Origin of the sequence: Bacillus sp. YC2 (genome assembly GCF_019891195.1) — a bacterium.
Taxonomy (GTDB): Bacteria; Bacillota; Bacilli; order Bacillales; family Bacillaceae; genus Bacillus.
On sequence record NZ_JAHXDO010000011.1, the window covers coordinates 1 to 115,343 of the forward strand.

Genomic DNA, 115,343 nt, shown 5'->3' on the forward strand with positions numbered 1-115,343 from the left:
AAAACAAAAACATTTTGAGCACCAAGGGGAAGGATTAAACCAAAAGCTAATACAACTCCATTTAGTAATGCTGCTAGCAAAATACTTACGCTCCTATTCTCTCATTTATTTACTTTCTGTTTATTAAATAGTGACCACATATATCTTCAATTACGCTATAAAATCCTGGTAAAAAAGATTTGAAAAAGCCTGTGCAATGGTGTGCTTCTTTATATTCTGGATCTTCCATTAATATTACATGTGCTTTTTTTAAGTTATAGTGAGGAATTGCTGGAAACAAATGATGAACCAAATGGTAATTATCATGATGTGGGTGTAAAAAGAAAATTTGCACAGGGTTTCCAAATGTATTTCTGCTTGAATATAGTTCGTTTTCATTTTTTAATCCTGAATGTTCAGCCATCTCTGCCCAATATCTTATTATTTGAAACGTAGTAAGTAGTGGGACAAACCAAAAAAGAATTAATTCCTTCCAAAAGCCAAAAACAATACTGCATATAACCATTGATAACCAAAAAGCAATCTTTATAATTCTTTCAGAATAAGGCTCTTCTTTTGAAAAAATATTGACTCTAATTGTTCCATAAATATATTTAGGAACATGAGTTAGTGTAAGTGGTTTTAAAATATGTTTTAAGATAAATTTTTTAACACTACTTTGAGGTTTGTCGAGCCCAATTAAAGCATATCTTTTAGTATCTGGATCTTTATTGATATCCCATAAATGCCGATGATGTTGATAATGGGAATTACAGTAGGCTGTATAAGAAGTGAAAACTGGAAAAGCTGCAAAAAAGCATGCCATCCATTTATTTAAAAAACGATTTTTGAACAATAAAGCATGACTAGCTTCATGCATTAAATTATCAAAAGCTCTCATTCTACTACCAATAATGATGATACTCAAAAAATACATCCACCAAAAAGGGAATAGCTTTGTTAAGAAAATACTTGCTATAATTATAAACCAATCATATCCAAGAGAAAAAAAGTTGTACCAATTATTTCTTTTGTGCAGTTCCCTGAGCTTTGACTTTAACTCTGGAGAAAATTTGGCTTTTTTTTTGATCTTATGATTATGCGTATAAGAAGTCATATTCATTCCTCCCTTTGATGTTCTTTCATGGTTAATACTAGGGGTTTTCTCCTTTCTTCTGTGTGATTAATTGATATTTGTAAGGGTGTCTAATAGATAGTATATATAGTTAAAACAAATTGTCAATATATTGTTAATAATGGATTTATTTTAATTTTTTTGTCTATTATTGATATTTTGTGCACGATCCCTCATTTTGTAAAATTTTCGATAATTAAAAACTGTGTACACCGATCACTTTTTGACCACCAAAAATATTAAAAAAATTTAAGACATAAGTGAATTCATGTATTCTCCATAACCATCCACTGATGTATTTTCAAGCTTCTCCAATATATGAGAGTATACGCCCGATGTGATGGTTATATTCCAAGTCTTCTTGAACAAACTTCATACTTGCACCTGATTCTAGAAGAAGGACAGCACGAGTATGACTTTAACCATGAATTGGCATTTTGTCCAATCCAGCTTTCTTTAGAATATGATTAAGTCATTGAAGAGGGTGGATTTTGGTGAAGGTTTTCCATCCTGTCTGCAGAAAACAAGATCTAATTCATGTTCGTAAATCTCATTAAAAACTATTCTATTATCATTTAAATAGTTCATGTGTGTTGTTAACTCTTTTGCTAGTGAACTACTGATTTTAATTCTTCTTTCGGATTCATATGTTTTTGTTTCCCCGAATATTTCTTCTCCCTTACGCATTCCTGTTTCAAGTTTTAAAGAAGATATAGTACAAATAATTATCTTGTCTGGCAACTTTAAGGAAGAGGGAAATATCATCAGACTTAATGTATTGTAACTTTTCTTTTTTCTTAGATTTAACCCTCGGAATTGTTACCCCTTCACATGGATTTTCTTCAATTTTTTTAAGAGGCTTTACTGCTGTGGCCAAAGCGTTGAACATTGTCCCGTGAATGATTTTAATTGTTCTTTTGCTATATCCTTCGTCCGCTAAATAATTAATGAATTTTTGATAACGTAAGGGTTTAATATCTTTTAGCTTAATCTCCTTTTAAAATAGGGGAGAATTTTTGTTGAATATAAGTGTTTTTTCTAACATTTCCTTGTTTATATTGAGCGAGCCAATCTTTAAGATAATGCTTTAAAAGGGTTTCACCTCCGTTAATTTCTAAATCACTTCTCAATCTTTGCTCTTAGTTTTTGGGGGACAATCAAAAAATTCAGACAAGGGAGTCACAGCTTGTTTTGGAATAAATTTATCTTCTTTATAAAATTCATATTTTAACGAAACATTTAAGACCAACTTGCTTGTTGATCGAACTTAAATGTATCATAGGGGTTTAACAGCCACTATAGACCACAGAGTCCCTCACATGCTCTGTGGTTTTTTGTTTCTTTAACTTGGAAGGGAGACAGTATTGTGTGGAAATCTTTAAGACACCTACTCAAGAAACAGATAAATCAAAGTCCAATCGCCGAAGGTTATATACAGATTACGGAAAAGGATATAAACCTAGAATTAAAACAAAGGATATTTAAGTTGGAGAGCCTAGGGGAAGCAGTGTCCAAAAAGGTGCAAAAAAAGTATAAAGATGTTTTTGAAGCTGAGGGTAAACAAAAGCTTAGCATTAAAATTTGTAGAGACATAGATGGAGATGTGTTAAATGATTTATCAGCTGAGAGATGCTTGGAAAAAGAATACCGTTCCCAAATAACAATTAATTATTATCAACCTAAAAAAGAAGCCTATGATGAAGATCTAGACTGTTTCACAATAGATTTGTGGTATTACTACGGTGGATTTCAAGGTACCGGCTGTGGAACCTTATTTGACTTGAATAATAATGATTTAGAAAAAGAAATTGAAGAGGTGTTAATATTTGTACTCAATGATAAACAATCCGAGAATTAAAAAGAAGCCTCAGAGGGCTTCAAAATGATTATTTCTTTTCACATGCAAAGTTGTCATGATCTCGATCCATTCTAGATGCATAAGCAGGGTGGGTGCTTGGCACACCATGCGGGTATTTCTTTCTCAACTCTGTACAGTTAGCAAAGTATTCTGTTCCTCCAGTAGAAGGGGAGGCTTGTGTTATGTTAGAAGAGCTGCTTGATGCTGAACTACTTGAATGTGAACTGCTTGAGTTTGATTTATGTGTCTCTGATTGGTGTGTTGTAACTGACTTTTGAGCTGGCTCAGATACACTTACTGATTTTTTCGGTTTAGTTACGCAACCATTAAATCCTTTATCAGTCGCATAGCCATTCTTATTCCAAATCTTCAAGTCCTTATCTTTAGCAGCTTGCTCATCTTTCTTATACGTGTCTACATACTTCGTGTTTGGCTTATACACATAAGCTACACGTGCCAATCCTTCTTTCAGCAATGTTTCTTGTACTGATTTACCATCAACATAAACGTAAGCCAACATTCTTCCGTACTTATCTGTACGATCACCTTTATCAAACTCCAGTTGCAGCTTGCCATTGTTAACTAGCTGTTTGTTTCTTGCTGAAGCATCCTCACCATATGGTTGTACGCAAAAGTTTGGCTTTTTAGTTTCAGGAGTATCTACAAGCAAATAACGAACAGCTTTGACTGCGCCTTTATAGTTAACTTTAATCGTGTCCCCATCAACCGTTCTGTTTAGTGTTACATCGACCAGCTTTTTCTTATTGTCAGATGCCTTTTTATCTGACGCATTCTTCTTTGAAGCATTTTCGGCTTTTTCATTCTTGTCATTAACACTTTTGTCGTTTGATTGGTTGTCTTTCTTTATCTCTTTTGCATCCTTTTCTTCTTGCTGCGTTGTTTTAGCCTTATCTGAATCTGTTTTATCTGTAGAAGTAGAATCAGACCCACACGCAGCTAAAGAAAAGCTTAGAGATAATGCGCCAATACCTAATAACCATTTCTTCAATGTAATTCCCCCAAATTTGTTTGTTCTGTCTCTATATCGGACAAACCTTCCTAATTATAAAATAAAACCAAAGATTGTAAATCAGGCTTTGCTTAACATGTTAATATCAAGGAGAATCCTAATATGTTAAAATTTAACTTAACACATAGTTGAAAGGGGAATGTAATTTTGTTTGGGATTAAAGTTGAAAAATCTGATGGAACATTAATTATCAATTGGCAGCTATCTAAAATTGAAATTCCAATCAAAGAAATCAATGATGTATTTCTGGATCCAAACTATGGAGGACAGGAGAAAAGTGCAGTAAGGATAGGGTTTCCTTATGGCTCTACGGATAGGATAGTAATTAAAACAGCAAAAAACACTTATATTTTGTTTACTTCTAATGCTGCTTCAATTATGAATAATATTGTTACTGATTAACAAATTCGTTTCCTCAGTAATTATTTGAGAAATATGGGGGCGGTTTTATTGACTAACTTTGTCCATCAGACCATCAATGGTTTGAAAAGTCTTTTAGATGAAAAAGGGGCCATTAAATTGTTTTGTTCTGAGGGGTATATCGTGAAATGTCTTGTGACTTTTTCACCGAACAAAGCATCTCTTAATGAAATCCAAAACTTTCAGTCGAATCATAAATTTACACTTCCTGAGGATTATGTGAAGTTTATTTCTCAGCATAATGGTGCGAAAATTTTTGAAATTCTTGCAGAGGGTGAGAATATTGGTGGAGGACTACATTTATTTAGCCTTGAAGAAAGAGAAGAAGAACTAAAATATGAGGATTTGTTTGAGGGTATCAATGGAATACCCATTGGCTATCTGTTGGAAGAATGTCATTTAATGATCGACAAGGATAGAGTGAATCAAGGTGATCCTAACTATCTATTTATATTTGAAAGTGGTTCAGAATATAATCCATTAAATTTAAACTTTGAGATATTTTTAGACCGATATATTATGTCGAACGGGGATGCTTTTTAGGACTGGCAATACTATACAGCGGAGAATTATTACAGAACGAGATAATACCGCGCATGTACCACTCGGAACAGACTGTCTTTTTCTGTTAATCAGTTAATAAGGCTATGATGAAATTTAGATGAGAATAGGGGGAAAGGAGACAGATATGAAAATATTCGAAGCATCCTCGTTAATTTCAGCAGCGAAAAAGCGAGCAAAAGAATACGATCAGGTTAGGGAACAATTTATCAATCTCAGAAAAGCCTTCCAAGGCATGGCTGATTTAGATGACAGCGAGTTTTCAGGTAAAGGTGCCGACAACATCAAAGCCTTTTTCCAAGACCATGCAGGTGTTGCTGACAGTTGGCTTGATCTAATTGAAGATTGCTTTTCTTAACAGTATCTCAGGAAAAGTAGCTGATGCCGGATTAACCAATTCGTTTGTGGAAGAGTCATTTTTAGAACATGAGTTGATTCATGCGAAGAATAAATCAAAAGCAATCATGCAAGAGCAGCGGAATGAAATCAAGGACATCATTAATGAAATTAGCGATATCGTTCATCTTGATGTTTTCTCGACAGAAGATGTCGATCAAAAGTTAGAGTCAGCCGACAAAAAGAGGAACGAAACGATACATAAGCTCGGAAAGCTTGACCATGATCTAATCAGAGAATACGCAGAAACTGAGGCAAATGAACATTTCATTCAAGCAGATTTTCAACAGCTTCAAAACGCCACAGGTAAAGGAAAAAACGCAACACCACTTCACTACAATGCCAAGGCTTACCGGGAAAGCGACATACATAAGAAAAAAGGCGAGATTGATAGACACTCGGATGCTTATTTAACAATTAAGAAGGAAGAAGCGAAAGAGCGGGAAATCAAGGATCTGAAGAAAAAGCTCGCTGACGGAGTGACTGATCCTGATGAATACTTGGAGATTGCGAAAAAGATCGGCTATGAAAACCTTGAACCTGATCAGAAACAGTATGTCATTCAACTTGAACAAGCAAAGCAGCTTGAAGAAGCAGGGGAAACTACTTGGGATATTATAAAAGGAGCAGGCGTTGGTCTTTATGATGTCGGGAAAGACACGGTAACCGGTTTATGGCAACTGATCACCAAGCCTGATGAAGTTGTTGAAGGCATTGTAGGTGCAGTTGCTCACCCAGTCAATACGTATAATGCCATTTCAACAGCTATTGAGGAATCGTATCAAAAAGATATGGTAAATGGAGATGCTTACTCTAGATCAAGATGGGTGACATATGCGATAGGTACAGTTGTCACCTCAGTAGTAGGGACAAAGGGAGCTGGTACTCTTACAAAAGCTGACGTAGCAGGAAAAGTCACCTCTAAAGTCAGTAAAGCAAGCCAAAAGCTGAAAGATGTCTCAGTTGCTGATTTGTTGCCCTATAATCCACGTTACGATGTTGTTCCGGCTGGAGGAGTTCCTTATAATGTAGTTAACAGTGTGAATTTAAAGGATCGTCTTCTTAGATTAATTGAATCAGCAAATCCTAGAACGGTATTACCGAGGAATAAAGGTCGATGGAAAGGCACACCTGGTGACGGAAAGTGGTATTCCGACATACCTGAAGTAAAAGCAGCAACTAAGGGAGAACCGATTACTTTTAAAGATGGCCGTCCTGATTTTACTCCATGGACTGTTGCAAACATTAAGTTTAAGCCTGGTGAATTAAATGGAACTAAAAAAGATTTTAGGCTTGTGTATAAAAAAATTAAAGAGATCAAGGGTTTTAAGTCTCAAGCACAGGCGAAAAAATGGCTGTCACAGCAGGGACTTACCCCACACCATTTGGATAGCATCACAATACAACTAGTGCCTAGTGTGATTAATAACAAAATACCTCATATTGGAGGAGCTTCTGATTTAAGGGGAGGGTATTAACATGAGTTTCAATAAAATCAAACAAAAGTTAAAAGAGTTCACAATAGATGGTGAAACAAATCCCAGCATTAATACAAACGAACGACTCAAAGAAATTGAAAAAAATATAAGCAATCAGTTACCTACTGACTATAAGGACTTTTTGAAAGAATATGGAGGTTGTTATTTAGAAAGTAAAAAAACAACAGATGAAGTTGAGTATGACGTTTGCTACACACCTATAGAGAAAGATCCTTGGATGGGTAAGAACGATGACACTCAATTGTTAGAAAGCTTTTATGGTTTAGCAAACGACCACCACAGTCTTCAAGAAGCGATCAATACTTATTCTGATCGCTTTCCTAGAAATATTATTCCTATAGCAAGCTCAGCAGGTGGTAATGAAATATGTATGGACATCGACAATGAAAAGATTTTGTTTTGGGATCACGAATTAAGTCACCCCGACAAAGACTTTTTTCTAATTTCCAACTCGTTTGAAGATTTTATCCTAAGTTTAGTAGACGAACCAATTGAAACTGATGATAATGATGGAAGTGATGTGGAAATTGAAATTTTAGACAATGATTTTGGAAAATTGCTCTTTGGTAAGGACAATTAGTTTTTATTTTTTAAACGCTCCTTTAAGCAAAAGTATTGCAAAGGCAAGCTCTCTTTCGGAGAGCTTTTTTATTAGAGTAATTAAGAATCTACCCGATATAAAAGGAGTAATTTTATGTTGGTAAATTTATTAGAAGAAATTCGAAAAAGGGAAGAGAGGTATGGTGATGAAACAAATTCTCCTGCCACAGAAAAAGAAATAAGAAATTTTGAAGAAGCTGTTTTAGGTAAGTTTCCTTTAAATGAGTTACCCAAAGCATACAAGGAATTCCTTCAAAATGTAAACGGATTAGATTTCAATGGTTTAGTGATTTACGGAATCGACAACAATTTATTGGAAACAGAAAAGGATGAAGAGGTATATGGATTTCTTGAGACAAATGAAACTTGGCATGAAAATGAATACCAGAAAAAGTACATATTTTTCGGTGATTCTAATACAGCATGGTATTGCATGGATTTAATTGAGAATGAGTACTTAGAGCTTGATAAGCTTTCAGGAACGTTAATGAATAAATATGATGATTTTGATGTCATGCTGGCTGATGCCTTAAAAGTTAGTGTAGACAACTAATCGGCGCTTGTAAATTGCGCCGGTAAAGATTTTCTTTAAATGCCACTTGGTTTGGAGATTACGAAAAATTGTCTAGAGAAATAATTAAACTTTTGCGGTGAGGCTGGTTTGATGGAGACTGAACTAAACAATCTATACAAAGAGATTGCAGAAACAGTAAATGAAATGATCCCCGAGCAATGGGAAAAATTTTGGTTTTATGCGCAAGTTTCGAAAACAGGAGGGGGAACTTATTTTTATTACAATACTCCTGACGAACCACAAAATTACAAGTATAGCTTAGAAGTGCCTTTTATTTTTACAATTGATGAAGATGACTTTACTGAGAAAAAGAGAAAGTTGTTTGATCTGAGCGAGAAGCTGCGAGAAGTATTCAAGGAGAATGATCAAGAATTACGGTATTCGTTTACGTTAAGCCTTGAAAGAACAGGCAAATTAAATATTAGATTTGATTACACTGATTGGTTCAGCACTGATTACAGCTTTAGTGATCAACATATTATTTGGAAACATAAATATCTAGGTGAGGAACCGTCTGATGCTTCTCTAAAAGGGATAATTGAGAAATATAAAGCTGATTATCCTGAAAATCCGATCTAAGTGAGGGAATATAGTGAGCTTCCATGATATCATTGAAAAAATGAACAATTTTGATTTGAAGTATGACGTTTCAAACAATGAACAAGAAAGCAAAAGAAAAATCAAAGCATTTGAAAACGAATTAAACATAAACCTTGATGAGTTGTACAAAGAATTTGTAATAAGATATGGTGGAAGCACGATACAAGCAGATAATGTTTTATTTCCAAGCTTAGAAGAAAATCCATTGGCTAGTAATAATCATTTAAGATTAGGGCTATTTTATGGGTTTGGGGTAGATGATAATGACTTTGATGTTAAATCAATGACAGTTACTTATGAAGAACAAATGCCGGACTGGATTATTCCGATTGCTGATGGTGATGGAGGAGACCAAGTTTGTCTGGGTGTGAAAGGAGAAGCAACAGGGAAAGTTTATTTTTGGGATCATGAATTGACAAATGGAGTAAAAGACACATTTTTGGTCGCAAATTCTTTCTCTGGCTTCATTCAAAGCCTGTTTATTGAAGAGGCGTCAGATGAAGAAGATGATGGGATTCTTTACATTGAATTAGATGATGATTTTAGTATTGCAAAGTTAAGCTCTCAGAAAGAGAGCTTTTTTATTAGCGATAGTTAAGAAACTAATTTTAAAAAGGGAGAGAGGTTATGGATTCGTACCAAATAAAGAAATTAAAACCCGAAGACTACAATAAGTGTAGTACTATTTGGGACATGGAAAAGAAAAAGAAAATGGCTAAGATGTTTTATGACGAATTAGTAAGCGGAAACAGAATTACTTTTATTTATTCAGTGAATGACGAGTTTATAGGAGAAGGATCGTTAGTTTTTCAAAACAATGACCCAGATTATACTATTCCAGATAAACGCATTTATCTGTCTCGTATGATTGTTAAAGAAGGATATCGAAATCGTGGGATAGGTGGTATTATTGTTGATTATTTGATTGATTATACAAAACACCTTGGATATGAGGAAATAGCACTCGGTGTAGATACAGATAACTTAAACGCAAGACATTTATATGAAAAGAAGGGCTTTACAACCGTATTATTTCTTGGTGAAGATGAATACGGTGAATATGTAAAACTCCTAAAAAAATTAAAATAGAATTCCCGAGAATTATGGTGAATGTATGAGAGGTTGCTTTCACAAACGGTGATAGACGGTAAATTTATGCTAATTAGGTCGTTATTTAAGATGCGCATTAGCATTTATCCTCTAAAAACCAACCCGTAATGAAATAAGGTGGCAAGGAATCATTTTTCCATGTATTGTATTTTGTGGTATTCTTGAAATAAAAAGGGGGAGACAATGAAAAAGAAATTAATTGGAGTCTTGGTCATTGTTTGTTTTTCTGTGTTCATGTATGGCGCAGTTACACATTCTTTTGAAAATCAAAAATCCATTGAGGAAGTTTTGGAAAGTGCATGGGATGAATTTGGCCTGTTTAGCTTCGGTATTGGAGAAACAGACCCAGTCATATCAATTGGTATGGATAAAACAAAAAGCGAAGAAGAATTACGGCGCTATTTAAACGACAACTTATCTGAGGAAGTTAAAGAAGAATATAAAGTTGAGATCATTAAAAAGGATATTAATGTTTTAGAAAGACAGCATGAAAAGTATTTGGAAAGTAATAAAGCACATTGATACATTAAAGCTGCTTATCGGCTCCAAATAAAAAAATAATGATTTTATCCAAAATAAAAGTTTTGCAAATCATTTCAATGGTTTCATTTAATGTGTTATAATCAAACTGTAAAATACAGACTGGTTACAGTGTATTTGTTAATAAGAAATGCATAAAATAAAAAGACCAGGGTGCTACCAACACCCCGGCTCTGTACAAAAAGCTGCCCATCAAAGGGCTTGCTCGATGTGGTTTCTTGATAGACCTAACCCGTCAGGTTTCCAGGCTCAAGGGAGGTCTATTTTTTATTTATATACGTCAACAGGGCGATTATAAACGACCCGAAAGCCCCTTATTCTAAACAGGAAGGGGCTTTTGCTTTGGAACCTATTCTTTATGTTTAATCTAAAACCATAAAGTCTTGCACTTTTGTTTCTTCTTCAGGTAAATCAAATTCATTAAGTTTCTTTTTAGTATGGATATCAAAAATCCCCATATAGCCCCCAATACCTTTTTTGTTTTCCTCTTGAGAAATCACATAAAGTTTTTGATCTTTAAACTTTGCATTCATATATGGAAATTTTAAATCAAATTTTTCAAAAGAAAAATCTTTACCGTACTCAAGTAAGCAGGCGTTTCCGGATTTATTAATATATGTAACGTAAAATTTGTCGCTTTTTTTGTTGTAATATACTGTGTCCGCTTGTTCGAGATCATCAGGATATTTTATGAATTTTGATTTCCATGATCCTTTTTCGATTACAGTTAGTTCATGTTCTGAGCTAGCTACAACATATTTTTCAGAGTGATCAAATAAATCTCCATAGGAAGCTAATCCATGCGTTTTAATAATCTCTTCTGTTTTTCTATCAATGACGTACATAGACATTCCTTGAATGACATAAATATACTTATTATCGCTTTCTCCCATGGTTACGAGGGAAGGCAAAGTTAAGCTATATTTTTTATTAAACTTTTTATCATTTACTTTCAGCTCATTTCCATTAGTGTCGACATTATAGGCTTTTACGGAAACATTCTCTCCTTGATACCAAAAAGCAAATGGATTGGACAATTTATGTTCCTTAATTGTGTTGTTATTTAATGTGTAATAATATGGTTCATGTTCAGCTAACAAGACGATATCGTCTGAAGAAGGGGATTTTTTCTGGATATATGGTATATCCGGTACCTTAAAGTAGCGTTTATTGAATTTTTCTCCTTGTGACGTTGATATGAGTACGCTTTTCTTGATGAGTGGATTTGAATAGATAAAAAAGATTTTATCCTCGGTTGGATTAATTTTAGAAGTACTTACAGAGTGTTCACCTTTATTAATAAAGAATGTATTGATCAACAATATTACTACTACACCAATTAGAACTCCTGAAATCCCATATAAAACATAAGACTTTTTCATATAACGCTCCTTATCTTTTATATAAAATAAAAAGACACTTGCAGAATAAATCTGCAAGTAAAATTATTAGTAGCTAACAGTTTTTGATGAACGATCAATATCTGCAGGTGTGACAAGTGCGCCCCCATTACTATCTAGGTCTGTTCCTTTTGTGTTTTTGTATGATTGCCACACAAGTTTAGAGCAATAATATTTATTTGTACTTTTTTTGGTTGTAGCAACTGAATAAGGCTTACCTGTTTTACCACTAGCATATCTCTGAGCCTTTACCTTATCATAGATATCAGCGCCCTTAACATACTGTTTCTTTTTGCTTTTGAATCGCTTACTCCAATTGTTCTGGTAATTCCTCACACCTTTTCCAGCCCATGCTTCCATAATCCTTGAATTATCGCTTTGCACAATAGCATCGTGACCGTGCCTCCAGCTGGAAGTGCTATTATCATATGTTGTAAGTATATCTCCAACTTTACCCATTTTCCCAGAGGCATATGTCTTATTTCTTTCGCCTACAATTCGTTTGTATTCATCAGGGTTTTCTTTTTTCAAAAGTTCAAGTTCCTCTTCGATATTTGGATCAACTTCTGGACTATTCTTCGCTTTTTCTGTATCGATATCTGCTTGTGCAAGTTCTTGTTGAATTTCAGGCGAGGAGAGATCGAGGGTGTCTTCGCTTTCATCAGAAGCAGCATTAATAGAGTAAGTGGTACCGATTGTTAACAAAGTAGTCATTAGGAAAATAGTAATCTTCATTTTCATTTTTTAAATCATGTCCTTTCAAAAAATATGGTTATGTACCCAATGTGTTACATAAAACCTCCTCTCTATTACCTAGATTAGGCACAGTTAATTTATATCATATATTACATATATTAACAATAATTAAATAAATTGTTAAGGTTGATTTAAGGTTTTAAGTTTTTTACCAACAATCACATCGAACGATTGTTTTTATTTATATTGAATAAAGAACGTTTGTTCTGTTAATATTAGATCGATAAAGGAGTGATTGAAATGCTTAGGGATCGGGGAACGATCAAATGGACTTCCATGATGCTCCCAGAACATGTAAAGCAGCTTAAACAGGACTTGTTGGATGTTTCAAAAACAGGGAAGCCGTCTTTAGATGAACAGCAAATTGAGGAGCTCGACATCCTTGTTTCTGAAGCAATGGCGCTGAACAAGGAATTAAATTTAAGCTCTTTAAAGAGGAAGGCGTTGAAGATTTAATTGGTAAAGTTCATTATCTCAATTACGAAGAGCACAAGCTACATGTAAAGGATCAAGAAGACCAGACCGTATATATCACCATGAATGACATCATAGGAATTGTTTATAATGATTGATTACTCACAGTTTCCACGTAAAATATACTTTGTGTTGATATGAAATCCTTTTATGCTTCGGTTTCAGCAGTCACTATGGGGTTGAATCCAATGACTTGTTATCTGGCTGTAGTCGGAAACACGGATAGACAGGGAAGTGTAGTTTTAGCTGCATCTCCTGCGCTTAAAAAAGATTTTGGAATTAAAACTGGATCTAGATTATTCGAGATCCCAGATGATCCAAGAATACATGTAGTAAATCCACAAATGAAACTTTTCATCAGAGTTTCAACTGAAATCACTAAATTGTTTTACAGGTTCGTTCCTGAAACATGTGTACACACGTACTCAATTGATGAATCTTTTTTAGACGCAGGAAAACAAAATCCAGAAGAAATGGCAAAAGCAATTCAAGATTGCATGAAGAGAGAATTTGGCTTAGTTTGCACTGTTGGCATTGGAGACAACATGCTGCTAAGTAAATTGGCTCTTGATCTAGAGAGCAAGAAAACGAAAAATGGCATTGCACGTTGGAGATATGAAGATGTGCCAAATAAACTTTGGAAGGTTCATCCGTTATCTGAAATGTGGGGAATAGGAGGGAGGATGGAAAGAAATCTGAACCGGATGGGGATTTCAACTGTTGGCCAATTAGCCAAATATCCATTAGAGCTGCTTGAAAAACGTTTCGGCATAATGGGGAATCAGCTTTATTATCATGCACATGGAGTTGACCTAAGGCGGTTCTTTTGGAGATATGTGAAGAGGTTGCACGAAGAGCGCGGACACATAATAAAGTAGGGCGTACCATCAGCTTAGGAATCGGTTACAGTAAAGATGAGTTCGGCGGTGGCTTTCACAGAGCTAAAACGATTGATTTACCTACAAATATCACGATGGATATTTATCGATATTGCCTGATGCTGTTTGATAAATTCTATACAGGCAAAACAGTAAGAAGTATTTCAGTTACTTTATCCAATATCGAAAATGATGTGAATCAACAATTAAGCCTGTTTGAAAAAGACAGTGAAAAGAGAAGAAAACTTGGATTTGTAATGGATGGGATAAGAAATAAATACGGATCAAAAGCGATCTTGCGAGCGGTTTCTTATACACCCGGAGGCACAGCTTTGTATAGAGCAGGTTTGACAGGTGGGCACAAATCATAAAAAATACCCCCTATATGGGGGTGAAAAAACATTTATGCGGTTTGCCCTCTACGTTTCACTGAGAAGTCATGGTGATCAAGAGCGATTTGGATACTGGCTGTGTGGCCTCTTCGAGCTTCTTTTAAAACTTTGTGGTCGTTAAGAAGATAATGTCCGACAAGCCCAAGTAAGATAACTAAAAAAATAAAAGAAGATGCAAGTTTAAATTTCATAAAGACAATCCCCTCTCTGAATTTGTTTTCGGGCATAAAGCACTTTCTCATAAAAGGCAGTAGCAACTTTATGGTCTTCATTTACATTATAATACATTGCTGCATCAGTCGCTAGGTCTTCCACGTCTGAAAGCATAGCTTTTGACTCCAAGTAACTAAGAATTTTAAAGAGTTGGTCTTTGTCATTCTCAACGAATAAAATCATAAGAAAATCAAACATTTTTCCTAATACTTCATCATTTAATTCCTTCGACAGCATTATACCTTGTTCACAAACCTGCTTTCCTTCAACAGTGTTGGATAATTTAAAGTGTGTTTTTGCCAACATCAGAAGTATGTCTAGTAGTCGGTTAGAATATTGAAGAGCCTTACTTTGATAAATTGAGGCGCCTTCTTTGAAATACTCCAAAGCCTTCTCCATATTTCCTGTTGCAAAAGAGCATAAACCGAGATTATACAAAGAAGATCCTATTAACCGAGGCAAATTAATTTCTTGTGCTTGTTTTAAAGCATTCATAAAATGTGGTACTGCTTTTTCTGGATATTCCATGTCTAAATAATTCAGACCGATGACAAATGAACATTGAATGACTTTTACTGAATACGTCTCGTGGGCTTTATAGGTTTCTATTGCTTGAACTATGTGGTGCATAGACATGTGAGTCTGTTTCATATGGTAATATACTTCAGCGACTTTGTAATGAAATTCTGCACGTTCTATTTCATCTGGAACAATAGATATCATCTTTTCTGCTCGGTTGTAAAAACTTATTGCTTTAAGATATTCGTACTGTTCAAATTCATACATTCCATGAAAAAAGTTAAAATAATATTCAAGAATTCCTTTTAGATCAGTTTGATTACTTTCGATCTTTTCTAATAAGTCTGAAATTTTAGGTCGTTCCTCATTCATTGATTTTGGCTCAAGGTAATCAAGCATTAATTGATGTCTAAAACACATGAGCGAATAGTATAACAATAAATCTTGATCTTCTTCCATGTACTCTATTTCTTGTTCCACTTCGGTTTTTAAAATTTCTGCATCTGCAACACTGAACAACCTTATGTATTTATACCATTCATTGATTTTTAAACCAACTTTTGAAGAAGAGATCACTTGCTGCAAAATAATCACCCTCCCGATATTTCATCTAATATGTAATATTTTATCATAACTTAAGATGTGAGGAAGATTATCTTTTCCTTAATTTTTCAATTCAGGAAGTGGATTGCGAAAAAAATACCCTCCTCGAAATTGATTGAGAAGGGTAAGGTTTGTTAACTTGTTGCTTTTAAAGAAGCTAGCCATTCATCTAATGTTCCTGTAAAACCTTGTTGCACAGCTAATTCATATGCAGATAAACCATCTTTCCCTGCAGCATCTGTAGCTCCGGTACTACCTTTATCGCCTTTTTCACCTTTTAACGAAGCCAACCATTCCTCTACAGTTCCTAAAAAACCATTATCCACTGCAATATCATAAGCAGACTTCCCAGTGACAATTGAGGAAGTTCCGAAACGGAAGGGGCTACTATTCTTTCACCAAGGGACAAAAACTAATTAAATTTGGTTATCTGAGAAATATGGGGGCGATTTTATTGAATGTTATGGCCACATTCTTCGCAAGTATATTTTCCTTTCATCTTTTCTTAAAATTGCTTATATTTCAATGTGCCTTCATATACTCTGAACTTTTTTCTGCAACTTATACAAATTACTTCATAATAAAAAATCACAAATCCCTCCTTTTCTTAAAATTAATATATATAACAAAGGACTTAAATAAGAATTTTTATTTGAACTTTTGCGAACTACTAAGCCCCATCAAAAAAGAAACTCTTAAGGGCTTTGTATCGTTAGTTTTTTTAACATTTCAATATATGCTTTTAATTCTGTATCTGTTAAACGTGAAATACGTTCGTAAAAAATCGATTCTTTTTCTTTTAGTGCTTTTATGGTTTTTTCACGGCCTAGTTCAGTTAAGGATAACAGTACGCCTCGACGGTCTTTAGGATCTTTTTCGCTCTTTACATATCCTTTATTTTTCAATTGCCTAATAAGTCTGCTGATAGAGCTGCGGTCCATAGCAGTTGAGTCAGCTAAATTTGTGGCATTAGCAGGACCATGAGAATATAGCCAGCGAACCACCACAAAGGCTGCTGCATGCATAGTTTCATCAAATGCAGATGCAGTTCTGACGTTAAGTGCATGTGCTTCGCTAATTAACGTATTGAGCTGTTTACCAAGAGCTAACTCTAGATTTTCTCTTAAGTCAAAATTATTAATATCCATTGTGTCTCCTTCTTAACGCGAAAATATTTGACATATATCAAACAAACAACTTAATATAATTGATATATGTCAACTATATTAAGTTGTTTATACTATGTCAAGTTAATAAAAGGAGAATAGATCATGTCTGAGTATCCATTAATTGTAATGACTGGGGCTACCAGTGGTATCGGTCAGATTGCCGCCATTGAAATGGGAAAACGCGGAGCACATTTAGTGTTGACTGCTCGTAACAAAGAACGAGCTAAAGAAACTGAAAAACTAATTAAAGAAGCTTCGCCGGAGACGGACGTTGACTTCTATTTTGGTGATTTATCGATAATGAAAGATGTACGCCGAATGGGTCTAGAGATAAAAAGGAATTATTCAAAAATTGATATACTCATCCACAATGCTGGACTCCATAGGTTCGAGCAGTGCATTACCTCTGAGGGGTTTTCTGAGATGATTGCGGTAAACTATCTAGCACCTTGGCTACTTACAAATACGTTAAAAGATTCTCTAATAAAAGCAGAGCATGCCAAAATTATTAATGTTGCTTCAGAAGCCTCCCGAAATCATGGAGATTTGAAGTTACCGTATGATTTGAAGGACATATCTCCATTTACAGTAAGGGGATCATCTAAAATTTATGGGAAAACAAAACTTCTAAATATTATGTTTACTGGTGAACTAGCACGGCAGTTTTCTGGTACCAAGGTCATTACCAATGCTATTAATCCTGGTTTTAATAATACTGGACTTGGCAGAGATCTTCGTCTATCAACTGTAATAGGGAATTTTTTAAAATTGATTAATGTCGGTAATCCAAAAAGAGGGGCTGATATCATTATTCGTTTAGCATTTGATCCTGAATACGAAAAAGTCACAGGAGGATACTTTAATGTTGGAACAGGAGCAAAGATTGATCCGATATATCCAGGAAATGATGTTTCTTTGCAGCAGCGTTTATGGAATAATACAAAAGAATTGTTGGTAGAGTATTTAACGTAATGCTTCTCCGATCTGCAAATATAAATGTAAAAAGACATTAAGTTGCACTTACAACAATAACTACTATATCTGTTCCATACTTCATTTTAAAACAAAATGAGTGCAATTTTTTATTCTATACAGGGGCTTAGGCAGGACAACATTTACGGACCTAAAACAAAAGCGAAACTGGAAAGCACAATTGAAATGAAAAAAGGGGCCATCTTTTTATGAGGGCCCTAAGCCTTTTTATCTCCATCTCCAATTTATTTCGTTATCTTCTTCGTATATACCGGGCAGGGAAATGTCTACTCTTTTTTGCTCGTCATCAACAATAAACCAATTATCATCGTCTAATAGATCATCGTCATACTTCTCAATTGCAGAGGGCTCATCTTCATCTACTACAGCTCTAAAAAAGTCCTTAAAGCTTTCCATCTTGTCATTAGGGATAATCTTTCCATAAGCCCAAGGCCCTTCTATTGCAGCCCCTTCAATTTTACCTAAACACTCATTTTGATAGTAAAGAAACATAAGCGTCACTCCTTAGGAGTCTTTTGGTATCTCACTTTTAACTATCTATTTGTCCATTTGAGGGCTTTATTTTCCAATTGTCTGTTTGTCTTGTATCGTTTTTTATAAGTCTCTCAATTTGTTTAGGGTTAAGGATGGCGACTCCTTTCAGTTCACCGGAGCGTATTGCTTTTCGAAGAGAGGATATGTCCAGTTCAATAGTATGATCCCTGTAACCTTTTGCAATCTTTTTGTTGACTGTAAAGCTGGTATATGGACTATTTGATTTTCCACCTCTTCTATATCCTCCTAAAATATGTTCCGTTACAGTTACCTGACCCCTTTTGTTAGCAGGTATTAGGTTTCCAGTTTCAGGGCCATCGGTTGAAAAGAGATCGAGCGGCAGTATATCAGCAATTCATTAAGTATTCCTTTCATTCATTGCGCTGCTCCTGCATAATCGCTTTTGATTTATCAAGTGCGTTCGTTAATCCGTGTTCTAGGAACGTTTCCTCTACATAGGAATTTGAAAGTCCGGCTTCTTCAATCATAGCTTCTGAAACGTGATATTCATATCAATCAGTTCCAGCCATTCATCTGTACGCCTGCATGATCTTGAAATAAAGCCTTGATGTTGTCGGCCCCTTTGCCAGAGAAATCATTGTTGCTGAGGTCGGCCATACCAAGGAACAATTCAGGTAAAGGTGCTTCGTTTGCATCCGCTGTTTCGTCAAAAAATATATAAATAAAAAGCGTTGGATGTTATACTCAAATAAGGGATAAATTTACTTATATTAATGCGAGTAGTGACATTGGTATAGCATTAAATTTAAAGTCTATTGGAGTTGATTTTTATGATAGCATTCTTAGAGAATCTGTCAGAGTTGAGCCATTTAGTTCTTTTATTTTTTATAGGAAACTAAAGAAAACAAGGAGAGAAAGGAAATTAACAATTTTTGAAATAATACTTATGTTCTTTATAGCGTTTGGTGCATTTTCTTGGGCTGTATCATTTGTTATTTTGAAAACATACTAGGGTGGTAACGCTCTTTTTTTGCGAAACGTCTAATCTATCTGTCAGTTTGTTTTTGGGGCATTGATCGTAGCAGTACCAGCTATAAGCATTTTGTTTATAGCTTGGTTTGGACGATTGGGAAGAGTGTCACCAGCACTCTTCTAATCTGATGGGTTAGTATACTCCCATTTGTATTTAAATATAACAGAATAATCAAGGGGACGAATTGAAATGAGAAAACATACAACACTTATGAAATAAAGTTATACATGAAATGAAAAACTTTGAAGCTTTAAGCATGCAATCACTCTTAACGGGAATTATGTTAACCGTAACACGATTTAAACTTTTTTTGGGTGACAAAGGGATCAAGATAAAAGAAGCATTTTTATGGCTGGTGGTTACAATGGCATCCCCGGGGAGGTAAAGTTTCGAAAAATGCGAAAGTAAATAAAAATATCAAAGACAGAATGAAGACTGAAAATGTTCCATTTTCACCTATAAACTTAATGATTGAATAGTGGAGGTTTTTGTATGAATGAAATTACCAATACAGGCAAGATGCAAGATATTGGCGGTATTAAGCTCTATTACGAATTTTTTGAAAGACAAAATGAAAACATTACAGTCATATTTGAATCAGGGTACGGATGCCCTTCTGCTTACTGGGATCCTATTAAAAGTGAAATTTCAAAGTTTGCACAATTCTTCATATACGACAGACCAGGTTTAGGAAAAAGTGAAAAAGACGATAGACCAAAAGACAGCAAGCAGTCTGTTGAAAATCTTCGTACCCTTTTACAAAATGCGAATATTAAACCACCATATATGCTTGTAGGGCATTCATTTGGAGGAGCAAATGTAAGATTATATACTTGTACATATCCAGAAGAAGTAGCAGCAGTTATTCTCTTAGATTCCTGCCATGAAGATCAAAATAAAATTATGCCGCCCCTATTCAGTGAAGAAACAAGATCTATTTACTTTAATCAATTTTCGGTAGAAGGTTCTTTAAGTGAAATTCAAGATAGTTTAGAACAAATAGGAAAATGCACATCATTAGGAGATGTCCCACTTATAGTCGTCAGCGCTGGTTTACAGTCTTATCATACAACTGAATCCTTCGCTGCGTGGAATCTATTTCAAAGAGATCTTATTCGTTTATCAACAAATAGTAAACATATTATTGTGAAAAATGCATCACACGGCCTTCATGTTGATCAACTCCAGATTATTGTTAACATTATAAAAGATACATTAAAAGAGATAAAGTAATCATTATTCAGAGTGAGGTATAAGCTGTTGCTTAAAGAAATAGGGCAAATAGGACAGGAATTTGGTGCAGAAGAAATTGCTGACTATTTAAGGCCAAAGGGGTTTAATCCCAAAATTAATGTTAACCACTATAAAGATCATTTTGCTGGATCCATAACCTTTTGGTACAGGCTAAGGTGATACTATATTGCTCTCGTGCAGTCTGATAATCCAGGGGATGGAGATCCATTAAGCAGCAAAAGTGGTTATATACAATTAGGAATGGATTCTAAAGGACAAGCTGAAAAAATAATGATTCATTTGGTTGCTCACTAACGGCTGGTATAGAATTAATGAAGCACCAAACCCTAGAGAAGAGAATTGGGTTAATTTGTATATTTAGCGCAATGATTAGAACTAAATATTTTAAGAGGGGATTAAATGACTGAAGACTTTTATTGTGATGAAGTGTTAAACGGAAAAACAAAAGTAAATAAAGTTTTAGAAACCGAGAATGTATTGGCGTATTATCACACAAAACCTTTTTGGCCAGTTCATATTGTTGCTATTCCTAAAAAACATATCTCTTCTTTAATAACGTTGGAAGAAGGCGATAACGAACTTTTACTCGAGTTGTTGGATGTGATTAAAGAGGTTGCAGCTATGGTGACAAAAGAAAATGGTTCTTGTAGAGTACTTACAAACTTAGGAGATTATCAGGATTCAAAGCATCTGCATTGGCATATAGTTTGGGGAGATCCATTAAGATAAAAAGAATTAGGGGAGACAGATTGAAATTATTTTAAAGGTGTGGATTTAGCTAAAAAGACAATTAATTCGGAGTTAATTTGTTTGCAAAACTTTCGGATGGCTGCAGTTGGGTGGACTATCTCAATCGTATTTTAAAGATTATGAACGAATAGGCAGATTAGTTGAGAATCTAACTTTTCCTGATTACAGACATACAACTATCTAGTCCTGAGATTAACAATATTGAGAGATTTGACGAATAATAATTCAAAATATGGCTGGAACTTGACTGATGAAACTTCTATTGTGTTTTATTTCTTAGACAAGCTAATAGGTTTAAATCAAAGAAATGGATCATTTGTTTGGGAACACTTAGAGGCAATAATTATGAAAATTTAAACAGAATAAAAAAATGTATCATCTCAACAATTTGAAAAAAAGTCAAGGAATTAATGATATTATGCTTTGAAGGTTACGAGATGGGTTTATACTTATCCATTATACCTACATTAATAATGTTAATGGAAAGAGAAATAAGTCTTACCGTCAATAGTAATAAAATTAACTGGCAAAGACTTATTTCACCGGTCCCAGCCAGCCGCATTTTGATTGCTTTTATTTTTACATCTGTTTAAAGCCTACTCTTGTGCCCATAGAAAAACAGTCCTGCGACCTTTCTTGATTCTCACACGTTTTATGTTTTTCAGAAAGGGAAGAGGCGATTGATAACCTTTTTTTAGATTCATACGTTTTGGTTTCTCCGAAGAGTCCTTCATCTGTTTTAGCAGAGAAGTCTAAGGTGTTTTTGATGATCGGCAGCCTTTACAATCGGCACAACGTTGCCAGCGTGGTTTAAGAACTAAGAACAACTATGTGACAGTAAAAGGAGTACAAACAAAAAGCGGTTATAAAACAGCTTAGCCTACTAATAAGGGCTGCCATTTGGCATTGAGAATTTGTGGAGAATGAAGTTATATATTATTTAAATAGCACTTGGTCACGCAAATACTGTTTTGGTATGGCGGAGCCGTTTGAAACTAAAGCAAAAAAGCCTTGTTTAATAAGCTCGGTAAAGACGTTTAGATAGCGCTTTGAAGTAAGAAAAATCCTAATAAACAGGCTCAAATGAATGTATCATGGTGTTTTTCTAGACTTCTGATCGTCAAATACGGCTTCCATTAAAGCAAGTAAAGCAGCGGCGATCAGAAGGACATTTTGAGGGATGAAAACACTGCTCATTATCTTGTCGACAATGTTTAAGGTGATGAGGTTCATAAGGAAATCGACAACAAACTTTACAAATTGGGATACCATTTTGTTCTTAATTGTTATTGATGTCATGGTTACTAAGATTTTCCCGATGAAGTCAAAAATGCTTCCAATTAAGAATGCTAATAAGATAAAGAGAAGGATGGAAGTGTTTGATTCATATGTAACACCGAATAACTTGAAAAAGCCGGTCACACCAAAGAAAATTGGGAAAGCAAAAATTATAAATGCTGCGAGTAAGATTAAGCTGATCCCGATAATTACGACTAATTTGGTTTTAAGATTTAATTTTTTGAACGGCAAATCTTCCTTACTCATTAGTTGAAAACACTCCTATGAATGTATTTTTGTAATTTTAACAAAAAATACGGGGAATTTGTGTAAGATGGGAAGGGTTTAGATAAAAAATATCTAAATTAAATCCATTTAAAAATATATGAATAACCAATCCGGAAAGAAGGGAATTTAACTATAAAAAATTGCGAGTGAGGAATATTATCATGAAACGAGCTCTTTTAGTTCTATCCTTATTGGCTGCTGTGGTTACCTACCCCATTCAAACAAATGCGAGTACAATGCCTTGCAGTGTAATACTGGAACCGGTGAATCAAAACCTAAAAAATGCTAGAGGTGTCGCATTAATCTATAAGGTGCAATTATACCCGCCGAGTGCTGCCAGAACGAATATAAGCATTCTTGCTGTCCACCTTCCCCAGCCATCTTCTTATGGAAACTACGACAGTTACGAAGGGGTTGCCTCTAAACCAGATGAGATTAGTTGGCGGTTTAAACTTTATCCTACTCCCGAAGAAGAGAGCTCTAGTTGGGCGGGAAGGCTTGACTCCATTTCAGCCGAAATAAAGAATGTTAAAGTTCAAGTACGTCTTTCTAATTCTAGAACTCAAAAGTTGGGGCCGAGTGTTTTAACGAATAATATTCAATCTTGTCATTAGTTGCTTAAGGGCACAATAACCAGAGAAAGTTTTCTGGATACATTTCTGATGGCAGCAGTTTGCTGGATAATGCCAATTTTGCGAAACTAAAAGATCCACGAAGTGATTGAGGCGTTATTATAAAAAGATCAGGTTCTGAATGTCTCTTCAGTCTTTTTTTTGAGTTTAATGCCGCTGCGTTTCGTCTTTGTCCCATACAAAAGAAGATATTCAGCCAAGCCTGTTTGAAAAGGGTAATGAATAGAAAGCTTTGATTTATTTGGATGAGTGGTTAAAGGCGATATTACATCATACACACCTGCGGAAACAGCATTGTAAAGATCAGGTTTGACAGGGGCATAAAGCTAAACAAAAAAGCCCATCTCATTGGAGAAGGGCGGATAAATAAAAACATGTTCAGCCTCCGACTGGCCTTTCAGCTATCTGGATGTTAGATGGTGAATTTGAACTTTGTTGCAATAACGCTGCTCCACTCACAAGGATTGTTAAGATAGACACGCAAAGAACAAATTTTTTCATAAAATTCCCTCCACCTGCTTCATTTTGTGTTCAGCCCAAATTTTTTGATTGAAGAACGCAGCAGCTTCCTCAAAAGCACCCAATGACTCAAACCGTTTTGCAGCCACATAAGATAACTCATCAACACTCTCTAAATCATTTTCTTGTTTAAGATAACATAGCTCGTTCATACACTTTTTAAAGTTATCTCTTGCATTGCCGCAATAAAGATTAATAAGGATGCTTATTTTTGCTTCATATATTTTATTCTCCATATAAGCCAGTCTTTCCTTCGCCTGATTGTGAAAATTTAGTGCACTTTCATTTTCGCCAATTTTGAACAGTTCTTTTATAATCATGAACATTGAATGAATGAAATACGAAGAATTTCTCCAATCCTCATTTTTGAGTGCTTTTTCAAGTGAGTCGATACACTTTTTAGATTTTCCCCAGTCTGAATAGAGGATGCTTAAATTGTGCTGCAATTGGGCTGCGAAGAAGTCATCGTTCAGTTCTTTTGCAAGATCCATTGCTTCAAAATAATAATCTTCAGCCTCTTCAAATTTGCCCATGTCAGCATAGTTAGTTGCTGCAATCATTGTAGATACAGCAAGCTTGCTTTTGTAATCAGGTCTCAGTTTATAGATAGATATTGCATTTTTTATGTAATGCTGAGAAATAATGCTCTGCTTTATAAGAGTGTAGAGGTAAGATATTTTTGAGTAAAACTCAGCAGCCTCAATTTCGTCAGGGATATCTGCAAGTTTTTTCTCTGCCAGTCCATACAGGTTGATTGCTCGGTCGTAGTTCTTATTATAAGCTTCATACATAGCTTCAAATAAATAAAAATTGTACTCAAGCTTATCATTTGTCTTCTTTATGAATTCTTGGTTGTCTTCTGTAAAATAGGTATGGCGATGCAGCGGTTCCCCTCTTGATGAGTGCAATAACATTTTGTGTCTTTCTTCGAGTAAGCTATAATACGCAAGGACTTCTTGATCTTCTTCCATATCATCAAACAAATTCTTAATTTTTGAGTAATACTCTTTTGACTCTTCAACCCTTTGCTTTTTTATTGCTATATACCAATCATTTAAAGCAGTAGCTACGATCTCAGAAGCGATCTTGCTCATCTCATTAATAACCCCTCTTTCTGGGAAATTTGAAATATTCGGCTGTCACTGTAGCACAATGATAACAATTTATGTAAGGCAATTAAAGATTTTTCGATATAATACGGCAATGTTTGCGGTATTTGCGGTCACTTCTAGACACCAAAAAACGACCTCATTTAATCCCTCTGTTCTTTGTACTTAGGATTATTTGGTCCTTTAACTGAACCAGAAATGCTGATTGTGCCGCCAAGCTTCACTGTGTTTAGGTTCTTTGTTTAGTTACTGTAAGGTTTGTTCATTAATTGCACTGGAGAAGCGATGTTGGAAGCTGCGGCAAGTTTAGTTAGAGGGTGATTACTGGCACCCGGTATTTTCAATTACGGAACAATAGCCTCTTTACATCACAATTTCCACATGATACCATAATGTGTACCAATTAGATTTCAATGAAAGTAATTATAAATTAATGAGAGGTGCTTTTTATGAGTGCGGTAGGTACTAAATAGGAAAATTTAATGAAATAAATACGATAACAATAGAGGCTTGCTTTACATGTATGCCTGTATTTTGTTATGGATTTATTTTGTGACCTATGAAGATACCTACAGTACTTTATAAAGCGTGTAATAATCGTAAGGAGATGGCTATATTTTTGTAGTTTATTTCTTTATGCATATTTGCACATGCCTTGTAAAAAAAAGCTGCGGTATCCCCGCAGCTTTTTTGCGTTTATTTAAAATGATACTGTTTTACGGTTAAAGTATGGTTGAAATCTAATGGGCAGGTATCTTCAGTTATGAGATGAATAAATCATAGTGAGGAGAAGAGAACGTGAATAATATAACTTATGAAAAGTTAGAATATAACGAGTTGAAACAAATCGTTAAATCTTATTGTGTAAGCGGATTAGGTAAACAATTACTGGATAAATTGAAGCCAAGTACGAATATAAAAGAAGTTAAAAACCGTTTAAATGAAACAACAGAGGCACGAGCAATCTTAGATACAGAAAGCCATGTACCGTTTTTAGGAGTCTCCAATATCGGCAATACAATACAAAATCTTGAAAAAGGTATTATTCTGGGGCCAAGTGAGCTTGTAAGTGTAGCGGATTTTTTAAGAGGCTGTAGAAAAATTAAAAAATTTATGTTGGGTAAGGAGTTTTTTGCACCGGTATTAGCATCTTATGCAAACTCAATGACGGAATTTGAAAGTACGGAAGAAGAAATTCATTTTTCGATTAAGGGAAACAGGGTAGATTCCGCTGCAAGCAAAGAATTAAAACGGATACGAAGCAGCATAGAAGCGGTTGAAGAAAAAATGAATGATCGCTTAAATAAATTTTTAAAGAGCAGTACAAATCAAAAATATATACAAGAATTCTTTGTCAGTAAGAAAGATGACCGATATACCATTCCGATTAAGGCTTCTTACAAAAATCAAGTTTCAGGTACAATAATTGAAGTTTCTTCTAAAGGCTCGACAGTGTTTATAGAGCCAAGTACAGTTGCAAAATTAAACGGGGAACTTGCAAGTCTAAAATCTGAAGAAGCAGTGGAAGAATATCAAATATTAGCGACTTTGTCAGGAATGATCTTAGAGAGTATTAATGAAATTAAGATAAACATCGATCTTATCAGTCAATATGATATGGTGTTTGCAAAGGCAAAATTCAGCAAACATATTGGCGGGATAGAACCAAAGTTAAATGATTATGGATATATCAATTTGGTTAATTGTAAACATCCGCTTTTAACTGGGGAGCCGGTACCGCTTCATTTTGAAATCGGAAAAGATTACCGCAGCTTGATCATTACTGGCCCAAATGCTGGGGGAAAAACGGTTGTTCTAAAAACAATTGGCTTATTAACATTAGCAGCACTTTCAGGTTTTCACATTATCGCAGACAAGGAAACGGAAATTGCGGTATTTGAAAATATTTTTGTAGACATTGGAGATAATCAAAGTATTGAAAATGCGCTAAGTACATTTTCATCACATATGAAAAACCTTTCAGATATTATGAGAGCATCAAATAATAATACCCTTTTACTATTCGATGAAATAGGAAGCGGTACAGAGCCGAATGAAGGAGCAGCTCTTGCCATTTCAATTTTAGAAGAATTTTACCGAATGGGATGTATTACAATAGCAACTACTCATTATGGAGAGATTAAACGTTTTTCAGAAATGCACACTGACTTTATGAATGCAGCAATGCGATTTAATAGTGAAACATTGGAACCGATGTATACATTAATGATCGGTAAATCAGGAGAAAGCAATGCCCTTTGGATCTCCAGAAAAATGAATGTGCCTGAAAATGTTCTGCAAAGAGCGAAGGATTACATGGAAAACAAAGAATATCATTTAGACCGTGTAAACGAGAATAAAATAAGGAAGCCTAAGGTGAGGAAAGAGAAAAATCAAGACAGGTATGAATATGAAAAAGGAGACCGTGTGAAATTATTAGACCATGATGACTTCGGTCTTGTATATAAGGAAATGGATCATGACTACAATATTGTTTTGTTTTATAGAGGAGAATTTATTGAAGTAAATGTTAAGCGTATTGCTCTGGAAACATCAGCAAAAGAATTATATCCAGAAGGATACGACCTGGAAACATTGTTTACAGATTATAGTACCCGAAAAATGCACCATGATATAGAACGAGGTTCGAAAAAAGCGTTAAAGAATATACAGAAGGAAATACGAAAGAAGAAAGGTTAAATGGAGGATAGAATCACCATTTGAAGAGACGGACGAAGCATTTATGGTGATAGAATTAAGTGAGAAATTCCTTTTTAAAAGGTAAACGCCCTATCCAAGGATAGGGCTTATTGTGGTGATTCAGACAAAAGGAACCGGTCAGTAGAAACAGAAACTTTCCATGTGTCCGGTTTTCGAAATATCTCGCGGGATTAGTAATTTCCGGAAGTAATGGAGGAAACTTGTCCGCTCCATGAACTGCCGTTTTCCATATAATGGTTAGATAAATTGATTGTCAAAGGATTACTTGAGTAATTGCTAAGTATAAGAGAGTACCCTCTATAATAATCATATTGATAAAGTGTAACATAGGATGAAGGAGCTATCTGGAGAGAAGCGATTTTAAAATTTCCCCAATATGTGCTGATACTAGGTACCGAAGTCCCGGAAGCCATACCCGTATAGTGTCCTCCTTGTCCGTTAAAACCATCAGGGTGATCAAAGAAAAAAATGAAAGTGAAATAATTTAAGGGAAGTTTATTTTTATGGGGGCATGCGTTTTGGAGATACGGAAAGCCAACATCCGGGAATTGCGGGTGAAGTTGAAACCAGGGAGACTGTGTTTGAAATAGAATAAAGAAAAAACCCGGCGATTAACCGGGTCAAAGCGTTGAGTTATGAAAGGGAGCTTATTTACAATTGTTACGGTTACAGTTCCTCTTATATTCAACAATATAATCGTACTTATCATCATGCTTGTTACGGGCCGCGACCATCTGATGATCATCATAATCATTCATATCATGCTCATAATACTTTTTGTTATCATCATATTGCTTCTTATAATACGTTATTTTACCAGAGAAGTATATTTCTTTATACTTTTTGTACTTGCCCATACATATCCCTCCTTTTCTTCCTAATCGATATTATTATATGAATAAAGGAGTAATTAGCATGGAGCAATGTAATGGAAAGACAAAAAAGGGCTGTCTAGTAAGCAGAATATCCTGCGTTGGCAGACATCTTCTATTGCTTTAATAGCGTTTAGCATTACTTCAGGATGCGGGGGGCGATTTATACTCTCGAAAAAGAGGAGGAAAAGTTATTAAAGACAATGATCACTTTACAGAACGAGGGATGAGAATATATTTCATACTGAAAATGACGCAAAAAAACAGGCTGCATCAGCCCAGATGAATGGGTGGATGAGCCTGAAATTTAACCATTATCTGATAACCGCAAGAGCAATTCCGTATCCTTTTTCAGGGGTGAATAAGGCAGTTATTTTCATCACTTTCCAGTCTCCTTCAGATGCTTTTGTTCCGATCCCATTATGGGCCGTAATATAATCTCCTTGACTGACTGTCTGGTCGATCCGCACATAATGCCGGCCGATAAGCCCGACAATGTGCCACTCGTCTCTTAGCGCGCGTGAATGATAATCAGCCTCAAGCGCCGGATCGTAGTCAGGGTTTTCTTTCGGCATGCGTATCGTTTCCCCGGTCTCCTCATCAATCACATTCTCATATATGAAGCCGCCAAACTCATTTGTTAAATAGCGTCCCTGCCAGACAAAGCTGGATGCGCCTGACACGAAAGCCGCCGTTTCTGAAATCACCCCAAGCATATAGTCTCCGACGTGAGCCGATTCAATTTTTTCGCCCCTTACCGTGACGATGGTTCCCGCGGGGATGACCTGCCCGGTTGAACTCTCAAAATACTCTCCGTAGCCTGTTAAGGAGGAGGTGATCGCTCCGGCAAATGTTCCGTTCCCTCCGGCAGAGTCAAGTTTCCATTTGATGGACTGATGGCCTCCGGCTACTGTATACGGTTCTTCCAGAGTTATGCTTTCAGAAGAAAGAATCGTTCTGGATACTTTACTGCCTGTAATGTGGGCGTTGTTTGAAGAGGCGATTAAGGCTCTGGAGCCCTCTGTACTGGAGCCTCCTGAAGTGCTGATAATCGCATTTCTTTCTCCTTTCGCCATAATGTCGCCGGTACCTGCGATCACGGCGCTTGTTGGGTCAAACGCAAATCCGGAGCTTGTTGCAAGCTGGGCGCCTCCCTTTAAGTTGACCGGAACTTGCTGGTAGGTTTGGCCTTTAACAGATGCCGCGGCGCTGTATCCTTCTGCGTGCACTCCGAGAATGACGGCCTGACTGTTAGGCGACTGGATTCCGACCGAACCTTCGTCTGCAATCATCGTTCCGTTTATAATATTAACGTTATAGAGACCGCCGCCGATTAAGATTCCTTTAGGAGCGGATTGATAAATATCAAAGTTTGAAATTTTAACGTAATCGCTCTTGTTCGATCCGCCTGATAAATTAATATCGACGCCGGCCTGTTTAAATCCGCGAATTTTAATACCGTTGATCGAAATATTTTGGCTGCGGTACTGCAGCGCTACGACAGGATTTCCTCCATAGTCATATAAGGGATCGCCGATCGCTGTGAATCCGCTTACATTAACATTTTTATATGCTGAAATCACCAATGCTCTTGGTGTCACGCCATCGTATAGAGAGTTGAAGACGGGTTCAATCGCCGAGCAATCGGTAAGTGTCACATCGTAAGCTGTGGTGCTTTCAGGGTCTGAGGCTTGGTGATGGCCGATATGCCGAATATCGTATGCGCGTACATCACGGTAGGAAACATGACCGATGATATGAACGTTTTGAGAGGCCGGCCATAGACTGTGAGCTTTGACTTCTACTCCGCGGATGTTTCCGCTCGTATAGTTATTCAAAAGCCATACATGCTTAGACCCGTCATCAATTTCAATCCCGTTAGAATTTGCGCTGCCTTCAGCGTGCTCTGTGCCGCGCGGGTTTCCGGAATGGCAGTTAGAAATAAAGATGTACTCACTGTAATGGGTGGTAATGCCATCGTCGCCGGCGCCGTATGCCACACAGTTATCAATCCATACATAGCGGCAGCCGTCTTTTGTCCAGTCGGTATCAGGCAAATGGTCGTATGTCGGCGAAGTAATGTCAATGCCGTGAAGGCCTGCATTAATGACTTCGACATCTTTAATCCAGCCATATTCAACTTTGGCAAACGTTAAACAGCTGGAAAATTGTCCTCCGGGGTTTTTTACACCGCATTGTCTATCCGGGTTCCAATCTAATGACATCCCTTGAACAAAAATATTGCGGTTCCCATTTTGATAATCATCATTTGTGATTACCCATTCATATGCGGGGGTATCTTCATGAAGTTTAATAATAGTAATCCCTTTGCCTTGTCCGGAAATTGTTGTCCAGGATGGCAGTTTAATACCCTGAACCAAAAATTCTCCGGCAGGAACGTTCACTTTGACGCGTCCATTTCCGATGGCTCTCTGAAAGGCTTCCGTATTGTCCCTGCCGTCAGGAACAGCCCCGAAATCTTCGACATTAACTTCACGGGTGATTTTACTCATCAGCTTATCGTATTCTTTATCAAGCCGTTCTTTTAAAAGTGAGGTGACCACTCCTTCCGCCGTCACCCGTGCATCCGCGATCTCAAGATTTTGATCAGTAACAGAATGCTTAATAAAATTCTGCATCCTTGCCTTGAGATGCTCAAATTCAGAAGGATGCTCTGGGTGAGACTGCATTTTGGCGTTTAAAGACGGATCAGGATAGTTTTTAAATTGAACCATTCTAAAGACACCTCTTTCTTTTGATATAGGCGCTGGGCGGACAGGGCTGGAAAGAACTTTGCCGCCGTTTGCGCTTACTCTTCAAATTCTTTATCTGCAACTCAAATTCCTTTTAAATCCAGATCGTTTTTTGAGAAATGTCATCCCGAAAATTCATTTTTTTCCTCTTTTAACATGAATGGTTTTAAAAACTGATAAAATAGTCTAGAAAAACTTGGAGGATATTCTATAATTTAAGCACTTTATAGAGAAATTGTATTATAATTAGACCTGTCGTAACGAAAGTTGTGATAAAAAGAATAAGGAGGATGTTATGGTAAGCAAGAAAAGCAGGATTGTTGCTGCATTACTAGCATTTTTTCTAGGTGGATTCGGCATTCATAAGTTTTATTTAGGAAGAGTCGGACAAGGGATACTTTATCTGTTGTTTTGCTGGACTTCGATTCCCTCGATTATTGCATTTATTGAATTTATTATTTATCTGTGCGGAAGCGAAGAAGCATTTGATCAAAAGTATAATTTTTATTACTTTCAGCAGCAATCGAAAGCCTGACAACAAAAGAAGGGGAGCAATTCCCCTTTCTCGAGGCTCGTCTTTCAACACCCCGTTTTCATTTCTGCTTACAAATCTTTCTCCGGTCACACCCACACAAAAGGCCGAATTCCTGTATAATTTAAATGGTATGATTGTTCAGGGAAATGATCATCATACGACTGAAATAACCGAAATAGGGAATCAAAAGGAGTAACGAATATGACATTACAGATTAAAATTAAATACGCAGACGATACACAAACCAGAATCAGCAAAATTGAACAGGGCGATTGGATTGATCTGCGGGCCGCAGAAGATGTAACAATAAAAAAAGATGAATTCAAACTCATCCCGTTAGGAGTTGCAATGGAACTGCCCGAAGGCTATGAAGCCCATGTTGTGCCGCGCTCAAGTACATATAAACATTTCGGCGTCATTCAAACAAATTCAATGGGCGTCATTGATGAGTCTTATAAAGGAGATAATGATTTCTGGTTTTTCCCTGCTTATGCATTACGTGACACGGAAATTACTAAGGGAGACCGTATTTGCCAATTCCGAGTGATGAAAAAGATGCCGCATGTGGAGCTGATTGAGGTAGAACAGCTGGGAAATGATGACCGCGGCGGATTAGGTTCTACGGGGACTAAGTAAACAATTAGGGCGAAAAAAGACTGCTTAAGAGCAGTCTTTTTTACATATAAACGCTCCGCTTGCAATTTGGATAAAAGAGGGATGCGGATAAAAAAATGCCAAAAGAAAAAGCTGGTATCAAAAGGACCATACTTTTATAACGATACCGGGCTTTGATCCAAACAGGGCTGAATCCAAAAATGGATACAGTTCAAGAAAGGAAATTGGCAATTAGACAAATGCGAAATAAATCGATTTCTGACTTGCAGTTGTTTTAAGAATCGTCTGAGGAGACAGCCGCAAAGTTAAACCACACTGCGTTTGACTTTATAAAAGCGTAAAATGTCACGCCTCTCGTTCAAAAATAATTTCAAAATAAGCCGCAGCCCCGTACCCGTCAATACTGGGAGCAAATATTTGAACAAGGCGCCAGCCTTGCTTTGCATATTGGTGAATGATTTCCTGATAATTTTCTTTCGGTCTTCTTCTCATCGTGCTTAGTTCAACTTTTACGAATTCATATTCTTTCATATTCAAATCCTCCTTTTGTTTTCATACGAAACAAATGGGGAGAGGTTTCATTTTTTGATCGAACTGCAGCCTTTTCTTAATCGGAAAGGCTTTTTTGCGCTCTCTTCTTGTTGAGGGAACAAGTCACTTTTGACTGTGCCGGCGATGAGATGGTTTTTTATTCTTCAAGATGAACGGAACTCTTGTCCAACGTATATAATATTGTGACAAAAGTGTAAACAAAAGAAAGGGTGTTGTTGTGGAAAAAAGGGTCCGAGGAACAATAAATGAAGGGTCTGACAAAGAGGCAGAGCAGAAGAAACCGACCAAAGTAACCCTGTTCTGCCGTTCGCTTCAAAGGCTGAAGCATTTGTATTGTAACATAAACATACAAATGCCATCAATAACCAAAAAAGGAATTTTAGTTTTGATTTTATCGTTTTTCCTGTTACCGTTTTTAAGAGCTGATGCCAAAGCAGATGCTTACGGCAGCTTCTCGGAATTAAAGCAAAATGAGGAGCCATCCGCTTTTTCAATTTCTGCAAAAGAACATGACCGCTCCATTTTAATATTGGTTATTCACGGCGGGGGAATAGAACCCGGGACCAGTGAGTTAGCAAGAGAAATCGCAAAAAACCGCAGCATGTATTTGTTTGAAGGGTTAAAGTCTGCCGGAAATGCAATCCTCCATTTAACCAGCTCCCATTTTGACGAACCTGAGGCCATTCAGATGGTGAAAGAGCATACAAGCGTCATTTCATTACATGGTTATGGGAGCGATGATAAAAAAATAGAAATTGGCGGTACAGACAGAAAACGGGCCGAACAACTGGTTGATGTTCTTAAGCTGCACGGATTTCCGGCGGTTTTGCTGAGCCCGACTGATAAATACGCCGGTGTCAGTCCGAACAATCTGGCGAATCAATCCGTATCGGGACTTAGTATTCAAATGGAAATGAGTACGGGCTTCAGAAAATCTTTATTCGGGACATTTACATTAAAAAGCAGGATGTTCACCCAAAACGAAACATTTTATCAATTTACAGAAACAATATCTGATTTCATTAATAACAATTACAAATAAGCTCTTCACAATTTGCTGATGGGGCTTTTTCTTTTGAAAATCATGAAACTTTAAGTTCTTAAGATCGTATACATAAGAGAGAACATGATAACGGAAAAGAGGTGTGCGAATGAAGGTCATTATCGGTTCTATTATTCTTCTTGTCATTATCGGATTCGGCTTATGGCTGATGCTGAGTCCTATCTTTAAGCAGGTTGGAAGCGGAGCAAAAAAATTCAAAAAGTCGTGGGAGGAAGATCAGCATGAGCGAAAATAAGCGGAAAAGCACAAAAAAAATAATCGGCGGTGTAATTATAGGCGCAGCGCTTTTGATTGCAGGCGTCACAGCGTCATTATTCATTGAAAAAATACCAAACGGCTATGTCGGAGTCGTCTACTCACCGAATGGCGGAGTAAAATCAGATACTTTAGACCAAGGCTGGCATCTGGTCGGATTATTTAATAAAGTAACGGAATATCCGGTGCGTATGCAAACGGTAAATAATGAAAATATAAAAGTAGCAACCTCTGACGGAAAAAATATTGAAATGGACATTGCTTATAACTATGTCGTGCAGCCTGACAAAGTTGTTGATTTGTTTAATAAATTCGGCGCAGTTGACGTTGAAACGATTGAAAATACATATTTAAAAACAAGACTGTGGGATGCGGCAAGAAAATCAATCAGCAAATACTCCGTCATTGATACATACGGACAAAAATCCGCAGAAGCTGCTGCGGACGTTCAAAAAACCTTTGCAGATGATATGAAGAGCCTCGGGTTTTTAATTGATGACTTAACACTCGGTGTACCTAAGCCGGATAAAGCGACGCAGGAGGCAATTGATGCCAGGGTGAAATCGTCTCAGGAGCTTGAACGCACCCAAACTGAGATTAAAATAGCGGAAGCAGAGGCGAAAAAGAAAAAAATTGAGGCGGAAGGAATCGCTGATTATAACGAAATCATAAAGAAATCAATGTCTGATGAAATGATCAAATATAAATGGATTGAAAAATGGGACGGAAAAACTCCAAAAGCGACAGGCACAGATTCATTACTGCAGCTGCCGTTAGATGACCAAGAGAAAAAATAAAAGGAAAAAAGGAGGCGAAGACCTCCTTTTTTATGTTTTTTCTTTATGATCATTTTCCGGCATTATTTCTTCAGAAGCCTCCGTTTGATAGCGTAACAAAGGGCTTTCTGTCTCTTTTGTGTCTTGGTAATCTTCCGGAAGCACATAATGGCTTAAATACCGATGAAAAAAAGCTTCAAAGACAGAGATGCAAAGCGCAGAAATAACTGATGCCGCGGCCGGAGACACGCCGTAGCTGCTTACGTTCATGAGAAAAATCCACAATATAATAAATGAAATGCCGAAATCGGCGATAACTGAGGTGAAATTGTTTGTTCTCGGAAGAACCATGCAATCACCGGCAAAATAAGTGATTAAACTTAAGAGCAATGTAATAAACAGTACGTTTAAAAAGGATACTTGGTACATACGGTCCAAAATTACATACAGCAATGCTAGAGTGAATGTCGTTTTAGAGGCGAAAGCAATCAAGTGTTTCATTTAAACCACCTTCGTTATGAGGTTTCGGCTGAAATGCCGATTCGTTTACATTTGCGGCAAGTCTTTTGCGGTTTCCGCCGCCTGCATATCAAGGCCGATTTGCCGTGTTATATCGTATGACTGATAAAAACCTTTTTCAGTCATATAATTGTAAATCTGCTCATGCGTATCAATGGCATCATGTAAATACTGCTGGAGCGTTTCCCGCACTTCAGGAGTAGCAGATTCGGTTATGGCAGCTGCAATGTTTCTGACGGCAGCCTTTGCCGTGATTAAAAAATCGGTCGCAATCACTTGTTCAGTCATGCTGCCCATACCGACAAGTTTCTGAAAAAACTCATTCAAGCGTCTCACCTCTTCCGGCCAATAAATGCTTCAGCTGATCAATCTGTGTTCTTGTGTTCGCAGCATCCTGTTCTAATATCGCTTTTAAAGCATCATCCTGAACAAGCCCGGTCATCGTGGACGATTTTGTCAGGCAAAGATTTTTAAAAACAAGCAGTTCGTGAAGCTCTAATGTCTCATGAAGCCCATTCAAAATCTTCATCCCTTTCGTTTAGCACTATTAAAACGTATTGTAAGCAAAACTGAATGGTTTAAACTGGTATTTTGTGGGCGGATGGTGTATTTTTTGTAAAATGTGAATAGACCTGATAAAAACCGAAAGTTAAAATACGTAAAAAAGGGGGGGCATTGAAAAAAATATGGATAGTAATTGCTGTTTTTTTGTCTTTTTTGCGGAATACAGTCTGTTAGTGCCGCTACAACTGACTTTGAATTGAAAACGAGTTTTACATTGGATGGAGATGCTAAGGAGTTTTACATTGGATGGAGATGCTAAGGAGTTTTATATTGATGACCCCGGGACTGTTACAGCTGACGATTATTTTTTAGGATACAAGTTCACAATTTTGAATAGCTCTTCATGCGGGTTAAATACGAAGCGAACGAAATTTTTATACATTAAGTGCTAAAATCTTCAGCGGCAGCTGGTTAAACCTCAGTGCTGAGGATAAAAAATGATTGATCCATACCATAAATACAGAATATTAATCGAAAGCGCTTCAAACCTTTGTGAACCAGCACATATAAAAGGATTTTACGGCGCGGGATATTATCATTTTGATTAAAAAAACGAACTCCGCTGTTTGTAAACAATGCTTCGGTGATTAGATACTTATTGTACTATGTACTAAATTTTCATATTTAAAAATATTCGCCGCTCAATAAAAACTGCATAAAACATTGATGATTCCCCCGATCAAATCAATAAAGACTGCACCTCGGTAAAAAAGTTTCCTTCAAGAAACATTATTAGTTGATTTCAAAACCAAAATGTTGGATAATAAGGATGTAAGCATGATGTAAGTTTTTCCTCCTTAGCAGGTTCGTTTCCAAGCCAGGACGAACCTGTTTTTTATACAATGAAAAACCCCTTTTCAAAAAAGGGGTTTTTAAAATAATGTAAGTTTAATAGAATCAATGAACGGTTCTGAATACGCCGATGACTTTTCCGAGAATACTTACATTTTGCAGGATAATCGGTTCCATCGTCGGATTTTCCGGCTGCAGACGCACGTAATTCTCTTCTTTATAGAAGCGCTTGACCGTCGCTTCATCATCTTCAGTCATAGCCACGACGATTTCTCCGTTATTCGCCGTATTTTGCTGTTTGACAATGACGTAGTCTTTGTCAAAAATGCCGGCGTCAATCATACTTTCACCCATAATTTCTAACATAAACACATGTTCACCCGGGGGAACCATGCGATCCGGAAGAGGGAAATATTCGTCGATATTTTCAACGGCCGTAATCGGCATTCCAGCTGTTACTTTTCCGATAACGGGAACGTTTACGACCTGGCTTTTCGGTATTTGAACTTCTTCTTCATCCAATACCTCTATCGCCCTCGGTTTAGTAGGATCCCGTCTGATCAGACCTTTTGTCTCCAACCGCGCCAAATGCCCATGGACGGTTGAACTGGAGGCCAGTCCTACAGCTTCTCCAATCTCTCTTACAGAAGGCGGATACCCTTTAGTTTTGACTTCTTCTTTAATAAATCGCAGGATATCAAGTTGCCTTTTTGATAGCTTCGTCATTTTTCGCACCTCAAAACGTCGATTTTAAGTAGATTATAGCATGATTTTCCTGACAGTACAAACATAGGTTCGAAAAAAACGATTGACAGAAACGTTTGTTCGTATATACTGAGTGATATGAAAAGCGAACAAACATTCTTATTGGAGGTTGTTTTGATGGCTAAAGAATCTATCATATTTGTCGGTCTGTTCACTGCGATTTTAGGCGCTGCTATTTTACTTGTCTCTTGTGCGGGCAGCGATCAAGGGCTTGGCCAGTATGTTAAAATAAAAGTTCAGGACGGCGATACACTGTGGTCACTTGCAGATCATGTGGCTGAGAAGAAAAAGATCGATAAAGAGGATTTCATTGAATGGGTGACGGAGAATAACCATCTCCAAACCGCTGATATAAAACCGGGAGACGAGCTGATTCTTCCTTTGAAGAAGGAGCATCCGGCCGCGTATCAGCTGGCAATCGTCAAATAGAGAGGACAGAGAGAAATGAAGGCGCTCATTTATGCCCGTGTAAGCACAAACAAAGAACAGCAGCAAACGTCTTTAAAAAGACAAGAAGAGGAGCTTAGTGAGATCGCAGCAGCAAACGGCATGGAAGTCGTAAAAGTCATTTCTGAAAAAGCCAGCGGTTATGAAATGGACCGTGACGGGGTATTTGAAATGCTTGATGAAATTAAAAAATCAGACATTGATGCGATATTGGTGCAGGACGAAACAAGGCTCGGCAGGGGAAATGCCAAAATCGCGCTTTTGCACTGTATCTATAGGGAAAGCGTAAAAATTTATACGACAGCCCATAAAGGAGAACTTGAACTTTCAGAAGCCGATTCGATGGTGCTTGAAATAGTCAGTATTGTTGAGGAATATCAAAGAAAGATTCATAATATGAAAATCAGGCGCGGTATGAAAAGAGCGGTCAAAAACGGCTATAAACCTGAGCGGAACTTAAAAAACAGACATGAAAACAGCGGGAAAGATAAGATAGAGGTCCCTATTTCAGAAATTGTCCGGCTCAGAGCCAATAAGCTCACCTTTGCAGAGATCGCAGCCACCTTAAGAGGTTTCGGCTATGATGTGTCAAAAGCCACGGTTCACCGGCGCTTTCAGGAATATACACAGGACAAAGAGGACAGCTGACGTGCATCAGTTGTAAAACACACCATGATTTAGTAGTATATAATCAACACGCACCAAAGGAGCTTATTATGATTTCTAAAGAAAAAATTGCGAGAATTAACGAACTGGCTCAAAAAGCAAAGGCAAACACGATAACAGATGAGGAAAAAGCGGAACAGCAAAAGCTGCGCCAAGAGTATCTGAAAGGCTTCCGCTCTTCAATGAAAAATACATTAAAAAGCGTAAAAATCATTGATCCGGAAGGCAATGACGTCACTCCAGAAAAATTAAAAAGAGAACAACAAAATAATAAACTTCATTAAAAAAGAAAGAATACGGCAATATCGTATTCTTTTTTCGTATATACTAATACCAAACCTTGCTTTACGACAAAATTCAACAAGTTTATCTCAAATTTAAGCTGAAAGAGTTGAGAAAAAGTCGGCATCGCTTTATGATGAAAGGGTACAACAATAAGGAAGGGGATTATGATGGATACAATTGAAAAGAAATCAGTTGCCACCATACGTACACTATCTATAGACGCTATTGAAAAAGCAAATTCCGGACATCCGGGCATGCCGATGGGGGCTGCGCCGATGGCTTACACATTATGGACGAATTTTATGAATGTGAATCCGCAGAATCCGAGCTGGTTTAACCGCGACCGCTTTGTATTATCTGCTGGACACGGCTCAATGCTTTTATACAGCATGCTGCACTTGAGCGGATATGATCTCAGCATTGACGATCTCAAACAATTCCGCCAATGGGGAAGCAAAACACCGGGACATCCGGAGTTCGGACATACGGCAGGTGTAGACGCAACGACTGGGCCTCTTGGTCAGGGTATCGCTATGGCAGTCGGCATGGCGCTGGCTGAACGCCATTTGGCTGAAACATATAACCGTGATTCATTCAACGTGGTTGATCATTATACATACGGCATTTGCGGTGACGGCGATCTGATGGAAGGTATCTCTTCTGAAGCTGCTTCGCTTGCAGGCCATCTTCAATTAGGCCGGCTTATCGTACTGTACGATTCTAATGACATTTCTTTAGACGGCGATTTAGACCGCTCTTTCTCTGAAAATGTCAAACAGCGTTTTGAAGCTATGAATTGGGAAGTCCTTTATGTAGAGGACGGAAACAATATTAATGAATTGACGGCGGCGATTGAAAAAGCGCGCCAAAATGATACAAAACCGACATTAATCGAAGTGAAAACAACAATCGGATTCGGTTCTCCAAACCGTGCGGGCACATCAGGCGTTCACGGTGCTCCGCTAGGAAAAGAGGAGAGCAAGCTGACGAAAGAAGCATATGCTTGGACATTTGAAGAGGATTTCCATGTTCCAGAAGAAGTGTATGAGCATTTCCATAAAGCTGTTAAAGAAGCCGGAGAGAAAAAAGAACAGGAATGGAATGAGCTGTTCTCCGCTTATCAAGAAAAATATCCTGAGCTTGCGGAAGAGCTGTCACTCGGCATCAAAGGTGAACTTCCGAAAGACTGGGATCAAGAGGTTCCGGTTTATGAAAAAGGAAGCAGCCTTGCTTCACGAGCGTCTTCTGGTGAGGTTCTGAACGGCATCGCTAAAAAAGTTCCTTTCTTTGTCGGAGGATCTGCGGATTTAGCAGGCTCAAACAAAACGACAATAAAAAATGCGGGAGACTGTACGGCAAAAGACTACTCCGGCAAAAATTTCTGGTTCGGTGTTCGTGAATTTGCCATGGGAGCAGCCTTAAACGGAATGGCTCTTCACGGCGGCCTTCGCGTCTTCGGCGGTACATTCTTTGTATTCTCCGATTATTTAAGACCGGCGATTCGTCTTGCTTCATTAATGGGGCTCCCTGTGACATATGTTTTCACACATGACAGCATTGCAGTAGGTGAGGACGGTCCTACTCACGAACCGATTGAGCAGCTTGCTTCTTTACGAGCGCTTCCGAATCTTTCCGTTATCAGACCTGCTGACGGAAATGAGACTGCGGCTGCCTGGAAGCTCGCAGTTCAAAGCAAAGATCATCCGACGGCGCTTGTGCTGACACGTCAAAATCTGCCTACCATCGATCAGTCGGCTGATGAAGCGGCAACAGGAGTAGAAAAAGGAGCGTATGTCGTATCTAAAGCTCAAACGGATTCACCGGATGCTCTTCTTTTAGCTACAGGATCTGAAGTCGGGCTTGCGATTGAAGCACAGGCCAAGCTTGCTGAAGAAAACATTCAAGTATCAGTAGTCAGCATGCCGAGCTGGGATCGTTTTGAAAAACAATCTGCAGAGTACAAAAACAGCGTGCTTCCGCCGAATGTGACAAAACGTCTTGCGATTGAAATGGGCTCTTCATTCGGATGGGGCAAATTCACCGGCCTTGACGGAGAGGTTCTCGGAATTGACCGCTTTGGCGCTTCCGCTCCGGGAGAAACAATTATGAAGGAATACGGTTTTACAGCAGAAAACGTGGCTGACCGCGTGAAGAAACTAGTAAACAAATAATGCTGACAAAAGAGGATGAGTCAAATCATCCTCTTTTTCATGTATATACGACAAAAATAGAAGGGGCGCCGTAACAGTAATAGACAATTCTTTCTTTTCTTCTTTTGTATAATAGAGAGCAATAAATGAAGTGCTGTAAAAGGGGATGAGGAAATGGAACGTCATTACTATACGTACCTGATCAAGGATGAGTTTGCGAACCACTATTTCGGGCGGGAAACCGCTATGTTTGAGCTGTTTCAAGACTATCATTGGACGAATCTAACACCCCAGCAATATCAAATGATTGAAAAGCAAATTCAATATATAACAGAACCGATTCCGGTATTACATATGCATCAGCGTCTGCAGCTGCATTTAAATCGTGTGAGTTACAGCCGTTTGGATTCGATTTACCGACTGACTCTGCCGAAAGCAAAGGGCCATGCCTCTTTTATGATGAAAGAAAACTTGATTGAGATTGCGGCATCCGGAGATTATGAGGCAGAAACGATTTTCTTTGAGATTCTCCGTAAAATCAGTCCGTGCTTTCTTGCTATGGATTTTAGAACGCGGCGGTATGGGTGGTTAAATCCGGTCAAGGAAAGAAATTTTGTCTAAAACCGAAGAAAAAGAGATGTAAATGTTGTATAATAGCATTTGGTTTAGTACACTTTAAACTAGACAACATGAAGGAGGAAATAAAATGACTTTATGGGTTGGCATCCTAGTGGGCGTTGTGGCATTGCTCATAGGTGTTGCACTCGGGTTTTTTATTGCTCGTAAATATATGATGAGCTATTTGAAAAAGAATCCGCCTATTAATGAACAAATGTTACGCATGATGATGATGCAAATGGGAATGAAACCTTCTCAAAAGAAAATTAACCAAATGATGAAAGCCATGAATAATCAAACGAAATAATACGTAAAGATTATGATATAGAGAAACATGGTTATAAAATAAAAAACCCGGTGAGGGTTTTTTATTTTGGCATCATTTTTCACCCCATACTGCTGGCGTGCAGTTCCTTTTGATATTGTATGAGAAGGTGGTCTAGCTCCTGGCTGAGTTCTATCGTAATGTGAGATGTCATTCCGTTCGTCGTGACGATTTGAAGCAGCTCTGCCCGTTTCTTTTCAATTTCATTTAATAGATGCTCTCTAATCACAGGGATATATCCTTTCATACATAAATCTTTCATTGATTGTTATTATTATATCCACATTTATACTGTTTTTCAAATAAGAAGGAGTATAATGTCTCGATGTCAAATTAAATTATATAAGCTTTTTCTATAAAAAGTAATCCTTCGAGGAAAAGTGTTAAAAAAATGAAATGATTTTGTCATAACTTGAAAGGAGTGTGTCACGGTGAGTTTTAATTACTTTCTGACATTTGGGGCTGGTTTTCTGTCTTTCATTTCTCCATGCTGCCTGCCGTTGTATCCAGCTTTTTTGTCATATATAACGGGCGTCAGTATGGATGAGGTCAAAACAGAAAAAGTACTTTTACAAAAGCGCGGTTTGTTCCATACGCTTTGTTTTTTGCTTGGTTTCTCAGTGATTTTTATCGCGCTGGGCTACGGAACCTCGTTTATCGGCAGTTTGTTTACGCATTATCATGAAGTAATCAGGCAGCTCGGCGCCATTTTGCTGATATTGTTCGGCCTGATTACAGCCGGTGTGTTCCAGCCAAAGATGATGATGAAAGAGCGGCGGATTCATTTTAAGCACCGGCCGGGAGGATTTGTCGGTTCCATTCTGATAGGGCTCGCTTTTGCTGCCGGCTGGTCGCCTTGCAGCGGGCCAATTTTAGGAGCTGTTTTTTCTTTGGCGGGTACGAATCCTTCTTCTGCAGTGCCGTACATGATTTTATATGTACTCGGGTTTGCCATTCCATTTCTTATTCTCTCTTTTTTTATTACAAGGATGAATTGGATTCGCAAACACCAGCTTCTTATGATGAGAGCAGGCGGTATTCTCATGATAGTGATCGGGGTTATGCTGTTTTTTAATTGGATGAGCTTTATCCTGATCATTCTGTCAAATCTTTTTGGAGGATTCACAGGACTGTAAGGAATAAATAACTTTTGAACTATTATATACCCTTTTGTTTTTGGTACAATAAGACTAGTGAATGTTGAATATCTGGAGGGAAATATGACACGAGTTTTAGTTGTAGATGACGCCAAGTTCATGAGGGTGAAAATCAGAGAAATCCTGGAATCGGCGAATTACATAGTAGCCGGAGAAGCAGCGGACGGCGAGGAAGCGTCGGCTCTGTATCAAAAACTCCGGCCCGACCTGGTGACAATGGACATTACCATGCCGGTGAAAAACGGCATCAAGGCGCTTAAAGATATTTTATCTTTTGATCCGAAAGCGAATGTCATCATGTGCACCGCGATGCGCCAGCAGCGGATCGTCCTGGAGGCGATTGAATTAGGCGCGAAAGACTTTATCGTCAAGCCGTTTGAGGAATCGAAAGTCCTGGAGGCCGTGGCCCGTGTAATGGGGGCCTAAACGTGTTTTCTTTTCAAATTGGTTTTTTTTATGTTTTTGGAGTATAGTATATAGTATCAAACTCCGTGCAAGCAAAGGAATGATAAATATGATGATTATAATTTCATCCGTTATTGCAGCGGTCATGGCAATTGCCGTGATGATTGTCAGGATTAAATCCTCCGACAAGCCAGCTTCACCGAAAAAAATTATTCTCCCGCCGATCTTTATGAGCACGGGAGCGCTTATGTTTTTTATTCCGTTCTTCAGAGTGACTGGTGAAGAGTTTTTGGAAGCCATTACATTAGGCGTCATTTTCTCTATTTTTCTAATAAAAACTTCTAAATTTGAAATTAAAAATAATGAAATCTACTTAAAGCGGTCAAAGGCGTTTGTCTTTATCCTGATCGGTTTATTGGTCATCAGAATTGCAATGAAATCCATTTTAAGCACGACGATTGATTACGGAGCTTTAAGCGGGATGTTTTGGATTTTAGCCTTCGGAATGATCGTGCCTTGGCGGATCGCCATGTTCGTTTCTTACCGCAAGCTTTCGAATGAGCTGAAGACTGCTGATATTCAGATGAATTAAAACCTTTCCGTCTGCCGGAAAGGTTTTTTATTTGAGCAGAGTGCGGTAAGGCGTGAGGTCAATCTGTTTTTCACGAAGATGCTTTTTCAGAAATTGATGATCACGTTTAGGGGTTGCCAGTATATAACCTCTGATAATTAAGTCCTGGTTCATTTGTTCCGCTTCTTCTTGTAAAGAAAGTTCACCGATCTTTCCGGCGATTTTAGCTTTCGCGACGTCTCTGAACAGCTCCGGCACGGGAGCGACCAACTCATCCAAAAATGCTTTGTCGTGCGGACTCCATAAGTGTCTGCTTTTTTCAATGTAATAGTCCTGCCAATCCAGTTCTGACCGGCCGTCTTCTTTTGGTAAGCGTTTTAAAAATTTCCGAAACATAAAAAACCCGCCGATTGACAATAAACCGATCATCACGATGACCCAAAATAAAATAAACCACATAAACCAGCCTGCCAGCATAATTCTACCGCCTCCTTACTTTAACCATATTGTATACGAAGTAAGAATAGAAGAACATGAAAAAAAGAATAGAAAAAATGATAGACGTCTAGTCAAATGAATTGATAGATCATATTCTATTGTATAGTGATTCTGCTATTTGGCCATGGGAGACTCACTTTTGAGGGTATATGACAAAAACGAGCGGACAAAAAAGTCACTTTCATTGAGGGATGAAAGTGACTTTTTATGTCTTATAGCGGGAATTGAAAGGAGAAAGAGGCGGGGGTCTCATTTGTTTCCTTATTCATGGAAACGGTCAAAATATGATTTGTGAAGTCTGTGTAAATATGTTTGTCATTCAAGTAAAAGGGGAGCATCATTTGTTTTTTCAGCGTCCGTTCAGCAGATTTGACAGCCAAAATGAATTCACGGCCTGAAAGCGTGACGGTCAACATCTGGACGGGCTGCAAAGCTGTCAGATCGGCTTCAATTATATATTGCTGACTTGTTTCATATAAATCAATCGGCAGTGTTTCGTCATACCAAGCATATGGATCCTCGTAAAATTGCCGCAGCCATTCTTCCATATCATCGAATTCTTCATCATTTTTTGAGTGGTTCATGGAAGCATACCTCCATATTAAAAACCTTGCTATAACGTATGCAAAAGGGGCAAATGGGTGAATGTAACAAAAAAACAGACACTAAGGTCTGTTTTACATATCGTGGCTTGAATTATGTTTTTGTCTAGTATGGTTGCGGTTTTTCACTTTTTTGCTTCCGCTTAACGGTTCCGGCTGGCCGGGATTCTGACCTTTCGGCGCATTTTTATGCATATCTTTGCTTGAGTTTTTATTCGTCATCAAAAAAGCCTCCTTTTAAGGTGTGACGGCTATTGGTTTGTTTTTCTCTTTTTGTTGTTCTGCCGCTGTTCTTCCGTCAGGACAAGCTGGTCATTTTCTATATAACCGGCGCCTTTTCCCTGGCTTTTCGCATCATTCATGCCGTTAATCACATGATTGGCTTTCCGTTTTACCATGTTCATCACCTCATCATTAATATGGCTTGTTCCGGCGGTTAGTATGAGGGAAGAAACCGGACAAAATTTACCGAAAATACGCTGATAAGACGATCTTATTGTATTTAATAAAAACATTGATATTTACTTATGTATGATTTTATACTAAGATGAAATTGTGAGAAAATTGTGATGGAATGTAACATTCATCTAAAGAAAGATCTTGATCTTTGAAGGGGGATTTTGGAGAATGACAAATCAGCAAAAAGTCGCAACACAAGACGTTTTCCAAGCGAAAAAAACATTTTCTTCTAACGGGAAAACATATCACTATTATTCATTAAAAGCATTGGAAGACGCAGGGGTCGGCAATGTTTCAAAACTTCCTTATTCTATTAAGGTTCTGCTGGAATCCGTTTTGCGTCAGGTAGACGGACGCGTGATTACAAAAGAACATGTCGAAAATTTAGCAAAATGGGGTACTGCTGAATTAAAAGACATTGACGTGCCTTTTAAACCGTCACGGGTTATTTTGCAAGACTTTACAGGAGTTCCTGCTGTGGTTGACCTGGCATCTTTGAGAAAAGCGATGGCATCTGTCGGCGGAGATCCGGACAAAATCAATCCTGAAATCCCGGTTGACCTGGTCATTGACCACTCTGTGCAAGTAGACAAAGCGGGTACGGAAGATGCGTTAGCCATTAATATGGACTTAGAATTCGAAAGAAATGCAGAACGTTACAAATTTTTAAGCTGGGCAAAGAAAGCGTTTAATAATTATCAGGCTGTTCCGCCTGCAACAGGTATCGTGCATCAGGTAAACCTTGAGTTTTTAGCAAGTGTCGTTCATACGAAAGATGAAGACGGAGAACTTGTAACATATCCTGACACACTCGTCGGTACAGACTCCCATACGACAATGATCAACGGTATCGGCGTTCTCGGCTGGGGTGTCGGCGGGATTGAGGCAGAAGCAGGAATGCTCGGCCAGCCTTCATATTTCCCAGTTCCTGAGGTAATCGGCGCGAAACTTGTCGGAAAACTGCCGAACGGAACAACAGCAACTGACTTGGCGCTGAAAGTTACTCAGGTGCTTCGTGAAAAAGGCGTTGTAAATAAATTCGTTGAATTCTTCGGACCGGGTGTCGCTGAACTTCCGCTTGCTGATCGGGCTACAATCGCCAATATGGCGCCGGAATACGGGGCGACATGCGGATTCTTCCCGGTTGATGGGGAAGCTCTTGCTTACTTGCGCCTGACAGGCCGTGACGAAGAGCAAATCGACGTTGTAGAAGCATATTGCCGCAATAACGGGTTATTCTTTACGCCTGATGCAGAAGAGCCTAGCTTCACAGACATCGTGGAAATCGATTTGTCAAAAATTGAAGCGAACTTATCAGGTCCAAAACGTCCGCAAGATTTAATTCCGCTTTCTGTGATGCAGGAAACATTTAAAAAGCATCTCGTAAGCCCTGCCGGCAACCAAGGATTCGGACTGGAAGCTGCAGAAGCTAATAAAGAAATCTCTTTCAAGTTGCTTAACGGCGAAGAAACAGTGATGAAAACAGGGGCAATTGCGATCGCAGCCATTACAAGCTGTACGAATACGTCAAACCCTTACGTGTTAATCGGTGCCGGACTCGTTGCGAAAAAAGCGGTTGAATTAGGACTGAAAGTGCCAAATTACGTTAAAACATCGCTTGCTCCGGGATCAAAGGTTGTTACGGGTTACTTAGTAAACTCAGGGCTTCTTCCTTACATGAAAGAACTCGGTTTTAACCTTGTCGGATATGGCTGTACGACATGTATCGGAAACTCAGGCCCGCTTTCTCCTGAAATTGAAGAAGCAGTTGCTGAAAATGATCTTTTGATCACTTCTGTTCTTTCAGGAAACCGTAACTTTGAAGGCCGGATTCATCCGCTTGTCAAAGGAAACTATCTTGCTTCTCCGCCGCTTGTTGTAGCATACGCATTAGCGGGAACAGTTAACATTAACTTGAAAAGTGATCCGATCGGTGTCGGAAAAGACGGACAAAACGTTTACTTCGATGACATCTGGCCGTCAATGGATGAAATCAATTTACTTGTTAAACAAACGGTTACTCCTGAATTGTTCCGTAAAGAATATGAAACCGTATTTGACGACAACCAGCGCTGGAATGAAATCGAAACAACGGACGAAGCATTGTATAAATGGGATAATGATTCCACTTACATTCAAAACCCGCCGTTCTTTGAAGAAATGTCTGTAGAGCCTGGAAAAGTCGAGCCGTTAAGAGCCCTTCGCGTAGTCGGTAAATTCGGCGACTCTGTTACGACAGACCACATTTCTCCGGCCGGAGCGATCGGCAAAGATACACCAGCTGGTAAATACCTGCAGGAAAAAGGCGTTTCGCCTCGTGACTTTAACTCCTACGGTTCACGCCGCGGAAACCATGAAGTCATGATGAGAGGAACATTTGCAAATATCCGTATTAAAAACCAAATCGCACCGGGCACAGAAGGCGGCTACACGACATATTGGCCTACTGGTGAAGTTACATCCATTTATGACGCTTGTATGCGATATAAAGAAGACAAAACAGGCCTTGTCGTCCTTGCGGGTAAAGACTATGGTATGGGTTCTTCGCGTGACTGGGCGGCAAAAGGAACAAACCTGCTCGGAATTAGAACCGTTATTGCCGAAAGCTTTGAAAGAATTCACAGAAGCAACCTCGTCTTTATGGGTGTGCTGCCGCTTCAATTTAAACAAGGTGAAAGCGCGGATACACTCGGCTTAACCGGAAAAGAAGTCATTGAGGTGGATGTAGATGAATCAGTTCGTCCTCGAGACTTGCTGACAGTCAGAGCGACTAGTGAAGATGGCACAGTCAAAACATTCGAAGTTATCGTCCGCTTTGACAGTGAAGTGGAAATTGATTACTATCGCCATGGCGGCATTTTACAAATGGTGCTTCGCGATAAAATGAAACAGTAGTATAAACAGAAGAGAGAAAGCAATACTGCTTTCTCTTCTTTTTATGCGGGGGTATGTGCGATGCTCATGAAATGGCTTGCCGGAATTTTTCTTATCGGATTAGTAGCGTACGCGGGCTGGAATATATATGCCGTACAAAAAAGCCCAAAAGAAGGCATTGAAGAAGGGATGAAGGCGCCTGACTTTACGCTTGAAACACTGTCAGGGGAAAACAGCTCATTGTCTGACTATAAAGGAAAAAAAGTGCTCCTGAATTTTTGGGCGACGTGGTGTAAGCCATGCCGTCAAGAAATGCCGGATATGCAAGAACTGCAAAAGGAATATCCTGATGTTGCGGTAGTGGCCGTGAATTTTACGTCCTCCGAAAAAAACAGTCAAACCGTGAAGTCGTTTGCCGGCACATACCATTTAACCTTTCCGATCCTGATTGACAAAATCGGAGTGAACGCGGATTTTAACGTACTGTCTTACCCAACAACGTACATACTTGATGAAAACGGCACCATTCAGCATATCCGTGTCGGAACAATGACAAAAAAAGAAATGAAACAAAAACTGGATCTCAAGTAGAGATTCAGTTTTTTTATGCTGAAAGGCTTATCATTTAAAAAATTGGAAAAAATGAAAGAAAACACGGAGGTGAGAAGATTGAAAAAAATGAGAAAACGCTCTTTTCATGAATTGGTTATGGAAAATAAGCGTGAGTTGATGACCAACACGGAATACTTGAATCAGCTTGAGGAAAAGCTGGAACAGCGGTTCAAACAAAAATAACCTTTAATTTGCAGTCATGTTTGCTCCTCCTTTTGCGAAATATACTCTTAAGGAGGGATGAACATGGGTATAAACAAGAAAGACGGCCAGCCGCAATACGCTCCCAGCCATTTAGGGACAAAGCCTGTTAAATATAAACGCAACAAAGGGGAAAAATTTCATGACAAATCAAATGGACATCCGATTGTCATGCAAACAAAGGGCGAATAACACGATAAAAGGAGAACAGACAATATGACGAATCAATACCGAAAACCAAATCCTGATGACCGTTCTGACAACGTTGAAAAACTGCAGGATATGGTGCAAAATACAATTGAAAATATAGAAGAAGCAAAAGAATCAATGGAATTCGCGACCGAAGAAGAAAAACAGCGGATTCAGGAAAAAAACGCCAGACGAAATGAAAGCATTGAATCTTTTCGCAATGAGATTCAAGATGAATCCGCTGCGAGAGAAAATGGATATAAGTCATAAAAACCAGGGAAACCTGGTTTTTTCTCTTTCCTTCATGTTGTGATAAAATAGGGCTAATCTGAATGATAAGGGAGCAGAGAACGTTGCATGTGTCAAAAAAAGAAATAGAAGTGCGTTACGCGGAAACAGATCAAATGGGAATTGTGTATCATGCCAACTACTTAATCTGGATGGAAGTCGGCAGAACGGCATTAATTAAAGACCTCGGTTTTTTATACAGTGACATGGAGGAAAGAGGGGTTCTTTCACCGGTCGTCGACATTAACATTTCTTATAAAAAACCGCTCCGTTACGGTGAAACGGCTGCCGTACATACGTGGATTGAGGAATATAACGGTTTTAAAACCGTGTACGGCTATCACATTTATAACCCGCAAAATGAACTTGCGATCGAAGCGTCATCTTCTCATATCTGTGTCGATAAACAAAGCTTCAAGCCGATTCAGTTCCGTAAGGCTTTTCCTGATTGGCATGCCGCTTACGAAAAGGCAAAAAAATAAGGAGCGGCTGAACATGGCATTTGGGATTACACGCAGTGAACTGAAACGATGGAAAGAAGCTGTTTCCAGAGGAGAGATCGCTTTTTTAACGCATTATTGGCTGGATGACCGCTTTCCGAACGCAAAAACCGTGACGAAGGTCGGTTCAAGCGACATTGATAAACTGATCAGCTGGGGAGCGGAATACGGGCTGAAACCGGAATGGATTCACCGAAAAGATGAATATCCGCATTTTGATCTGCTTGGAGAGACGCAAAAAAGCATTTTAGAGGAAGAACATCTGACAGAGCATCTGACTCGATTCCGGCTATAAAAAAGAACGCATGCGATATGCGTTCTTTTTTCTTTATTGGTAATCAAATACCGGCTCTTCTGACTGATCAGAGTATGTGACGGATAAATCGTGGTTATCAAAGTACCATAAGTCACTCTCTTCAATGAAGAAGGTGATGCCTCCGATTTCCGTACTGATCCCGATGCTCTGCGGTTCATCTTTTGAAACACCGAGGGAAAAGCCTTTTTGTACACTGCTGCAGCCGCCGTAGCGTACAAAGAAACGCACCTGATCGCCGCTTTCTAAATCAAGCTCTTCTTTGTACCAATTCAGCGCGTCTTCGTTAATTTTCATGTTCATGCCGAACACTCCTTTTTTTGTAACTCACAAAGAAATTATCTCTATTATAAACGCATATGGCTTTTCGCTGTCAAAAATGAAGTTTTATCAGAACCATTTGATTTTCGGTTCTGTTTTGTTAATAATTCTTTTAATGTTTGCTCTGTGCCTGTAGATGACAAACGCGGTTAAAAGCGTCACCACGATTAACAAATAAGGATCTTTTACAAACAGACAATAAATAATCGTATAAATCCCTGTTAACATTGAAGACAGAGAAACAAATTTTGTAAGGTATAAAAATATGAAAAACACAGCAACCATCGTGACGAATAACAGGGGTGCATAAAACAGCAGAACGCCCGCTGAAGTGGCTACGGCTTTTCCTCCTTTAAATTTTGCAAACACGGGAAACACATGGCCGATAACTGCTGCGACACCGGCAAGAAGCGGGTGGATGGGAATGTGCAGTAAATAAGGCAGTGCTGCGGCGAGTGTGCCCTTTAAAATATCGGCTGCAATAACAATTGATCCCGCTTTTACGCCAAGCGTGCGAAAAGCGTTAGTCGCACCCAAATTGCCGCTTCCATGTTCTCTAATATCAATCCCTTTAGCAAGTTTGCCGACGACTAAACCTGACGGGATGCTGCCTATCAAATAAGCCAAAATAATTAATAAAGCAATCAACATCTACATTTCTCCTTTTCAATGTCCCTTCACTTTATTTTAACACGAGTTGTCTCCGTCTGATGACAAGTTTTTTGAGAATTAAGCTGGCAAACCTCATTTTTTGATTCCGGCTCCTCCGTCATGTAAAATAAATGAAAAGGAGATGGTATAGATGCAAAACCCTTCAAAATCGGAGATCAAAAACATTCTCGACCGAAGTAAACGGATTGCAGTCGTCGGACTTTCAGATCGGCCCGACAGAACTTCTTACATGGTTTCTAAAGCGATGCAGGAGGATGGATACGAGATTATTCCTGTCAATCCGACGATTGATGAAGCCCTTGGCGTCAAAGCCGTCGCTTCATTGAAAGATATAGAAGGGCCGATTGATATTGTAAACGTGTTCAGACGTTCCGAACAGCTGCCGGGCGTGGCTGAAGAATTTTTGCAAACAGACGCTCCTGTTTTTTGGGCGCAGCAAGGACTGGCAAATGAAGAAGCTTATGGCATGATTACAGACAAAGGACGGACGGCAATTATGGATTTATGCATAAAAGTCGCCCGCGCTGTTACAAAATAGAGACAAAAAAGGCAAAAATCCTTGGCTGTTCAGGGGTTTTTGCTTTTTTATTTTAAGAATACTATTTGCGTATTATGGTGAAACAGATACAATAAAGCTTGAACAGCTTTTTTAGCAGCCCTTTCCATACAGGGGTTTTACAGTCTGTTTGCGATGGCGGGCATAAATCGATATAATAGAAACCGAACTCATGTTCTGTGTTGCCGAAAAGGGCACCAGAAAGATGAAAAGACATTCGAATGTATGTCTTGCGGCCTAAAAAATAAGCCATTCGCTCAAAAATGTTGCGAAATCAAGCATATTGGTTATAATTGTGAGTCCGAGGAGAATTGGACCGAAGCTTGCGCATACTTAAAACAAAGACATGAAACATGAAAAAGAGAATGATTAAGCAGGTTTTTTGAAAGGGGTTTGTACGTTTGGCTAGAAAACAGCAATTTGATTACAACGAAGATGCCATACAGGTGCTTGAAGGCCTGGAAGCCGTCAGAAAAAGACCGGGTATGTACATCGGTTCCACTGACGCACGCGGCTTGCACCATCTGGTGTATGAAATCGTCGATAATTCCGTCGACGAAGTTCTCGCTGGATACGGAGATCATATTATCGTTACTATACATAAGGACAACAGCATCTCCGTACAAGACAGAGGACGCGGAATGCCGACCGGTATGCATAAACTCGGGAAACCGACTCCGGAAGTCATTTTCACCGTGCTCCACGCCGGAGGGAAATTCGGCCAGGGCGGCTATAAAACGAGCGGAGGCCTGCACGGAGTCGGCGCATCCGTCGTAAACGCTTTATCGGAGTGGCTGACCGTTACAATTGAGCGGGACGGCTTTGTCTATAAACAGCGGTTTGAAAACGGCGGTAAGCCTGCGACTTCACTAGAAAAAGTCGGTACGACCAAAAAAACGGGTACGCTCACGCATTTTAAACCCGATCCGTCGATGTTCAGCGCAACGGTTTATAATTTTGACACGCTTTCAGAACGTCTGCGTGAATCTGCCTTCTTATTAAAAGGCTTGAAAATAGAGCTCATTGATGAACGGAATCAAATGAAGGAAGTATTTTATTACGAGAACGGAATTGAAGCGTTTGTCGCTTACTTAAACGAGGAAAAAGATGCTTTATGCGAAGTGGTTTCCTTTGAAGGTGAGCACCATGACATTGAAGTGGACTTTGCGTTCCAATTTAATGACGGATACTCCGAAAATATCCTGTCATTCGTCAATAACGTCAGAACAAAAGACGGCGGGACTCACGAGTCGGGAGCTAAAACGGCGATGACGAGGGCATTTAATGAGTATGCGAGAAAAGTGGCGCTTTTAAAAGAAAAAGACAAAAACCTTGAAGGCACGGATATCAGAGAAGGATTATCTGCGATTATTTCCGTCCGTATCCCTGAAGAACTCCTGCAATTTGAAGGCCAGACAAAAGGAAAACTGGGCACAAGTGAGGCAAGATCTGCCGTAGATGCCGTCATTTCAGAAAAGCTTGCTTATTTCTTAGAGGAAAACCGTGATACGGCGACTCTGCTTGTCAAAAAAGCGATCAAAGCAAGCCAGGCGCGTGAAGCAGCCCGTAAAGCAAGAGAAGAAGCAAGAAGCGGCAAAAAGCGCAAAAAATCAGAAGCGACATTAAGCGGAAAGCTCACTCCCGCAGGCTCCAGAAATCCGGCCAAAAATGAATTGTATCTCGTAGAGGGGGATTCTGCCGGAGGATCTGCAAAGCAGGGAAGAGACCGGAGATTCCAAGCCGTTCTGCCGCTTCGCGGAAAGGTCATTAACACAGAGAAAGCAAAGCTTGCTGATATCTTCAAAAATGAAGAAATCAACACGATCATTCATGCGATCGGCGGAGGGGTCGGAGCGGATTTTGAGGTAGAGGACATTAACTACGACAAAATCGTCATTATGACAGATGCCGATACTGACGGCGCTCACATCCAAGTGCTGCTGTTAACGTTCTTCTATCGTTATATGAAACCTTTGATTGAACACGGAAAGGTATTCATCGCCTTGCCGCCTCTTTACAAAGTCAGCAAAGGAAGCGGCAAAAAAGAGATCATTGAATATGCCTGGTCCGATGAAGAAATGGACAGCGTGTTAAAAAAGGTCGGCAAAGGCTATACGATCCAGCGCTATAAAGGCCTTGGAGAAATGAATGCAGATCAGCTCTGGGAGACGACAATGAACCCTGAGTCACGAACGCTTGTAAGAGTCAAAATTGATGATGCAGCCCGCGTAGAGCGCCGGGTAACGACATTAATGGGAGACAAAGTAGAACCGAGAAGAAAATGGATTGAAAAGAATGTTGCCTTTGGATTAGACGAGGAAAGCAATATTTTGGAAAATGAAAACTTATCGGTCGCTGAGGAGGTTTAATAGTGGCACAGCCAGAATTATTTCATGATTTACCGTTAGAAGAGGTAATCGGCGACCGTTTCGGACGCTACAGTAAATATATTATTCAAGATCGGGCGCTGCCTGATGCAAGAGACGGTTTAAAGCCGGTGCAGCGCAGAATTTTATACGCCATGCACGCAGACGGAAATACGTTTGATAAAAATTTCCGGAAAGCGGCCAAAACGGTCGGGAATGTTATCGGTAACTATCATCCGCATGGGGACAGCTCCGTATATGAAGCAATGGTGCGGATGAGCCAAGATTGGAAAGTCAGAAATGTGCTGATAGAAATGCACGGAAACAACGGGAGCATTGACGGTGACCCGCCCGCTGCCATGCGTTATACAGAAGCAAGATTATCAGCCATCGCGTCCGAGCTCTTGCGGGACATTGATAAAAATACGGTGGAATTCGTTCCAAACTTTGATGATACAAGTAAGGAGCCGGTCGTCCTGCCGGCTATGTTCCCTAATTTATTGGTCAACGGATCGACCGGAATTTCGGCGGGCTATGCCACTGATATTCCGCCCCATCATTTAGGCGAAGTCATTGATGCCGTCATTAAACGGATTGAATCGCCCGATTGCACTGTTGATGACTTAATGGGCGTCATCAAAGGACCTGATTTTCCGACAGGAGGCATCATCCAAGGGGTAGACGGTATTCGGAAAGCCTATGAAACGGGTAAAGGGAAAATCATGATTCGCGGCAAAGCGGAAGTGGAAACCATCAGAGGCGGCCGTGAGCAGATCGTTATCACTGAAATTCCGTTTGAAGTAAACAAAGCCAACCTTGTGAAGAAAATGGACGAATACCGGATTGATAAAAAAGTCGAGGGCATATCAGAGGTGCGTGATGAAACAGACCGCACGGGCCTTCGGGTAGTCGTTGAATTAAAGAAAGAAGCAGATGCGAAAGGCATTCTGAATTTCTTATACAAAAATACTGATTTGCAAACGGCGTATAACTTTAATATGGTTGCCATTCATAACCGCCGGCCGATGCTGATGAGCCTCCCAGCCATTTTGGACGCGTATATCGCCCACCAGAAGGAAGTGGTGACAAACCGCTCCATTTTTGAACTGCAAAAGGCGAAAGAAAGACATCATATCGTTGAAGGCTTGATGAAGGCCCTGTCAGTTTTGGATGAAGTCATTGCCGTCATCCGCGCCAGCAATGATAAGCGGGACGCGAAACACAATTTAATCTCAAAATTCGCTTTCACCGAGCCTCAGGCAGAAGCCATTGTTTCTTTGCAGCTGTACCGTTTGACAAACACTGATATTACAGCATTAAAAGAAGAAGCGGAAGAGCTCAGCCGGAAAATCGATGAGCTTGAAGCCATTTTAAACAATGATAAAAAGCTTTTAAAAGTCATTACGGGCAGTTTGAAGAAACTGAAAAAAACCTATGCCGACAGCAGGCGGTCAGTGATTGAGGAAAAAATTGAGGAAATTAAAATAAATCTTGAGGTCATGGTCGCATCAGAAGACGTGTATGTCACGGTCACTAAAGACGGTTATGTGAAGCGAACAAGCCAGCGTTCGTTTGCCGCTTCTAACGGCCAGGATTTCGGAATGAAGGACACAGACAGGCTTATTCATCAATTTGAGATGAATACAACAGATGTCCTGCTGCTGTTTACCAATAAGGGAAGTTATGTGTATTGTCCCGTTCACCAGCTTCCTGATATCAGATGGAAAGACATGGGGCAGCATGTGACAAATCTCATCACAATTGACCGGGACGAAACGATCGTGAAAGCCATTCCGGTGAAAGAGTTTGATCCATCCTCATACTTATTGTTTTTCACAAAAAACGGGATGGTGAAAAAGACCGAGCTGACACATTACAAAGCGCAGCGGTATTCGAAAGCGCTTGTAGCCCTGAACCTTAAAGGGGAAGACGAGCTGATCGACGTCCATGTTACAAATGGAGAGTGTCAGCTGTTTATCGCGACCCGCCTCGGCTACGGCCTATGGTTTGGCGAAGATGAAGTAAATGTGGTCGGAGCGCGGGCGGCCGGCGTAAAGGGAATTAATTTAAAGGACGGCGATGCTGTCGTATCAGGCCAGATTCTTCACGAGACTGATTCGCTTGTGCTTGTCACACAGCGCGGAGCCGTTAAACGAATGAATCTTTCTGAATTTGATAAAACATCCAGAGCAAAACGCGGGGTCATCATGCTCCGCGAGCTCAAAAAGAATCCGCATCGTGTAACGGGATTATTCGCATGTCCCCAGTCTGACAGAATCATACTGGAAACAGAAAAAGGCGAGAGAAGCGAAGTCGCCGTTCAGTCATTAAGGGCAAACGACAGATACAGCAACGGTTCCTTCTTTATTGATGAAGATGAGTCAGGGCCGGTAACAGATGTATGGCGTGCAGAGTCATCTGAAGTTTAAGAATAAAAATAAAATACCCCCGCTCAATTTTACTTGAGCGGGGGTTTTACAATTTAACTTTCGTGGCTGCCGAATAAATCGGTAATGGCGTGAACAACTTCAATACCCTGCCATACAAATAAATTCAACGCAGTGAATGAGAATAAGCCTAAGATCACCATTCGTAAGATAAACAACATGTTTAACAACCTCCTCATTTTATGTTACATAGATAGGCGATGTTGAACATGAAGCTCATCGAAATACGAGGACTGATAAAATTTAGCGATCAAAAAGCTTTTTTTGCGCTGTCTTCTCCTGGAAGACGGACTTTTTCTGTCTGCTATCACGATAAGTGAGGCAGAAGCGGCGAAAAGCGCCGTCAGTATAAATGAGCCCGTCAAAGACTTTTTCTCATCATCGACATTTTGGCCGGCCTTCATTTCGTGCATTTCCTGCTGGTCGGCTACTGCTTTAAAATGATGAGCGGTGTCAAACGCATGGGGAATGGAGAGCAAATGAAAGCTTGCAATCGCTAAAAATAGGATAGATGCCTTTAAAAACAGGATCTTTTTCAAATGTTCTCCCCCCTTCATAAGTCTGAATATTTTTATTATAATACCCTAATTCAAACTGAAAGTAAACCTCATTTAATAAATTTAAAAATATTATCCTGGTTAAGTATATAACATCTGAGACGTTATTTCACTCATTTTTTATCAGCAAGCCGAAGAAAGCGGGAAGAGACTATATTTATTATCTTATGCAAATAAAGGCTGAGATGTGACGGGTTTTTTCAGGCTGCAGATAAAAAAAGAGCGAGGCATAACGATACGTAAAAACCAAATAATTTTGTTAAAAAACTTCTCAACCAATGATGTTGTGATATAATAATACTCGTTATGTTAAAAAATCTAACATGAGAAGCAAAAATCAAAGTAAAAGATGTATAGGGAGGTTACACATGGAGGCTTTTATTAAAGATATTATTAATGTTCCAAATGATTTTATTTGGAAGTATCTTGTTTATATTTTAGTGGGTATCGGATTGTTTTTCACTTTCCGTTTTCGTTTCATTCAATTTCACTATTTTATTGAGATGTTCAGAATTGTGGGAGAGAAGCCTTCTAAAGGGGTTTCCTCTATGCAGGCATTCTTTATCTCGGCAGCCTCGCGTGTCGGAACCGGAAACCTGACCGGCGTCGCTTTAGCGATTGCAACGGGCGGACCGGGAGCGGTATTTTGGATGTGGATTGTGGCCGCTGTCGGAATGGCTTCCAGTTTTGTAGAAAGTACATTGGCGCAGCTTTATAAAGTGCGTTCAGGTGAAGATTTCCGCGGCGGGCCTGCTTACTACATGCAAAAAGGCCTCGGGGCGCGGTGGCTTGGTGTTTTATTTGCCGTATTGATTACCGTCTCATTCGGGTTGATTTTTAATGCCGTACAGTCAAACACCATTTCAGTTGCTTTTGACGAAGCATTTCATGTAAATAAAACGGTTATTGCGATTATTTTAGCTGTATTAACGGCATTTATTATTTTTGGCGGTTTAAAACGGGTCGTTTCTGTTTCACAATTAATCGTTCCCGTCATGGCCGGAGCATACATTATTATCGCGCTGTATGTTGTTGTTGTGAATATCACGGCGGTTCCGGATCTGCTGATGACGATCGTGAAAAATGCGTTCGGCCTTCAGCAAATTGCTGGAGGAAGTTTAGGAAGCATCATTATTATCGGAGCGCAGCGCGGGCTGTTCTCAAATGAAGCCGGTATGGGGAGTGCGCCGAATGCCGCAGCAACTGCACACGTGTCACATCCGGCAAAGCAGGGATTAATTCAGACTCTCGGCGTATTTTTTGATACGTTTATCGTTTGTACTTCGACTGCATTTATTATTTTATTGTACAGCGTAACGCCTAAAGGCGATGGCATCCAAGTGACACAGGCCGCTTTACAGCACCATCTCGGAAGCTGGGCGCCGACTTTTATTGCGATTGCAATGTTTTTATTCGCATTCAGTTCGGTTGTTGGCAACTATTACTATGGGGAAACAAATATTGAATTTATCAAAACAAGCAAAACATGGCTCAATATTTACCGTGTTTTTGTTATCGCAATGGTTGTATACGGATGTGTAGCCAATTTCCAAATTGTATGGGATATGGCAAACTTGTTTATGGGCTTATTGGCGCTGATTAACTTGATTGCGATACTGCTGCTGTCTAATGTGGCATATAAGGTCTATAAAGATTATGCCGTTCAGCGCAAAAAAGGTCTTGATCCTGTATTTAAAGCGAAGAATATTCCCGAGCTGAAACATATTGAAACATGGGAAGAAGAAGAGCAGACAGGCTCTGAGCATAAAGCTGCAAATTGAACAGCATGAAACTGCACCCGAAAAACCCCTTTACAGGGGTTTTTCTTATGTCAAAGCTATCTTCCGGGCTTTTAATGCTGAAGAAAAATCCCCGCACAACAAGCGGGGATTTTTCTCGTAATCGTAATCTTAGAAGGGATGCTGTTTTTGCCGATGATACACTGACAGTAAGGAAACATGAAGGATTACATAACCGCAGACAGATTTTTCTGAATTTAAAGTATTTTTTCTTGTATTTGTAATATTTTTCATATAAAGTGTTACTAAACCGGTTTACCAAACCGATTTAGTTCCTATCAGATATTGAAATGAAAGGAGTATAGATGTGTCAACCAAATATGGAATTTTAACGATAGGTGATGCGATGATCACCTTAAATCCCGCGAGTACAGGACCTTTGCGTTTTGTTACTCATTTTGAAAGAAAAGCAGGCGGAGCAGAATTGAATGTTGCCATTGCCTGTGCAAGGCTGGGTCTTTATTCAAAGTGGATCAGCCGGCTAGGAAAGGATGAGTTTGGCAGAGTGATCTATAGCTTTGCTAAAGGAGAAGGAGTCGATATGACTGACGTCGCCTATGTTGAAGGCTATCCCACTTCTTTAAATGTGAAGGAGATCAGGGAAGACGGAGCAGGCAAGACCTTTTATTATCGTTACAACTCTCCTGTCCTAACGCTTGAACCGGAAGATATTACTGAAGAGATGTTTAGAGGCATTGATATTGTTCATCTTACCGGGATATTTATGGCGATTGACCGCAAAAACTTGGATATTGTTCAAAAAGTGCTCTTCATCGCGAAAGAAAAAGGAATCCTTATATCCTTTGATCCGAATGTCCGGCTGAAACTGTGGACGATTGAAGATGCACGGGCAGCTTACCAAACGGTCTTCCCATATATTGATATTCTGTTGACTGGCCGTGATGAAATGAAAAACATCATAGGAACTGAGGAAAACGAAGAATTAGCTGTTTTTGCAAAGAAATATTCTATCAGTCAGCTTGTCATTAAAGACGGAGCAAAAGGATCAGCTCTGTATAGTGAAAATCAGTGGATCGAAAAGGAAGCATTTTCGGTAGCAGCTGTTGATACGGTTGGAGCGGGTGATGGCTTTGATGCCGGCTACTTATACAGTTATCTGCATAAATTTGAACCTGAGAAACGCCTGGAGTTTGCCAATGCGGTCGGTGCGCTTGTTACAACAGTTTCCGGTGATAATGAGGGGCTGCCCCTTTTGGAAGAAGTTTTAACATTTGTTAATAAAGAGACGGTGGTTGAGCGTTAAGGTTAAAAATCAAAATAAGAACCGATCGGCAGTGCGGAGATAAATTCTTAAAAAGCAGGTGAGAAAATGAAAGCGGTTCAAGTACGGAAAGCGTATGACTTGGTGATAACGGAGGCAAAAAAGCCAGCCGTCATTCAAGCCGATGACGTTCTCATCAAAGTAAAACGGGTGGGAATTTGCGGTTCAGATCTGCATATTTATCATGGCACAAATCCATTGGCTTCACTGCCGAGAGTCATTGGGCATGAAGTAACAGGTGAAGTAAAAGAGATTGGCCCGAGTGTCCGACATCTCAGGATAGGTGACCATGTAGTTGTTGAGCCGATATCTTACTGCGGAACATGCTATGCCTGCCGAAAAGGGAGGCCGAATGTTTGTGAAAAGCTTTCTGTCTTCGGTGTTCATGAAGAAGGCGGGATGCGGGAATATGTTGTGCTGCCGGAAAAGCAGCTGCATGCGGTATCAGCCCATTTGCCGTGGGAAGAAGCGGTCATGGCAGAACCCTACACTATAGGCGCTCAAGCGGTATGGAGAGGACAGGTGGAACAAGGAGACACTGTTCTGATCCAGGGGGCGGGCCCCATCGGAATCTGCATATTAAAAATGGCTAAGCTGCAGGGCGCTTCAGTCATGGTGACCGACTTAAATGAAGAGCGTTTAGCGTTTGCCAAAGAAAACGGTGCGGACCGTATCGTAAATGTACAAAAAGAAGATATCATTCGGAGAGTTCATGAATGGACCGGAAATGAAGGAGCCAACGCGGTCATTGATGCCGTTTGCCTCCCAGCCACTTTTGCACTTTCCATTGAGGCGGTTTCTCCGGCCGGACATGTGGTTGTTCTTGGATTTGATGAAAATGCTTCAGCTATTTCACAGCTGCCGATTACGAAAAAGGAAGTCACGATAACCGGTTCCAGACTGCAAACACATCAGTTTCCGAGAGTGATAGAGTTACTGAATGAAGACAGATTAACGCATAACGGGCTCGTTACTCATACGTTTTCAGTTGATAACGTTCAGGAAGCCTTTCAATTTATAGAACAGCATCCCGGCCAGGTTCGCAAGGCGGTCATTACGTTTGATTAAAGGAGGAGCGAACATGCTGCCTAAATACTTCGTTTACCAGCAGCTTTTGGAAGCAAAAGTAGTGGCGGTCGTCCGCGGTCAGAACAGCCATGAAGCGATACAAGTATCAAAAGCGGCCATCTCGGGGGGGATCAATGCAATCGAGCTTACATATACAACCCCTGAAGTGGAAGACGTCTTTAAGGAGCTGCGTCATATGGATGTTCTTCTTGGAGCAGGTTCTGTGATGGATACAGAAACGGCAAGACATGCCATTTTATCCGGAGCGACATTTATCGTCAGTTCTCACTTTGTAAAGGACATTGCGTCTCTTTGCAACCTGTACAGCGTTCCTTATTTGCCGGGGTGCATGAGCATTTCGGATATGGCATCAGCGCTTGAGGCCGGATGTGATGTAATGAAGCTGTTTCCTGCCATTACATTTGATCCCTCATTTATCAAGTCAGTAAATGGGCCTCTGCCCAATGTCCGCCTCATGCCGACAGGCGGCATTTCATTGAATAATATGAATGATTGGCTGAGTGCCGGAGCGGTTGCTGTCGGTGTGGGGAGCGAGTTAACCAAGGCCTATCAAAAGGGCGGATATGAAGCCGCTGTGTCACTCAGCAGAGACTACGTCAGCAAGAAGTCTGAATATACGGGGGTGTAACATGAATATCACGTTTCGATGGTACGGACAAGGCAATGATACCGTAACACTTGACCATGTCAAACAAATTCCAGGAGTTAAAGGCATCGTCTGGGCTCTCCACCATAAGCAGCCGGGTGAAGTGTGGGGGGAAGAAGAAATTAAAGCGGAAGTCGAATATATTCAATCCCATGGGTTTCATGCAGAAGTTGTAGAGAGCGTGAATGTTCATGAAGCGATCAAACTTGGAAATGAAGAACGCGGCCAGTACATTGAAAACTATCAGCAAACCATTCGCAACCTTTCCGAATTTGGCGTAAAAGTGATCTGCTACAATTTCATGCCGATTTTTGACTGGACCCGCACCGATATGTTCCGACCGCTGGAAGACGGTTCAACCGCTTTGTTTTTTGAAAAAGCAAAAGTAGAGAGTTTGGAGCCCCAAGAGCTGATCCGCATGGTGGCGGAAGCCTCCGATATGACGCTACCAGGGTGGGAGCCGGAAAAAATGATACGGATTCAAGAGCTGTTTGAAGCCTGCAAAACGGTCGATGAAGAGCAGCTTTGGGCCAATCTGACATTCTTTTTAGAAGAGATTCTGCCGGTTGCTGAAGCGCATGGCATTCAAATGGCTATTCATCCCGATGATCCGCCTTGGTCTATTTTTGGCTTGCCCCGTATTATGACCGGGGCAAAAAGCTACGAAAAGCTTCGGGCGATATCAGATTCACCGGCCAACTGCATCACGATGTGCACAGGCTCGATGGGTGCGAATCCCGCCAATGACATGGCGGAGATCGCAAAACACTATGCCGGCATTGCTCCATTCGCACACATACGTAATGTAAAGATTTATGATAACGGTGATTTTGTAGAAACATCTCATCTGACAAAGGATGGTTCCATCAATATCCAAGGTGTAGTAGAAGAACTTCACAACCAAGGTTACAAAGGGTATGTACGACCGGATCACGGTCGCCATATCTGGGGTGAACAATGCCGACCGGGTTATGGTATGTATGATCGCGCTTTAGGGATTATGTACTTGAACGGACTGTGGGATGCCTATGCGTCTTTGGTGAAAAAAGAGGCGGAAGTATGATACCGATTCATGAAAACTTGTCCGGTAAAGCCGCTGTCATAACAGGCGGAAGCGGTGTGCTCTGTTCAGCGATGGCAAAAGAGCTTGCCCGCCACAACATGAAAATCGCGATAGTGAACCGAAGTGCCGAAAAAGGACAGCAAGTCGTGAACGACATTACGAAGGCTGGCGGAACTGCTCTTTCTGTTTCTGCTGACGTCTTGGATCGCGGATCATTGAAAAAAGCAAAAGATAAGATTCTTGATCGGTTTGGCTCCATCGATCTTTTAATCAATGGAGCGGGAGGAAACCATCCGGATGCTATCACTGATTGTGAGACTTATGAAGAAGAGGGGGGAGGAACATCATTCTTTGATATGGATGAGAACGGATTTTCCACCGTATTCTCTACAAACTTTACGGGGTCATTTCTCGCTTCTCAGGTGTTTGGCAAAGACCTTCTGAAGGCTGAGTCACCGGCGATTATCAACATTTCATCCATGAGTGCCTATTCACCTATGACGAAGGTTCCGGCCTACAGTGCGGCCAAAGCGTCAATTAATAATTTTACAATGTGGATGGCGGTTCATTTCGCAGAAACCGGTTTGCGGGTCAATGCGATTGCACCAGGATTCTTTCTCACCAAACAAAATCACGATTTGTTGATAAATGAAGATGGAAGCTATACGGACCGCTTCAACAAAATCATTGCCGGTACACCGATGAAACGCTTCGGGAAACCGGAGGACTTGCTGGGAACACTCCTTTGGCTGGCGGATGAATCATACTCAAGTTTTGTAACGGGAATTACCATCCCTGTTGATGGAGGATTTATGGCATATTCCGGAGTTTGACGGATATACCAGTCTCCCTGTCTAGTTTGTAATGAGTTTATTTCTGGCTTATACTAATGAAAAATGAAGGCAGACGGGGATGACTTATGAAAACCATTACAATCGCTGATGTAGCTAAACATGCAAACGTTTCTAAAAGTACCGTATCTCAATTTTTAAACCGGCGCTTTGATTATATGAGTGAAAAAACGAAACAAAAAATAGAGGAAGCCATTCAGGAGCTGAATTATCAGCCAAACTTTGTAGCCCGCAGCTTAAAGCAGAAATCAACGTTTACAGTCGGAGTAGTAGTCGCCAACATCCTTCACACCTTTTCCACCCAAGTCATCCGGGCAATTGAAGACTATTTTCATGAACAAGGTTTTCATATTATTGTCTGCAATGCGGATGACGAGCCTGCTAAAGAAAAGAAGTATATTGAAATGCTGCGTGCCAAGCAGGTGGATGGCATTATTATTTTTCCAACAGGCGAGAATCTTGCACTGTATGAAAAGATGAAACGCGATGAGTTTCCGATAGTATTTATGGACCGAACGATTGAAGAGCTCGGGATTCAGACGGTCATGCTTGATAACCATTATGCAGCAAAGCTTGCTGTTGACCGATTTGCGGAGAAAGGTTTGCACAAGATCGCAATCATTACCACATCGATTATTCGCAAGATCAGTCCCAGGGTAGAAAGAATCGAAGGATACAAGAAGGCTCTGGAAATGCATGGGCTTCCGATTCGTGAAGAGTACATCAAAACGGCAGATGCAGATGATATTCCAAGAGCGCTTTCGGAGCTGTTTGCACTGAACACACCGCCGGAAGCGATATTGGCAGGAAACGATATTGTGCTCGTTGAGGCTTTAAAGTATATGAAAGAAAAAAACATGGCCATTCCAGAGGATGCAGCGGTCATCGGAATCGACGAAGTTTCCTTTGCCAGTTTCTTTACCCCGCCGGTTACGACCATTGTCCAGCCTGCGGTTGAAATGGCCAAAGGAGCGGCTGACATTCTTCTCCGGCAAATCCAAAAAAAAGAATCAGAAGCAGAGTGGATGCACCGCTATAAGCCCTATCTTATGGCAAGGCATTCCGGGTAAGGCCTTTCAGTGAACTAAACCGGTTTATACTGAGCTGTGTAAATATCAGAATAAAAATCAAAGGAGGTTTATATGCTTTCAAAAGACAGGCTTCCGGTGATTGTTCTTTTATTCTTAGCCGGTGTCATAAACTATTTGGACCGTTCGGCACTGTCGATTGCAGCTCCATTTATTCAGGACGACCTCACATTGTCTGCAACCCAAATGGGTTTGATCTTCAGCAGTTTCTCTGTCGGTTACGCTACCTTTAACTTTGTCGGCGGAGTAGCATCCGATCGATATGGTGCAAAGCTGACTTTGTTTACAGCGATGATTGTTTGGTTCGCTTTTCAGCGGAGCGGTTGCGCTTGCCTTCGGTTTTATAAGCTTGTTGATCATTCGGATCTTATTCGGAATGGGTGAAGGGCCGTTGTCAGCTGCCATTAATAAAATGGTCAATAATTGGTTTCCGCCGACTCAGCGGGCATCAGCCATCGGGGTGACAAACAGCGGTACGCCGCTGGGCGGAGCGATTTCCGGTCCGATTGTCGGTATGATTGCTGTTGCGCTCAGCTGGAAGGTTTCCTTTGTACTCATCATGATCATTGGTTTAGTCTGGGCGCTGTGCTGGTTTAAGTTCGTAAAAGAAAAGCCGGCAGAGCCAATGGGGGATGCGCCGGCAATGAAGGCGGACGGGGCGCCTCATGAGAAAATTCCGCTCACCTTTTATCTGAAACAAAAGACTGTACTATTCACGGCTTTCGCCTTTTTCGCCTATAACTACATCTTATTTTTCTTCCTGACATGGTTCCCAAGCTACTTGGTGGACGAACGGGGATTAAGTGTTGAATTCATGAGCGTGGTCACTGTTATTCCAGGATTCTGGGTTTTATCGGTCTGGCGGCCGGAGGACTTATTTCCGATTATGTATTCAAAAAAACGGCCAAAAAAGGCGTGCTGTTCTCGCGTAAAGTGATTCTTGCCACCTGTCTGTTTGCTTCCGCAGTATTCATCGGATTTGCCGGACTTGTCACCAATACTGTAAGCGCTGTCACTCTTGTCGCTTTATCTGTTTTCTTCTTATATGTAACAGGTTCCATCTACTGGGCTATCATTCAAGACGTGGCAGACCCAAAAAATGTCGGATCCGTTGGCGGATTCATGCATTTCCTCGCAAACACGGCCGGTATTATCGGACCTGCGTTAACCGGTTTTATCGTTGACAAAACCGGTACGTTCTCTGGAGCGTTCCTGCTGGCCGGCGGCTTAGCTGTATTTGCTTCTCTTGCAGTTATCCGTTTCGTCCGCCCGATCATCAGCAAATCTGCTGGATCGGATACCGAAGATACGGTTTCTTATTAAAAGAACCTTTACGGTAGATGAATCCTCCTAAACTGCAGCGGGCGTTCAGATGAGAAATGGCGGCCTGAAGACATCTGAAATGATCGAAGACCGGTTATCTGCCGGTCTTTTTTTGTTTGCAAACCTAGGCGTCTTCTAAAGAAAAGAAAGGAAAGCAGGGGATGGCATATCGGAGACCCGACTTGGGACCGGCAAAAGTCTGGAGTCACACTGCCATTCAATCTATCAATATGCTAATATAGGGATTGTTTACAAAAGAAGGGGAAAAGGAGGGCGTATGAAACAGGAGCCGATCTATGTGGAAATTGACATAACATCTGATTTGAATACGCTTTGGGAATATACGCAAAACCCAGCGCTTCATAAGGAATGGGATCTGCGTTTTTCAGATATTACGTACCTTCATCGAAAACCAAACGAACCGCAGAAATTTCTTTATGAGACAAGGATAGGCTTTGGATTAAAGGTGTCTGGCACTGGGGAAACAGTTGGAGGCAGCAATCAGCATTCTTCTCATTGGGTATCTTCCCTGGCTTTTCACTCCGATCATCCGTTATCTCTGATTGAAACCGGCAGGGGCTATTGGAAGTATAGACCGCATGATAACCGGAGTTTCACGTTCATGACCCAATACCAATATAAAACGGCATACGGCCTGCCCGGGAGATTGATAGATCGATTTGTATTTCGGCCGCTGTTAAGCTGGGCCACGGCGTGGAGCTTTGATGCTTTGCGGCTTTGGATTGAGCAGAACAGACACCCGAAGAAATCTGCTTACTGCGGATTCGTCTATGTCATGTTGTGCTTGTTTTTCAGTCTGTATTGGTTTCATCAAGGGTTTGCAGATTTTTTTCTTGAAGCAAACAGAATAGCAGGGGCGTTAGAGTCAGGATTGGGAATTTTGTGGATTGTTCCTTTCGGGAGAAAAAGGCTGCTTCATGCCGGACAGGTATGTATCTTTGCTGTATTAGCATTTTTGCAATCGGGAATATTTTTATCTGTTTTGTTAGGAGCGATCACCGCTGCGGGAATTATTCTTAGTCTTAAGCTCCCGAGCGCCCGGCATACAAAACGAAAGAGAAAGAAGTGAAGTTGTGGGTTCAATTTATGAAAAATCAATCGTTAATTATCACTTATTACATCCTCAGCTGCAAAAACGCTATCAATTAGACGAATCACACACGTTCAGCGGAAAAGGAATCATGTCAGACATAAAGGGAGGCTCATTTGTCGTCAAAATGTTATTGAAGTTCGGTGTCTTCTTTAGATGCTTCTTCTCTGAGAGAGGGAAGGACATCCCTTTCACCATTCAAAATAAAACTTTTTATACGAAACAGCATATCGGTGTGGAATGGAACCGAACATTTTTCTTTAAAGGCAAAAAGCGTTTCTTTGACGCAGTTATGGTATATGACGAACAAGAAAAACGAATTCTTGATTACTTCGGCAAACCGTACATTCTGCTGTCTGTTTTACATTTAGAAGCAACCTCAGACGGGGCGCTTAACATCACATCGGGAAGGCAATGGTTATTGATATTGGGAAAGAAAATTCCGCTTCCAAAATGGCTTTGCGGCAAATCCTCCGTTTACGAGAGCTATCATGAAGAAATGAATTGTTTTACTATACAAGTGCATGTGGAGAATATGATTCTCGGCACTCTTTTCTATTATCAAGGAACATTTCAGGGAGAAGAGGGAAACATATGCTGAAACGAAACAGAGTGATCAGCATGGTTTGTTTTATAGGATTTTTTGCTGCTGAAGCCCCGCATGTGTCTGCTGCAGAGGCGCTTGTCCTGTTATCCGTTCTTTTTTTTGTTCCGGGTGTTTTTCCTCTTGTTTTTCAACAAACGGCTGATCGTGAGGTTCAACTATTTGAAAACGTATTAGTAAAGTGTTATCCGGCAGCAGCCTTATGTGCAGCACTGGCTTTTATTACGGATATCAGCTTTTTTGCGCTGTTGTGGTGGCTGTACACCATTTTATTGGCTGTTTATGGTGTGGTGAGGCTATGGAAGACAAACATACATAGAATGGAAGAAACTTCGGTCATCTTTGGCCTTATCTATTTGGCTGGCGGGGGATTTTGGTTTTTTGCTTATGTTTCACAAATGGATATTATGCATTTCGGTCCGCTTATTATATTGCTGACAGCTGTTCACTTTCATTATTCTGCTTTTCTTATTCCGATCTTTAACGGCTTACTCGGCAGAATCATAAGAGAAAGACGGGGGCTTTACCGCTGGAGCACGGGAATCATTCTGCTCTCGCCGCTGCTTATCGCAATGGGCATTACATTCTCAAAGGCACTTGATCTTATTGCAGTCGGAATGTATATGTCAGCACTGTATATAAACGCATATCTCGTCTTTAGGGCACCATTTCAGACGAAGACAGGGAAATTGCTGATTCGAACTTCATCGGCCGTATTAATGATTACGATTTGTTTCTCTCTGATTTATTCTTTTGGTGTTTATCGTGAAGAAATGACACTTACCATCAGCCAAATGATTTGGATTCACGGGACCGTCAATGCATGCGGCGTTATTTTGCCGGCTCTGGCAGGCTGGAGAATGGAAAATCCGAGGCCATTTGATGAGCACTGTGTACAGACTTTCAGCCGTATTTACGGAAAGAGAACGATAGGTAACGATTTTTTGGCTGACATTCATGCGGAAACTAACGATCATTATACTGGGCTAATTGATGAAATGAATGACCTTCATTCCGAGCATTTTTCAGCAGAGAAACTAACGCCGTCAATTCTTTCGTTTTATGAGCAAACGATTAATTATGATATAGAAGCAAAAGTGACATGGAGTGCGTGGTTTCGGCCGTTTGCACATATCTATGAACGGTTCAGCAGAAGAACCGGACAAATTCATCTCTCAATGAATCCTGACTGGTATACGATGCACAGTCAAATAAAAGGCGTTGATTCCAGTAAAGACGGCAGGAAAAAGGTCCGTGCCTGGATCAGAACAAATGAGAAACAGGAAACCATATTCACTGCGCTGTATTCTTTGTACAGGTCAAACGGGGAGGGATACATGAATATTTCTCTTCCGCTTCCGTTCAGCCAAATGACGGGTATTCTGAAGCCTTATCATCATAAAGAGAGCCTCATGCTGACAAGCCGACGAAGAAAAAGCGGAGCGGGTGACGAGGGGATCTATCTGCAAACGAGATTAGGAACATGCAGCCTTCCATTGACAGAAACATTTCTCATAACAGCACAGGGCGAAAACCGATTGACAGCTGTTCACCGAATGTGGCTGTTTGGGATGAAATTTCTTACTGTGAATTATCGGATTACATGCGGCAATCCAAAATCGTCGTATAAAAGCTGATGAGATGGATGCGTTTAAGGGATATGGAAGTTTTCCAAAGAGGACTCTAAGGGATTTTAGGCTGCCGGAAATCGCCGGCAGTCTTTTTTTATATGAATTTTGAAGAACACTGTAAGAAATATGTTAAATACATCAATTTTAAGATCGTTTTCATGCTTTCAATGTATACTTAGCGAACTCATCAAAATGCAGATTAAAACGATTTGTAAAAATGTGTATTTTATTAGAATTTTATCTCGATTCTACATAATTAGACATTTTTTTCATCTTTAGAGTGGTAAAATCGGGTTGTCTACTAAATGGATGAGCATTTAATAGACATAAAATGACAAGGGGGTAATATGGATGTTTAAAAGCAAAATCAAAAAAATAGTGGGAGCTGTTGCACTTGTTGGAGCCTTGCTAGTATCTGGAACGCCAGCAGTGAATGCGGCAGTCAAGCCCGAAGATTTAACACCTATTCGAAACAAATACAAAGACGGTTATCAATTCCAATGGAATGGTGACGGTACTGTAACTGTTTTCTTTAGAGACGGTGAAGGCAGATCTTATCATGATACCTATACATGTGTATCAATTATCGATGGAACTTGTTATGTATACAAGTAATTAAAACGTAAATGAATTCTATTTTTTAAATCTCGTCTCATTTTCTTAAGTATACTTAGTTAGTGAGACGAGAATTTCATTTCAGAACATAACTTCCTAGAATATATATTATGTAAACTAGGTAAAATGAAATTCATATTGGATTTCTTTTCGCCCGGGTCTTCTGCCCCCATCCAAAACAGGACGGGGGTATATGTTTTATTTCACAATGAGTAATTTGGTAGATATACATTTTATATGAGAATTACTAACGATTGACCTCATCTCTATACTTAGAAGTTGATCGTTTTTGAAGGTCGTCCAAATTTGGAGTTGATATATTCGCTTCCTTTTTCAATTCATCAAATGTTTCATATAAGGCTTTAATCTCGCTAAAGGAGCACTCAAATAATTTAGCCATCGGAAGTTTGTGAAATATTCTCAAACCGTGGTAGACAAAATTTCGATGGTTACGAACCATATTCACTTGAAATGCTGGGTCAATTCGATATCCCAGTTTTTCTAAAACCATAAACCCCTCATCCATTACAGAAATCATCTGCATTAATGCATTCTTATCCTTCGCTATTTTTTTAAAGTCAAAGTTATTGATATAATGGATTGAGTTCATAGCAATAATCGGTATGAAGTGACTTTTAAGCCAACCATCAATATTTTCATTAAAACTTAGTTTATGTTTCGCTTCCTTAAAAGTCTTCTCTAATGTAGATTTAAATGATAAGCCACCGTCTAAGCTACCGATTACCATTTGTCCTCCCCCCCGAATAAAAATAACACGACCATTTTCTTCCCTCATCCCCCCACTAATTTGAAAACCAAACGCAATATTTTTTTTAACTTTGCTATTTTTATTTAGGAATGTTTGCATATTTGCAGCATCAGCGTTATTCCCAACAATCACAATATTGTTACTTATATTTTCAGCTAAAATCGGAAGAACCGATGAAAATTGATTGTATTTCATCACCACAAATATGAGATCGTAGTGTTCTTCAGGTTGTAGTTTATCAATTACATTTACTGCATCGACAGTATTTTTTCGTTGGAAATGATGTCGAATAACAATTCCATCTTCTTTCAATTGTTCATACCGCCTCCCTCTAGCTAAAATGGAAACATTGTTTCCTCCTCGTAATAATGAGTGGGCAAGATAACTTCCCAAAACACCAGCACCATAAACCAATACTTTCATCGTAAAACTCCCCTTCTATAGAATCTTTATAGTTAAAGTTTTTTATGATATTAATAGATGGTTGTTGATTGTTCAACAACTGTCTATTTTTTCAATTTTATCAACAGTCTATCTATGCTTCAATAGTTAATTAAACAGATATTGTTTAATAATGAACAGATTAAAGGTATTTGTTCATTAACAAGAAAATAAACATCTGTTTCTTTTCATACTTTTGTTCATTATAATTAACGTAATGGGTCTATTCTTTAATTAAACGATCCTATTAGGGAGGATATTATGGATAAAAGAATTAAAAAATCTAAAAAAGCTATAGAGGAAGCACTTATTAGTTTAACCGCGGAGAACGATTTTGAAGATATCACCATAAACTCCATTGCGGAAAGAGCAGATGTTAATAGAGGAACGATCTATTTACATTACAAAGATAAATTCGATTTATTAGAACAATGCATTGAAAGAGAAATACAGGAATTGCTTATTTATTGCTTGCCCAAAGGTTCTGGAAGCTACCCTTCTAAAACAACTTTACTACAGATATTTAAATATTTAGAGGAACACTCTTTTATCTACCATACATTGTTAACAAATAAAGGGGTCCCCACCTTCCGAAATAAATTATTAACTGTCATGAAAGAAGGGTTAAGGGAACAATTGCAATTAAATGGAATAAATCAAAATATGAACAAGGAGATCCTCATTCAGTTTTGGTCCTCCGCAATAATTGGTGTAATAGAGTGGTGGATAACGCAATTGATGCCTTATCCTGTAGAAGAAATCACCGAACATTTATGGACTTTACTAGAACGAAATCAGATTATACTTAAATAAAGAGTATCCATTATTGGCTATTCATACTGATCATTTTTGAATTTGAATTCATGTGCATCAGAATTTTTTTGAACGAAACTGCCCCTTCGTTTCACAAGAAATAGATTCTGAGATCTCCAGTAACTCTCAGCAATCTGACCCTTATCGACAGTATCAACGAAAAAAGGTTGATAGAATGCATCATTTATCTTTATGTACATGTATGCAAAGATAAGTGGTTAAGGACTTGACGTGGAGCCTCTGTGGGCATGATTGATCTTGAAAGGCTGAAGCCGTTGTTTCATCTGGCATCAAAGCCCATCAAACCCATCCCTCCACGTAAAGTCCTATCTTTGTTTACGTTGAATACTATAATTACTTACTGTAGATAATGCTTCTACAAAGAAAGAAAACTGGCATTTTTGGTATCTTTACATACATTAAATACGGTGCAAAATCATACTGTAAATAATGGCCCGATTGCGGATAGAGAAAAGGTTGCTGTAACAGGACTAGCCCTCGCCCGTACTTGTTAATGTAAGGTTAATGTAAGGTTCGGATTAATACAGGTTAAGGTTGGAGTTGTACAATAAGATTGTACTTCAGTGAGGGATTCAGTTAAAAGGATTCCCCTTCAATAAATGATAGAGGTGAGATGTTTTGAGAGAAAATAAAATTTTGTCTTCATTATGTTACTTCAGTATATTTTTTGCGCCGTTTCTGTTTCCGATTATCGTCTATTTCTTAGGTCAGGACGATGTGAAATATCATGCGAAAAAATCTTTGTGGACGCATTTGATTCCTTATTTGATTTTCGGAATTGGCATCATCGGTTCAGGTTTACTTGGTATGAATGATATTAGACATGCTGGGCCTTTCCTGGTTGCGACTTATGCGGTTACGTTTATTATGGCGATCTATTTTTTCATCTGGAACATTGTCAAAGGAATCAAAGTGTTTTCGGAATAATAGGTGAAAAAAACGGTTCTGTTGATCAATAACAGAACCGTTTTTTTGTATAGCCATTATGATAATTGTATATCTATCGTTGTCCCTTTCCCCGCGGTACTGTGAATGATGATGTCCCCTCCGTGCTTTTGGATAATATCCTTTGCTATGGCCATCCCAAGACCAGATCCCGCATGCATCGTCCCTGTATTCGTCCCCCTGTAATAGCGATCAAACACTTTCTCCAGCTCCTCTTCTTCTATCCCTTTGCCGTTGTCCTTAATTGTCACATGGGTTCGTTCTTTTTGTTCAAGCTGTACAACGATTTTCACATCAGGATCATTGTGTACGAGGGCATTCAAAATGAGATTCGTGACCGCTCTTCTTATCAAGATCACATCGAGATTCAGTATCAATTCTTCTTCGTTGGTTTGAAGCTCAATGGTCTTATCCGCATATCTAGAATCGTTTAAAATATCAATTAATGTTTCCCGTAACAGCGATACAAGGTTTACCTGCTCTTTATTTAACATTGCATCGTTGTTTTTCAGCCTTGTCGTTAAATTTAAATCTTCCATCACATCTTTTATATAGAAGGATTTACTCTCAATTATCTGGGCATAATCCCTGATCTGATCGACTGAAAGATGATAATTTGGATCTTTGATGATTTCTGCATAGCCTTGAATAGATGCTAATGGTGTTTTAATGTCATGAGAAATATGACTGATCCACTCTTCGCGCATTTGCTCTAATTTATCTTTTTCTTTTTTGCTTGATAATAGTTGTTCCGATAAGTGATTGACATTATAAAACACATCTTTATAAATTCCTTTGGATTTCAATTTGATCGTGTAATCTCCATTAGCTAATCGTTGGATTCCTTGAATGACACTACTCAGCGGTTTTGTGAGCTGCCGGCTGAATAGATACCCAATGAGTAACGCGATCACTGCATCTATTGATAATAAAATGATGGTCCCTACATTGAACTTCGTCACTAATTTCTTGGTATCATACGAGAGGATATACTTTGCGAGAGAGGGATTTTTAAACCCTATAAAGTAACTGTACTCCTTGCCGTTCACTTTTTTTCCGCTGGCGTAAATGGTTGATAATAATTGCTCATCCTTATATTTATGTAAATTCACAATTTCAATAGGCGTATATTTTTCCTTCAGTCCTTTAGGTTCTCTATCATGATAAACATCTTGTCCGTTTTCATCCAATATCTGAATCCAAGCATTCTGTTCTTTTAAGGCTTTTTGGCCCTCTTTGTTCACTGAAATTCCATTATTGGAAAATGTGACATATTGTTGAAATGATCTTGTGAAGGATTCTGGCGTATTTTCTTCGTCATGTTGACTGTTCGCTTGAAAAATGAGCCAAATCATAAAAACAAATAAATTAATGAAAACAGTAATGATGGTCACTATGATGACAGATACCATGTATCTGCCTGTTAATCGCCAATTCATACTTAAGCATCCTTTACAACAAATTTGTAGCCTAACCCTTTCACTGTGACGAGAAAGTCTGGTTTTGATGGGGTGGTTTCTATTTTCTCACGGAGTCTGCGTATATGAACCATCACCGTATTGTCAGAACCGAAGAAATCTTCTCCCCATACAGCTTGATAGAGTGTTTCTTTACTGATCACCCGATTAGGGTGCTGCAGAAAATATGTCATGAGCATGAGTTCTTTAGGTGTTAACTCAATAGCCGCTCCATTTTTGGTGAGCTCGGCTTGTTGTTGGTTTAATTCAAAGGGCCCTTTTTTTATCACGGTATCAGTTTGTGACGGCTGTAAGTAAGATGATCTTCTTAGCTGTGCCTTGACCCGATACGCTGCTTCCTTAGGGCTGAAGGGTTTTGTAATGTAGTCGTCCCCACCGATGGCAAGTCCCACAATTTTGTCTGTTTCCTCGCCTTTTGCAGACAAAAAGATAATAGGAACATGTGAAATATCTCTTATTTGCTTGCAGATATCATAGCCTTCACCGTCTGGCAGCATGATATCCAATAAAACCAGATCTGGATTTTCTTGATGAAATTGAGCCAATCCATCACGGGCAGTAGAAGCGGTGATCACGTGATCAATGCCTTCTCTTATTAATACTGTTTTGATCAGGTCCAAAATTTCTTTTTCGTCATCTATAATTAAAACTTTGTTGTGATGTTGTGGCATACATTGTTCACTCCTTGAGGTCATTGTCATTATTATACCCAATGTCCGTGCATAGTTAAAAAAATCAACACTTCTCTTCTGCCCACAGAAAATAAGCCAATTTTCTTTTTCGAGTGAGAAAATTGGCTTATTGCTATGATGTTGTCTTTAACGCTTTACAACAAATGTTGTCACGCTTTGAGCTGGAGGAAGGGTCCAAAAATGATTGTCGGTTACATTGAGATTCGGATGGTCTATAAGCGGGTTTGAATTCCCTGCATGTTTTGCAATTGGAGTACTTACAGCATTCGCATATTCTCCAGGTAAATAACTCAATAATAAAGCAAGAACCAATAAACATACGCTGCACTTTTAACTCATAACTTAACATCCTCCTTTTCCTTAAAATGGGGGTTTCTTTTAAAATTTGATGTCAACAGGTCATGATGAATGCATAAAATGGAGGAGTTTTAGAGTGAAACGTTGCAAACACAGGATGATTACTCTCACCTTTTTAATAAAAAAAATGCCGCTGTTGACAGTCAGCGGCATTTTGCACTGGATCATTTACATTTTGTCAAACGTTTTGTCTCCCGCAAATGATCCCGATGTCAGCTGTTCATGAAGAACAAGTCCGTCATGATGCCGTTCTTCAATCCTTTTGACAATAGATTGAATCGTATTCACATTTTCTTCGATATTTTGAGGTTCAAAGATTGTCACATGTTCTCCTTTTAATTTGTATTCCAGGTAATTGTTTGCAGTTGCTTGTGTCCATCCTCTTTCGATCAAATCGTCGCATAACAAATGATGAATGCTGGCGTTGACGGCACCGGAATTGATCAGCTGATTATGGTACGCAAGATACCCTCTGATTTTATCCTTAATCGAAGGAATGGTTAATAATTCTCTGTAATAATCCGGAATGATATCCAGATTCAGATGAATGATCTCTTCGATTTCCTCTTCCGATAAATGAGTCACCGAAGTGGTTATTTTAGAATCCAGCATAATCACATCGGATACGGCGCATCCCCGCTGCTCCATGGCTTGGGCCACCTCAAAAGCCAAATTCGATCCTGAAGAATAACCAAGCAACACATAAGGCCCTTGTTCTTGGATGCTTATTATGCTTTCTACATACCGGTCGATCATCGGTTTCTCATAAGACGGCTCTTCTAAAAAATCAGCAGCATAGACGACGCAGTCTCCATCAAGTCTTTTCGCCATTTCATTATAAACCAGCCCATACCCAATTAAAGGCGGGAAACAGAACACAGGGATCGAACCATTCTGATTCATCTTGACGAATAAGCTGTCCGTTTTGGGCTCTGAGGCCGCGGCTTGAATGGCGCGTGCCATTGTTTCGATTGTAGGGAAATCGTAAACGGCGTGATAATGCATTTTGATGCCCATGACCGCGTTAATTTGATGAATTAATTGCAATACTTTGAGCGAATGGCCGCCAACGTCAAAAAAGTTGTCTTTAATCCCTAACTCAGAATGAGCCAAAACTTCCTTCCATATGTCGGCCAACTGCTTTTCAATCAACGTTCCGGGTGCCGCGTATTCGGTTCCGGTCGGCATATTTCCGTCAGGAGCAGGCAAAGCTCTTCGATCGATTTTACCATTAGCTGATAATGGCATCTTCTCTACCTGCACAAAATAGGCTGGAATCATATACGCAGGCAGTTTGTGCAGCAATTGCTGTTTAAGCTGCAGCGTTTTTAATGATTCGTCTCCTGCTAAATAAGCGCACATCTGTTTGGAGCCCTCTTCTTCGATCGCGATGACAACCGCTTCTTTGACGGAGTCCACTTGCAATAAAGCGGCTTCTACCTCTCCGAGTTCGATGCGGTAGCCGCGGATTTTCACCTGATGATCAATTCTTCCCAAATATTCGATGTTCCCGTCCGGCAGCCATCTCGCTAAGTCTCCTGTCCGATACATCCGCTTGCCAGCTTCGAATGGATGGTCCACAAACTTCTCCGCCGTCAGTTCGGGGCGGTTTAGGTAGCCCCGCGCCAGTCCGTCTCCTGCGATACACAGCTCTCCCGGTACCCCGACAGGCTGCAGCTGTATCGAGCCCGAAGCCATCATGTACAGCTGTATATTTGAGATCGGTTTGCCGATAGGCACAGATGCAAACGCTTGGTCCGCTTCGCAGTTGAAGTACGACACATCCACTGTTGCTTCTGTGGGGCCGTACAGGTTAATCAGCCGGGCACCGTTAACAGGCGTGATAAAGCGGTGGAACCTTGCTGCATGTGCCGGTGTCAACGCCTCGCCGCTCGCAAACACCTGCCTCAGCGTACAAAGCTTCATTTGTCTCCGCGCCGGTTGTCCTTCCGCATACTCCAGAAAGGCATGCAGCATAGCCGGGACGAAATGCATCGTCGTGATTCCTTGCTCTTCAATCGTGTTCCAAATCATTTCAGGGTTTTTCTCACCGCCGGGCGGCAGCAGACACATCTTTGCACCAGCCAAAGCCCACCAGAACAGCTCCCACACTGATACATCGAAGGTGATCGCTGTCTTTTGCAAAATTGTATCGCAGCTGTCGATCGGGTAAGTCTCTTGCATCCACATCAGCCGATTTATAACCGGCCGGTGTTCCACCATAACCCCCTTTGGTTTGCCGGTCGATCCCGAGGTATAGATGACATAGGCCATATCGTCCGCACCGGCCAGCGGCTCTAAGTTCGAACCGTCCTCATCGTAAACAGAAGTATCATCGAGGTCAACGACTGTACCCGCAAAAGCAGCCGGTTTCTTCAGGTGACGCTGTGTAAGCAGTAATTTTGCTCCTGAATCTTCCAAGATGTAGCGGATGCGCTCCTCTGGGTAATCCGGGTCGATCGGCACGTAGGCGCCGCCCGCTTTCAGGATTGCATAGATCCCGACCATCATTTCCAGCGAACGTTCCGCCATAATGCCGACAAGCTGCTCAGCCTGAAGTCCTTTGGCGACCAAGGTTCGGGCCAGCTGATTGGCGCGTTCATTTAATGCGCGATACGTCAGCTTCTTATTCTCAAAAACAATTGCCACTTGCTCCGGCGTTCGCTCCGCTTGTTCCTCAAACAATTGATGAATCGTCTTTTCCTTTGGATACTCGGCCGCCGTATCGTTAAACTTGTCTATCAGGAGCGATCGTTCATCCGCTGTTAATATATCCAGTTCTTGGACGCGAGTTTCCTGATCGTCCGCCATTTGCTTAATGATTTGCATGAAATGCGCCTGCATCCGCTCGACACTTGCTTGATCATAAACGTATCCATTGTACACAAAATGAATTTCAATTTCCTCAGCCGGTATCACAATGAAAGTAAAATCGTAATGGGTATGTTCTTCCATATGAAAATCGATAATGTCTAATGCAGTGTGATCCTGCTTCATATGCTCCATTTGTTTCTCAACAGGGTAATTCTCAAATACCATAATATGATTGATTAACTGCTGTTTTTGCTCAGTTTGAGCCTGAATTTCATACAAGGGAAATGTGTCGTATGTCTGAGAAGCCAGCGCTCGCTCCTGATTCGTTTTCAATGCTTGTTCAACTGTCATTTCAGGCTGAGTATAAATACGTACGGGAATGGTATTGATAAATAAACCGACCATCGTCTCAATACCCGGAATTTCTGCCGGTCGGCCCGATACGACCGTGCCGAAAACAACATCCTGACTGCCGTTATACCTTTGCAGCAATAAGCCCCAAGCGGTTTGCATCAATGTATTGACGGTGACGTGATGCTGGCTTGCAACCCGTTTGATGTCCTCTGTGAGCTCCTTTCCGAGACGGCGCGCAAGCATCTGTTTTTGATATCCTTTGGCCTGATTGGAAATTTGTTCTTTCAGCAAAGCGGTTTGCCCTTCGTAGCCGTCCAGATAATTCCGCCAATAGGCTGCTGCTTTCTTCTGATCTTGTTCATCCAGCCATTCAATATATCGGCTGTACGGAGTAACCGCTCCTCGCTTCGGCTGCCTCTGCTCAATAATCGCATAATAGGTTTCAAACACTTCTTTCGTAATAAGAGGCAAACACCAGCCATCCATTAAAATATGATGAAAGCTCCATATCAATCGCGCTTGATCGTCCTCTGTTCGAAGGATCGATACACGCATTAACGTATCTCGGGTAAGATCGAACCCTCGCGCCTTATCTTTTTGTGCAAAATCTGCAATGAACTCGCTGCGTTGATAACTGTTCATGCTGCGAATATCTTCAACGACCGTTTCGATCCCTTTGGACCGAAATACGATCTGCAGCGGCTGTTCTTTCCATTCGGTGTAAAAATGAGTTCGAAGAATGTCGTACTTTTCGGCCAGTTGTGCCAAACTCAGTTTAAACGCATCGATATCCAAGAGGCCTTTCAAGTCAAAAGCGGCTTGTTCAAAATAAGCTCCGGAAGCCGAATCGATCAAGCTATGGAACAGCATTCCCTTCTGCATAGGGGTTAAAGGGTATATATTTTCAATTTCGCCAAGATGCTGTGTTAGCTGTACAAATCGATCTAATTCGTCGATTGTCATTTCTTTTAGCGACATATCGCTTGGCGTCAGCTGAATTTGTTCCTGAGCTGCACAATGTTCAATGACTTGCTGCAAACTGCTTTTTAAGAGATCTGCGCATGTTTCAATTGTTTCTCTTCGATACTGTTTTCCGGAGTAGCTGATTGCCAGCGACAATTGGCCGTTTGAAATCATGCCGTTGATATCAAGTGTATAGGTTATAGGGTGTTTGTCGCTGGTTATTTTCCCGCTGGAGTAAGGAGATACCTCGATTCCCCCATTTCGGATATCTTGATCAAATTGACCCAGATAATTGAAACTGATTTCCAGATGTTCGATGCATTCGGGAGTCTTCAGGTGATCTGATAAATACTTGATCAGGCCATAACCTATTCCTTTTTGAGGAATCTGCCGCAAAGTTTCTTTCACCGTCTTAATTCGCTGTGAGATATCCTGGCCTTCCTTGATTTGAAGCGAAACCGGGTATTGGCTTGTGAACCAGCCAACTGTACGTGAAATATCGAGATCTGGAATAATAGACTCTCTGCCATGTCCTTCGAGATGAATGAGAATGTCTTCATATCCAGTCCAGCGATGTATAGCGATACCAAGTCCGGTCAGCAATAAATCGTTAATTTCAGTCGTATACGCTCTGTTTGATTTTTTTAATAAACGCTCGGTATCCTCGACCGTCCATTGGACGATGAACGTTTCCCGGTCTTCGGCCAGACTGATCTCGTGCTCGTTATCCTTTGGCAATGCATGTACTGGGGTATCTTCACGCCCGAACCAGTATTGATTTTTCTTTTTAAATTCAGGGCTTCCTGCATAACGTTTCAACTGTTCGGCCCATAACTGGTAGGAGTCCGTTTTCTTCGGAAGCCGGATCGCTTCTCCGTTTTGAAGCTGCTCATAAGCAGCAGCAATATCCTCGATTAAAATTCTCCATGAAACGCCATCGATGACCAAATGATGGATCGCAATCAGCAAATGATCCCCCTCTTGGCACTGAAACAATCCGAGTTTCACAAGCGGGCCTTCGGCTAGATGAATGGATTGCTGAATTTCATTGGATACCGTTTCTATCGCTTGGGAAACATTGTTTTCTTTAAATAAAGAAATGACTTCGAGGCTGAACAGATCGCCTTCATCAATCCCCCGATTTCGAGCTTCGTATCCATGTTCTGTCGGAACATAGACCATGCGCAAAGCATCATGATGCTCTGTAATCTTCTTCATGACTTCCCGAAGCTTCGATTCATCCAGTCCCTCTTTCCAATAAAGCATAACCGCTTGATTATAATGGTGTAATTCGGGGTATTGCTGGGCAAAAAACCAATGCTGAATCGGTGTCAGCAGCGCCTGTCCTTTGATTTCTCCTTGTTCTGCGATTCGGGTTATCGACTCTACGTAAGGAACAAGCTCTGAGATCGTTGGGTACTTAAACAAGTGTTTGATTTCAAGCTTATATCCAGCTTGGTATAAGTTTGAAGTCACTTGAATCGACTTAATCGAATCCCCCCCTAATTCGAAGAAATGATCTGAGACTCCGACCCGTTCTAAGCCTAATACCGACTCCCACACTGCGGCCAGTATTTTTTCCAGTTCTGTGCGTGGAGGCTCATAGTTCATACCTGTAAGATTCTCTCTTGGAGAAGGGAGCGCCTGACGATCTATTTTCCCGTTGAAAGTAAGCGGCATCTCTTCCAACTGAACGAAATAAGCAGGTATCATATAGGATGGAAGCTGCCGGGACAGCTGTTCACGGAGCTGGCCTGCAGTTAAAGCATGCTGTGCGGTATAATAGGCGCACAAGGATGTTTCCCCATCGATTTCTTGTGCAATAACGATGGCTTCTTGGATCGCCGGTATATGAAAAAAAGCGGCTTCGACTTCTCCGATTTCAATACGGTACCCGCGGATTTTCACCTGATGATCGATTCGGCCCAAATACTCGATATTGCCGTCCGGCAGCCATCTTGCTAAGTCTCCCGTCCGGTACATCCGCTTCCCTGCTGCAAACGGGTGATCTACAAACTTCTCCGCCGTAAGCTCCGGACGTTTCAAGTAGCCCCTTGCAAGCCCATCGCCCGCAATGCACAGTTCTCCTGCCACACCGGTCGGCTGCATATGTTCCAAATCGGCATGTAATATATACAATTGAATATTGGAAATCGGTTTGCCTATCGGAATCGATGCATACTTTTCTTCAGTCTGGCATTCAAAGTATGACACATCGATTGTTGCCTCAGTCGGTCCGTACAAGTTGATGATTTGAGCCTGGCTCACCGACGTGATGATGCGTTTGAAGCCTGCCACATGTACAGGCTTCAAAGCCTCGCCGCTTGCAAACACATGTCTTAATGACGCTAACTTTTGTTTCAACATCTCGCTTGGCTTCTGATCCATGGATTCCAGAAAGGCATGCAGCATCGCCGGTACAAAATGCATTGTGCTGACACCTTTTTTTGCAATCGTATCCAAAATCAACTCGGGGTTCTTTTCTCCTCCGCTTGGCAGCAGCACCAGCTTAGAACCTGCCATCGACCACCAGAACAGTTCCCACACCGAAACATCAAAGGTGATCGCAGTTTTTTGCAGAATCACATCCCGCTCATTCAGAGGATACTTTTCCTGCATCCACACCAGCCGATTGATCACTGATCGATGCTCTACCATTACACCTTTCGGCTTGCCCGTTGACCCTGATGTATAAATAACATAGGCCAAATGATTCGGGCCGGCAGCCGGCTCTGCATTCGAACCGTCTTCACAAAAGTTTTGCGGATCTTTCATATCCAGCACTTTCCCCGTAAAAGGTACTCTCTCTCGCAAATGATTCTGCACTAATAACAACTTCGTATCCGAATCCTCCAATATGTATCGAATCCGTTCCTCCGGATAGCTTGGGTCAATCGGCACATACGCTCCGCCGGCTTTCAAGATCGCGAAGATCCCTACAATCATATTCAGGGAGCGTTCGGCCATAATCCCAACCGGCTGATCCGGCTTTACGCCTTCTGATTGCAACGTCCGAGCGAGTCGATTCGCCTTTTCATTCAGTTCCCGGTACGTCAGTTGGCTATCCTCGTATACAACAGCCGTTTGATCCGGCGTACGTTCCGCTTGTTCTTCAAACAATTGATGAATCGTTTTTTCTCTTGGATACTCGGCAGCCGTTTGATTATAGGTGATGAATTTATTTGTTTCTGAATCTGACAGAATAGTAAGCTGGCGGATCGTAAGGTCGGGTTGAAATAACATGATCGAAAAAATCCGATTTAAATGTTCGATCACTTGCATCATATATTGACGATCATAAGCATCCTCATTATAAGTTACCTTTACATGAATAGAGTCATCCCCCATGTCAAATTGAAATAAAGTATCCGAAGCAACTGTTTCTTTGAAACGAGCGGGGTGAATTTGATCTAATGATACGATCGTAGGAATCATTGGCAAATGATTCGAATCGTAATTCAGGCTCAATGGACCAGCCATTTTATCAAAGGGCACGTGCTGATTTAAGATAGCTCCGTTCAGCGTATGTTTGAATTCATTAAATATGGATTTAAACGTGCTGTCCGCCTTTATGTTTTGCTTGATTAACATGACTTGATCTAAGCGAAGGTCCTCATTGGTTTCGTCTTCAAAGGTTGGAACACCTAAAACAATGCCCTCTTCCCCCGTATATTTGTACAAAAGGCATTCGATTCCAACCAAGAGAACCATATAAACGGCCATTGGCGATTTATTCGTCATAGTCATGATACGCATGGATACATCGGAGCATAATGACCTGTGAATACAGTTAGGGGCACTCGATGCATCGTGCTCTAAAGTTGAGCTCGACATTTGAAACGAAGGGACTGCACTGGGACGATCTTCCGCATTGAACATGCTGCTCCAGAATAATTCCTGTTGTTTAAATTCTGACATTAATATCCCTCCAGTAAATTTAAGCCGGCTGGCGGCTGTCCCCGCAAAAACATCATGCCGGGGACAGCCATTACCGGCCGTTTTTAGAAATTCAATTCGATTTCGCTTGCGTATTGTTCACTTTTGTTTACTTTCTCACTTAATTGAATTTCTTTTAAAGGAATCGATGGGTCTTTTATAACCTCCGACAGAATCATGTTGTAATCTTTGGCCAAGGTAGCGATGGTTTTCTTTTTAAATAGCTTCGTACAGTAATCAAAGCTGCCCTGAATCTCGTGCGGGTTCATCTCAAAGGTCAGCTGCAAATCAAATTTGGCCACCGTATTCGTTTGTTCATAAGGTCTGACAGCGAGAGATTCCACTTCAATATCCGTTTGTTCCGTATTTTGCAGCACGAACATCGTATCGAATAACGGATTGCGGCTTAAATCACGTTTCACTCCCAGCTTCTCAACTAATTCTTCAAAAGGATACTCTTGATTTTCATAAGCTTTCAGCATCGTTTCTTTTGTTTCCGTTACATAATCCATAAAGGTCTTTTCTCCAGCCGGAGCCGTACGGATGGCCAGCGTATTCACAAACATCCCGATGATATGCTGTAAATCTTCATGCATTCTTCCGGCAATAGGCGTACCGACGACGATATCTTCTTGACCGCTGTATTTGGCCAGCAGAATGCTATAGGTGGACAGCAAGATCATATAAGCAGTCGATCCGGTCAATTCTTCCATCTGTTTTATACCTTGGACCACAGTCTCGTCGAGAACAAAATTGTGCCGCTTCCCTACAAAGCTTCGAACCCGAGGTCTGGCAAAATCTTTCGGCAGCTCAAATGGCGGAAGATTCTCGTGAAAGACACCCAACCAATAGTCCTCCTGCCTCTTGATGCGTTCCCTCTGCTCTGTCTGCTGCTGCCATACAGTGAAGTCTTTGTACTGAATCCGGAGCGGGGCTAATTCTTTGCCGTCATACAATTGAATCAGTTCTTCAACAAAGATATTCATAGAAGCGCCGTCCGTAACGATATGGTGCATGTCAAACATGAAAACATGCCTGTCCTGTTCTAATTCAATGAGTCCGGCTCGAAGCAATGGAGCCTGGCTAAGATCGAATGTTCGCACGAAATTGCGGAACAGCTCCTCGATCTCCTCATCCGCTGCCTTGTACCTTTCTATAGAGAACTCCGCCTGAGGCTTGATCACCTGCATCAGTTCACCTCGAATCATTTCAAATCCGGTTCGAAGCGATTCATGGCGCTGAATCAGTCTGTGGAACGCAGATTGTAAACGATCCATGTCGATCCTGCCTTCCAATGTCAAAATCCCCGGCATGTTGTAACTTAGTTCTCCGCCTTCAATTTGCGTAGACAGATAAACCATCTTTTGTACGGAAGATACAGGATAAACATCTTTGACTTCTGCAGCAGGGATATCATCCGGTCCGCAGGTTTCCGCGCCTGCAATGACCTTCGCCATTTCTTCAATCGTCGGGTATCGAAACACTTCTCTCAATGAAATGCTTTTGTTGAATTGCTTATGGATTTTGGCAACGAGCGTCATCCCCCGTAACGAATGTCCGCCGAGATCGAAAAAGTTTTCTTTCACGCCTACTTGCTCTAACTTTAATACTTCTTTCCAGATGCGGGCTAACTGCTCTTCCGGTCTCGTCCTTGGAGCAACGTAGTCGATCCCGGTTTGTAAGCTTGCTTCTGGCAGCGGCAATGCGCTGAGATTCACTTTTCCATTGGAGGTTATCGGCATTTGCTCCAGCTGCATCAGGTATGAAGGAACCATGTAGCCCGGTATTTGATTGGAGAGCTTTTCTTTAAGCTGACTGATCGGCAATGATTGCTCCGCTGCAAAATAGGCATACAAATCGCTTTGCCCCTCTGCATTTTCTCTGGCCAGGACAACCGCTTCCTGTACATGCTCGATGTTGAGAAGAGCGGCTTCAACCTCGCCAAGTTCGATCCGGTATCCGCGGATTTTGACTTGATGGTCCATTCTTCCGGCATATTCGATGTTTCCATCGGGCAGGTAACGGGCAAGATCGCCTGTTTTATACATCCGTTGATTCGTATCATAGGGATGCCGAACAAATTTTTCGAGCGTCAAAGATTCCCGGTTATGATAACCTCTTGCCAAGCTGATCCCGGAAATACAAAGCTCACCGACGATACCGACAGGCTGAAGCATTCCGGCTTCATTCAAAATTAAAATTTCCGTATTCGAAATCGGTTTGCCGATAGGCTGAAGCTCTTGATGAATTTCCGGATCCACGGTATACATGGTCACGACATGCGTTTCTGATGGACCGTAATGATTATGCAGCGTGACATGGTGGCGCACCAGCATTTCTCGCAGCATACTCGTTACGATGAGCTGTTCTCCCGCAGCGATAATATGATCCACGCATTCAGCAAACGGTTCGAAATATTGTTTCTCCGATGCAAGGAGCTTAAGGAACGCAGTTGGAAGAAACGCCGTTTGTATCCTGTATGTCTTGACAAAATCGTTGAGCAGACGAATGTCCCGTTTTGCCTCATTGTCAATGATATAAAGTGTCCCGCCGCTTAAGATCGCGGAGAAAATCTCTTGATAGCAAACATCGAAGCTCATCGCGGCAAATTGCAGCACCCTGTCAAAACGCAGCTGCGTATGTTCCCGCTCATAAGCGAGCAGATTCAACATGGTTTTATGCTCTAATTGAACTCCTTTAGGCTTTCCTGTTGTACCTGATGTGTAGATGACGTACAATAAATGATTTTCCTCATAAGAAAGATTGAGATTGCTTGCATCGCCTTGATATACCGCCGGATCGTCAAGCAGGACCACAGCACCTTCAAAAGAAGGCGGTACGGTATGATCGGCACAAGTTAAAAGCAACCTGGCGCCCGTGTCTTTCATTAAAAACGCACGTCGTTCATCAGGAAGCTCCGGATCTATTGGAAGAAACGCCCCGCCGGCCTTTACTATTGCTAAAATCCCAATAATCATATTTGCGGATCGTTCCGTGAGAACGGCAACCACTTGATCAGCGCCTGCTCCTTTATTCAAAAGGACGCGTGCCAGCTGGTTGGAGCGTTCATTCAACTGACGATAGGTCCAGGTCTGACCTTCAAACGAAACGGCGACATGGTCAGGAGTGCGCTCAGCCTGCTGTTCAAATCGTTGATGAATTGTTGTCCCCCGTTGATCGTTCACCGCGGTATCGTTAAAGAGTTTCCAAATATCCGTTTTCTCTTGCGGTGTCATCATATCCAAAGAAGCCAGCTTGGCTTCAGGATGTTCGATAATCGCATCGATCAGCTGCATAAAATGCTTCATCATGCGTTCGATCGTTTCCGGTTTGAACAGTGTCGTCAGGTATTCCATCGTGCAATGAATGCGTGTCTCTTCTTCTACAGCCGTTAAGGTTAAGTCGAATTTAGCCATCGTATGTTCGCTGGGATAAGGTTCAAATGTCAAGTCATTCATCACTAATTGTTCCTGCTCCGTATTCTGCAGCACAAACATGGTGTCGAACAACGGATTGCGGCTTAAATCTCTGGTGATGCTCAATTGATCGACCAGCGCTTCAAATGGATAATCTTGATGCTCGTATGCTTTTAATGCATTCTCCTTCACTTCGGCGAGATATTGAGAAAATGTCTTTTCTTTAGCGGGGTAATTACGCATCGCCAGTGTATTGACAAACATGCCAATGATAGAATCTAAATCTGCGTGAGGCCTCCCCGCTATAGGGCTGCCGACAATAATGTCTTCCTGGCCGCTGTATTTGGACAACAATAAGGTATAGGACGCAAGAAGCACCATATATAAAGTCGATTCTGTGCCGAGTGCCAGTTGTTTTAACCGCGCGCTTCTTTGTTCATCAATCACAAAGTGCATTGCAGCCCCCGAAAAATCTCTTGCGGAAGGCCGTATATAATCGGTTGGCAGATGAAGGATGGGGATATCGCCGCTGTACAGCTCCACCCAATAGGCTTCTTGCTTTTGTATCTGCTTTACTCGCGCTTCTCCGGTTTGCCACACTGCGTAGTCTTTGTACTGGATACGCAGGGGCGGTAATGCCTCTCTTTCATACGTTCTTACAAATTCTTTGATCAGGACGCTCATGGATGTCCCGTCAGAGATAATATGATGCATATCAAACAGCAGGATTCCTTGATCAGGTTGAAGCTCAATCACCCCAACGCGAAGCAGCGGAGGCTCATCCAGTTGAAATGCACGAACAAATTGACGGATACAAAGGTCCGTTTCATCTTCACTGGCCTGATACGTCTCTACTGCAAATTCAACGTGATCCAAGACGTATTGAACAGGTTCTCCGTCAACCATTTTAAAGCCGGTGCGCAAAGATTCATGGCGCTGAATCAGTTGAGCAAAGGACTGCTGTAATTTATCTCTATCCAGCTTCCCTTTGAAAGCCATCATTCCCAGCATGTTGTAACTGAGCTCTCCGCCTTCCAAATGGTTGAGAATATACAATCTTTTTTGTGCAGAGGATACCGGATAATATTGTCTCTTTTCGATTGCAGGAATCGAAGCATATCCGGTTTGCTCCATCATCGTGATCGACTGTGCGAGCTGTTCAATAGTTGGGAACTGGAAAACGTTTCGCAAAGGGATTTGAACATGCAATTGCTTTTGAATCTTTGCAATGAGCGTCGTCGCTCGCAGGGAGTGTCCTCCGGCATCGAAAAAGTTATCTCGAATTCCCACCTGCTCTAATCCGAGAACATCCTGCCATATTTGCGTTAGCTGTATTTCCGTCGCAGTTCGCGGCGGCGCGTATTCCGTGTCCCCGTATCGCTTTCCGTCCGGCTTCGGCAATAATTGACGATTCAATTTTCCATTCGGCGTTAGCGGCATCTGATCCAGTTGCGCAAAATAAGCCGGAATCATGTATCCGGGTAAATATCGGGCGAGACCATCCCGAAGTTCGCTGATCGGAAATGGCTCATCCGCCACATAGTACCCGCATAAATAATGCTCGCCGTCAGCATCTTCAAAGGCAGCAACGACTGCTTCCTGAATCTCCGGAACGTTCAACATCACTGATTCGATTTCACCGAGTTCAATCCTAAAGCCATGAATCTTCACCTGATGATCGACCCGCCCGATAAATTCTATATTTCCATCCGGCAGAAGGCGAGCCAGATCGCCGGTTCTATACATCCGGCTTGATGGAACAAACGGGTCGTCAACGAATTTTTCATTCGTCAATTCCGGCAAGTTCAAGTATCCGCGTCCTACTCCGTCCCCTGCGATGTACAACTCACCTTGGACGCCCGCTGGCTGCAGTCGCTGCTTGGAGTCGAGAATGTACATACGATTGCTGCCTAGCGGCTTGCCTATAGGAACGTGAATTTGACTGCGAGTCCAAGCATCGGATGAAACCTCGATGTTGAACAGGGACGCATCCACGCAAGTTTCGGTAGGGCCATATACATTGGTGATCGCAGGTGCTGACCCATGAGCGGCAAATAAGTGCATGAACTTGGTTACCGTCGTTTTAGGAAGCGCCTCTCCGCCGATTAAAAGATGACGAAGCGGAACTCCTTGCCTATCATCTGCAGCTGTCAGCAGCTTTAAGTGGGCAGGCGTTCCGTCGGTTACGTCAATGTGATGCTGTCGATAGAAATGCCATAAGGCCGCGCCATCGGATACCGCCTCTTTAGGAACGATAAACAGGGTATGTCCTAACAACAAGGAAGCATACATTTGCTGAACCGAAGCATCGAAATAATATGGAGCGAGCATGGCCACATTTAAAACCGCATCATAGGCAGAGTAAACTTGGAGACGCAGCCCTTCGATGAGGTGAATCACCTGGCGATGTTCAATCAGCGTGCCTTTAGGCTTGCCCGTCGTGCCGGAAGTATAAATGGCATAGGCCAGTTGATTGGAATGGCATGGCAGCTCCAGATTGACATTTTTTTCATGATAGGCATGTTCCTCCTGCATATCGATACACGTTCCGGAAAAGACAATGTTGTCTTGGATTTTCCCGCGTATAAGCAATACGTTAATGTCCGAATTCCGTACGATATAATGGATGCGTTCTAAAGGAGAATCCGGGTCTATTGGCAAATAAGCTCCGCCCGCTTTTAAAACTGCTAAGATTCCTGTCATCATCTCCAAGGAACGATCAACCATAATGCCGACAAGTTGACCCGTTTGGACGCCTTCAGCTCGCAAGGTTCGCGCAAGCTGATTGGCTCGCTGGTTCAATTCCCTGTAGGTTAACTGTTCTCCCTCGAATACAACCGCTGTACGGTCCGGCGTATGGTGCGCTTGTTCCTCGAACAGCTGATGAATCGTTTGTTCACGTGAGTATTGCATTTTATTAGACTGAAAATGGTTGAGCTGGTGCTCTTTTTCTTGCTGAGTCAAAAGTTCCAATTCTTCTATTTTGATGTACGGATGCTGGGATACTTGATTCATTAGCTGCTCAAAATGTCCGCGAATGCGTTTTACTTCTGATTGTTCATATTCATTTTGGTTAAAACCAAAATGAACGGCGAGTTGTTCGCCAGGGATGACAACCACATTAAAATCGTAATGGGTATGTTCTTCCATATGAAAATTCACGATATTTAATTCCGCAGCACCATGGCTTGCTTGTCCGACTTGTTGTCCTATCGGATAGTTTTCAAAGATCATAATATGGTCAATCAAGTTTTGCTTTTGTTCCGTTTGTGCCTGAATTTCGTATAAAGGATAGGTATCGTATGCTTGGGAAGCCAATGCCTTTTCTTGAACCATTTGCATCGCTTCAACGAAAGAGCTGTCCTCATCGCAGCGAATTCGAACCGGAATGGTATTGATGAACAGACCGATCATCTGTTCTGCACCGGGGATTTCCGCCGGCCTTCCTGACACGACACTGCCAAAGACAACGTCGGCGGCTCCGCTGTATTTTTGTAATAAAATTCCCCACAACGTTTGGATCAACGTATTTAACGTGACTTGATGCTGGTTTGCGATCTGCTGTAATTGTTTTGTCTGTTCTTGACCGAATTGGCAGATCACATTGTCATACGCATATGCTTTTCGTTCATGCTGCGCTCTTTTATGAAGAAGCCGGGTTTCACCTTCGTAGCCTTCAAGATACTCGCTCCAGTACCGTTTGGCCGCTGCGTGATCTTGCCGTTCAAGCCACTCGATATAGTCGCTGTAAGGAGCCGTATATGCTAGTTCTGTTTCCCTGCCTTCTTGCAAAGCAATATAATGTTCAAACACTTCCTTCGTCATAAGAGGCAGGCACCAGCCGTCCATGACAATATGATGGAAGCTCCAAATGATATGATATTTGTGATCTTCCATACGGAAAATCGCTATGCGCATCAGCCGATCTTGAGCCAAGTCAAATCCTTTCGCTTTATCTTCTCTTTGGTAGGATCGGATTTCATCCTCACGCCGGATCTTGTCCATGTCACGCAAATCTGCTAAATGAATTTGTGGTTTTTGCGTTTTATAGACAATTTGCAAAGGAATATCGTTCCAGCCGCTATAAAAACGGGTTCTGAGCACGGCATATTTTTCAAATAAACGTTCCAAGCTTGCTGTAAACCTATCGATCTTTAACTCTCCCTGCAAATCAAACGATGCTTGTTCGAAATAAGAACTTGAGTCCTCATCCAGCAAACTGTGAAAGAGCATCCCCTTCTGCATCGGAGTGAGCGGATACACGTTTTCGATCTCACCTGCATGCGGCAGTTGAAGAAGGAGCTGGTCCAATTCGTCAATGGTCATGCCTTTTAACAAAATATCGCTTGGTGTCAGTTCCGATTGTTCTTTATGAACGCAATGCGTAATGATTGTCCGCAGGCGGCTTTGAACCGTTTCCGATAACTGCATGATCGTTTCTTTTGCGTATTGTTTGCTGCTGTAGCTGATCGTAAGCTTGAGCCGGCCCTCGGTTATCATTCCGTTTATATTCAATATATACGGTCTTTCTTGATTTCCGCTTGAGTCTGAACCGCAAGAATAAGAAGATAATTGAACCCCATGCTGCTGTAAATCTTGGTCAAACTGTCCCAGATAGTTAAAGCTGATCTCAGGATTGAGTTTCGATGGCATTCCGCCGCTTAAGTACCTTGCTATTCCATATCCGATCCCTTTATGCGGAATTTGGCGCAATCCTTCTTTGGTCGTCTTGATATAATCAGAGATTTCTTTGCCCGGCTGCGCGTGCAGCACAACCGGATACAGACTTGTAAACCACCCGACCGTGCGGGAGATATCTATATCTTGTATAATCTGTTCTCTGCCGTGTCCCTCTAAATGAATCGGAATCTGTTCCAGTCCTGACCAATGCGATATGGAAAGACCCAGAGAAGTTAAGAGCAAATCGTTTATTTCCGTGTTATAAACGCGATTCGCTTGTTTTAATAACAGCTCCGTTTCTTCTTTAGTCCATTCCACAGTTGCCGTTTCACTGTCTTTTGCAGTCGTATGGGTTTCATGAAAATCTTTAGGCAGCGGTTTTACTTCGGTTTGTTCGATCTTTGTCCAATATTCCTGTTCTTGTTTTATGGTTTCACTTTGCGCATATTCTGAAAGTCTCTTAGCCCATAATTGGAAAGAGTCTGTTTTTTGCGGCAGTTGAATCACTTGTCCGTTCTCGGCTTGCTTGTAGCCGCTAACGATATCTTCCAGTAAAATGCGCCATGAAATCCCGTCTACAATCAAATGATGGATGGCAATGAGCAAATGATCTCCATCTGCGCATTGAAACAACCCGGCTTTCATTAACGGCCCATCACTTAAACGCATACTGCTTTGTATCTCATCAGCTTTGGCTTCAATTGTCCGCCCCGGATCGGAATCTTCTTTCAGATTCAGGACTTCTAAGTAGTATAGTCCACTTTGAGCGATTTCTTCATTCTGTGCCTCGCAGCCATTTTCCGTAGTCCGGAACGTCATGCGGAGCGCATCGTGATGTTCAGCAAGCTTTTGCAGAGTCTGACGAAGCGGCGTTTCCTGAAAACCTTCCGGCGCATGCAGCATGACGGCTTGATTATAATAATGCTGATCTACCGTTATGTGATCAAAGAACCAATGCTGAATAGGAGTCAGGCTGACTTTTCCTTTGACCTCACCTTGATCGGCTATACGCAGATTCTGCTTGATATGCGGACTCAATTCTGCAATTGTTGCATATTGAAACAAGTCTTTGATTTCCATTTTGTATCCTTGCTGATTTAATCTGGAGGATACTTGAATGGATTTAATGGAATCTCCGCCAAGGTCAAAGAAATTATCAAGAATACTGACGTTTTCAGCGCCTAATACTGATTCCCAGGCAGAAACTAATATTTCTTCCGTTTTTGTTCGGGGAGCTTTATACTCTGCTCTGTCCTGCAGCTCGAAATCCGGAGCCGGCAACCCTTTTTTGTTTATTTTTCCGTTAGAAGTTAAAGGCATTTCATCAAGCTCGATAAAATAAGCCGGAACCATATAACCCGCCAGGCTGTGAGACAATTGTTTCCGGAGCCTGGCTGCCGTTATTTGTCCGCCGCTCACGTAATATGCACACAATTGTTTAAACCCGTGGACATCCTCTCTGGCTGTAACGACAGCTTCCTTGATCGTTTCTTCTTGAAGCAGTGCCGCCTCGATCTCGCCTAATTCGATACGATAGCCTCTGATTTTGACTTGTTCATCTATTCTGCCCGCATATTCAATGTTTCCGTCAGCCAGCCATTTCGCTAAATCGCCGGTCTTATACATCTTAGCTCCGGGTTCAAACGGGTCATCGACAAATTTCTCTGCCGTTAATTCGGGGCGGTTCAAATACCCTCTTGCCACACCAGCCCCGCTGATATAGATCTCTCCCGGCACTCCGATCGGTGCGGGTTTCATATTCTCATCCAGCACATAAATGCTCGTGTTTGCCGCAGCGGTTCCGATCGGTACCGATTCCCGTCTGTCCTTTGCGTCATCGTAACGGTAAATCATGCAGCCGACAACGGTTTCCGTCGGCCCGTACTCATTACATATTTCAATTCGGCCTTCGAACTGTTCATGAATGCTGCGGGCTAACCGGGTGCTTAAGTTTTCCCCGCCCACAATCATTCTTCGGACAGCCGTTTTACCGGCAATGTTCATTTCTTTCAAAACCTGCAAATGGGCCGGGGTCAATTTAATGATATCCACCCTCGGGTCCTGCACAATCGATTCAAGCAGAGCTGTTTTATCCTCTCCGTCATAGACGATGATCGTATTGCCTGTGACCAGCGGTGTGAAAATAGAAGTCACCGTTAGATCAAAGGAGATCGACGAGTACAACGGGAAGTTGGTTTTCTCGCCTTTTACATAGACCTCTTTCGCCCACCAAATGTAATTGGTCAAGCCTCGGTGCTCGATTAATACGCCTTTGGGCTTGCCTGTAGAGCCTGACGTATAAATGACATACGCCAAATGATTTGCGTCACTTAGCGGTTCAAGGTCAGAGGCATCTTCGTGATAGGAGCTTTCATCATCCAGTAAAACTGTGGCGCCTTTATAGGTAAGCTGCTCCCGGACATCACGCTGCATCAAAACGATCCCGGCTTGGGAGTCATCCAGCATGTACTGGATACGGTCTTGCGGATATTCTGGATCTATAGGGACATAGGCTCCGCCTGCTTTTAAAACGGCAAGTATCCCTACCACCGATTCGATACTGTTTCTGCTGATGATGGCCACGGGATGATCAGCTTGCACGCCCTTCGCTCTTATCGTTCGCGCCAGTTGGTTTGCCCGCTCGTTGAGCTGACGGTACGTGAGCTGTTTGTCCTTATCGATGACGGCTGACTGATCGGGCGTTCGCTGCGATTGCTCTTCAAACAGTTGATAAACCGCCGTCTGCGGATATGGCGCCGACGTGTCGTTAAGCGTCTGAAGAAGGTGTCTTTTTTCGCCTTTCGTTAACAATTCCACTTGATCCACCTGGATATCCGCATCTGTAATGACTTGATGCAAGATCTGCATGAAATGTTCCCGAATCCGCTCCATGCTGTCCCGATCATACACTTTGGCGTTGTATTCAAAATAGATGTTAATCGCTTCACCCGGAATAACGGTTAAATTAAAATCATAGTTGGTCTGTTCTTCCATTTGCACGTTGGAGATTGTGATGGCTGATCCGTTTTGCTGACCTATGCTTTCCATATACTGACCAACAGGGTAATTTTCAAATATCATTAAATGTGTAATTAAATTTTGCCTTTGCGTTGTACGTGCTTGAATATCATACAGCGGAAACGTCTCATACTTTTGAGAGGCTACGGCTCTTTCCTGCGCCTCTTTCATGAGCTCGGCAAAAGTCGTTCCAGCTTCACATTGGATTCGGACAGGAATGGTGTTAATGAATAAGCCGATCATGGTTTCTACGTTTGGAATTCCCGCTGGTCTTCCGGATACAACACTTCCGAAAACAACGTCCCGGCTTCGATTGTATTTCTGCAGCAAAACCGCCCATGCCGTTTGCAACAGCGTGTTCAGCGTGACATGGCGCTTGCTTGCCGTCTGCTTCATTTTCAACGTGAGATCGGCGCTTATTTCACATGTCACTTTCTCCGGAATGTAACGTTCATCTTCCGCCAGATGGTTGTCCTTAGGGAGGCCGGTCTGCTCTTCATATCCCTCCAAATATTGATCCCAATAACGCTTGGCCTCTTCCGCATCTTGCCGGTCGAGCCATTCAATATATTGACTATACGGAGTAATCGTCGATTGTTCAGGCTGCTTTTGCTGAAGCAAAGCAAAGTAATGATCGAATATTTCTTTTGTAATAAGCGGCAGACACCAACCGTCCATCAAAATATGGTGGAAACTCCATATAAAACGATAGGTCGTTTCATCCGTACGAAGAATAAATAACCGCATTAACGCGTCTTTCTCTAAGTCGAATCCCCGAATCTTATCTTCTCTGGCATATTCCTGAATCATCTCTTCTTTTCGCGCTTCAGTCATCTCGCGTAAATCGATGAATTGAAATCCGATCTTTTTGGTTTTCAATATGATTTGCAGCGGCTGGTCTTTCCAGCCTCTGTAAAAATTCGTGCGGAAAATATCGTATCTTTGCGATAAGCCATTCAAGCTTTTTGAAAATGAATCGATATCTAAATCTCCATGCAGATCAAACGTCGTTTGCTGAAAATAAGCGCCTGAATTTGGATCAAACAAGCTGTGAAACAGCATGCCTTTCTGCATTGGCGTTAACGGATAGATATTTTCCACTTCGCCTAATTCACGCGTTTGCTCCAAAAGCTTTTCCAGTTCGTCTATCGTGATATCCTTTAACAGAATGTCGCTTGGCGTCAATGATGTCTGCTGTTGGCTTATGCAATGCGCAATGACTTCTTGCAGACTTTCTTTCAAATTTTGGGCAAAATGCGCCATGGTCGATCTCTCGTATTGTTTGCTGCTGTAACTGAGTGTGAGCGATAATTTCCCCTCTGCGATCATGCCATTCAAATCGAGCACCGCCGTTCTCGCTTGGTTTTCATTCATCGATAACCCTGCGGAATAAGGCGATACCTGCAAAGCATGATGCTGCAGGTCTTGGTCAAACTGGCCCAAGTAATTAAACGAAATTTCCGGATTCAGCTGCAGGCTGTCAGCTTCAGGACGTCCGGATAAATATTTGATAACACTATAATTCATTCCTTTATCGGGGATACGGCGCAGCCCTTCTTTCACGGTCTTGATGCGCTGCGGCAGCTCTTTTCCTGCTTCCATCTTCAGTACGACAGGATACTGGCTTGTAAACCATCCTACCGTGCGCGTGATATCCGCATCCGGAATCACCGGTTCTCTTCCGTGGCCTTCCAAATTCACGACAACTTCTTCCATGCCTGTCCACCTGTGAACAGCCAGTCCTAACGAGGTCAGCAGCAGATCATTGATGTCCGTGTTGTAGGCGCGATTCGCTTGTTTCAATAATTGCTCCGTTTCTTCTTTTGTCCATTGAATCGTCAATTCATCGCTGTCTCTTAATAATGAACCTTCACTGATGTTATCCTTAGGCAATGGCTGCAGCTCCAGGCTTGAAAGCTCAGCCCAATAAGCAATCTCCTGCTCCATGTCGGTTTCTGCCGCATACTTGGACAATTGCTCCGCCCAGAATGGAAACGAGTCTGTTTTTTGCGGAAGCCGGACCGTTTGTCCGCGCTCTGCTTGCTCATAGCCGCTGGCGATATCCTCAAGTAAAATTCGCCAGGATACCCCATCGATCACCAAGTGATGAATCGCGATAAGCAGATGATCTCCGTCCGGACATTGGAACAAACCAAGCTTCATCAAAGGCCCTTGGCCTAATTCCATGCTGCTTTGAATCTCATTCGCTTTATCGGCAATCGCTTGAGCCGGATCGGAATCCCCTTTATAATTCAGCACTTCCAGGTGATACAATTCACTTTCTTCTGTTCCCGCAATCCGAGCAGTATATCCGTTCGGCGTTTCTTCAAAAATCATCCGCAGCGCATCGTGATGCGCTGCGATGCGTTCCATTGTCTGGCGAAGCGGAGCCTCTTTAAAGCCTTGCGCCGAATATAACATCACGGCCTGATTATAATGGTGAGCATGCGGCATCTTTTGTTCAAAAAACCAATGCTGAATCGGGGTCAGGCTTGTCCTTCCGTTAACTTCTTCTTGATCAGCCATTCTGCTTACCGGCTCTACAAACGGACTTAGCTCAGCAATCGCAGGGTATTTAAACAGATGCTTCATATCAATCTTGTATCCGGCTTGATACAATCTGGAAGAAACCTGAATTGATTTAATCGAATCTCCGCCAAAATCAAAGAAATTATCCAGTATTCCTATACGCTCTGCCCCTAATACCTCTTGCCAGATGGACGCCAGCAGTTCTTCTATTGAGTTTCGCGGGGCTATGTATTCGTTTTCCGTCCGCGCTTTTTCTTCGGTAACAGGCAAAGCTTTCAGATCAATCTTTCCGTTGGAAGTGAGCGGTATGCGTTCCAAATGGATAAAGTAAGAAGGAATCATATAATCCGGCAGTTCACGGGACAATATAGCTCTGAACTGCGCGGCGGTTAAAGAAGGCTCTCCGACATAATAGGCATACAATTGCTTGGCTCCGTCTTCGCCCTTCCTCGCAACGACTGCCGCCTCACGAACCTCTTCCAGGTTGAACATGGCCGACTCCACCTCGCCAAGCTCGATACGGTATCCGCGAATTTTTACTTGATGGTCGATTCGCCCCAAATATTCGATCCTTCCATCTGGCAGCCGTCTGGCGAGATCGCCTGTTTTATACATCTTTTGATCAGGGAGAAGCAAATGCCGAACAAACTTTTCTTCCGTCAATTCAGGCCGGTTGAGATAGCCGCGGGCAACTCCCGCTCCTCCGACATACAGCTCTCCCGGTACGCCGATCGGCTGGACTTGATGGTGTGCTCCCAAAATAAAGGCTTGGTGATTGGCCACCGGCCTGCCAATCGTGATCTGTTCATCGGCAGAATGAACAGGCTGAAACGTAGATACCACGCTATTTTCAGTCGGACCGTATTCATTATTGAGCCGAATTTGAGGCTGCAGGGAAAACAGCCTTTCTGCGGTATCAGGTTCGAGTTGTTCTCCGCCTACAACAACATGTTGAACATGAAGGAAGTCCTCTGTGTTCATCTGTTCGATCATGGCTTTTAACAGACGGGGAGAAGTCGAGAAATGAGTAATCCTTTCCTGTCTCAGAACGTTTTGAATCGCGAAAAGATCTTTGTTGTCTTCGTTAGGCAAAAGGTACAAAGTTGCACCCGAGATAAGCGGGCCGAAGAAATTTAAAATGAACGCATCAAAAACATAAGGGTACAACACAAGTACACGATCCTCTGCGGAATGCTTGAAAAACGCTTTCTTCCATTGGAGTGAGTTCACAATGCCGCCGTGTTCAGCCATGACCCCTTTCGGCTTCCCTGTTGTGCCCGAGGTATAAATAACATAGGCCAAATGGTCGTGTTCTGCTATTGGTGATAACAATGAGCAATCGGTATGGTAAGATGTTTCATCATTCAGATCGATCGTCGGGCCGTCAAAGACGAGGCTGTTTTTGAAATGCCGCTGAACAACGAGTACGTCTGCATTCGCATCATTCAGCAAATATTGAAGCCGCTCTTTTGGATATTCAGGGTCCAGGGGCACATAAGCGCCCCCAGCCTTCCAAATGGCAATGATGGACACAATCATTTCTAATGAACGATCAGCCATAATGGCGACCAAAGTATCGGCTTGAACCCCGCAGTTTCGCAACGTTCTTGCCAAGCGATTGGCTCTTTCATTCAATTCCCTGTACGTCAGATGGCTGTTTTCGAACTTGACGGCTGCATGATCAGGCGTTCTTTCCGCTTGCTCTTCAAACAATTGATATACAGTTCTGCTCCCGGGGTAATCTGCGTAGGTGTCATTAAAATCAAACAACATTTGATGTTTTTCCGCTTCGGGTATGACTTCTGCCGTATCGATTGCAGCTTGGGGCTGGAACAAGATCACGGACAACAAATGATCAAGATGGGACACGATTTGGTCCATATAGCGCTCATCATACAGATTGCCGTTATAATAAAGCTTCAAATGAATCCCGTTGTTCTCCAAATCAAAGTGAAACAGCGTATCGGTTGCAGCGTCTTCCTTAAATTGCAAGGAATGAATTTCGTTGAGCGAAACGACGGTATGAATCAATGGCATTCGATCATCGTCGTATTGCACGTTTAAATGCTGGACCATTTTTCGGAACGGCAGGTTTTGATTTTTCAGCGAATCATTAACGGCTTCTTTTAGTTGCTCGAATACGGTTTTAAACGTGCTCTGGCTGTTAAGCGTATTTTTCAGCAGGACAATGGTGTTAACAGCTGAAGTGCTGCTTTTTTTCTTCGATACCGTTGGAATGCCCAGAATCAGGCTCGTTCGATCCGTATATTTATACAATAAGCATTCAATGCCTGCCAATAAAATCAAATAGGCTGCCATTTCGGAATGATTCGCCATTGTCATTATTCTTTGAGATACTTCTGGAGATAAGGAACGGCAGATGCATTTTTCCTGATAGCCGGTACAGGCCAAAGACGCTTTATCAGCTGCTTTAAAGTAAGGGAATACGCTTAGGCCATCCTCTTCATCAAACAGGTTATCCCAGTACGTTTCTTGATTTTTAAATACCGACATTGGAGCACCTCATTTTGTATAGTTTCAAGAAAATAAATATATGCTTTTCCCTAAAAGTTCAATTGAATAGAATCCATCATGTTTTCTTCTTCCGCATTGCTGCCGCTTAATTCGATATGTTCGATTTGAATGCTTGGATGTTCCAGAATCGCGGATAAGATGTGTAAGTAGTCGTTTGATAAAGCTTCGATTCTGCTTTTCTTAAACAGTTTTTTCGAATATTCGAACAGGCCGTGATATTTGTCTTGGTCCGCCTGGATCGACAAGGTCAAGTCGAATTTGGCAACCGGATGATGAAGCTGATATGGCTTGAATTGAAGGGAATCCAGTTTCAATTCAGCCTGATCGAGATTTTGCAGTACAAACATCGTATCGAACAAAGGATTACGGCTTGAATCTTTTGGAAGATGCAAATGCTGGATCAATTCTTCCAACGGATAGTCTTGATTTTGATAGGCATTCAGCATGTTTTCCTTTACTTCGTTTAAGTAGGCATCAAATGGTTTACGGCCCGCCGGGTGATTGCGAATGACTAACGTATTGACGAACATTCCCACGACAGACTCGACATCCATATGAGTTCGCCCGGCAGATGGCGTTCCTACGATAATATCTTCTTGTCCGCTGTATTTGGATAAAAGAATCGTATAGGCTGCCAATAAAATCATATACAGTGTCGCTCCTGTGGTTTCTTCCATTTGGTTTAAACGCTGTTTCAAGTGTTCCGGTATAAGAAATTCAAATGATTCGCCTTCGTAATCGCGTATGGAAGGTCTCTCGTAATCCGCAGGCATATCCAGTACAGGAATGTCATCATGAAACTGATTCAGCCAATACGCTTCCTGGTTCTTGATGTTCCGTCTCTGAACTTCCGATTGCTGCCAAACCGCATAGTCTTTATATTGAATAGAAAGTGGATCCGGTTCGTTCCCTTCATAGAGCTGGCTTAAATCTTGCATAAGAATATTTATGGACACGCCATCGGAAATGATATGATGCATATCAACCAGCAGCACATGCCGTTCAGGTTCAAGTTCAATCAGTCCGACTCGCATCAACGGCGGCTTGGTTAAATCAAACGCTTTGATGAAATCAAGCACACGATCTTCCACTTCTTCTTCTCTCGCTTGAATTCGTTCTATTGTAAATTCGACGCTTGGATGGATGCGCTGTGCCGGTTCGCCTTCATATAATTCAAAGCTGGTCCGCAAAGCTTCATGACGCTCGATTAATTTCTGGAAAGCTGCGTGTAATCGGACCAGATCGACAGTCCCTTCTACACTCATGGCGCCCGTCATATTGTAAGTCAGCTCGCCGCCTTCTGCATGACTCAACAGATACATCCGTCTCTGAGCCGAAGAAACTGGATAATAGGGCATTTCCTTTGCGGCCGGAATCGGTACATATCGATTTTTTTCCATGCGTAACGCCCTGTCAGCCAACTGTTCAATGGTAGGAAACTTAAATATGTCTTTTAGAGACAGATTCACATCCAGCTCTTTGTGGATTCTGGCGGCTAAGGCCGCCGCTCGAATGGAATTTCCTCCAAGATCAAAGAAATTATGCTTGATCCCCGCATGGCTTATCCCGAGTACCTTTTGCCATAAATCCGCCAGTTTGGATTCAACCTCATTGCCCGGCGGGACATATTCAGCTGTCTGCTGCAAACTTGCTTCCGGCGCGGGCAGTGCTTTACGATTTATTTTCCCGTTAGACGTTAACGGCATATGTTCGAGCTGGACAAAATAGGACGGAACCATGTAGTCCGGCAGCTCCAATGACAATTGTTCTCTAAGCTGCGCAATCGTTATAGGTTTTTCGCTCACGTAATACGCGCACAATTGTTTTAAGCCGTCCTCTTCTTCTCTGACTGCAACCGCGGCCTTTTGCACCGCTTCCACATTATGCATCGCTGCTTCGATCTCACCAAGTTCGATTCGGTATCCTCTGATTTTGACTTGTTCATCGATGCGGCCCAAATAGACAAGATTTCCATCCCTCAATCGCTTGGCCAAGTCCCCTGATTTGTACATCTTCGTTCCCGGGATATACGGGTTATCAATGAATTTCTCTGCCGTTAAATCCGGGCGATTCCAATACCCTCTGGCAACACCGGCTCCGCTGATATAAATTTCACCGGGCACCCCGCTCGGAACCAGGTTTCTGCTGGCATCCATCACATAAATTTCCGTGTTGGCAGCCGGAGTGCCGATCGGTACAAATTCCCGCTTGTCCCATTTAGCGTCGTAACGGTAAATCATACATCCGACGACAGTTTCCGTCGGTCCGTATTCATTGAAAATGTCCAGCCGGCCTTTAAACTGTTCGCTGACACTTTTGGCCAGACGGGTGCTTAAATTTTCTCCGCCCACAATCATTTTCCGAATGGTCGTTCCTTCGGCTATATTCATTTCTTTGAGTACATGCAAATGCGCGGGGGTCAATTTGATCATGTCTATTCTTGAGTCCTGCATAATCGTTGAAAGCACAGCGCTTTTGTCTTCTCCATCGTAGACAATGACGGTATTTCCCGTGACCAGCGGTGTAAATATCGAAGTCACCGTTAAATCAAAAGAGACGGAGGAGTACAATGGGAAGTTGGTTTTCTCGCCCCTCACATAAACCTCTTTCGCCCACCAAATGTAATTGGCTAACCCTTGGTGCTCAATAAGTACGCCTTTCGGATTCCCCGTGGAACCCGACGTATAGATCATGTAGGCTAAATCATGCGCATCGCTGAACAATTCAAGATTTGAGCGGTCCTCATGATAAGAGTTTTCCTCATCCAAAAGCACAACGTCACCATCATACGTTAATTGATTTTGCAGATGGTGCTGTGTCAAAACAATTTCCGCCTTTGAATCTTTCAGCATATATTGTATCCGATCCTCCGGATACTCCGGATCAATGGGCACGTATGCGCCGCCGGATTTTAGAACAGCCAAAATTCCAACAATCAGCTCGATACGATGCGGGCAGATGATGGCAGCGAACTGATCCGCTTGTATTCCCTTTGTTCTTAATGTCCGCGCCAATTGGTTTGCCCGTTCATTGAGCTGCCTGTACGTATACCTCTCATCGCCAAATATAACGGCTTCATGATCAGGCCTCTGTTCTGCTTGCTTTTCAAACCATTGGCATACCGTTTCGTTATGCGGATACGGCTTCTCCGTGTCATTAAACTCCATCAGTAATTGATGCTGTTCGGTGTCAGATAGCATAGGAACGGAAGACAAAGTCATTTCCGGCTGCTTAACAAGGCTGTTCAAAATGCTGATATAGTGCCTTGTGATCTGTTCAATGGTTTCTTTTTCAAACTGTCCCGGATTAAAATCAAAATGCATTTCTAATTGCTGTCCGGCATCTTCGATCGTCAGCATCAAATCATATAAAGAGACTCCGGGATTTCGTTCTTTCACCGTAAATGTACATCCATTGTGCCGGATTTCATGAAAATCAATATTTTGAAACACAAACATCGTGTTAAACAGCGACTTTCCCGTTGTTTCCCTCTGCACATTTAATTTCTCCACCAACCGGTCAAATGGATAATCCTGATTTTCGAAAGCGTCAAGCGTTTGCCGCTGCACTTCTTCCAAGTAATCCGCAAATCTTTTATTGGCATGCGGTTTGGTCCGAATCCCGATGGTTTGAATGAAAATTCCGATCATGCTTTCAATATCTGGATGGTTTCTTCCGGAAGCAGGCGTGCCCACGACAATATCTTCTTGGCCCGTATATTTGTGAAGCAGCACTTTGTACGCAGCCAGAAGCACCGTATACAGAGTCGTTCCCGCCTTTTGCGCCATATCTTGAAGCGAACGGATTACATTTGGCTCCAAGGAGTACGTTACGCGCTGTCCCTCAGAAGACCATTCCATCGCTCTTGAACCGTCTGTCGGCAGTTGAAGGATGGGGATTTCTTCTTTGAATTGCTCAAGCCAGTATTTCTCCTGCTGTTCCATGGTCTCTCCGCTCAACCATTGGTTTTGCCATTCTGCGAAATCTTTATATTCAAATTCAATTTCCGGCAATGGCTCATGATGGTATAGAGCGAACAGCTCATTCGTAAGTATACTGATGGAATAACCGTCCGAAATGATATGATGCATATCGATGAGCAGTTCCGCCTGCCCGTTATCAATCTTGATCAGCTCTGCGCGAACCAAAGGAGCTTGTTCAAGACGGAATGGTTTTACAAACTGATCTGCATAGGCATCAAATTCATCCCGGTCCATCGTACGGACATGGACGTTAAAATCAAGCCCGCTTGCAATTCTCTGGACAATTTCGCCATCTATAATGTCAAAATAAGTGCGAAAAGCTTCATGCCGCTGCATGACTTGTTGAAGGGATTCGATCAAGGCCTGCTCATCGTACTGCCCTATAATTGATATTTGGCCAAACATATTTTGCGACAGTTGATTCGGTTCCATTTGATGCAGAAAATATACTCTTTGCTGCGCTGGAGATGTTCGGTAATAAGCTTTCTTCTCAACAGTCTTCATCGGGAGGTGCGTGACTTTCTCTTTACTCCGAATGAAACTCGCTAACTCCTTAACGGTCTGATGGTTGAAAAATTGCCCGATGGAAACTTTTTGATGAAATGTTTTCTGAACTTTGGAAAGCATAAGCGTCGCTTGGAGCGAGTTTCCTCCCAAAGCCAGGAAGTGATCTGATCTGCCCACCCGCTCAAGGCCGAAAAGTTCCTTCCATATCTCAGCCAGCTGCCGCTCCGTTTCATTTGCCGGCTCTTCGTAGACATCAGCAAGGTTTACTGTATTGCTCAATGTTGAAGAGACTCGCTGCTGGTGAACGGCATACAGCTCTTGTAAATCTTGCTGTTCTTTATCGGAAAACATCATCAGGGCGTCAAGAGGGGCTGAATCCCCCTCAACCATTTTTTGCAGCAATTTCGCAAAGCCCGCTCCCCACTTTTTCATGATCTCCGGACTGATGACGTTCGTATTAAAATCGAAATCAAGAACATATTCTTGATCTACGTCCGTTACGTTAAGAAATAAATCGTATGAAATGCATTTCACAGGGTACGCAATAGGCTCAGCTTCCGCCTTTCCGAAATGCAGCTTTCGAAAAGGTCTGTCCAAATTAAAAATAATGCGCATATCCGGCACTTGATCGTGCGGAAGCTGTCTGGCCACAAGTGTCATCGGAACGGCTTGATGCCGCATTGCTTGATTCACGTTTTCCTTCATGCTGTCAAGATAACCGGATAAGGTGCTTTCAGAAGAAGGCGTGTTCTTCACCGGAACCATATTGACGCAATTTCCAATCAGAACATGGTGTTTCATATGTGATTGACCTGCTGTGGGAATCCCGATCACAAGGCCGGACTGTTTGGTAAGCTGGTGCAGGAAAAGATGAAATGCGCCCAGCATGGTCACAAATACGCTATTTTTCATCCGAATGCTTAATGATTTTAAAGCCTCGCTTAAAGGCCGCCCCAGCCTAATCGTACACCGGTCACCCTCATATCCGTTCGGATAACGGGAAGAAGCAACGCTGGGCAAGGCTGCCTGCGGTATCGGCTCAGAGAAGTGCTGCCGCCAATAACGGACACCTTCTTCATAATGGCCGCTATCGATCTGCGCTTGCTGCCAATCTAAATATTGGCGAAACGAAGCAGCCTCATCCGACGGAAGCGGTTCTCCTTGTACAATAGCGGCGTAAGTGCTCTCCAGCTCTTGTACAAAAACAGCGATCGACCACCCATCGGCAATGATATGATGGAATGTAAGCACAATCAGGTGTTCGTCTTGGTCCGATTTAAGCACATGAATTCTAAACAAGGGCTTCTGTTCGTGAAGATGAAACGGTTGCTTGGCATCCTCTGTCAGCCATTTCTGAATTTCTGCCTCTCGATGTTCATTCGAGTGACCGGTAAAATCGATTACGGGAATATCTATATCCATCCGTTCCTGTACTTGCTGTACTTCGTCATCGACATGAATAACCGTACGTAAAGCGTCATGGCGATTGACAATATGCTGTACTGCTTGTTTTAACAGCGTATGCTGCACTTCACCCTTCACTTTTAGCATAATGGATTGGTTTAAAGCTGCAGAAGCATCATTCCCATAATGAGATGCCATCACCAATTGCTTTTGTTCAGGAGAAAGCTCGTACGCCTCGGATTGTTTATTGCCCCCGTCATCAGGGGAATGCGGTCCTTCCGGAATGAATCCGCCCCGGCGTAGATCCTTCACCGTGTCTTGGACGGCTTGAATGATATAAGCAATATCATCCGCAGTATGAGCCGTAGACAAGAAGCAGTTGCGTCCTTCCCAAACATAGACCCCTTTATAATTGAGGTGGTAAAAGAACAAATCATTATCAACCGATGAGACAAACCGGAATAAGGAACCGAACTGAACCATACGAATAGGCACTTGGGACTGTTCAAAGTAGCGATTTAATTGATCGACCAAGAAGGTTGTCTTTTGATTTAACTGCTTGTACAGATTGTCTCCCTCGGTTTGCAGATGCTGAAGCACGGCTAATGACAATCTCATGGTAAGCGGGTGAGTATTGAAGGTGCCGGCCACAAACGTGCGTTTCGCCTCGTCCGTTGGATAGGAGCCGTCCCCATACTGCCAGGTTCCGCCGTCGATCGCATTCATGTACTCAGCTTTTCCGGCAACAATACCTAACGGCTGCCCTCCGCCGATGATTTTCCCGTAGGTTACCAAATCGGCTTGAATGCCGAACCATTCCTGCGCACCGCCGAGACCGATCCGAAATCCTGTAATAATTTCATCCATGATCAAGGCTGTCCCGGATTGCTGCGTGATCGCCCGCAGTTCTTTCAAAAATGATTCCGGCTGCAAATCCGGCCTGCGGCTTTGCACCGGTTCCACCAGTACGGCTGCCAAATCATCTCCCAGACTGCGAATCACGTTCAGCGAATCCGGATTGTTGTAATGCAAAATAATCAAATCATTCATAAAGTTTTGCAGTATGCCCGGAGCCAGCGGATTCGCAGGTGCAGCCCCGCCTTTAGTATTGGCTACCCCTAATACGCCGTCAAACGTACCGTGATAAGAGCCGGAGAACACGACAACTTTCTTTCTGCCTGTTGCCGCTCTCGCCAAACGAAGGGCAACCATGACTGCCTCTGTTCCGGAATTATAGAAAGCGACCCTTTCTGCCCCTGTGCATGCGCGAATTCGATCCGCCACTTCTCCGGCGACATTCGACATCGGACCAAGCGGCGGCAATGCCGATTGGGTTGAATCTTGGATAACTTGCGTAATAAAGGACGGATGATGTCCAAAAAGGTTAACCCCAAAGCCCATGGTGATATCGATATATTCGTTTCCATCAATATCCCACATCTTGGAACCGTCAGAGCGTTCGGCAATAATCGGGTACACCATTTCCTTCCAATATGAACGGAAGCTGGACAAGTTGCGGTTATTTGCATGAGCAAATCGGGTTTCGTCCGTATATTGCTTAGAACCTTTCGTTTTGTCTGTGTACTTCTCGATAAAAGTCTCTAAATATTGTCTTTGCTGTGCGGTATAGTGTCCCTGTTCATGCAAGTGCTGAGGCTGAAAAGGAATGTAAGGCTTCGCTTCTTGAGTCAATTTCTTTTCTGCAGTGACAGCTGGAGTCCCCAGCTTGGAAGAAGGGAGCGATTTTTCTTGCACTTTAGCGTATTCTTTCGCTGCGGAATGATGACCGCTGTTTTTCAGCAAATTAAAGCTATTCAATTGAGCTTGTAAGGTGTCCTGAATTAATTGATTCTGAGAAGCAATTATTTTTTCGAGCATATGCTCTTGATGATCTCCTCTATGATCCAATTCAGCCTGTGCTTCTGAAATGACCAGCTTTTCTTGCGCCGTAACACTCTCTTGAGGCGGAGCGGATACAGAAGACGATGGAACGGCCTCTGCCAAGTAATCTACGACACTTTGAAGGTTGTTCATCGTATCAAAAAAGCGTTCCATCGGGATGTCCACATCAAATTCATCTGCAACGGCTTTTTTGACTTGGGACAGCATGATGGAATCCATTCCGAGCCCGATAAAATGGGCATTCAGATCGATTTCCTCTGCTCTGATTCCCGAAGCATTGCTAACCACAGTCTTCAAGAAGGATTCAATATGCGCCTTCGTATGATTGATATCCAATGCTGCTTCTCCTCTCTCTTTGCCTTCCTTAGAACGCAAATGGCCAGCTTCAGCCCAGCAGCGATTCCGTTCAAACGGATACAAGGGCAATGGAGTTTTTTGCACAACTTCACCCGGATAAAGCGCGCGCCAATCTATAACGGCTCCCTGCACAAATAATTCGGCGGCACGATTCAGCCATGTGATTCGCTCATCCTTCGTGCGTGTACGCTGCTCGATCAGATGAGCGGCTTGTTTATTCAGCTCTTCTTTATCGGCAGGCAGCATTTCCTTCATGTTCGTGTAACCAACGGCTGTCTGTGGAAGATGTCTATCGCCTTGAATCAAGCAGGCCAGCTTATCCAACAATTCTTGCTTACTGGATACAACCATGGCAAGACAATGATCCAAATGAGCCCTTCCTGTACTGGCTGTATAGCAAATTGACTTCAATGAAACTTGGCTGTCATCCGTAATATATTGCCGATACCGCTGAGCGAGTTCATAGAGTGAAGTTTCAGTACGGGCGGATAAAACAAATAGGTGCGGCTCATTTTCAGCCTCCGGTTCATACTCAGCTTCAGGAGTATACTCTTCCAAAACCACATGCGCATTCGTTCCGCTAAAACCGAACGAGCTGATTCCGCATCGCAGCGGTCGGTCGCCAGGTGTGACATCCATTACTTCTTGATTTACATAAAATGGTGAAGATTGAAAGTGAATGAACGGGTTCGGTTCATTAAAGTGCGCTAATGGCGGGATTTTTTTGTGATTCAACATGAGGACAGATTTTATCAGTCCTACGATGCCTGCCGCTTCAAACAAATGACCGATATTCGATTTAACGGAACCAATCGCACAAAATTGTTTCTTTGCCGTATACTTCTCAAACGCTTTACAAAGCCCGTTAAATTCAACCGGATCGCCAAGCTTGGTTCCGGTGCCATGCGCTTCGATGAAAGACAGCGTTTCAGGAGCAATGCCCGCGTCTTTCCAAGCCTGCTCAATGACCTCGGTCTGAGCTGCCGGATTCGGTGCGGTGATTCCGGCGGTTGTCCCGTCTTGATTCATCGCGCTCCCCTTTATCACGCCATAAATATGATCTCCGTCGCGAACCGCATCCTGTAAAGGTTTTAACAGGACTGCCGCCACGCCTTCGCCCAAGCCTGTGCCGTCCGAATCTTCGCTGAACGTTTTGGTGAACCCGTCTGAAGATTCCATATCAAGCCCGATACTCATCGGCAATAATGATGTTCGAATACCTCCGGCAATAGCCATTTCACAATCGCCTGTAATCAAAGATTTGCATGCCATATGAACGGCAACAAGCGATGAAGAACAAGCCGTATCCACTGTGACTGCCGGTCCTTTTAAATTTAAGAAGTAAGCGATTCGACTTGCTAACACGGAAGGAAGATTGCCTACAATATATTGATGAAGTTCCTCCGGATAATTCGCGGAAAGGAGACGTTCGTAATCGTAGCCCACCTTCGAGTACCCTGCATATACACCGACCCGACTCCCGCTAATGGTGTCGCCAGCATAGCCTGCATCTTCAATCGCATGCCATGCGGATTGCAAAAACAGCCTTTGATTAGGGTCCATGAATTGAGCGGTTTTGGGAGCTAAACCAAAGAATGAATAATCAAATCGATCGATTTCATCTAAATAGCCGCCCTTAACAAAATGATTTTCATTGAATTCGCTTTGAATGGTTCGTAAATAATCCGTCGCATCTTTGACTCGCGGTGCAGGATATTGTCGAATGCTATGCTCTCCTTTTTTCAGAAGATCCCAAAAATCACTCTTATCCGATGCTCCCGGAACATTGAGCGACATCCCGATAATGGCGATGTCTTTCGACGAAACATGGCCTTGCTTCGCTGTATCGGCTTGCTTGATTTCAGCATGGCTTTCAGACAGAAATGCCGCTAAATCTGCGATAGAAGGATACGTAAATAGATCGGCCACCGCAAGCTCGCGTCCAAACCTTTGTTCTATACGTTCGGCAATTTGAGATAACTGTAAAGAATTTGCGCCCATATCAAAATAACTATCATTGAGGTGAATCTTTTTCCCGGCCAGCACTTCGGAAAAGACAGACAGCAATTCCGTTTCTATCTCATGAATGGGAGTCTGGCCCGGTTCCTTCGGATTGCTCTCCAGAAATTCCTTGATTGCGGCAGACTCTATCGAAAATGCCCCTGCCTCATACTGCTTAGCCAGTTCATATCGCTTAACCTTTCCGCTTGTTGTTTTTGGCAGCTTTCGGATCGGAAGGACTTCTTTTATGCTCCAGCCGCCCCGCTGGTACAAATGCTTTTTAATGTCTTTGACAAGCGGTGCAAATTTTTCAGGGGATTTCTTGAAAACAACAAAGAGCACGATTTCTCCGCTTTGCGTCTCTTGATCATATACACCGCAGGCTGCAACTCTTCCCAAATCGACCTCTTCCATTTCAATCGCGACCCGTTCAATATCATGAGGATACACATTTTTTCCGTTCACGAAAATAATGTCTTTTTCTCTGCCGGTTACGACTAAGTTGCCTTCTCTGATGAAACCAAGGTCTCCCGTTTTTATCCAGCCGTCAGGAGTGAGCGCTCTATCCGTACTCTCGGGGTTGTTATAATACCCTTGGGTCACATTTTCCCCCTTGATCTGGATATGGCCGATGATTCCGTCTTCCACTCTTTCGTTTGCTTCACTGGAGATTCGAAGCTGACAATAGTCAATGGGCTGTCCCACTTCGACGAAAGAAGCGCAGTTTTGATCCTCTTTGCTGACTTCCACGGCTCTTTCACCGAGATTTAAATGATCGCGATGCAAATAAACAGGAACAAATTCTTCACCCGTTTTAGAGAACGATGCGCCGACCGAAGCTTCCGCTAAACCGTAAACATTCAAAATGGCGGATCTTTTCATATTGAACGTTGCGCATCTTTTTAAAAATTTGTCACATAGCTCTGGCAATATGGGTTCCGCACCGTTTGCGATGACCTTGATATGGGATAAATCCCAGTCTAAACGTTGTTCGTTTTTCAGAAATTTAAGGAAATAGTTGTATCCGAAATTAGGAGAGGATAGAATGCTGGCTTTATGTTCATGAGCTTTTTTCATCCAAAGAATAGGTCTTCGGATAAATAATTCCGTCGGCATTAGATTTTGATTGATTCCGGCCAAGAAGGGAACTAGGTGGCAGGCAATAAGCCCCATATCATGGGTTAAAGGCATCCAAGATAAAAAAGAATCTTTCAAGTCAATAAACAGAGCATTCCGAATAGCACAGGTGTTATGTATTAAGTTATGATGCGTTAGCATGACTCCTTTGGGGTCCCCTGTTGATCCCGAAGAAAATTGAATGAAGGCCAGTTCATCAGCATCAGGTTCATATAATGAAGCGGGATGATCGTAGATTCGATCTTGGATAATGTCAGATTTCTCGTTTAATTGATGATGGAAATCTTGTAAATCGTGTTCTGCAGCGTATTTTTTTATTTTTTCCAATACCTTTTCAGAGGCAATCAGAAACGGATTGTTTAATATATTCCAAATGCGCCAAACTTTTAGCTTATGGTCATCATCTTCTCCGATACTGACCGGTACCGGGATCATTCCTCCTAATAAACAAGCCCAAAAAGCGACGACAAATGATTTGTTTTCTTGGATTTGAAATACAATTTCTTGCTTTGGCTGAATGCCGATATGATGTAAGTAACCGAGAAATCCTTGCGCCTCGTCAAACAATTGGCGATAAGATATAAACGTCTCTTTTTTATCGGACTCGATAAAACGGATTCCGCGATCCGTTAAGTTGCTTCTTTCCCGAATGACATCGACTAAAGTTTGAAATTGATTGATAAACATAGGTTTCCTCCAAGGCAGCTTTATTTTAAAATCCTCAATTGTTTCACAGCCGGAATTTGTTTAGCCTCAAAAATGTGTTGACATAAATGGATCGAATGATCGAGCTCTTCTTCTGAAAGCTCATTTTCATTCCTTTCCATTCTCTCTTTGAGCAGTTGTAACTGTGCAAATAATGGTGTCACCAGATTGGAATATGCCAATGCATCTTTGTTATAATTTCGCGAAATGATAGATTGAATCATCATTTTATGCAGCTGCTTCTTGCGTAAATGGACAACATTTTTATGTCTTTCCTCCGAATTGGAAAGGTAGTGAACGTCAGATGTTTGTCCTAAAGAATAAGCTGCAATATGATTCGTTATTTTTTTCAACAGACTGACCAAGACATTCTTGGGTCCCATTTCGATGACTTCTGTGACTCCATGTAAAAGCAAGTAATGCATCGATTCTGCCCATCTTACCGGCATCGTCATGTGCTGCTGCAGATGTTCCTTGACCGAATTTCCATTGCGGTACGGGCACGCGGTGACATTCGAAATGATCGGCCATGCAGCATCCTTGAAGGTATACTGATTTAATGTATCCTGGAATTGTTCGGATGCCGGCCGTATCATCGAACTATGAAAAGGAGCGCTGACGTTCAAATAAGTGTGCTTAGCCCCCATTTGCTCCGCTATCTTGATGACACGTTCCACAGCTTGCCGGTGTCCGGAAATCACATGCTGCTGATCCGAATTCATGCAAGCTACACCTGCCGGAAAGTCTTCCGTCGACATTTCTGAACATATTTCTTGCAATGTTTGGAGAGGGATCTGAGTTACTGCGGCCATCGTCCCCAGCTGCTGAGGATCTGCATTTTGCATAAGGACTCCTCTCTGCCTTACAAGCTTAACGGCCTCTTGAAATGAAAGGGCGCCGGCACAGACAAGCGCGGAATATTCTCCTAAGCTATGACCTGCCAGAAAGCGCGGCTTAACCCCAATTTCTTGCATATACACTTGAAATGCAATGACACTAACCGTTAAAATGGCGGGCTGCGCATTCATTGTCTTTGTCAATTCATTCATATCTCCGTCAAAACAGAGCTTTTTTACATCCAAGGAGATAGCATCGCTCGCTTCTTCAAATAATCTCTTCGCGAGCACAAAATCATTCCAAAAACTTTTGCCCATTCCTACAAATTGAGAACCTTGTCCAGGAAATAAAAAGGCGAGACTGTTCATTAGCTCCCTCCAATCTTATTGAATATGAATCCATAATCATACAAAATATCCCTATATCTAACATCGTAGCATGATTATAACAAACCTGTATAGGATACTTTAGGAGGAGTTATGTTCGAGTTTGCAAACGAACTAGATACATCTATTCATAAAATACAACATGGCACTAAAACCGAAAAATCAGTCTGGAAAAGCAATTATGAGAGCCTGCATTGAATAACAGGTGTATAGCTCGACACGGCTGTGCGGCCGATCTTGTTAACGAGCAAACCTGTCATGAGTGATGGAAAATATATCGAGCCTGCATGGAAGCCTATTACTGATCTTTCATCACTCAAACTATGACCGTGGTGCTTCATATGTATTAGGGCCATTGGCATACTAGCGGCCAACCATTAAATATCTGTTGTTCGTTGTTAGCGGATTCGTTTGTATGTCTGTGAAGGTGTTGTGATTTGATTACGCTTGATGATAGCTTTTGCGGCAAGGAACGGGTCTGAGGATGAAACAACATGGCAGATCATATGAATGATCCTGCTAGATACGGGTACCGATTGACGCAGTAAATCGGTTCATAACATCATCTGCTGAATCGGGCAGCTGCATCATAAGAGGAGTTTATAACTAGAAGCGAATTTAGTACTTTGGTTCAGTCTTGTATGAAAACGAAAAGCTTGCGGTACTGTTGTACGTTTATATGGAATCAAGGCACGTATTATTTACGACAGCGTTTTGTGAATTCCCGAATATTTCTTCGGCTGATCCCTGTAAGAAATGTTTTCATTCTCTTACAATATAGTTATTTTTAAAATACTGCTTCTTTTAAATACATTAATGAACATTCTTTTTTAAGCCAAAACTCATTTATTGTAAACATTTCTGCATGATTCCCCGATTCCCTTTCGAATATCGTCAGATTTTGTCATTTTTTTTATAAAGAACCCACTTTATATCCCTTTTATGAGAAGAAAAAATCCACAAAAAAAAGATTCCTAATTTATAGAAATCCATAATAAACCTTAAAAGGACTCTTATTTATGTCCCTCTGCATATATCGTTTTCATCATGATGAAATGGTCTGCCGCGAATGGAAAAAGGATTCGCAGCAGATCGTTTTTTCCCGGCACGTCCGCACTTGTTCTAATGCAAATTAAAATCAAGCAACAGGTGCGGGATTGAACAAAAAAGCTTTTTCGCCTCCTGAGATTGTCTCTTTAATGATTTGACTAATTCATTTCATTATTATTTATCATGGGAGAGGCTTTCCCCGTAAATCAAGAAACGATTATTGAGCGGTATAGCCCCCATCAAGAACAACGGCCTGGCCGGTGATGCCTTTTGCTTTGTCGCTGGCCAAAAAT

General features: G+C 41.4%; 86 protein-coding genes and 8 pseudogenes (1 of these 94 running past the window's edge). 55 read left to right on the forward strand and 39 right to left on the reverse strand.

What is annotated here, in order from left to right:
- Both KY305_RS20110 and KY305_RS15895 read right to left on the reverse strand, forming a co-directional pair.
- Positions 1–80 (reverse strand): annotated as a pseudogene (locus KY305_RS20110) (LysE/ArgO family amino acid transporter); the annotation flags it as partial.
- A gap of 29 nt (positions 81–109) precedes the next feature.
- Entirely contained in the window at positions 110–1,096 is a 987-nt protein-coding gene (locus KY305_RS15895; protein ID WP_223063372.1) for a fatty acid desaturase family protein, read from the reverse strand.
- Positions 1,097–2,480: 1,384 nt separating this feature from the next.
- Between KY305_RS15895 and KY305_RS15900 the strand changes: the two genes are divergently transcribed.
- On the forward strand, positions 2,481–2,972 hold the full coding sequence (locus KY305_RS15900; RefSeq protein WP_223063373.1) for a hypothetical protein: 492 nt from the start codon (positions 2,481–2,483) through the stop codon (positions 2,970–2,972).
- A gap of 28 nt (positions 2,973–3,000) precedes the next feature.
- Here the strand turns inward: KY305_RS15900 and KY305_RS15905 are convergent, their stop codons facing one another.
- The gene (locus KY305_RS15905; protein WP_223063374.1) at positions 3,001–3,981 is read right to left on the reverse strand and encodes a thermonuclease family protein; all 981 of its coding nucleotides are present in this window, start codon (positions 3,979–3,981) and stop codon (positions 3,001–3,003) included.
- Positions 3,982–4,149: 168 nt separating this feature from the next.
- Between KY305_RS15905 and KY305_RS15910 the strand changes: the two genes are divergently transcribed.
- The 9 genes and pseudogenes from KY305_RS15910 to KY305_RS15950 all read left to right on the forward strand — a co-directional run bounded on the left by KY305_RS15910 (position 4,150) and on the right by KY305_RS15950 (position 10,284).
- Complete coding sequence (locus tag KY305_RS15910; RefSeq protein WP_223063375.1) at positions 4,150–4,404, forward strand: PH domain-containing protein; 255 nt, start codon at positions 4,150–4,152, stop codon at positions 4,402–4,404.
- Positions 4,405–4,452: 48 nt separating this feature from the next.
- Entirely contained in the window at positions 4,453–4,965 is a 513-nt protein-coding gene (locus tag KY305_RS15915; RefSeq protein WP_223063376.1) for an SMI1/KNR4 family protein, read from the forward strand.
- Between the two features lie 145 nt (positions 4,966–5,110).
- Positions 5,111–6,857: pseudogene (locus KY305_RS15920) on the forward strand (T7SS effector LXG polymorphic toxin).
- A gap of 1 nt (position 6,858) precedes the next feature.
- Entirely contained in the window at positions 6,859–7,458 is a 600-nt protein-coding gene (locus tag KY305_RS15925; protein WP_223063377.1) for an SMI1/KNR4 family protein, read from the forward strand.
- A 114-nt stretch (positions 7,459–7,572) separates the two neighbouring features.
- Positions 7,573–8,031 carry a YrhA family protein gene (locus KY305_RS15930; protein ID WP_223063378.1) on the forward strand — a complete coding sequence of 153 codons (459 nt, stop codon included), beginning with the start codon at positions 7,573–7,575 and terminating at the stop codon, positions 8,029–8,031.
- Between the two features lie 111 nt (positions 8,032–8,142).
- On the forward strand, positions 8,143–8,631 hold the full coding sequence (locus tag KY305_RS15935) for an antitoxin YezG family protein (RefSeq protein WP_223063379.1): 489 nt from the start codon (positions 8,143–8,145) through the stop codon (positions 8,629–8,631).
- 13 nt (positions 8,632–8,644) lie between these two features.
- Positions 8,645–9,250, forward strand: coding sequence for an SMI1/KNR4 family protein (locus tag KY305_RS15940; RefSeq protein WP_316252454.1), 606 nt, complete (start codon positions 8,645–8,647; stop codon positions 9,248–9,250).
- A gap of 29 nt (positions 9,251–9,279) precedes the next feature.
- Positions 9,280–9,741 carry a GNAT family N-acetyltransferase gene (locus tag KY305_RS15945; protein WP_223063380.1) on the forward strand — a complete coding sequence of 154 codons (462 nt, stop codon included), beginning with the start codon at positions 9,280–9,282 and terminating at the stop codon, positions 9,739–9,741.
- Between the two features lie 204 nt (positions 9,742–9,945).
- Entirely contained in the window at positions 9,946–10,284 is a 339-nt protein-coding gene (locus KY305_RS15950; RefSeq protein ID WP_223063381.1) for a YolC/YozM family protein, read from the forward strand.
- A 278-nt stretch (positions 10,285–10,562) separates the two neighbouring features.
- Here KY305_RS15950 and KY305_RS20395 read toward each other — a convergent pair.
- The 3 genes and pseudogenes from KY305_RS20395 to KY305_RS15965 form a co-directional block, all read right to left on the reverse strand.
- Positions 10,563–10,613, reverse strand: a pseudogene (locus tag KY305_RS20395) (putative holin-like toxin); the annotation flags it as partial.
- Positions 10,614–10,664: 51 nt separating this feature from the next.
- The gene (locus KY305_RS15960; RefSeq protein WP_223063382.1) at positions 10,665–11,684 is read right to left on the reverse strand and encodes a hypothetical protein; all 1,020 of its coding nucleotides are present in this window, start codon (positions 11,682–11,684) and stop codon (positions 10,665–10,667) included.
- A gap of 66 nt (positions 11,685–11,750) precedes the next feature.
- A complete protein-coding gene (locus tag KY305_RS15965) occupies positions 11,751–12,443 on the reverse strand; it encodes a YiiX/YebB-like N1pC/P60 family cysteine hydrolase (RefSeq protein ID WP_223063383.1) in 693 nt (230 codons plus the stop codon).
- Between the two features lie 255 nt (positions 12,444–12,698).
- On the opposite strand from KY305_RS15965, the pseudogene KY305_RS15970 reads away from it, so the two are divergent.
- Together KY305_RS15970 and KY305_RS15975 are read left to right on the forward strand one after the other, a co-directional pair.
- Positions 12,699–13,030 (forward strand): annotated as a pseudogene (locus KY305_RS15970) (YolD-like family protein).
- A pseudogene (locus KY305_RS15975) lies at positions 13,023–14,181 on the forward strand (Y-family DNA polymerase). Before KY305_RS15970 ends, KY305_RS15975 begins: the two co-directional pseudogenes overlap by 8 nt.
- Positions 14,182–14,213: 32 nt before the next feature.
- Here KY305_RS15975 and KY305_RS15980 read toward each other — a convergent pair.
- From KY305_RS15980 to KY305_RS15995, 4 genes are all read right to left on the reverse strand, one after another.
- Positions 14,214–14,393, reverse strand: coding sequence for a hypothetical protein (locus KY305_RS15980; protein WP_223063384.1), 180 nt, complete (start codon positions 14,391–14,393; stop codon positions 14,214–14,216).
- A complete protein-coding gene (locus KY305_RS15985) occupies positions 14,383–15,519 on the reverse strand; it encodes a Rap family tetratricopeptide repeat protein (protein WP_223063385.1) in 1,137 nt (378 codons plus the stop codon). Before KY305_RS15985 ends, KY305_RS15980 begins: the two co-directional genes overlap by 11 nt.
- Before the next feature lie 152 nt (positions 15,520–15,671).
- Entirely contained in the window at positions 15,672–15,863 is a 192-nt protein-coding gene (locus tag KY305_RS15990) for a hypothetical protein (RefSeq protein WP_262417834.1), read from the reverse strand.
- A 369-nt stretch (positions 15,864–16,232) separates the two neighbouring features.
- Positions 16,233–16,685 carry a MarR family winged helix-turn-helix transcriptional regulator gene (locus tag KY305_RS15995; RefSeq protein ID WP_223063386.1) on the reverse strand — a complete coding sequence of 151 codons (453 nt, stop codon included), beginning with the start codon at positions 16,683–16,685 and terminating at the stop codon, positions 16,233–16,235.
- Between the two features lie 123 nt (positions 16,686–16,808).
- On the opposite strand from KY305_RS15995, the gene KY305_RS16000 reads away from it, so the two are divergent.
- Positions 16,809–17,678, forward strand: coding sequence for an SDR family NAD(P)-dependent oxidoreductase (locus tag KY305_RS16000; protein ID WP_223063387.1), 870 nt, complete (start codon positions 16,809–16,811; stop codon positions 17,676–17,678).
- A gap of 228 nt (positions 17,679–17,906) precedes the next feature.
- On the opposite strand, the gene KY305_RS16005 is transcribed toward KY305_RS16000, so the two are convergent.
- Complete coding sequence (locus KY305_RS16005) at positions 17,907–18,191, reverse strand: hypothetical protein (RefSeq protein WP_223063388.1); 285 nt, start codon at positions 18,189–18,191, stop codon at positions 17,907–17,909.
- Positions 18,192–18,235: 44 nt separating this feature from the next.
- Positions 18,236–18,854 (reverse strand): annotated as a pseudogene (locus tag KY305_RS20400) (T7SS effector LXG polymorphic toxin); the annotation flags it as partial.
- 865 nt (positions 18,855–19,719) lie between these two features.
- On the opposite strand from KY305_RS20400, the gene KY305_RS16010 reads away from it, so the two are divergent.
- Both KY305_RS16010 and KY305_RS16015 read left to right on the forward strand, forming a co-directional pair.
- Positions 19,720–20,460, forward strand: coding sequence for an alpha/beta fold hydrolase (locus KY305_RS16010; RefSeq protein WP_223063389.1), 741 nt, complete (start codon positions 19,720–19,722; stop codon positions 20,458–20,460).
- 420 nt (positions 20,461–20,880) lie between these two features.
- The gene (locus KY305_RS16015) at positions 20,881–21,210 is read left to right on the forward strand and encodes an HIT domain-containing protein (RefSeq protein ID WP_223063390.1); all 330 of its coding nucleotides are present in this window, start codon (positions 20,881–20,883) and stop codon (positions 21,208–21,210) included.
- A gap of 1,113 nt (positions 21,211–22,323) precedes the next feature.
- On the opposite strand, the gene KY305_RS16020 is transcribed toward KY305_RS16015, so the two are convergent.
- Positions 22,324–22,776 carry a YrvL family regulatory protein gene (locus KY305_RS16020; protein ID WP_223063391.1) on the reverse strand — a complete coding sequence of 151 codons (453 nt, stop codon included), beginning with the start codon at positions 22,774–22,776 and terminating at the stop codon, positions 22,324–22,326.
- A gap of 182 nt (positions 22,777–22,958) precedes the next feature.
- Here KY305_RS16020 and KY305_RS16025 point away from each other — a divergent pair, with 182 nt between their 5' ends.
- Complete coding sequence (locus KY305_RS16025; protein ID WP_223063392.1) at positions 22,959–23,411, forward strand: YoqH family protein; 453 nt, start codon at positions 22,959–22,961, stop codon at positions 23,409–23,411.
- A 396-nt stretch (positions 23,412–23,807) separates the two neighbouring features.
- Here KY305_RS16025 and KY305_RS16030 read toward each other — a convergent pair whose 3' ends face one another.
- The gene (locus tag KY305_RS16030; RefSeq protein ID WP_223063393.1) at positions 23,808–23,930 is read right to left on the reverse strand and encodes a PhrK family phosphatase-inhibitory pheromone; all 123 of its coding nucleotides are present in this window, start codon (positions 23,928–23,930) and stop codon (positions 23,808–23,810) included.
- A complete protein-coding gene (locus KY305_RS16035; RefSeq protein WP_223063394.1) occupies positions 23,927–25,042 on the reverse strand; it encodes a Rap family tetratricopeptide repeat protein in 1,116 nt (371 codons plus the stop codon). The genes KY305_RS16030 and KY305_RS16035 overlap by 4 nt, the downstream gene beginning before the upstream one ends.
- 813 nt (positions 25,043–25,855) lie before the next feature.
- Here KY305_RS16035 and KY305_RS16040 point away from each other — a divergent pair.
- The gene (locus tag KY305_RS16040) at positions 25,856–27,757 is read left to right on the forward strand and encodes an endonuclease MutS2 (protein WP_223063395.1); all 1,902 of its coding nucleotides are present in this window, start codon (positions 25,856–25,858) and stop codon (positions 27,755–27,757) included.
- A gap of 668 nt (positions 27,758–28,425) precedes the next feature.
- Here KY305_RS16040 and KY305_RS16045 read toward each other — a convergent pair.
- Together KY305_RS16045 and KY305_RS16050 are read right to left on the reverse strand one after the other, a co-directional pair.
- Positions 28,426–28,635, reverse strand: coding sequence for a spore coat protein C (locus tag KY305_RS16045; protein ID WP_223063396.1), 210 nt, complete (start codon positions 28,633–28,635; stop codon positions 28,426–28,428).
- 329 nt (positions 28,636–28,964) lie between these two features.
- Positions 28,965–31,385, reverse strand: coding sequence for a peptidase G2 autoproteolytic cleavage domain-containing protein (locus KY305_RS16050; protein ID WP_223063397.1), 2,421 nt, complete (start codon positions 31,383–31,385; stop codon positions 28,965–28,967).
- A 313-nt stretch (positions 31,386–31,698) separates the two neighbouring features.
- Between KY305_RS16050 and KY305_RS16055 the strand changes: the two genes are divergently transcribed.
- Complete coding sequence (locus KY305_RS16055) at positions 31,699–31,938, forward strand: TM2 domain-containing protein (protein WP_061528797.1); 240 nt, start codon at positions 31,699–31,701, stop codon at positions 31,936–31,938.
- Between the two features lie 201 nt (positions 31,939–32,139).
- The gene (locus tag KY305_RS16060) at positions 32,140–32,574 is read left to right on the forward strand and encodes a dUTP diphosphatase (RefSeq protein WP_223063398.1); all 435 of its coding nucleotides are present in this window, start codon (positions 32,140–32,142) and stop codon (positions 32,572–32,574) included.
- Between the two features lie 324 nt (positions 32,575–32,898).
- Here the strand turns inward: KY305_RS16060 and KY305_RS16065 are convergent, their stop codons facing one another.
- The gene (locus KY305_RS16065; protein WP_214799075.1) at positions 32,899–33,084 is read right to left on the reverse strand and encodes a DUF4177 domain-containing protein; all 186 of its coding nucleotides are present in this window, start codon (positions 33,082–33,084) and stop codon (positions 32,899–32,901) included.
- 238 nt (positions 33,085–33,322) lie between these two features.
- Between KY305_RS16065 and KY305_RS16070 the strand changes: the two genes are divergently transcribed.
- The 3 genes from KY305_RS16070 (at position 33,323) to KY305_RS16080 (ending at position 35,220) form a co-directional block, all read left to right on the forward strand.
- Positions 33,323–34,147 carry a poly-gamma-glutamate hydrolase family protein gene (locus tag KY305_RS16070; protein WP_223063399.1) on the forward strand — a complete coding sequence of 275 codons (825 nt, stop codon included), beginning with the start codon at positions 33,323–33,325 and terminating at the stop codon, positions 34,145–34,147.
- Positions 34,148–34,256: 109 nt separating this feature from the next.
- Positions 34,257–34,403 carry a hypothetical protein gene (locus KY305_RS16075; protein ID WP_167348388.1) on the forward strand — a complete coding sequence of 49 codons (147 nt, stop codon included), beginning with the start codon at positions 34,257–34,259 and terminating at the stop codon, positions 34,401–34,403.
- A complete protein-coding gene (locus KY305_RS16080) occupies positions 34,390–35,220 on the forward strand; it encodes a prohibitin family protein (RefSeq protein WP_223063400.1) in 831 nt (276 codons plus the stop codon). Before KY305_RS16075 ends, KY305_RS16080 begins: the two co-directional genes overlap by 14 nt.
- A 30-nt stretch (positions 35,221–35,250) precedes the next feature.
- Here the strand turns inward: KY305_RS16080 and KY305_RS16085 are convergent, their stop codons facing one another.
- The 4 genes from KY305_RS16085 to lexA all read right to left on the reverse strand — a co-directional run bounded on the left by KY305_RS16085 (position 35,251) and on the right by lexA (position 37,800).
- On the reverse strand, positions 35,251–35,700 hold the full coding sequence (locus KY305_RS16085) for a YndM family protein (protein ID WP_223063401.1): 450 nt from the start codon (positions 35,698–35,700) through the stop codon (positions 35,251–35,253).
- 45 nt (positions 35,701–35,745) lie between these two features.
- On the reverse strand, positions 35,746–36,045 hold the full coding sequence (locus KY305_RS16090) for a spore coat protein (protein ID WP_223063402.1): 300 nt from the start codon (positions 36,043–36,045) through the stop codon (positions 35,746–35,748).
- A complete protein-coding gene (locus KY305_RS16095; RefSeq protein ID WP_223063403.1) occupies positions 36,038–36,247 on the reverse strand; it encodes a hypothetical protein in 210 nt (69 codons plus the stop codon). The genes KY305_RS16090 and KY305_RS16095 overlap by 8 nt, the downstream gene beginning before the upstream one ends.
- Positions 36,248–37,179: 932 nt before the next feature.
- Positions 37,180–37,800 (reverse strand): transcriptional repressor LexA, encoded by a 621-nt coding sequence (lexA, locus tag KY305_RS16100; RefSeq protein WP_214799061.1) that lies wholly within the window; start codon positions 37,798–37,800, stop codon positions 37,180–37,182.
- Between the two features lie 156 nt (positions 37,801–37,956).
- Between lexA and yneA the strand changes: the two genes are divergently transcribed.
- From yneA to KY305_RS16130, 6 genes are all read left to right on the forward strand, one after another.
- Complete coding sequence (yneA, locus tag KY305_RS16105) at positions 37,957–38,268, forward strand: cell division suppressor protein YneA (RefSeq protein WP_223063404.1); 312 nt, start codon at positions 37,957–37,959, stop codon at positions 38,266–38,268.
- 15 nt (positions 38,269–38,283) lie between these two features.
- Entirely contained in the window at positions 38,284–38,934 is a 651-nt protein-coding gene (locus KY305_RS16110; RefSeq protein WP_223063405.1) for a YneB family resolvase-like protein, read from the forward strand.
- 68 nt (positions 38,935–39,002) lie between these two features.
- The gene (locus tag KY305_RS16115) at positions 39,003–39,236 is read left to right on the forward strand and encodes a DUF896 domain-containing protein (protein WP_223063406.1); all 234 of its coding nucleotides are present in this window, start codon (positions 39,003–39,005) and stop codon (positions 39,234–39,236) included.
- 168 nt (positions 39,237–39,404) lie between these two features.
- Positions 39,405–41,408 (forward strand): transketolase, encoded by a 2,004-nt coding sequence (tkt, locus tag KY305_RS16120; RefSeq protein WP_223063462.1) that lies wholly within the window; start codon positions 39,405–39,407, stop codon positions 41,406–41,408.
- 153 nt (positions 41,409–41,561) lie between these two features.
- Positions 41,562–42,008, forward strand: coding sequence for a sporulation inhibitor of replication protein SirA (gene sirA, locus KY305_RS16125; RefSeq protein ID WP_214799050.1), 447 nt, complete (start codon positions 41,562–41,564; stop codon positions 42,006–42,008).
- An 85-nt stretch (positions 42,009–42,093) separates the two neighbouring features.
- Complete coding sequence (locus KY305_RS16130; RefSeq protein ID WP_003221221.1) at positions 42,094–42,312, forward strand: YneF family protein; 219 nt, start codon at positions 42,094–42,096, stop codon at positions 42,310–42,312.
- 79 nt (positions 42,313–42,391) lie between these two features.
- Here KY305_RS16130 and KY305_RS16135 read toward each other — a convergent pair whose 3' ends face one another.
- A complete protein-coding gene (locus KY305_RS16135) occupies positions 42,392–42,559 on the reverse strand; it encodes an aspartyl-phosphate phosphatase Spo0E family protein (RefSeq protein WP_214799048.1) in 168 nt (55 codons plus the stop codon).
- Between the two features lie 202 nt (positions 42,560–42,761).
- Here KY305_RS16135 and KY305_RS16140 point away from each other — a divergent pair, with 202 nt between their 5' ends.
- The 3 genes from KY305_RS16140 to KY305_RS16150 all read left to right on the forward strand — a co-directional run bounded on the left by KY305_RS16140 (position 42,762) and on the right by KY305_RS16150 (position 44,484).
- Positions 42,762–43,466, forward strand: coding sequence for a cytochrome c biogenesis protein CcdA (locus tag KY305_RS16140; protein ID WP_223063407.1), 705 nt, complete (start codon positions 42,762–42,764; stop codon positions 43,464–43,466).
- Positions 43,467–43,550: 84 nt separating this feature from the next.
- Positions 43,551–43,913 carry a response regulator gene (locus tag KY305_RS16145; protein ID WP_214799043.1) on the forward strand — a complete coding sequence of 121 codons (363 nt, stop codon included), beginning with the start codon at positions 43,551–43,553 and terminating at the stop codon, positions 43,911–43,913.
- A 79-nt stretch (positions 43,914–43,992) separates the two neighbouring features.
- Positions 43,993–44,484 (forward strand): CcdC family protein, encoded by a 492-nt coding sequence (locus KY305_RS16150; protein ID WP_223063408.1) that lies wholly within the window; start codon positions 43,993–43,995, stop codon positions 44,482–44,484.
- A gap of 27 nt (positions 44,485–44,511) precedes the next feature.
- Here the strand turns inward: KY305_RS16150 and KY305_RS16155 are convergent, their stop codons facing one another.
- The 4 genes from KY305_RS16155 to sspO form a co-directional block, all read right to left on the reverse strand.
- Entirely contained in the window at positions 44,512–44,940 is a 429-nt protein-coding gene (locus KY305_RS16155; protein ID WP_061521229.1) for a DUF2621 domain-containing protein, read from the reverse strand.
- Positions 44,941–45,173: 233 nt separating this feature from the next.
- On the reverse strand, positions 45,174–45,545 hold the full coding sequence (locus KY305_RS16160; protein WP_223063409.1) for an Hsp20/alpha crystallin family protein: 372 nt from the start codon (positions 45,543–45,545) through the stop codon (positions 45,174–45,176).
- Positions 45,546–45,638: 93 nt separating this feature from the next.
- Complete coding sequence (locus KY305_RS16165; protein WP_061528808.1) at positions 45,639–45,785, reverse strand: small acid-soluble spore protein P; 147 nt, start codon at positions 45,783–45,785, stop codon at positions 45,639–45,641.
- Positions 45,786–45,814: 29 nt separating this feature from the next.
- A complete protein-coding gene (gene sspO / locus KY305_RS16170) occupies positions 45,815–45,961 on the reverse strand; it encodes an acid-soluble spore protein SspO (protein ID WP_061521226.1) in 147 nt (48 codons plus the stop codon).
- A gap of 229 nt (positions 45,962–46,190) precedes the next feature.
- Here sspO and acnA point away from each other — a divergent pair, with 229 nt between their 5' ends.
- The 7 genes from acnA to KY305_RS16205 all read left to right on the forward strand — a co-directional run bounded on the left by acnA (position 46,191) and on the right by KY305_RS16205 (position 50,981).
- The gene (gene acnA / locus KY305_RS16175) at positions 46,191–48,917 is read left to right on the forward strand and encodes an aconitate hydratase AcnA (protein WP_223063410.1); all 2,727 of its coding nucleotides are present in this window, start codon (positions 46,191–46,193) and stop codon (positions 48,915–48,917) included.
- Between the two features lie 60 nt (positions 48,918–48,977).
- Entirely contained in the window at positions 48,978–49,487 is a 510-nt protein-coding gene (locus KY305_RS16180; protein ID WP_223063411.1) for a redoxin domain-containing protein, read from the forward strand.
- A gap of 78 nt (positions 49,488–49,565) precedes the next feature.
- Positions 49,566–49,691: an FbpB family small basic protein gene (locus KY305_RS16185; RefSeq protein ID WP_012117651.1), complete on the forward strand. Its 126-nt coding sequence runs from the start codon at positions 49,566–49,568 to the stop codon at positions 49,689–49,691.
- Between the two features lie 63 nt (positions 49,692–49,754).
- Entirely contained in the window at positions 49,755–49,901 is a 147-nt protein-coding gene (locus tag KY305_RS16190) for an acid-soluble spore protein N (RefSeq protein WP_003153977.1), read from the forward strand.
- A gap of 24 nt (positions 49,902–49,925) precedes the next feature.
- Entirely contained in the window at positions 49,926–50,168 is a 243-nt protein-coding gene (gene tlp / locus KY305_RS16195; protein ID WP_223063412.1) for a small acid-soluble spore protein Tlp, read from the forward strand.
- Positions 50,169–50,251: 83 nt separating this feature from the next.
- Complete coding sequence (locus KY305_RS16200; protein WP_061521221.1) at positions 50,252–50,668, forward strand: YbgC/FadM family acyl-CoA thioesterase; 417 nt, start codon at positions 50,252–50,254, stop codon at positions 50,666–50,668.
- Positions 50,669–50,681: 13 nt separating this feature from the next.
- The gene (locus KY305_RS16205) at positions 50,682–50,981 is read left to right on the forward strand and encodes a hypothetical protein (protein ID WP_223063413.1); all 300 of its coding nucleotides are present in this window, start codon (positions 50,682–50,684) and stop codon (positions 50,979–50,981) included.
- Positions 50,982–51,014: 33 nt separating this feature from the next.
- Here KY305_RS16205 and KY305_RS16210 read toward each other — a convergent pair whose 3' ends face one another.
- Both KY305_RS16210 and plsY read right to left on the reverse strand, forming a co-directional pair.
- The gene (locus KY305_RS16210) at positions 51,015–51,302 is read right to left on the reverse strand and encodes a HesB/YadR/YfhF family protein (RefSeq protein WP_214799029.1); all 288 of its coding nucleotides are present in this window, start codon (positions 51,300–51,302) and stop codon (positions 51,015–51,017) included.
- A gap of 87 nt (positions 51,303–51,389) precedes the next feature.
- Positions 51,390–51,971, reverse strand: a complete 582-nt coding sequence (gene plsY, locus KY305_RS16215) for a glycerol-3-phosphate 1-O-acyltransferase PlsY (protein WP_061521218.1) — start codon at positions 51,969–51,971, stop codon at positions 51,390–51,392.
- A 151-nt stretch (positions 51,972–52,122) separates the two neighbouring features.
- On the opposite strand from plsY, the gene KY305_RS16220 reads away from it, so the two are divergent.
- The 3 genes from KY305_RS16220 to parC all read left to right on the forward strand — a co-directional run bounded on the left by KY305_RS16220 (position 52,123) and on the right by parC (position 57,343).
- The gene (locus KY305_RS16220; RefSeq protein WP_223063414.1) at positions 52,123–52,530 is read left to right on the forward strand and encodes a CoA-binding protein; all 408 of its coding nucleotides are present in this window, start codon (positions 52,123–52,125) and stop codon (positions 52,528–52,530) included.
- A 419-nt stretch (positions 52,531–52,949) separates the two neighbouring features.
- Complete coding sequence (gene parE / locus KY305_RS16225; RefSeq protein ID WP_214799025.1) at positions 52,950–54,917, forward strand: DNA topoisomerase IV subunit B; 1,968 nt, start codon at positions 52,950–52,952, stop codon at positions 54,915–54,917.
- Positions 54,918–54,919: 2 nt separating this feature from the next.
- The gene (gene parC / locus KY305_RS16230; RefSeq protein ID WP_223063415.1) at positions 54,920–57,343 is read left to right on the forward strand and encodes a DNA topoisomerase IV subunit A; all 2,424 of its coding nucleotides are present in this window, start codon (positions 54,920–54,922) and stop codon (positions 57,341–57,343) included.
- Positions 57,344–57,546: 203 nt separating this feature from the next.
- Here the strand turns inward: parC and KY305_RS16235 are convergent, their stop codons facing one another.
- Positions 57,547–57,900, reverse strand: a complete 354-nt coding sequence (locus KY305_RS16235; RefSeq protein ID WP_223063416.1) for a hypothetical protein — start codon at positions 57,898–57,900, stop codon at positions 57,547–57,549.
- 386 nt (positions 57,901–58,286) lie between these two features.
- Here KY305_RS16235 and KY305_RS16240 point away from each other — a divergent pair, with 386 nt between their 5' ends.
- From KY305_RS16240 to KY305_RS16295, 12 genes and pseudogenes are all read left to right on the forward strand, one after another.
- A complete protein-coding gene (locus KY305_RS16240) occupies positions 58,287–59,699 on the forward strand; it encodes an alanine/glycine:cation symporter family protein (RefSeq protein WP_223063417.1) in 1,413 nt (470 codons plus the stop codon).
- Between the two features lie 325 nt (positions 59,700–60,024).
- Positions 60,025–60,981 (forward strand): sugar kinase, encoded by a 957-nt coding sequence (locus tag KY305_RS16245; protein ID WP_223063418.1) that lies wholly within the window; start codon positions 60,025–60,027, stop codon positions 60,979–60,981.
- Positions 60,982–61,047: 66 nt separating this feature from the next.
- Complete coding sequence (locus KY305_RS16250; protein WP_223063419.1) at positions 61,048–62,067, forward strand: zinc-binding alcohol dehydrogenase family protein; 1,020 nt, start codon at positions 61,048–61,050, stop codon at positions 62,065–62,067.
- 13 nt (positions 62,068–62,080) lie between these two features.
- Positions 62,081–62,716, forward strand: coding sequence for a bifunctional 2-keto-4-hydroxyglutarate aldolase/2-keto-3-deoxy-6-phosphogluconate aldolase (locus tag KY305_RS16255; protein WP_223063420.1), 636 nt, complete (start codon positions 62,081–62,083; stop codon positions 62,714–62,716).
- Position 62,717: 1 nt separating this feature from the next.
- Positions 62,718–63,797 (forward strand): mannonate dehydratase, encoded by a 1,080-nt coding sequence (gene uxuA, locus KY305_RS16260; protein ID WP_223063421.1) that lies wholly within the window; start codon positions 62,718–62,720, stop codon positions 63,795–63,797.
- On the forward strand, positions 63,794–64,630 hold the full coding sequence (locus KY305_RS16265; protein ID WP_223063422.1) for an SDR family oxidoreductase: 837 nt from the start codon (positions 63,794–63,796) through the stop codon (positions 64,628–64,630). Before uxuA ends, KY305_RS16265 begins: the two co-directional genes overlap by 4 nt.
- An 86-nt stretch (positions 64,631–64,716) precedes the next feature.
- Positions 64,717–65,718, forward strand: coding sequence for a LacI family DNA-binding transcriptional regulator (locus KY305_RS16270; RefSeq protein ID WP_223063423.1), 1,002 nt, complete (start codon positions 64,717–64,719; stop codon positions 65,716–65,718).
- A 72-nt stretch (positions 65,719–65,790) separates the two neighbouring features.
- A pseudogene (locus KY305_RS16275) lies at positions 65,791–67,059 on the forward strand (MFS transporter).
- A gap of 277 nt (positions 67,060–67,336) precedes the next feature.
- Positions 67,337–68,149: a hypothetical protein gene (locus tag KY305_RS16280; RefSeq protein WP_223063424.1), complete on the forward strand. Its 813-nt coding sequence runs from the start codon at positions 67,337–67,339 to the stop codon at positions 68,147–68,149.
- Positions 68,150–68,153: 4 nt separating this feature from the next.
- Entirely contained in the window at positions 68,154–68,771 is a 618-nt protein-coding gene (locus KY305_RS16285; RefSeq protein WP_223063425.1) for a DUF4166 domain-containing protein, read from the forward strand.
- Positions 68,765–70,411, forward strand: a complete 1,647-nt coding sequence (locus KY305_RS16290; protein WP_223063426.1) for a YndJ family protein — start codon at positions 68,765–68,767, stop codon at positions 70,409–70,411. The genes KY305_RS16285 and KY305_RS16290 overlap by 7 nt, the downstream gene beginning before the upstream one ends.
- A gap of 345 nt (positions 70,412–70,756) precedes the next feature.
- A complete protein-coding gene (locus KY305_RS16295) occupies positions 70,757–71,020 on the forward strand; it encodes a hypothetical protein (RefSeq protein ID WP_223063427.1) in 264 nt (87 codons plus the stop codon).
- A gap of 247 nt (positions 71,021–71,267) precedes the next feature.
- On the opposite strand, the gene KY305_RS16300 is transcribed toward KY305_RS16295, so the two are convergent.
- Positions 71,268–72,212 carry a ketopantoate reductase family protein gene (locus tag KY305_RS16300; protein WP_223063428.1) on the reverse strand — a complete coding sequence of 315 codons (945 nt, stop codon included), beginning with the start codon at positions 72,210–72,212 and terminating at the stop codon, positions 71,268–71,270.
- A 279-nt stretch (positions 72,213–72,491) separates the two neighbouring features.
- Between KY305_RS16300 and KY305_RS16305 the strand changes: the two genes are divergently transcribed.
- Together KY305_RS16305 and KY305_RS16310 are read left to right on the forward strand one after the other, a co-directional pair.
- Entirely contained in the window at positions 72,492–73,043 is a 552-nt protein-coding gene (locus KY305_RS16305) for a TetR/AcrR family transcriptional regulator (RefSeq protein WP_223063429.1), read from the forward strand.
- 639 nt (positions 73,044–73,682) lie between these two features.
- On the forward strand, positions 73,683–73,991 hold the full coding sequence (locus tag KY305_RS16310) for a magnetosome magnetite crystal formation protein family (RefSeq protein WP_223063430.1): 309 nt from the start codon (positions 73,683–73,685) through the stop codon (positions 73,989–73,991).
- A gap of 56 nt (positions 73,992–74,047) precedes the next feature.
- Here KY305_RS16310 and KY305_RS16315 read toward each other — a convergent pair whose 3' ends face one another.
- The 8 genes and pseudogenes from KY305_RS16315 to KY305_RS16345 form a co-directional block, all read right to left on the reverse strand.
- Positions 74,048–75,448: a sensor histidine kinase gene (locus tag KY305_RS16315; protein ID WP_223063431.1), complete on the reverse strand. Its 1,401-nt coding sequence runs from the start codon at positions 75,446–75,448 to the stop codon at positions 74,048–74,050.
- Between the two features lie 2 nt (positions 75,449–75,450).
- Complete coding sequence (locus KY305_RS16320) at positions 75,451–76,158, reverse strand: response regulator transcription factor (RefSeq protein ID WP_223063432.1); 708 nt, start codon at positions 76,156–76,158, stop codon at positions 75,451–75,453.
- A gap of 228 nt (positions 76,159–76,386) precedes the next feature.
- Positions 76,387–76,491: pseudogene (locus KY305_RS20405) on the reverse strand (hypothetical protein); the annotation flags it as partial.
- Between the two features lie 213 nt (positions 76,492–76,704).
- Complete coding sequence (locus KY305_RS16325) at positions 76,705–84,585, reverse strand: non-ribosomal peptide synthetase (protein WP_223063433.1); 7,881 nt, start codon at positions 84,583–84,585, stop codon at positions 76,705–76,707.
- A gap of 83 nt (positions 84,586–84,668) precedes the next feature.
- A complete protein-coding gene (locus KY305_RS16330) occupies positions 84,669–100,760 on the reverse strand; it encodes a non-ribosomal peptide synthase/polyketide synthase (RefSeq protein WP_223063434.1) in 16,092 nt (5,363 codons plus the stop codon).
- A gap of 50 nt (positions 100,761–100,810) precedes the next feature.
- The gene (locus KY305_RS16335) at positions 100,811–112,759 is read right to left on the reverse strand and encodes a non-ribosomal peptide synthetase/type I polyketide synthase (protein WP_223063435.1); all 11,949 of its coding nucleotides are present in this window, start codon (positions 112,757–112,759) and stop codon (positions 100,811–100,813) included.
- 20 nt (positions 112,760–112,779) lie between these two features.
- Complete coding sequence (gene fabD, locus KY305_RS16340; protein ID WP_223063436.1) at positions 112,780–113,982, reverse strand: ACP S-malonyltransferase; 1,203 nt, start codon at positions 113,980–113,982, stop codon at positions 112,780–112,782.
- A 1,285-nt stretch (positions 113,983–115,267) separates the two neighbouring features.
- A protein-coding gene (locus KY305_RS16345) for a 3-hydroxybutyrate dehydrogenase (RefSeq protein WP_223063437.1) crosses the window boundary here: on the reverse strand, positions 115,268–115,343 show its end. 710 nt of this gene lie beyond the right edge of the window; only the last 76 of its 786 coding nucleotides appear in the window; its start codon lies beyond the right edge, outside the window; it ends in the stop codon at positions 115,268–115,270.

What these genes read in the sequence shown, in the direction of transcription:
- KY305_RS16165 (WP_061528808.1), bottom strand. Translation starts at nt 45,785, where the DNA reads ATGACGAATAAAAACTCAAGCAAAGATATGCATAAAAATGCGCCGAAA.
- KY305_RS16095 (WP_223063403.1), bottom strand. Translation starts at nt 36,247, where the DNA reads ATGAAGATTTTGAATGGGCTTCATGAGACATTAGAGCTTCACGAACTG.
- KY305_RS16080 (WP_223063400.1), top strand. Translation starts at nt 34,390, where the DNA reads ATGAGCGAAAATAAGCGGAAAAGCACAAAAAAAATAATCGGCGGTGTA.
- KY305_RS16115 (WP_223063406.1), top strand. Translation starts at nt 39,003, where the DNA reads ATGATTTCTAAAGAAAAAATTGCGAGAATTAACGAACTGGCTCAAAAA.
- KY305_RS16030 (WP_223063393.1), bottom strand. Translation starts at nt 23,930, where the DNA reads ATGAAAAAATTTGTTCTTTGCGTGTCTATCTTAACAATCCTTGTGAGT.
- tkt (WP_223063462.1), top strand. Translation starts at nt 39,405, where the DNA reads ATGGATACAATTGAAAAGAAATCAGTTGCCACCATACGTACACTATCT.
- sirA (WP_214799050.1), top strand. Translation starts at nt 41,562, where the DNA reads ATGGAACGTCATTACTATACGTACCTGATCAAGGATGAGTTTGCGAAC.
- KY305_RS16085 (WP_223063401.1), bottom strand. Translation starts at nt 35,700, where the DNA reads ATGAAACACTTGATTGCTTTCGCCTCTAAAACGACATTCACTCTAGCA.
- KY305_RS16055 (WP_061528797.1), top strand. Translation starts at nt 31,699, where the DNA reads ATGGTAAGCAAGAAAAGCAGGATTGTTGCTGCATTACTAGCATTTTTT.
- KY305_RS16265 (WP_223063422.1), top strand. Translation starts at nt 63,794, where the DNA reads ATGATACCGATTCATGAAAACTTGTCCGGTAAAGCCGCTGTCATAACA.
- KY305_RS16325 (WP_223063433.1), bottom strand. Translation starts at nt 84,585, where the DNA reads ATGTCAGAATTTAAACAACAGGAATTATTCTGGAGCAGCATGTTCAAT.
- KY305_RS16060 (WP_223063398.1), top strand. Translation starts at nt 32,140, where the DNA reads ATGACATTACAGATTAAAATTAAATACGCAGACGATACACAAACCAGA.
- lexA (WP_214799061.1), bottom strand. Translation starts at nt 37,800, where the DNA reads ATGACGAAGCTATCAAAAAGGCAACTTGATATCCTGCGATTTATTAAA.
- tlp (WP_223063412.1), top strand. Translation starts at nt 49,926, where the DNA reads ATGACGAATCAATACCGAAAACCAAATCCTGATGACCGTTCTGACAAC.
- KY305_RS16130 (WP_003221221.1), top strand. Translation starts at nt 42,094, where the DNA reads ATGACTTTATGGGTTGGCATCCTAGTGGGCGTTGTGGCATTGCTCATA.
- KY305_RS16315 (WP_223063431.1), bottom strand. Translation starts at nt 75,448, where the DNA reads ATGAATTGGCGATTAACAGGCAGATACATGGTATCTGTCATCATAGTG.
- KY305_RS16290 (WP_223063426.1), top strand. Translation starts at nt 68,765, where the DNA reads ATGCTGAAACGAAACAGAGTGATCAGCATGGTTTGTTTTATAGGATTT.
- KY305_RS15895 (WP_223063372.1), bottom strand. Translation starts at nt 1,096, where the DNA reads ATGACTTCTTATACGCATAATCATAAGATCAAAAAAAAAGCCAAATTT.
- KY305_RS16320 (WP_223063432.1), bottom strand. Translation starts at nt 76,158, where the DNA reads ATGCCACAACATCACAACAAAGTTTTAATTATAGATGACGAAAAAGAA.
- KY305_RS16020 (WP_223063391.1), bottom strand. Translation starts at nt 22,776, where the DNA reads ATGAGTAAGGAAGATTTGCCGTTCAAAAAATTAAATCTTAAAACCAAA.
- KY305_RS16280 (WP_223063424.1), top strand. Translation starts at nt 67,337, where the DNA reads ATGAAACAGGAGCCGATCTATGTGGAAATTGACATAACATCTGATTTG.
- KY305_RS16155 (WP_061521229.1), bottom strand. Translation starts at nt 44,940, where the DNA reads ATGCTGGCAGGCTGGTTTATGTGGTTTATTTTATTTTGGGTCATCGTG.
- KY305_RS16150 (WP_223063408.1), top strand. Translation starts at nt 43,993, where the DNA reads ATGATAAATATGATGATTATAATTTCATCCGTTATTGCAGCGGTCATG.
- KY305_RS16190 (WP_003153977.1), top strand. Translation starts at nt 49,755, where the DNA reads ATGGGTATAAACAAGAAAGACGGCCAGCCGCAATACGCTCCCAGCCAT.
- KY305_RS16210 (WP_214799029.1), bottom strand. Translation starts at nt 51,302, where the DNA reads ATGAACATGAAAATTAACGAAGACGCGCTGAATTGGTACAAAGAAGAG.
- KY305_RS16015 (WP_223063390.1), top strand. Translation starts at nt 20,881, where the DNA reads ATGACTGAAGACTTTTATTGTGATGAAGTGTTAAACGGAAAAACAAAA.
- KY305_RS16010 (WP_223063389.1), top strand. Translation starts at nt 19,720, where the DNA reads ATGAATGAAATTACCAATACAGGCAAGATGCAAGATATTGGCGGTATT.
- sspO (WP_061521226.1), bottom strand. Translation starts at nt 45,961, where the DNA reads ATGGTAAAACGGAAAGCCAATCATGTGATTAACGGCATGAATGATGCG.
- KY305_RS15935 (WP_223063379.1), top strand. Translation starts at nt 8,143, where the DNA reads ATGGAGACTGAACTAAACAATCTATACAAAGAGATTGCAGAAACAGTA.
- KY305_RS16330 (WP_223063434.1), bottom strand. Translation starts at nt 100,760, where the DNA reads ATGTCGGTATTTAAAAATCAAGAAACGTACTGGGATAACCTGTTTGAT.
- KY305_RS16145 (WP_214799043.1), top strand. Translation starts at nt 43,551, where the DNA reads ATGACACGAGTTTTAGTTGTAGATGACGCCAAGTTCATGAGGGTGAAA.
- KY305_RS15950 (WP_223063381.1), top strand. Translation starts at nt 9,946, where the DNA reads ATGAAAAAGAAATTAATTGGAGTCTTGGTCATTGTTTGTTTTTCTGTG.
- KY305_RS15980 (WP_223063384.1), bottom strand. Translation starts at nt 14,393, where the DNA reads ATGAAATTTAAACTTGCATCTTCTTTTATTTTTTTAGTTATCTTACTT.
- KY305_RS16270 (WP_223063423.1), top strand. Translation starts at nt 64,717, where the DNA reads ATGAAAACCATTACAATCGCTGATGTAGCTAAACATGCAAACGTTTCT.
- KY305_RS16250 (WP_223063419.1), top strand. Translation starts at nt 61,048, where the DNA reads ATGAAAGCGGTTCAAGTACGGAAAGCGTATGACTTGGTGATAACGGAG.
- KY305_RS16255 (WP_223063420.1), top strand. Translation starts at nt 62,081, where the DNA reads ATGCTGCCTAAATACTTCGTTTACCAGCAGCTTTTGGAAGCAAAAGTA.
- KY305_RS16205 (WP_223063413.1), top strand. Translation starts at nt 50,682, where the DNA reads ATGGCATTTGGGATTACACGCAGTGAACTGAAACGATGGAAAGAAGCT.
- yneA (WP_223063404.1), top strand. Translation starts at nt 37,957, where the DNA reads ATGGCTAAAGAATCTATCATATTTGTCGGTCTGTTCACTGCGATTTTA.
- KY305_RS16110 (WP_223063405.1), top strand. Translation starts at nt 38,284, where the DNA reads ATGAAGGCGCTCATTTATGCCCGTGTAAGCACAAACAAAGAACAGCAG.
- plsY (WP_061521218.1), bottom strand. Translation starts at nt 51,971, where the DNA reads ATGTTGATTGCTTTATTAATTATTTTGGCTTATTTGATAGGCAGCATC.
- KY305_RS16240 (WP_223063417.1), top strand. Translation starts at nt 58,287, where the DNA reads ATGGAGGCTTTTATTAAAGATATTATTAATGTTCCAAATGATTTTATT.
- KY305_RS16180 (WP_223063411.1), top strand. Translation starts at nt 48,978, where the DNA reads ATGCTCATGAAATGGCTTGCCGGAATTTTTCTTATCGGATTAGTAGCG.
- KY305_RS15930 (WP_223063378.1), top strand. Translation starts at nt 7,573, where the DNA reads ATGTTGGTAAATTTATTAGAAGAAATTCGAAAAAGGGAAGAGAGGTAT.
- KY305_RS15965 (WP_223063383.1), bottom strand. Translation starts at nt 12,443, where the DNA reads ATGAAAATGAAGATTACTATTTTCCTAATGACTACTTTGTTAACAATC.
- KY305_RS16335 (WP_223063435.1), bottom strand. Translation starts at nt 112,759, where the DNA reads ATGTTTATCAATCAATTTCAAACTTTAGTCGATGTCATTCGGGAAAGA.
- KY305_RS16000 (WP_223063387.1), top strand. Translation starts at nt 16,809, where the DNA reads ATGTCTGAGTATCCATTAATTGTAATGACTGGGGCTACCAGTGGTATC.
- KY305_RS16300 (WP_223063428.1), bottom strand. Translation starts at nt 72,212, where the DNA reads ATGAAAGTATTGGTTTATGGTGCTGGTGTTTTGGGAAGTTATCTTGCC.
- uxuA (WP_223063421.1), top strand. Translation starts at nt 62,718, where the DNA reads ATGAATATCACGTTTCGATGGTACGGACAAGGCAATGATACCGTAACA.
- KY305_RS16305 (WP_223063429.1), top strand. Translation starts at nt 72,492, where the DNA reads ATGGATAAAAGAATTAAAAAATCTAAAAAAGCTATAGAGGAAGCACTT.
- KY305_RS16220 (WP_223063414.1), top strand. Translation starts at nt 52,123, where the DNA reads ATGCAAAACCCTTCAAAATCGGAGATCAAAAACATTCTCGACCGAAGT.
- KY305_RS15945 (WP_223063380.1), top strand. Translation starts at nt 9,280, where the DNA reads ATGGATTCGTACCAAATAAAGAAATTAAAACCCGAAGACTACAATAAG.
- KY305_RS16050 (WP_223063397.1), bottom strand. Translation starts at nt 31,385, where the DNA reads ATGGTTCAATTTAAAAACTATCCTGATCCGTCTTTAAACGCCAAAATG.
- KY305_RS16035 (WP_223063394.1), bottom strand. Translation starts at nt 25,042, where the DNA reads ATGAGCAAGATCGCTTCTGAGATCGTAGCTACTGCTTTAAATGATTGG.
- KY305_RS16295 (WP_223063427.1), top strand. Translation starts at nt 70,757, where the DNA reads ATGTTTAAAAGCAAAATCAAAAAAATAGTGGGAGCTGTTGCACTTGTT.
- KY305_RS16065 (WP_214799075.1), bottom strand. Translation starts at nt 33,084, where the DNA reads ATGAAAGAATATGAATTCGTAAAAGTTGAACTAAGCACGATGAGAAGA.
- KY305_RS16005 (WP_223063388.1), bottom strand. Translation starts at nt 18,191, where the DNA reads ATGTTTCTTTACTATCAAAATGAGTGTTTAGGTAAAATTGAAGGGGCT.
- KY305_RS15995 (WP_223063386.1), bottom strand. Translation starts at nt 16,685, where the DNA reads ATGGATATTAATAATTTTGACTTAAGAGAAAATCTAGAGTTAGCTCTT.
- KY305_RS15960 (WP_223063382.1), bottom strand. Translation starts at nt 11,684, where the DNA reads ATGAAAAAGTCTTATGTTTTATATGGGATTTCAGGAGTTCTAATTGGT.
- fabD (WP_223063436.1), bottom strand. Translation starts at nt 113,982, where the DNA reads ATGAACAGTCTCGCCTTTTTATTTCCTGGACAAGGTTCTCAATTTGTA.
- acnA (WP_223063410.1), top strand. Translation starts at nt 46,191, where the DNA reads ATGACAAATCAGCAAAAAGTCGCAACACAAGACGTTTTCCAAGCGAAA.
- KY305_RS16045 (WP_223063396.1), bottom strand. Translation starts at nt 28,635, where the DNA reads ATGGGCAAGTACAAAAAGTATAAAGAAATATACTTCTCTGGTAAAATA.
- KY305_RS16160 (WP_223063409.1), bottom strand. Translation starts at nt 45,545, where the DNA reads ATGAACCACTCAAAAAATGATGAAGAATTCGATGATATGGAAGAATGG.
- KY305_RS15925 (WP_223063377.1), top strand. Translation starts at nt 6,859, where the DNA reads ATGAGTTTCAATAAAATCAAACAAAAGTTAAAAGAGTTCACAATAGAT.
- KY305_RS16075 (WP_167348388.1), top strand. Translation starts at nt 34,257, where the DNA reads ATGAAGGTCATTATCGGTTCTATTATTCTTCTTGTCATTATCGGATTC.
- KY305_RS16025 (WP_223063392.1), top strand. Translation starts at nt 22,959, where the DNA reads ATGAAACGAGCTCTTTTAGTTCTATCCTTATTGGCTGCTGTGGTTACC.